The sequence below is a fragment of the Pinisolibacter sp. DMC100 genome (assembly GCF_056313705.1).
Genome location: NZ_JBQUZT010000002.1, coordinates 674,534 through 789,876, shown reverse-complemented (window position 1 = coordinate 789,876; position 115,343 = coordinate 674,534). Strand labels below are relative to the sequence as shown.

Genomic DNA, 115,343 nt, shown 5'->3' with positions numbered 1-115,343 from the left:
GTGATCGGCGCCGGTACCATGGGCGGCGGCATCGCCATGTGCTTCGCCCAGGCCGGCATCCCCGTCACGGTGATCGAGACGAAGCAGGAGGCGCTCGACGCCGGCCTCGCCCGCGTCCGCGCCAACTGGGAGACCTCGGTGAAGCGCGGCTCGCTCGATCCGGCGACGCTCGAGGCGCGTCTGGCGCTGCTGAGCGGCGCGATCGGGCTCGAGGCGGCGGCCGAGGCCGACGTGATCGTCGAGGCGGCCTTCGAGGAGATCGGCGTCAAGGAGGAGATCTTCCGCGCCCTCGACCGCATCGCCAAGCCCGGCGCCATCCTCGCCACCAACACCTCCTATCTCGACGTCGACGTGATCGCCGGCTTCACGTCGCGGCCGGCCGACGTGATCGGCCTGCACTTCTTCTCGCCCGCCAACGTGATGCGCCTGCTCGAGATCGTGCGGGCGGCGAAGACCGCGCCCGACGTCATCGCCACCGCCCTCGACCTCGGCCGCCGGCTGGCCAAGCTGCCGGTGGTGGTCGGCGTCTGTCACGGCTTCGTCGGCAACCGCATTCTGGCCAAGCGCTCCGCCGCCGCCGAGCGGCTGCTGCTGGCGGGTGCCCTGCCGCACGAGATCGACGACGCCGTCACCGGCTTCGGTTTCCGCATGGGCCCCTTCGCCATGGCCGATCTCGCCGGTCTCGACATCGGCTGGCGCACCCGCAAGGCGACCGGCGGCAGGGCGCCCGTCGCGGATGCCTTGTGCGAACAGGGCCGCTTCGGCCAGAAGACCGGGCGCGGCTTCTACCTCTATCCGGCCGGCGCGCGGAAGGGCGAGCGCGACCCGGAGGTGGAAGCGTTGATCCTCGGCCTTTCCGAGGCGCACGGCATCACCCGCCGCGCCTTCTCGCCTCGCGAGATCGTCGCGCGGCTCTTCTATCCGATGGTCAACGAGGGCGCGAAGATCCTGGAAGAAGGGATCGCCGCCCGCGCGAGCGACATCGACCTCGTCTGGATCAACGGCTACGGCTGGCCGGCCGCGACCGGCGGCCCGATGCACTGGGCCGACCGCGTCGGCCTGTCGACCATCGTCGCGGCGCTCGACGAGATGGCCGACGAGAGCGGCGACGAGAGCCTGCGCCCCGCCGCGCTGCTGCGCCGCCTCGCCGACGAGGGCGCGACGTTCGCCGGCCCCGCCGCGCCCGACGTGCCGCTCTGGCGTCGCCACTTCCCCTCCGCCTGCGACTGGGACGCGCCGCTCGAGATCGGCACGCTGCCCGAGCTTCTGGCCAAGGGCGCCGCGCTCGGCGGCGATCGCCCGGCGATCGACTTCCGTGGTCGCACGCTCTCTTACCGGGAGCTCTCGACCCGCGTCGAGAGGCTGGCGAGCGGCCTTGCCCGCGCCGGCGTCGGTCCGGGTGACGCCGTCGCCCTGCTGTTGCCCAATACGCCGTGGCATCCGATCGTCTTCTTCGCGGTGACCCGGCTCGGCGCCCGCATCGTGGCGCTGAGCCCGCTCGACGCGCGGCGCGAGGTCGCCCACAAGCTCCATGCCACCGGCGCGAAGTGGCTCGTCACCACCAATCTCCCCGGTCTCCTGCCGCAGGCGCTCGACCAGCACGCCGACGGCGCCGTGCCGCGCGTCCTCGTCGCCGACGATGCCGTCTGGGGCGCGGGCGAGACGACGCCGCTGCCGATGCCGGAAGGCGAGGGCATCGCCGATCTCGCGACCCTCTTCGACGACGTGCCGTTGGTGGTGCCGCCGCCGAAGGCCGACGACATCGCCGTGCTGCAGTTCACCGGCGGTACCACCGGAACACCGCGCGCCGCCATGTTGACCCACGGCAACCTGACCGCGGCGGTCGCGATGTACCGCCTGTGGCAGGACGGCGAGAAGCCGTTGGTGCCGGGCGAGGAGAGGGTGGTGGCGGTGCTGCCGCTCTTCCACATCTACGCTCTGACGACCGTTCTGCTGCGCCACCTGCGCGACGGCAACACGCTCCTCCTGCGCCAGCGCTTCGACGTCGAGACGCTGGTCGCCGACATCGAGACCGGCCGCGCGACGCAGTTCTCCGGCGTGCCCACCATGTGGGTGTCGCTGCTGGCGCGCGCCGGCGTCGAGACGGTCGACTTCTCCTCGCTCAAGTCCTGCGTCTCGGGCGGCGCGCCGCTGCCCTTCGACGTCCAGGCGCGGATCGAGAAGCTCGTCGGCACCCGCCTCAACAACGGCTGGGGCATGACCGAGACGGCGCCGGCGGGCTCGCGCGTGCCGGCCTCCGTGCCGCGTCGGCCCGGGCTGATCGGCATTCCGCTGCCGGGGCTCGCGATGCGCATCGTCGGCCTCGACGATCCCTCGCGCGCGGTCGAACCCGGCGAGGTCGGCGAGATCGCCATCCGCGGTCCCAACGTCTTCGCCGGCTATCTCGGCGACCCGGCGGGCACCGCGGCGGCCTTCCGCGACGGCTGGTTCCTCACCGGCGACATCGGATCGATGGACGCGCGCGGTCTCTTCGAGATCGTCGACCGGCGCAAGAACATGATCATCTCGTCCGGCTTCAACGTCTATCCGGCGGCGATCGAGAACGCGATCCACGAACACCCCTCCGTCGAGGAGGTGATCGTCATCGGCGTCGCCGATCCCTATCGCGGCCAGTCGGCCAAGGCCTTCGTCAAGCTCCGTCGCGGCGCGCCCGCACCGACGCTCGACGAACTCAATGCCTTCCTCGCCGACCGGCTCGGCCGCCACGAGATGCCGCGCGACCTCGAGATCCGCGAGGCGCTCCCGAAGAGCGCCACCGGCAAGCTCCTGGCGCGCGAAATGATCGCCGAAGAGGCGGCCAGGGCAGCCCCTGCCGCCGCCGGCACCGAAGCCCTCTGAGGAGAAGACCATGGTCGACGTCGTCGTCGTTTCGACCGCGCGCACCGCCATCGCCAGGGCGGGACGCGGCGCGCTCAACCTGACCCGTGGCGCCGCCATGGGCGCCCACGTCGTCCGTGCGAGCCTCGATCGCGCCCGCCTCGAGGGCGGCGAGGTCGAGGAGGTGATCCTCGGCTGCGGCTATCCGGAAGGCGCGACCGGCGGCAACGTCGCTCGCCACGCCGCCCTGCGCGCCGGGATCCCCGTCACCGCGAGCGCCGCCATGGTCTCGCGCTTCTGCGCCTCCGGCCTCGAGGCGGTCGCCGCCGCCGCCGGCCGCATCGCCCGCGACGGCGTGCCGGTCGCGGTGGCCGGAGGGCTCGAATCCATCACGCTGACCCAGCCGGTCGATCGCGAACTCTATCGCGACCCCCGGCTCACGGCGGAAATGCCCACCGTCTACACCTCGATGATCGAGACCGCCGACATCGTCGCGGCCCGCTACGGCGTCACCCGCGAGGCGCAGGACCGCTTCTCGCTGGAGAGCCAGAAGCGCACGGCCGCCGCGCAAGCCGCCGGCCGTTTCGACGCCGAGATCGTGCCGATCACCGTCGAACAGGCGGTCATCGACAAGGCGACCGGCGAGACGACGCGGCGCACCGTGACGCTCGCCCGCGACGAGGGCAATCGCCCCGACACCACCTACGAAGGACTGGCGGCGCTGAAGCCGGTGCGCGGCGACGGCGAATTCGTCACCGCCGGCAACGCCAGCCAGCTCTCCGACGGCGCCTCCGCCTGCGTGCTGATGGCGGGCGACGAAGCCGCGCGCCGCGGGCTCGAGCCGCTCGGCATCTTCCGCGGCTATGCCACGGCGGGCTGCGAGCCCGACGAGATGGGCATCGGCCCGGTCTTCGCCGTGCCGCGCCTGCTCGAACGGCAGAGGTTGAAGGTCTCCGACATCGGCCTGTGGGAGCTCAACGAGGCCTTCGCCTCGCAGTCCCTCCATTGCATCGACCGCCTCGGGCTCGATCCGGCGATCGTCAACGTCGACGGCGGCGCCATCTCGATCGGCCATCCCTTCGGCATGAGCGGGGCGCGCCTCGTCGGACACGCCCTGATCGAGGGACGGCGGCGCGGTGTGCGTTTCGCGGTCGTCACCATGTGCATCGCCGGCGGCATGGGTGCGGCCGGCCTCTTCGAAATTCATCCGGGAGCGAACTGATGGACCTGCGCTTCACGCCCGAGGAGATCGCCTTCCGCGAGGAAGTCCGCTCCTTCTTCCTGACCGAGATCCCCGCCGAGATCCGTGCCAAGGTGTCGGAAGGCCGCAAGCTCGACCGCGCCGACTACGTCACCTCCCAGCGCATCCTCAATGCCAGAGGCTGGGCGGTGCCGCACTGGCCGGTAGCCTGGGGCGGAAAGGACTGGACCGCGGTCCAGCGCTACATCTTCATGGAGGAACTGATGCAGGCGGCGGTGCCGCTGCCCTTGCAGTTCAACTGCTTCATGGTCGGCCCGGTCATCGCCCAGTTCGGCAGCGAAGACCAGAAGAAGCGCTTCCTGCCGCGCATCGCCAATCTCGACGACTGGTGGTGCCAGGGCTTCTCCGAGCCGGGTGCGGGCTCCGACCTCGCCTCGCTGAAGACCCGCGCCGTGCGCAAGGGCGACGTCTGGGTCGTCGACGGTCAGAAGACCTGGACGACGCTCGGCCAGTACGCCGACTGGATGTTCTGCCTCGCCCGCACCGATCCGACCGCGAAGAAGCAGGCCGGCATCTCCTTCCTGCTGATCGACATGAAGTCGCCCGGCATCACCGTGCGGCCGATCATCACCATCGACGGCCGCCACGAGGTCAACGAGGTCTTCCTCGACGGCGTCGAGGTGCCGGTCGAGAACCTCGTCGGCGAGGAGAACAAGGGCTGGGACTACGCCAAGTTCCTGCTCGCCAACGAGCGCACCGGCATCGCCCGCATCGGCATGTCGAAGGAGCGCATCCTGCGCATCAAGCGGTTGGCGCCGCAGGTCCCCGCCGGCGACGGCACCATGTGGGACGATCTCGACTTCCGTTCGCGCCTCGCCGCGGTGGAGATCGAGCTGAAGGCGCTCGAGATCACCCAGATGCGGGTGGTCGCCGCCCAGGCGACGCGCGATCCCTCCAAGCCCGATCCGGCCTCCTCGATCCTCAAGCTGCGCGGCTCGGAACTGCAACAGGCGACGACCGAGCTGCTGCTCGAGCTCGCCGGCCCCGCCGCGATGGCCGGCGCGCCGATCGACGTCGGCGTCAACGATCTCGACGCGCCCTTCGCCTGGGCCGACACCGCGGCGCCGGTCTATCTCAACACCCGGAAGGTCTCGATCTACGGCGGATCGAACGAAATCCAGCACAACGTGATCGCCAAGGCGATCCTCGGCCTCTGAGGAGCGGAACCCATGGATTTCGATCTGACCGAAGAACAGACCCTCCTGAAGGACACCATCGAGCGCTGGGCCGCCGACGCCTGTCCGACCCTCGAGGCGACGATCGCGGCGCGCGCCGAGCCGGCCGGCTTCTCGGCTGCGCACTGGGCCGAACTGGCCGACCTCGGCGTGCTGGGCCTCCCCTTCGCCGAGGCCGACGGCGGCTTCGGCGGCGGGCCGCTGGAGGTCGGTCTGGTGATGGAGGCCTTTGGCCGCCGCCTCGCGCCCGAACCCTTCCTGGCTTCGATCGTCGTCGCCGGCGACGTCCTGCGCCGCGGCGCGAACGCGGCGCAGCGCGCGGCGATCCTGCCGGCGGTGATCGCCGGCACCTCGCGCCCGATCCTCGCCCATGGCGAGGCACAGGCGCGCTACGATCTCTTCGACGTCGCCACGACCGCGACGAAGACCGCCTCGGGCGGCTGGCGCCTCGACGGCCGCAAGACCGTCGTCGAGCACGGCGGCAGCGCCGATCTGCTGATCGTGAGCGCCCGCACCTCGGGCAGCCGGCGCGATCCGGACGGCATCACATTGTTCCTGGTGCCGGCCGACCTCGCCGGCCTGCGGGTGGTGGCGCGTGCCGCGCAGGACGGCGGCCGCACCGCCGACGTCTCGCTCGACGGCGTCGAAGTGCCGGCCGACGCCGTGCTCGGCCCGGTCGGCGGCGGCTTCGACCTCGTCGAACGGGCGCACGAGGCGGCGATCGCCGCCATCGCCGCCGAGGCGATCGGCTCGATGGAGGCGCTGACCGACCTCACCGTCGAATACCTGCGCACCCGCAAGCAGTTCGGCGTGGCGATCGGTTCGTTCCAGAGCCTGCAGCACAAGGCGGTCGACATGTTCGTCGCCCTCGAACAGGCCCGCTCGATGGCGCTCTATGCCGCGATGATGGTCGACGCCGAGGACGCCGAGGAACGCCGTTCGGCGATCTCCGCCGCCAAGGTGCAGATCAACAGGTCGGCCCGCTTCGTCGGCCAGACCGCGGTGCAGCTGCACGGCGGCATCGGCATGACGATGGAGTATCTCGGCGCCCACCACTTCCGCCGTCTGGCGATGATCGAGATCGCCTTCGGCGACACCGCCCATCACCTCAAGCGCGTGGCGCTCGCCGGCGGGCTCGTCAGGGCGAGCTGACGAAACGCGCGGCTCGGCGCGGCGCGCCCGGCCGACGCCCTCTCGACGAGGCCTCTCATGACCGACACGCAGACGACCTTTCCGCCGCTGGCGGGCTTCGCCGCCCATCTCGGCCTCGCCATCGCCGGCTGGACCGAGGACGGGCCGGAGCTGGTGCTCGACATCGCCCCCCATCACCTCAACCGCAACGGCGCGGTGCACGGCGGCGTCGTCCTGTCGATGCTCGACAGCGTCTGTTCGCTCGCCGGCGTCCGCCTCGTCGACGGGCAACTCGCCGGCCGCGTCGTGGCGGTGCAGCTCTCGACCAACTTCGTCGCGCCGGGGCTGACCGGCCGCCTCCGGGCGCGCTCGCGCATCCGCGGCGGCGGGGCGAAGACCCTTCACGTCGAGGGCGAGGTGGTCGACGAGGCCGGCGCCACGATCGCGATGGCCACCGGCGTCGTCCGCCGCATCCGCGACGACGCGGGCGGCACCACCCGCGCCGGAGACGACGCATGACGACGCTCGCCGCAGCGCCCGCGCGCGCCTCCGCCGACGGGCGCTTCCACACCCGGATCACCGACCTCTTCGGCATCCGCCATCCGATCCTCGCCGGCGGCCTGCAATGGCTGGCGAACGCCGACTACGTCGCCGCGGCGGTGAAGGCCGGGACGATGGGCTTCATCACCGCGGCGAGCTTCGCCGACGACGCTGCGCTTGTCGCCGAGATCCGCCGCTGCCGCGATCTCGTCGAAGGGGCGCCCTTCGGCGTCAACGTCTCGATGCTGCCGAAGATCGCGCCGCAGGAGCGGGTCGAGGCGATCATGCGGGTGATCGTCGCCGAGAAGGTCGCCTTCGTGGAGACCTCCGGCCGCAGCCCGGCCGAATGGGTCGGCCCGCTGCACGATGCCGGCGCCCGGATCATCCACAAGGTGCCGGCGGTGCGTTACGCCGAGAGCGCGGCGCGGGCGGGCGTCGATGCGGTGTCGATCGTCGGCTACGAATGCGGCGGCCACCCGGGCATGGAGCTGATCGGCACCTTCGTCCAGGCGGCGCAGGCGGCGAGCCGCCTGACCATCCCCTATTGCATCGGCGGCGGCGTCGGCCACGGCGCGCAGATCGCCGCGGCGCTCGCCATGGGCGCCGACGGCGTGGTGATCGGCACCCGCTTCCTGGTGGCCGAGGAACTGTGGGCGCATCCCGACTTCAAGGCGCGCGTGGTCGCGGCACGGGAGACCGACACGATGCTGGTGCTCCAGTCGCTGCGCAACACCATCCGCATCCTGCGCAACGACACCGCCGAGGCGGTCGCGGCGATCGAGGCGCGCGGCGAGGGGAGTACCGAGACGCTGCTGCCGCTGGTCGCCGGCCGGATCGGCCGCGAGGCCTACGTGACCGGCGACACCGCGCGCGGCGCCCTCTCCATGGGCCAGGCGCTCGCCTTCGCCGACAGGGTCGAACCGTTCGGGCGGATCGTCGAACGCCTGATCGGCGAGGCCGAGGCCGCCGTCGGCCGCCTCGTCGCCGCTCACGCGCCGTAGGCCGAGATCAGGTTCGCCGACAGCAGGAACTCCGAAGAGAAGACGCCCCGCACCAGCGGCTCGAGCGCAGGCGCCCGCGTCGTCGCCTCGACCACGCGGCGGCGGGCCGCCACCGCCTCCTCGATCGTCACCGCGCGGAAGCGGACGCGCGCGCCGGGGCGGCGCTGCGCCATGCGGCCGAGGTCGGCACCGATCACCGTGGCGATCTTCGGATATCCCCCCGTCGGCTGGCGGTCGGCCATCAGCACGAAGGGCAGTCCCGACCCCGGCACCTGGATGGCGCCGTGGGCGACGCCGTCGGAGACGATGTCGTGACCGCGGGCGTGGGCGAGCGGTTCGCCGTCGAGCGCATAGGCCATGCGGTCGGAGCGCGGCGAGACGGTCCAGTCGCGGGCGAGGAACGCCGCGATCTGGTCCGGCGCGAAATGGTCCGCCTGCGGGCCGAGCACGACGCGGATGTCGCCGTCGTCGGGGGTGGGCGCGTCGAGGAGGCGCATCGTCCCGGCGACCGTTCCGCGTGGGTCAGGCACGCCGACGCGGTCGCCGGGACGCAGGGCGCGGCCGTCGAGACCGCCGAGCCCCGAGCGGGCATGGGTGGCGAGGGAGCCGAGCACCGGCGCGAGATCGAGCCGCCCGGCCGGCGCCAGATAGGCCCAGGCGCCGCCCGGTCCGGGGCGGATCGCCAGCCGCGCGCCGGGCTCCAGTCGCAGGACGCAGGCATCGGGCAGCGCCGCGCCGTCGAGCTTCACGTCGAAGCCGGGGGCGACGACCGCGACGTCGAGCGCGCCGTCTTCCGCCGTCGTCTCGAAGCCGCCGAGCGAGATCTCGATCACGCCTGCGCCCGCCGGATTGCCGACCATGCGGTTGGCGAGCGCGAAGGCGATCGGGTCCATCGGTCCGGCGACGGTGACGCCGAAGCGCAGGCTGCCGTGGCGGCCGCCGTCCTGGACGGTGACGCCGGGGCCGGCGGCAAGGACGTGGAGCCGGGTCATCGGATCGCCTCCGCGCGGGCGACCACCTCGCCCTCGGCGACGCGCGCCTCGAGGGCGGCGAAGCGGCCGGCGTCGATCGGCTCGAAGACGATCTCGTCACCGGCGGCGACGAGGAAGGCGGGGTCGCGACCCGGCACGAACAGGCGTTCGGCCGAACGCCCGAGCACCCACCAGCCGGTCGGCATCGGGAAGCTCGCCACCGCCGCCATGCCACCGCCGATCATCACCGCGTTGGCGGGATGCGGCGGCCGCGGCGCCGGCCTACGGGCGACGCGGAGCGGCTCGGCGAGGCCGCCGAGATAGGCGAAGCCGGGGGCGAAACCGTACATGTGGACACGCAGCGGCATCGCCGCGACGAGATCGATCACCGTGGAGGGCGTGAGGCCGATGCGGGCGGCGATCTCGGCGAGATCCTCGCCGTGCGGCGGCTCGAACGACACCGGCAGATGCCAGCGCGTCGCGGCGCGGACGGTGACCTCGGCGCTCGCCTCGAGCGCGATCAGGCGTTCGATCAGCGCGTCGCGGCCGATCGTCAGCGGTTCGTAGTGGACGGCGAGGGAACGGAAGGTCGGCACCGTCTCGATCACGCCGGCGATCGCCGCCGCCGTCACCGCCGCGTCGAGCGCCAGCACGCGCTCGTTGATCGCCGGATCGACGTCGTCGCCGAACTCCACGACGAGCATGCACTCGCCGCTGTCGAGAAAGCGCAAAGGCACCATGGTCAGGCGCTCGCGAAGGGGGCGACGGTGACGCCCGCGGCGAGAAGGCGCTCCTTCAGCCGCTTCGCCGCCGCCACCGCATGGGCGCCGTCGCCGTGGACGCAGATCGAGCCGACCGGCGTCGCCATGCGCCTGCCCGAGACCGAGACGACCGCGCCGTCGAGGACCATGGCGAGCGCCCGTTCCGCCGCCTCGTCGGGATCGTCGACCATCGCGCCGGGCTGGCCACGGCGGACGAGCTGGCCGGCATCGTCGTAGCCGCGATCGGCGAAGACCTCCGCCACGACCCGCAGTCCCGCCCGTTCGCCGGCGCCGACCTGTTCGGAGAGCGCGATGGCGAGATGGACGAGGTCGCGGTCGACGGCGCGGATGGCGCGGGCGATCGCCTCGGCCGGTCCGCGTTCGGCGGCGGCGAGGTTGGCGAGCGCGCCGTGCGCCTTGACGTGGGTGAGGCGATGGCCGGCCTGCGCCGCCATCGCCGCGGCGGCGCCGATCTGATAGGCGACGAGATGTTCGATCTCGCGCTCGCTCAGGGCGATACGGCGCCGGCCGAAGCCCTGGAGGTCGGCGAAGCCCGGATGGGCACCGACCGCCACGCCGTTCTCCCGCGCGGTGCGGAAGGTCGCCGCCATCACGTCGGGATCGCCGGCGTGGAAGCCGCAGGCGACGTTGGCGGAGGTGACGATGGCGAGCATCGCCGCGTCGTCACCCATCGACCAGGCGCCGAAGCTCTCGCCGAGATCGGAGTTGAGATCGACCGTCGTCATGGGCACCCTCCCGTCTTCTTGTCGTTCGTCACATGCCGAGATAGGCGCGACGCACCTCGGGGTCGTCGGCGATCTGCGATGCAGGGCCGGAGAGAACCACACGACCGGTCTGCAACACATAGGCGCGATCGGCGATCTCCAGGCTCTCCACCAGCCGCTGCTCGACCAGCAGGATGGTGACGCCGGTCGCGCGGATCACCTTCACCGCCTCGAAGATCTCGTCGACGAGCTTGGGCATGATGCCCTGCGACGGCTCGTCGAGCATCAGGAGGCGCGGCCGCGTCATCAGTGCCCGCGAGATCGCCAGCATCTGCTGCTCGCCGCCCGAGAGCGTGCCGGCGCGCTGGTCGAGCCGTTCCTTCAGCCGCGGAAACAGGGTGAAGACCCGCTCCAGCGGCGCCTCGCGATCGGCCTCGCCGCGGTGCAGCCAGCTGCCGAGCCGCAGGTTGTCGCGCACCGAGAGCCGCGGGAAGAGCCGCTTGTTCTCCGGCACGTAGGCGAGACCGCGGGCGGTGACGAGATGGCCGGCGAGACGGTCGATGCGGTCTCCGGCGAAGGAGACGCTGCCCGACTTCGGCTTCTCGAGGCCGGAGATCGACTTCAGCAGCGTCGACTTGCCGGCACCGTTGGCGCCCGCCACCACGACGATCTCGCCGTCGTTCACCTCGAGCGAGATGCCGGAGATGGCCACCAGCCCGCCGTAGGCGGTGGTGAGATCACGAACCTCGAGCAGCGCCATGACGGTCTCCCAGATAGGCGGCGACGACGCGCGGGTCGGCGACGATTTCCTTCGGCGTGCCTTCCGCCAGAACGCGGCCGAGTTCGAGCACGACGGCGCGGTCGATCAGCGGCATGACGATTTCCATGACGTGCTCGACCATGACGATCGTCACGCCCTGATCGCGCACCTTGCGGATCAGATCGACACCGGCGCGGGCCTCCGACGGCGTGAGGCCGGTCATCACCTCGTCGAGCAGCAGGAGCTTCGGCTCGGTGGCGAGCGCGCGCGCCATTTCGAGGCGGCGCTTCTCCGGCGGTGTCAGTTCGGAGGCCGAGACCTCGGCGCGGTCTCCGAGCCCGACGAAGTCGAGCACTTCGAGGGCGGCGACGCGTGCCGCCCGGGCCGAGGCGCGGCGGGCGAGCGCGCCGACGAGTACGTTCTCGACCACGCTCATGCTGTCGAAGGAACGCGGCACCTGGAAGGTGCGGGCGATGCCGAGCGAACAGCGGGCGGGGCCGGTCAGCGCCGTGACGTCGTGACCGTCGAAGCGGATGGTGCCCTCGTCGACGGCGAAGGCGCCGGCGATGGCGTTGAACAGCGTCGACTTGCCGGCGCCGTTGGGGCCGATCAGGCCGAGGATCTCGCCGCGACCGACGGTCATCGACACGTCGGCATTGGCGACGAGACCGCCGAAGCGCTTGGTGACCGAGGAGACCTCGAGGAGGGGCGTCTGGGGCATGGCGTCATCCCTTCCTGGTCGAACGGCGCGGCAGCAGGCTGAGCAGACCTTCCGGCCGCGCCAGGGCCACCACCATGACGAGGACGCCGTAGATCACGAGGTCGAGGCCCGAGCCGGAACCACCGGCGTAAGAGCGGGTGATCTCGGTCAGCGGCACCAGCACGACCGCGCCGACCAGCGGCCCCCACAGGGTGCCGATGCCGCCCAGCACCGCCGGAAGCGCGAAGAGCAGCGAGAAGCGGAAGGTCATCACGCTCTCCGGGTCGATGTAGGCGACGTAGGCGGCGTAGAGCCCGCCGCCGAGCGCGGTGAAGGCGGCGGAGACGGCGGCGGCCGACATCTTCGAGGAGAAGACCTCGACGCCGAGGCTCTCGGCCGCCTGGACGTCGTCCTTGACGGCGCGCCACCAGTAGCCCCAGCGGCTGTCCTCGATCACCCAGGTGACGAGGAAGGTCGCGGCGAAGAGGCCGAGGGTGATCCACACCCACTGGCTCTTGTCGCGGCCGAACTGCAGCGACCACCAGCCGTCCGACGCGATCGGCCACTGCAGACCCAGCGCACCGCCGGTGAATTCGGCGTTGTGGGCGACGATCAGGCCGATCTCGGCGATGACGATCGTCGCGATCGAGAAATAGTGGCCCTTGAGGCGGAAGCAGAAGCGGCCGACGATCAGCGCCGTCGCCGCCGAGATCGCCGCACCCGCCACCATGCCGGCCCAGGGGGTGATGCCGTTGTTCACCCAGAGCAGCGTCGTCGCATAGGCGCCGAGGCCGAAATAGAGCGCGTGGCCGAGCGAGATCTGACCGCAATAGCCGCCGAGGATGTTCCAGCTCTGCGACATCGCCGCATAGAGCAGGGTCAGCACCACGACGTTGAGCAGATAGACGTCCTTGACCGCGAAGGGGATGGCGGCGATCGCCACGGCCACGGCCGCACCGAGGATCAGCCGGCGTCGCCGGTCGGCCGCGAAATGCGCCGCGGCGGGGGAAACGAGGGGAGCGGACGACATCAGAGCCTCCCGAACAGGCCGCTCGGGCGGAGGAAGACCACGCCGAGATAGAGGACGTAGACGCCGATCGACTTCATCGCCGAGGGCAGGATCAGGGTGGTCGCGGCCTCGACCAGTCCGACGATGATGCCGGCGGCGAGCGCGCCGAACACCGAGCCGAAGCCGCCGAGCGCCACCGTGACGTAGGCGACGAGGGCGAAGCCGCCGCCGACCTGCGGGTGAACGTAGTAGAAGATCGCGATCACCCCGCCGGCGAGCCCGATCAGCCCGGCGCCGAGGCCCCAGCCGAGGGCGAAGATGCGGTTGCGGTCGATGCCGACCAGCGCCACCGCGCCCTGGTCCTCGCGCGTCGCCTCCAGCGCCTTGCCGAAGTCGGTGCGGGTCATCAGCAGCCACAGGCCGGCGAAGGCGGCGAGCGACACCGCGGCGCCGAAGATCTGCGGCGCCGGCAGGTAGACGCCGGCGAGGTTGACCGTCCGTCCGGCGAGCCACGACGAACCGATCGAGCGGTAGTCGGGCGAGAAGAGATACTGCGCCAGGCCCTGGATGGTCACCGCCAGACCGAAGGTGGCGAAGATCTGCACCATGCCGGCATTGGCCTTGGCGCGCATGGCGTAGCGGACCACGCCGAGATAGACCAGCGCGCCGAGGACGAACATCGCCGCCACCACCAGCGGCATCAAGAGCACCGGATCGATGCCCGAGACCGCCCAGGCGCCGAAGGCGGCGTACATCGCCAGCATCAGCATCTCGCCGTGGGCGAAGTTCACCACGTCCATCAGGCCGAAGATCAGCGACAGGCCGACCGCGACGAGGGCGTAGATCAGCCCCGTGAGCAGGCCGCTCGCCAGAATCTGGATGATTGCTTGTGTCGTCATGGACCTCGCCTCGGAAAAACGACAGGCCGAGCGGATGGAGTTCCGGCTCTTCGCGTTCTGTTTGGCTTCACCCTGAGGTGCCCGGCCATCGGCCGGGCCTCGAAGGGCGAAGCCTCGACGGGCCTTGCCCCTCGGCCCTTCGCCCTTCGAGGCTCGCGTTGCGAGCACCTCAGGGTGAAGGACCTCCGCAAGGGCCGAAAGGGCTGGAACTCCGACCGTTCGGGATCAGCCGTTCATCGGCCACTTCGGTTTGGCCGCCGCCACAGCCGCCGGGAAGACGGTGACGAACTTGCCGCCGAGGTACTGGATCAGCACCGGGTCGCACAGCATGTTCTGCCCGTCCGGCCCGAACTCGATGCCGCGCCACGGCATGATGGTGCGGTCGCCGGGAATCTTGGTGGCGGCGAGCGCGTCGCGGATCTTGGCGCCGTCGATCGAGCCGGCGCGGTCGATGGCGTCGCACAGCGTCAGGCAGGCGGTGAAGAGGCGCGAGGTGTTGTCGTTGATGTCGCGACCGGCGCGCGCCTTGAACAGCTCGTTGACGACGCCGATCGACTTGCGCTTGGGCGCGAGGTCGAGGGCGAAGGAGGCGCGCGAGATCAGCCCCTCGAGCTTGTCGCCGACCGCGTCGAACACCGCCTTCTCCGAGAAGCCGGCGGCCTGGGCGAGCATGTTCTTCGGCTTGTAGCCGAGCTCGGCCATGGTCTTGACCAGGAGGAGGGCGTCGGTGGTGTAGCTCGACGGCAGCAGCACGTCGGCATCGGCGCTCTTCAGCTGCTGCACCTCGGCGGTGAGCGAGGGCGAGTTGGCGCGATACTTCACGTCGGCGGCGATCTTGTAGCCGCGCTCGCCGGCGAGCTTGCGCTGGACGTTCGACGAGTCGGTGCCGAAGATCGTGTCCTCGTAGAAGAGGGCGACGCTCTCCACCTTGGCGCCGGCCGCCTTCTGCGCGTCGAGGAAGTCGAACATCGCGGTCGAGAAGAACTCGTCGTGCGCCGCCGGGCGGAAGAAGTACTTCAGCCCCTTGCGATGCAGGCTCGGCGACGAACTGTCGGCGGCGACGAAGGGCACGCCGTAGCGCTCGCAGGTCGCCGACACGGTGGCCGAGACCGACGAGTGGAACGAGCCGAGGATGGCGACGACCTTCTCCTGGGTGATCAGGCGTTCGGCCTCGGCGCGACCCTTCTGCGGGTCGGCCTGATGGTCGGCGATGACGAGACGGATCTTGGCGCCGCCGAGCGAGGTGATGCCGGCCGTCTTGGCGCAGGGCAGATCGAGGTCGTGCACCGAATTGACGATGTCCACCGCCGTCTCCAGCGCGTGGCGGGCATCGACGCCGATCTGGGCGCTGGCGCCCGACATCGGGTAGATGGCGCCGATCACGATCTCGTCGGCGGCGGAGGCGGCGCGAAGGCCGGACAACCAGGTGGCGGCGGCGGCCGCACCGAAAAGCGCGTCTCTGCGATTGATCATCTGCGATCCCTCTGTTCGGCGGCGTTTCGCCGGGCCCTGCCGCTGTCGGATGTCCCGGTCGGATGCGACGCGGATCGGCCCGTCGGGTCGATCGCGGAGACGGCGATCTCAGATCACCGCGTATTCGGAATTGCGCCGGTCGGTGACGAGCATCGTGCCGGGCTTGTGGGTGATGGCGAAGCTGGGCTTCACCGTCGCGATCACCGATTGGGGCGTGACGCCGCAGGCCCAGAAGACCGGAATCTCGTCGTCGCGGACGGTGACCGCGTCGCCGTAGTCGGGCTTGGCGAGATCCTCGATGCCGATCAGATGCGGCAGGCCGAGATGGACGGGCGCACCGTGGACGGCCGGATAGCGCGACGAGATCTGCACCGCGCGGATCGCATCCTTGGGCTTCAGGGGCCGCATCGAGACCACCATCGGCCCGGAGAAGGCGCCCGCCGGATTGCAGGGAATGCTGGTGCGATACATCGGCACGCGCACGTCCTCTTCGACGTGGCGGATGCCGATGCCCTCGGCGATCAGCCCCTCTTCGAAGGAGTAGGAACAGCCGATGACGAAGGCGACGAGATCGTCGCGCCAGAAGTCGCGGACGTCGTCGACCTCGGCGATCATCTCGCCGTCCTTCCACACGCGGTAGCCGGGGATGTCGGTGCGGAGATCGAGATCGGCGCCGAGCGCGGGGATCTCCCACGACCCGACCTCGGAGACGCCGAGGATCGGGCAGGGCTTCGGGTTGGCCTGACAGAAGCGCAGGAAGTCGCCGGCGAGCTCCTTCGGCAGCACGGCGAGATTGCCCTGCGCGTAGCCGAGCGCCATGCCGGCGGTCGAACCCTTCAGGGCGCCCGAGCGGCAGGCGAGCCGAACGGCACGGCCGGGGAGCATCGTGTCGTCGGACGAAGAGGCGACGGCGTGGCGCATCGGGCGGCTCCTGGAACTCGACGTCGGGCCGATCTGCCTATCGACGTCGCATTTTCGATGCTGCCCATTTCATCACCCGAGTTGATTAAGCTCAAATCGTTTGTTTTAATCGACTTCGATAAGGAAAATTTATCGGTGGCCCATGTCGGTCGATTTCAAGAACCTCGAGACCTTCCTCGAAGTGGCGCGGCTGGCGAGTTTCCGCGCCGCCTCTCTGCGTCTCAACGCCACCCAGCCGGCGATCTCGCAACGCGTCGCCCAGCTCGAGAGCCAGCTCGGCGTCCGTCTCTTCGTACGCGAGAGCCGAAGGGTGACGCCGACGCCGAAGGGTCGCGAGCTGATGCTCTATGCCGAGAAACTGTTGGCGCTCAGGGCCGAGATGGTCGCCGCGGTGGGCGATCCGGCGACGCTGGTCGGCGTGCTGCGCATCGGCGTCGCCGAGACCATCGTCCACACCTGGCTGCCGCGTCTGATCGAGCGGGTCAGCCGCGACTATCCGCGCCTCACCATCGAGATCGAGGTCGACATCTCGCCGAACATGCGCGAGCGCCTGATCTCGCGCGAGATCGATCTCGCCTTCCTGATGGACACGTTCGCCGGTGAGCCGCTGGTCTCGCGCGACCTCTGCCGCCACGCGCTCGCCTTCGTCGCCTCGCCGCGGCTGGTGGGGGGCAACACGACGATGACGCTCGAGGACCTCGCGCGCCATCCGATCATGACCTTCTCGCGTCGCACCAAGCCCTACGAGGCGGTCTACGAGGCCTTCAATCGCCCCGACCTGCCGCGCGTGCGGCTCCACGCCTCGGCCTCGATCGCCACGCTGGTGCGCATGGCGGAACAGGGGCTCGGCATCGCCGCCATCCCGCCGGCGATCGTCCGCGACCATCTCGCCGACGGCCGTCTGGTGATGATCGACACGCGCGTGCGCTTCCCCGATCTCTCGTTCCGCGCCGCGTGGCTGCCCGGCGTCGACGTTCGTTCTCGGGAAGTCATCGCCGAGCTCGCCGGCGAAGAGGCGGCGTCGAACCCCTTCGCGTGAGGGGCGGACGATTCGGCCGCCTCAGAGGCCGAAGATCGCCGGCCACCAGCCGACGCCGACGGCGAGGCTGCCGGCGAGGCCGGGCACCAGCGGCAACCAGCGCCACTTCGGCGCGATCCCCTGGCGGGCGAGGATGCGTTCGCCGAGCCAGATGCTCCACAGGAGACCGGCGACGAACAGGCCGCCGCGGATCGCGCCGATGCCGGTCTGGCCGACGAACGTGTGCTTCAGCGGGTCGAGCAGCTCGGCGCCGAGGCCGATGATCAGGCTCATCAGCGCCACCGGCGCGTACTGATAGCCGAGTTCGGTGAAGGTCTGGCCGAAGCTCACGTCGGAGCCGACCCGCCGGGCGAGCCAGGCGCCGACCGCGGTCAGCGCCGCGAGGATAGCCGTCAGCGCCGCCATCGTCGCCAGCATGAAGGCGACGATCATCACGAAGTCGAGCCACATGAAGGTCTCGCCGCGTTCGGGATGGACGCTCATCAGCCAGGACGGCCCGACGTCGAGGACCCAGCCGAAGGCCGCGCCGCCGTTGGTGACGACCCATTCGCCGAAGGCCTGCCGGGCGTCCTGGTACTGCGGCAGGACGAGCCAGAGGAAGCCGCCGAGCGCGACGCCGGTGTCCATGAACAGGAACCACGCCTCGGCCGAATTGGCGCGATGCTCGCGGATGTCCTCGATCTCGACGCCGGGGCGGCGCAGGTCGAGGCGCATGCTGCCCGGCGCCTTCGGGTTGACGCAGCGGAAGCACTCGATGCAGTGGCGGCTCTCGCACTTGCGCGGCAGGTCGATCATCGTCGGACAGGCGCCGCGTTCGGAATAGACGTCGCCGCCGGCGAGCCGCAGCTTCGGCGTGAACTGCACCGCGCCGAGGCGCGAATAGAGGCCGAGGACCCGCCCGATCGGGCAGAGGTGGCGGCACCACACCCGCTTGTTGCGGCCGTAGGCCCAGCCGAAGACGATCGCGAGCAGCATCGTGCCGCCGAAGAGCCCGGCGGCGGCCTCCGGATGGTCGCGCACGCCGAGCGTCTGGCCGTAGAGCGTCATGACGATGAAGGAGAGGGCGGGCGTGCCCTCCCACTTGATCCAGCCCGGAATGGCGCGCTGGATGCCGTGGCGATTGGCGAGTTCGGAGGCCGCGCCCATCGGGCAGAGCACGCCGCACCAGATGCGGCCGAACAGGATCACCGACAGGAAGACCAGCGGGAACCACACGCCCCACAGCAGGTACTTCAGGAACAGCGTCGGATTGCCCAGGATGGTCGCCTCGGCCGGCGGCTCGGGCAGCAGCGGCGGCACGCCGACCACCACCAGGAAGACGCCGAACATCGCGATCTGGATCCAGACGAAGTGCCGCTTGGCACCGACCGCCCAGACCTCGAGGGCGCGGGTGAAGGCCGAACGGTCTTCCGGGATGGCGATGCGCAGGCCGTCGACGGTCGCCTCCGCGCCGCCGAAGCCGCCGTTCGGAGAGGCCTCCGCCGCGAACGAACCGCCGCGCTCGATGCTGTTCATGTCGAAACCTCGCTGACGCGACCGGCGCCCCTCGGGCCTCCGTCGATCGTCCCTCGCTCGTCGCTCGGCCTTTTCAATACCCGCTCTTGAAACTCACACGCAATAGCGTTTCGACGTATGCCAAGTCGAAGGTGGCGCGGGGGGGAGGCGGGGAGAGGTGCGGTACGGGGGGCAGTACGGGGGAGGGGCGGGGAGGGCACGCGGGACATTCTGCCGCCCTGTCGCGGCGGGGAGATCGGGTTGTGCCTTCGCCGGGCTCCGCGAGCGACTCGGGGGACGTTGATCGACGTCGGTGCGCGATCCTTCGAGACGCGCCTGCGGCGCTCCTCAGGATGAGGCGCCGGAGTTTGCCGTGGCAAACAATGAACGCGTCATGCCGCAGCAAAAAAAACGCTCATGGCGCGGCAAAACAAGCGCCTCATGCTGAGGAGGCGCCCGGAGGGCGCCGTCTCGAAGCATCGCGCACCGCGTCGAGGCCGCCTCTCTTCGGAATCGCGCGGACGTTCCACGCCGACGAACCCGGCGTTCGCCTCGACGCCACCGTGGCTTGGTCCATCACTCCCAAACGCCGCCGGCTCCCGCGTTCGCCCGCCCGTCGCACAGGCCCGCCCGTCGCCCTCACGCCGCCGGGGTGCCTCGCCCCCACGCAGCCGCCGCCCCGCCACGCCCTGTTGGCACGCGCCTCGGCACGCTCGCCGCCCCGTCTCCGCAAAAATGCTGACGGCGAGATTCGTCGATTGACGCGGGCGCTGCGATGCTTTTTGTTATTGCGAACGAATTGCATTAGCGAAACAGGAGACAGTCCCCATGTCGTTCAAGCTCCCGATCGTCGCCCTTGCCCTGCTGGCCGGCACGACCCTGACCGCCGCCGCCAAGGAGTATCCGATCGGCAAGCCGCAGACCCAGGCCGGCCTCGAGGTCGCCGCGGTCTATCTCCAGCCGATCGAGATGGAGCCGGCCGGCATGATGCGCGCCGCCGCCGACAGCGACGTCCATCTCGAAGCCGACATCAAGGCGACCAAGGACAACAAGAACGGCTTCGCCAAGGGCGACTGGGTTCCCTATCTCTCGATCGAATTCGTGCTGACCAAGGACGGCAAGGAAGTGGCCAAGGGCCCGTTCATGCCGATGGTCGCCAACGACGGCCCGCACTACGGCGACAACGTCAAGCTCGCCGGCAACGGCAAGTACGAGCTGACGCTGAAGGTCGCCTCGCCGGCCGCCAACCCGCACGCCCACTTCGGCCGCCACGTCGACAAGGAGACCGGCGTCGGCCCGTGGTTCTCGCCCTTCGAGCTGAAGTACGATTTCGTCTACACCGGCACGGGGAAGAAGGGTGGCTACTGAGCGCTCGACCCTCTCCCGCCGCATCGCGACCCTGCGCCTTCTCGGCGCGGGGTTCGTGCTGCTCGCCGCCGCGATCGTCGCGGTCGGCCCGGCGCGCGCCGGCGATCCGGTGTTCCGCATCGTCTTCGAGGACGGAAAGATGACGCCCTCGCGCATCGAGGTCCCCGCCGACACCCGGTTCGAACTCGAACTGGTCAACGACGGCAAGACCCCGGCCGAGTTCGAGAGCCTTCCCCTGCGCAAGGAGAAGGTGATCGCCCCCGGCGTCACCACGTCGATGATCATCAAGGGGCTGGAGCCCGGCGAATATTCCTTCTTCGACGACTTCCACCCCGACGCGCCGCCGGCGGTGCTGATCGCCAAGTGAGCAGGAGAGGGAGTTTCCCGGTCCCATGTACGGCAACGTCGTCTTCGTGGTGTGGCGGGAGAGCGTCGAGGCGCTCCTCGTCGTCGGCATCCTGAACGCCTGGCTCACCGCCAACGCCGCCGGCGCGCAGCGCGCGCGTCTCTTCCTGTGGGGCGGCGTCGCCGCCGGCCTCGTGGTCGCGGGTCTCTTCGGCTGGGCGCTGGTGGCGCTCGCCGACACGCTCTCCGACACGACGCAGGAGGCGTTCCGCACCGGCATGGTGCTCGTCGCCGCCGTGCTGATCGTGCAGATGATCCTGTGGATGCGCCGGCACGGGCGCTCGATGAAGCGCGATCTCGAGGGCGCGCTCGGCGAGGCGGTGGCGCGCGAGAACTGGTGGGGTGTCTTCACCCTCGCCGCGATCGCGCTCGCCCGCGAGGGCTCGGAGACCGTCGTCTTCCTCTACGGCGTCCTGACGGCGGGCTCGGGCGACGTCCGCCTGACCGCGGCGGGGGCCGCCGTGCTCGGCCTGATCGGCGCGCTGGCGACCTACATGGCGCTCCAGATCGGCGCGCGACGCCTCTCCTGGGCGGTGTTCTTCCGCGCGACCGAGGTGATGCTGCTGCTTCTCGCCTGCGCCCTGCTGATGACCGGCATCGACGGTCTGATCGAACTCGACCTGCTGCCCAAGCTCACCGGACGCCTGTGGGACACTTCGGCGATCCTGCCCGACGGCAACGCCTTCGGCGGCTTCCTCGCCAATCTGACCGGCTACCGCGCGCGGCCCAACCTGACGGAACTGTTGGCCTTCCTCGTCTACTGGGGCGGCGTGGCGATCCTCATGCGCCCGGCGCGGCCGGCACCGGTCTCCGCCGCCTGACGGCTCTCGCGGGCCCGCGCCCTCGGCGCGGGTCCGCTGTCGTCCCTCACACCATCGCCGACGGCACCACCCAGCGATCGAAGTCCTCGGCCGTGACCTTGCCGGAGGCGATCGCCTCCTGGCGCAGCGTCGTGCCGTTGCGATGCGCCGCCTTGGCGATCGCCGCCGCCGCGTCGTAGCCGATGTGCGGCGCCAGCGCAGTGACCAGCATCAGCGAACGCTCGACCAGATCGGCGATCCGCGTCCTGTCCGGCTCGATGCCGCGGGCGCAATGGGTGTCGAACGAGGCCATCGCGTCGGCCAGCAGCCGGATCGACGTCAGCATGTCGAAGCCGATCACCGGCTTGAAGACGTTGAGCTCGAACGCCCCCGACGCCCCGGCGAAGCCGATCGCCGCGTCGTGGCCGAAAACCTGGACGCAGACCATGGTCAGCGCCTCGCACTGGGTCGGATTGACCTTGCCCGGCATGATCGACGAGCCCGGCTCGTTCTCCGGAATGGTGATCTCGCCGAGCCCCGAGCGCGGTCCCGAGGCGAGCCGACGCACGTCCTCGGCGATCTTGAACAGGCTCGCCGCCAGTCCCTTCAACGCGCCGTGGGCGTGGACGATCGCGTCGTGGGCGGCGAGCGCCTCGAAACGGTTGGGGGCGACGACGAAGGCGAGGCCCGTCGCCTCGGCGAGCCCGGCCGCCACCCGTTCGCCGAAACCCTTCGGCGCGTTGAGCCCGGTGCCGACCGCGGTGCCGCCGATCGCCAGTTCCAGGAGATGCGGCAGGCTCGCCGCGACATGCGCCTCGGCATGGGCGAGCTGCGCCGCCCAGCCCGAGATCTCCTGCCCGAGCGTCAGCGGCGTGGCGTCCTGAAGGTGGGTCCGGCCGATCTTGACGATGTCGGCGAAGGCCTCCGCCTTGGCCGAGAGCGTGGCGTGCAACCGCCGCAGGGACGGCAGCAGATCCTCGACCAGCGCCCGGGCGATCGCCACGTTCATGGCGGTCGGAAAGACGTCGTTGGAGGACTGCGAGCGATTGACGTCGTCGTTGGGATGGACGAGGCGCCCCTCGCCGATCGGCCCGCCGAGCAGTTGCGAGGCGCGGTTCGCCAGCACTTCGTTGACGTTCATGTTCGACTGGGTGCCGGATCCCGTCTGCCAGACGACGAGCGGGAACTCGCCGTCGTGGCGGCCGGCGACGACCTCGTCCGCCGCCCGGCCGATGGCCTCCGCCTTGGCCGCGTCGAGCCCGGCGAGCGCGACGTTGACGCCGGCGGCGATCTTCTTGATCAGCGCCAGGGCGTGGACGATGCGTCGCGGCATGCGGTCCTCGCCGATGGCGAAATGGGCGAGCGACCGCTGCGTCTGCGCGCCCCACAGCCGGTCGGCGGGAACGGCGATCTCGCCGAACGTGTCGCGTTCGAGCCGATGGGCGGCGTCGCGGGTCTCGTTCATCGGGCGCCTCCCCGCGCGTCGGCCAGATTCCGCAGCACCGTCGGCAGGATGCCGCCGTTGACGTAGTAGTCGAGCTCGTCGGCGGTATCGATGCGCACGATGACCGGCACGGCGAGACGCGAGCCGTCCGCCCGTTCGATGTCGAGCGTCAGCATCGCCCGCGGCGCCAGCGCGTCGAGCCCGCCGATCGACACCGTCTCCGCGCCGGTCAGCCCGAGGCTCTCCCAACTGGTGCCGTCCTCGAACTGCAGCGGCAACACGCCCATGCCGACGAGGTTGGAGCGGTGGATGCGCTCGTAGGTCCGCGCCACCACGGCCTTCACGCCGAGCAGCCGTGTGCCCTTGGCCGCCCAGTCGCGCGACGAGCCGTTGCCGTATTCGACGCCGGCGAAGACGACGAGCGGCACGCCCTCGGCGGCATAGCGCCGGGCGACGTCGTAGATCGCGGCCCTTTCGCCGGAGGGATGGTGGACGGTGAAGCCGCCCTCGACGATCGCGCCCGTCTCGTCGCGGACCATGGCGTTCTTGATGCGGATGTTGGCGAAGGTGCCGCGGATCATCACCTCGTGATTGCCGCGCCGGGTGCCGTACTGGTTGAAGTCCTTGGGCTCGACGCCGTGGGCGAGGAGATACTGTCCGGCCGGCGAGGCGGTCTTGATCGAGCCGGCCGGCGAGATGTGGTCGGTGGTGATCTTGTCGCCGAGCAGCGCGAGGATGCGCGCGCCCCTGACGTCGGAGATCGTCGGCAGCGACCGCGTCATCCCCTCGAAATACGGCGGGTTGCGCACGTAGGTCGAGGCGTCGTCCCAGGCATAGGTCTCGCCCCCGGTCACCTCGACCTCCTGCCAGCGGGCGTCACCGGTGAAGACCTCGGCGTATTTCTCGCGGAAGAGGGCGCCGGTGACGTGTCTGGCGATCACCGCGTCGATCTCGGCCGACGACGGCCAGACGTCGGCGAGGAACACCGGCCTGCCGTCCGATCCGATGCCCAGCGGCGCGCGGGTCAGGTCGACGCGGGTCGTGCCGGCGAGCGCATGGGCGACGACGAGGGGCGGCGAGGCGAGCCAGTTCGCCTGCACGTCGGGCGAGATGCGGCCCTCGAAGTTGCGGTTGCCGGAGAGTACGGCGCCGGCGACGATGCCGTGCTCGGCGATCGTCCGCGAGATCGCCGGGTCGAGCGGTCCGGAATTGCCGATGCAGGTGGTGCAGCCGAAGCCGACGATCTGGAAGCCGAGGGCGTCGAGATCGTCCTGCAGGCCGGAGGCCTTCAGATAGGCCGCGACCACCTGGCTGCCCGGCGCCAGCGAGGTCTTCACCCACGGCTTGGTCCGCAGCCCCCGTTCGCGCGCCTTGCGGGCGAGGAGACCGGCGGCGACCAGCACCGAGGGGTTGGACGTGTTGGTGCAGGAGGTGATCGCCGCGATGACGACGTCGCCGTGGCCGAGGTCGAAGTCGGTCCCCTCGACCTTCCAGCGTTTCCCGGCCTCGCCGGGCTTGCGGTACTCGCCCTCGAGCGCCGCGTCGAAGACGGCCGGCACCGAGCCGAGCGCCACCCGTCCCTCCGGCCGTTTCGGCCCGGCGAGCGAGGGCTCGACTTCCGCCAGATCGAGTTCGAGCACGTCGGTGAAGAGCGGATCGGCGGTCGTCTCGTCGCGGAAGAGGCCCTGCGCCTTCGTGTAGGCCTCGACCAGCGCCACTTGCTCGTCGGAGCGGCCGGAGAGGCGGAGATAGGCGAGGGTGACGGCATCGACGGGGAAGAAGCCGCAGGTCGCGCCGTATTCCGGCGCCATGTTGCCGATCGTGGCGCGGTCGGCGAGACCGAGTCCCGAGAGGCCGGGGCCGAAGAACTCGACGAACTTGCCGACGACGCCCTTCTTGCGCAGCATCTGCGTCACGGTGAGGACGAGATCGGTCGAGGTGACGCCCTCGCGCAGCCGTCCGGTCAGGCGGAAGCCGATCACCTCCGGGATCAGCATCGACACCGGCTGGCCGAGCATGGCCGCCTCCGCCTCGATGCCGCCGACGCCCCAGCCGAGCACGCCGAGGCCGCCGACCATGGTGGTGTGGCTGTCGGTGCCGACGCAGGTGTCGGGATAGGCGACGGTCGTGCCGTCGGCGCCCTCGCGCGTCCACACCACGCGGGCCAGATATTCGAGATTGACCTGATGGCAGATGCCGGTGCCCGGCGGCACCACGCGGAAGTCGCGGAAGGCCTTCTGCCCCCATTTCAGGAAGGTGTAGCGCTCGTGGTTCTGCTCGTATTCGCGTGCCACGTTGCGCGAAAGCGCCGACGCGTTGCCGAAGAAGTCGACCACGACGGAATGGTCTACCACCAGATCGACCGGGATCAGCGGATTGATCTGATCCGGCGATCCGCCCAGCGCCGCGACCGCGTCGCGCATGGCGGCGAGATCGACCACGGCGGGAACGCCGGTGAAGTCCTGCATCAGCACGCGGGCGGGTCGATAGGCGATCTCGCGCTCGGCTCGTCCCCGCGTCTCGCCCCAAGCGGCGAGTGCCCGCAAATCGTCGGCCGTCACCGTGCGACCGTCCTCGTGACGCAGCAGGTTCTCCGCCAGCACCTTGAGCGAGAAGGGCAGGCGCGACAGGCCGGAAAGCCCGTTGGCCCCGGCGGCGGCGAGATCGAAAAGGACGAAGGATCGCCCGTCGATCTCGATGGAGCGGCGGGCGGAGAACGTGTCGGGATGGGAAGCGGTCATGTCCGGTCTCCGGGGAGGGGGGAGTGCGGCTTTTCTCTTCCCATATGGGGCGCGCGGACGGAGATCGCAGGCCGCTTCACGGTCTCGTGTCGTCCGAGGTGCCGCGCCGGCAAACGATCGATGATCGCGACGAACAGTTACGTAAGGTAATTTTGTCGAGGTCGTTCTGTAGTAGTGTCAGCCGCCCGCCCGCTCGACTGGCCGTGACGATGTCTTTCGCCGTTCGTACCGAGTGTGATCGTTGATCTTCTGGAAAGGAGTATCGATCACGATTTGATATGATGTGTCGAGGTCTCGATTCCGGGTTTCCGATCGATCTGCCACGATGCCTTCGGGAGGGAAATTCATGAAGTGTCCCCCGATCTTGCCGACCGAGACGGATCGACTGAAGGCCCTGTCCGAATACGGCCTGGGGGACGAACGCCCGCTGCCCAGCCTCGACTCGGTCGTGCGCATCGCTGCTCGCATCTTCGACATGCCCGTCGCCGCGGTGAACATGATCGGTTCGGACCACGTCTTCTTCGCCGCCAGCGTCGGCATCGGTGAGGTCGACATGCGGCGCGACGTGTCCTTCTGCGCGCATGCCATCGCCGGCGACGGCGTCATGGTCGTTCCCGACGCGACCCGCGACGAGCGCTTCCACGACAATCCGCTGGTCACCGGCCCGGCCGGACTGCGCTTCTACGCCGGCGTACCCCTGGTCTCGTCCTGCGGCCAGCCGCTCGGCGCGCTCTGCGTGATCGACGGCCGGCCCCACCCGGAGTTCTCGCGCGACGACGCGGATCGCCTGCGTGAACTGGCGCTGATGGCGTCGGACAGGCTCGAGTTGCGGCGCATCGAGGTCGCCGCCGGATCGGCCGCTCGCGTGGAACCTCCGGAGGACGCGGCGGCGGCGCGCCGCGACACCGCGGAACTCCTCCGGCTCGCCGACTTCGACCTCCTCACCGGCCTCGCCAATCGCGGCCGCTTCTTCCGGCTGGTCGAGGAGGCGCTGGCGGCGGCGACGCCCGCCGCGGTGGTGATGATCGATCTCGACGGCTTCAAGGACGTCAACGACACGCTCGGACACGCCGTCGGCGACGGCATCCTGCGCGAAGTGGCCGCGCGGCTCGAACGTCGCACCGGCGAGGGCGACACGGCGGCGCGGATCGGCGGCGACGAATTCGCGGTCCTCCTGCGCGGCGTGGCCGAACCCGCATGGGCCATGGCGATTTCCGATGCGATCAACGACGACATCGCCCGGCCGATCGTCATCGACGGGCAGGAGATCCACGTCGCCGCGAGCTGCGGCGTCGCGCTCGCCCCGCTCCACACCGGCAACCCGATGGAACTGCTCGGCAACGCCGATCTCGCGCTGTTTCGCGCCAAGACCGACGGACGCGGCCGGTCCTTCGCCTTCGAGCCGGCCCTGCGCATGGAGGCGGCGGCGCGCCGGCTCCATGGCATGGAGATCCACCGGGCGGTCAAGGAGGGCGAGTTCCTGCTCTTCTACCAGCCCCAGGTCCGCCTGACCGACGGCGCCCTGACCGGGGCCGAGGCGCTGATCCGCTGGCTCCACCCGCAGCGCGGGCTCCTCGCCCCCGCCGCCTTCCTGCCGGCCCTCGAACGCGGTCCTCTGGCCGCGACGGTCGGATCCTGGGTGCTCGACCAGGCCTGCGCCCAGGCGGCCTTCTGGCGCCGCAACGGTGCGGACGACTTCCGCATCGGGGTCAACCTGTTCGCCGCCCAGTTCCGTGTCGGCGACCTCGCGAGCGAGGTGATCGAGGCGCTCGATCGTCACGGTCTTCCCGCCGACGCGCTCGAACTCGAGATCACCGAGAACATCGCCCTCGGCCTCGACGACGTCGTCCTCGATCGGTTGGGCCGGCTCCGCGCCCACGGCGTCGGCCTCGCCGTCGACGACTTCGGAACCGGTTTCGCCTCGCTCAGCCTGCTGAAGAGCTACCCGCTGACCCGCATCAAGATCGACCGGTCCTTCGTCACCGGCATGCTGACCTCCGGCAAGGACGCCTCGGTGGTCCGGGCGATCCTCGACATCGCGCGGGCCTTCGATCTCGACACGATCGCCGAAGGCATCGAGGAGGAGGCCGAACGCGACGATCTCCTCCACCAGGGATGCCGGGAGGGACAGGGCTACTTCTTCGGCAAGCCGATGCCGGCGCCGCTCTTCGCCGAGACCTTCGACATCGCCCCGGCCTTCCGTCGCCCGCCGGTTCGCCGGGAAGCGATGTGACGACGCGAAGGCCGCGCCGAGGGAGCGTCCCCGGCGCGGGCCTCTTCGTGGCGCGCGGCCTCAGAGCACCGTCTCGACCCGTCGCTCGGTGCGGGCGACGATGCGGCCGCCCTTCACCACGACGTTGCGGTCGGGGATGTCGAGGATCACGTCGGCGACGCGCCGGGTGTCGAGCAACACCATGTCGGCGCGGGCGCCGACCGCGAGCCCGTAGTCGGGAAGGCGCAGCGCCTTCGCCGGATTGACCGTCAACATGTCGAGCACCGTCGCCTGATCGTCCGCACCGCCGAGGTGGCAGGCGGGCAGGGCGAGCGCCGCGATCTGCAGCAGGTCGCCGGTGCCGTAGGGGGTGAAGGCGTTGCGGATGTTGTTGGTCGCGAGGCAGACGTTGACCCCGCCGTCGCGCAGCGCCCGGACCGGCGTGATGGTGCGCCGGACGTTGTCGACGTCCCTGCGCCCGCCGAGGTGCATGTCGGTCGCCGGCAACGCCATGACCGAGATGCCGGCATCCTTCAGCAGCGCGACGATCGCGTCGCGGCGTTCGGGCGAGACGGCGGCGAGCGCCGTCAGGTGGCCGACAGAGACGCGACCCTGCCAGCCCTCGGTGATCGTCTTGCGCGCCAGATACTCGATCGACATGGCGTCGCCGTCGTCGCGGAAGTCCTGGTGGAAGTCGAGGTCCTTGTCGAAGTCGCGGGCGAGGCGGAAGACCCAGTCGATATGGGCCTCGGCGTCGGTGTCGTTGTAGGGGATGCCGCCGACCACGTCGGCGCCCTTCTTCATCGCCTCGACCATCATGGCGTCGGTGCCCGGCGCCTTGAGGATGCCCTCCTGCGGGAAGGCGACGACCTGGATGTCGATGAGGCCACGATACTCCTCGCGCAGGCTCAGTACCGTGTCGAAGCCGGTGAAGCCCTGCGCCGGGTCGAACTCGGCATGGGCGCGCACATGGGTGGTGCCGCAGGCGACGAGCTGCTTCAGCACCCGCCGCGACCGCGTCTCGATGTCCTCGCGGGTGAAGGTCGGCTTCAGCGCCGCGGTGACGGCGATCGCCTCCATCAGTGTGCCCGAGCGATTGGGCTTGCGGTCCATGACGTAGGCCTTCTCCAGATGGAGATGGCTCTCGACGAAGCCGGGGACGAGTACTCGGCCGGCGCCGTCGATCGTCTCGGCCGCCTCGGCCGCGAGCTTCGGTTCGACGGCGACGATGCGCCCCGCTTCGATGCCGACGTCGGTGGTCGGGTCGCGGTCGTCGAGACGGACGTTGCGAAAGATCAGATCCATGATTTCGTCTCCTCGAACGATCAGACCATGACGAAGGCGAGCAGGACCAGCAGCACGACGCAGCTCAGGACGTAGGGCGCGTTGCCCTTGGAGACCTGGAGCACCGGAATGCGGAAGCCGGCACTGAGCGCCTGCATGGTGATGTTGACCAGCGACACCTGGCTGCCGAAGCCGACGCCGATGGTGACGAAGCCGACGGCGAGCGGCGAGAAGCCCAGCGCCACGGCGATCGGCAGCACCAGCGTCAGGATCGAGCCGACATAGGCGCCCGCCGGGAAGCCGATGGCGAAGCCGGCGACGACGGCGGCGGGAACCACCAGCGAGGGCGGCGCCATCTTGACCAGGCCGGCGATGGTGGCGAAGGCGCCGATCTTCTCGATCATGCCGATGAAGACCAGGAACAGGCCGACCTGCAGCAGACGGGTGAGGATGTAGGACGAGCCGTCGATCATCGCGTCGACCGACTGGTTGGCCGAGAAGTCGCTGCACAGCCACACCAGCGCCAGCGTGACGATGGCATAGGCGACCGGACCGAGGACCGGCACGCCGACGGCGGCGTTGACGAAGGGGCCGGCGATCACCGCGAACATCAGGAAGGCGGCCGGAATGGTGCGCTTCCACAGCTCGGCGTTCGACATGTCGCGGAATTCTGCCGGGATCTCGCCGTGGAACAGGGACTTCGCCCGCTTGGTGCCGACGAAGGCGATGGCGACGGCGATGATCACGAAGAGCGCGGTGTAGGGCTGCATCATCGCCACGTAGTCGGCGACCGGAACGCCGGTCAGCTTCGACACGACCGACGATTCGAGCGAGGCCGGCGAGGTGGTGAAGCAGGCGGCGGCGGCGATCGACATGCCGGCGATCACCGCCGGGATGGCGCCGACGGCGGCGAAGGCGAGCGGCGCGATGACCATGGCCGATCCGCCGCCGATGCCCGACATGTAGGTGGCGGCGGCCTGCAGCAGCACGATGAAGGCGCCGACGTATTCGACCCGCTCGCCGATGTTGCGGCGGACCAGCGTCAGGGCCGAGGCGTAGCCGCCGGCCTTGAACACCGCCATGGCGATCGCCGAGTTGAGGATCGGCACGGTGATCGACAGCATCTTCGGCACGGCCTCGCCGAGGCCCTTGTTGGCCTCGGCCAGTCCGATGTCGCCGATGATCATCGCCATGATGCCGCCGGCCAGCGCCGCGATCAGCATGTTCACCTGGGCGAAGAGCAGCCCGAGGATGAGCACGATCGGCAGCACGCCGATCGCCGCGGCGGCGGCGGTGCCCGGCGCCGAACGGGCGAGGACGGCGAGCGCCAGCGAGACGGCGACGGCGCCGAGCATGACGATCGTGGCGCGCCGCGCCCCGTCGGGTGTGGGGCCGGTCGCGGCAGGTGTCGACGGATTGGACATGGTTCTTCCCCCGTTCGTCGTTCCGGCGCGGCGGCGACGGACGTCGCGGCGCGCTCGATGAAGTGGCGGGGCCGCGGCGATGCCGGCCGGCCCGTCGTGGACGTCGAGGAACGGTCCACCGAGGCTCGTCGCGGCGCGCCGGGTCTTCCCGTGACCGGATCGCGCCCGAGCCGTCGGGCCGTGCGAAGCCGTCGTCGGAACGGCGGAGGTCCGAAGTCGTCGTCGACGCCTTCGTCTGTCCGTCGTCGCCGAAGCGAGCGATATCGCGTGTATCGAACGGTTCCTCTCGCAGAACGTCTTTCCGAATTCTTCGAACCATTCCACGCTTCGAGACGAGAGCGGGTTCGCCACGGTCGACGTCTGCCTTCGATGACGGGAAGCTTTCGTTTCGAGGTCGCTCGACGTCAAGTGCGCAAAATCGTCCAGACCGGCGCCGACGGCCGCCCACCCCTGAAGACGATCCGCGGCCGGAATACGCGAAATTCCGCCGATCGCGGCGCCACGGGCGAAACCGATTGTTGAAAACATTGCATCAATGGCGACGCGTCTTCCGGGTCGGAGACGGCAGGGGCGAGGGGGGGCGACGCCCGGAGACGCCCGTCCGGCGCCTCTCGGAGTGGTCCTCGGCGATGCGGTCGATCCGCCACGCCGCGTCGCGATCGCCAGATCGGATCAGTAAGTCTGCGGATTTCGAGAGAATTCAACAGTCGGTCGATCGTTGATCGAAAGGTCGCAGCCAGAAGAGGCGTCCTTCGAGCCGCTTCAACAGTCCGATGCCGTCGTCCGCCGTTTCGGATCCTTCGAAAACGTCTTTGTCGTCAGGATGTTGCCGGAGATCGGGCGGCGCTCGGCATCGGCTGTCGGGGACGGCGAAGGCCGACGCCGGGGCTCCGATTGTCGCGAAGTTTCGGAAAGATCGGGCGTCCCGGCGGGCGTATCGATGCTCCATCGCATCACGTGAAGGGAACAGTCTCATGACCAGTCAGCTCGCGACATCGGGAGAGGCCCGGGTGGCGGAGACGGCGAAGACCACGGCGCCCGCCGCGGCCGAGAACCGCATCGGCATCCCCGGATGGTGGATCACCGTCTTTCTGTTCTGGCTCGGTTGGGTGTTCATGTACGCCGACCGCACCGTCCTCAATCCCGTCATGAAGGACATCCAGAGCGAGTTCGGCCTGAGCGGCACCCAGCTCGGCCTGATCTCCAGCGTGTTCTTCTTCTCCTACGCCATCCTGCAGATCCCCGCCGGCATCCTCGGCGACCGCATCGGCCGCAAGAAGGTGCTGGTGCCGGGCTTCATCCTGTTCGGCGTCTTCACCGCCGTCACCGGCACGGTGAAGACCTTCTGGCAACTGCTCGCCTCGCGCATCGTCACCGGTGCCGGCGAAGGCACCTACTACGGCCCGCAGTACGGCATCTCCTCCGAACAGATTCCGCAGGAATACCGTTCGCTCGGCAGCGCCATCATCAATTCCGGCATGGCCTTCGGCATCGCACTCGGCCTGATGGCCTCGAGCTGGATCGCCTACACGCTCGGCATGGGCTGGCGCACGCCGTTCTACTTCATGGCCCTGCCCACCATCGTCACCGGTCTGCTGATCTGGTGGCTGGTCAAGGAACGCCCGCGTCCCGCCCCGGTCGCCGGCCAGTCGCAGCGCTCGTCCTTCATGGCGCTGATCCGCAACCGGAACCTCGTCCTCACCTATCTGATGGTGTTCTGCTCGCTGTTCGGCTTCTTCATGATCCTGACCTGGCTGCCCTACTACCTGCAGACCGAGCGCGGCATCCCGGTGAAGGACATCGGCAACATCTCGTCGCTGGTGGCGTGGGTGTCGATCCCCGGCGGCCTGCTCTTCGCCCGCATCTCCGACAAGCTCGGCAAGCGCCGCCCGCTGGTCATGGTGCTGGTGCCGATCGCCGCCCTCAGCCTGATCTCGATCGCCTTCCTCCACGACGTGAATCAGGTGATCGCCGCGATCTGCGTCTACGGCTTCTTCGGCAAGCTGGCCCTCGATCCGGTGCTGGTCGCCGCCGTCGCCGACAACGCCTCGAAGGACTCCTACGGAACCGCCTTCGGCATCTTCAACTTCGTCGGCATGTCCTCGTCGATCGTCGCCCCCGTCATCGCCGGCATGATCGCCGACGCCACCGGGAGCCTCGCCGCCAACTTCTACATCTCCGCCGCGATCCTGATCGTCGGCATGGTCGGCATGATGTTCCTCGACGACACCCGCGCCAACGCGACCGAGAAGGCTGCCTGAGATGCTCCACGCTCGTCTGATCAAAGGCAACTTCCAGGACTCCGTCACCCTGATGGTCCTGTCGCGGGATCTCTCCGCTCTCCCCGAGGTGACACGCGTCTCGGTGATGATGGGAACCCCGGCCAACAAGGACGTCTTCCGCGAGACCGGCCTCTGGCACGACCTCCTCGCGGAGGCCACCCCCAACGACCTCTGCATCGTCGTCGATGCCGAGGACGCCGACCCGGCCGTCGCCGACGCGATCGCCACTCGCATCGGCGAACGTCTGGCCGAGCTCGCCAAGGGCTCCGGCAAGGCCCGCTACCCGGTCGCCCGCTCCTGGCGCCGGGCCCGGGAGATGAACCCGAAGGCGAACATCGCCCTCGTCTCGGTCGCCGGCCAATACGCCGCGGGGCTCGCCCGCGAGGCGCTCGAGGGCGGGCTCAACGTCATGATCTTCTCCGACAACGTCGGGATCGATCAGGAACGCGACCTCAAGACCTTCGCCCGCGACCACGGCCTCCTCGTCATGGGGCCGGACTGCGGTACGGCGATCGTCGGCGGCGCCCCGCTCGCCTTCGCCAACCGGGTGCCCGCCGGTCCGATCGCCGTGGTCGGCGCCTCCGGCACCGGCATCCAGGAACTGACCTGCCAGATCGCCCGGCGCGGTCACGGCATCACCCATGCCCTCGGCCTGGGCGGTCGCGACCTCTCCGAGACGATCGGCGGCATCTCCGCCGAGACCGCGCTCGATCTCGTCGCCGCCGATCCGGCCACCCGCGTCGTCGCCTTCGTCTCCAAGCCGCCGGCACCGGCGGTCCGGGCGAAGCTGCTCGACCGGATGGCGAAGCTCGGCAAGCCGGTCGTCGCCCTCTTCCTCGGCGACCGTCCCGGTCGGCGCGACTTCGGCGACGTCCACCTCGCCCGCACCCTCGACGAGGCGGCGGCGCTGGCGGTCGAACTCGTCGAGATCGACGCGCTCGCCCGTGACCTGCCGCGGCCGACGGCGCCCGGCATCCGCGGCCTCTACACCGGCGGTACGCTCGCCGGCGAGGCGGCGGGACTGCTCGCCGAGGCGCTGGATCTCGTCCCCGACGCGGCCCATGCCGAAGGCTTCATGCTGCGCACCGAGCACCATCGCATCGTCGATCTCGGCGACGACGTCTACACCCGTGGCCGTCCGCATCCGATGATCGATCCCTTCGCCCGCAACGAGCTCGTCGTCGCCCTGGCGAAGGACCCGGATGCCGGCGTGCTGCTGGTCGACGTCGTGCTCGGCTTCGGCAGTCACCTCGATCCGGCCGGCGAACTCGCCCGCGCCGTCGAGGCGATGCGCGCCGCCCGCGGCGACGCCTCGCCGATCACGGTCGTCGCCACCCTGACCGGCGTTCCCGACGATCCGCAGGATCTCGCGGTCCAGTCCCAGAAACTCGAAGACGCCGGCATCTTGATCGCCGGCAGCGTGCGGGCGGCGGTCCTCCTCGCCCTCCGGCTCCTGACGCCCTCCGGGGCCGCCCCGGGAACGCCGCCCGCACTGCTCGGCGAGCCCGCCGCGGTCGTCAACATCGGTCTGCGCGGCTTCGCCGACGACCTCGCCGCGGGCGGCGTCGCCACCGTCCACCTGCAATGGGAACCGGCGCCGGAAGGTGCCGAACGGCTGCGCCGCCTGGCCGCCTCCCTCGTCTGATTTCGGAGTATCGACATGTATGCGACCATCAACGAAGCCAATGCGGCCGTGATCGCCGAGATCCGCCGCGCCCGTCCCCGCCTCGTCGACGTCCGGCCCGCCGGGGCCTGCATCCCGGCACTCGCCGAAGGCGCGGTGCTGATGCATGCCGGCCCGCCGATCGAATGGGCGGCCATGACCGGCCCGATGAAGGGTGCGGTGCTCGGTACCTGCCTGTTCGAGGGCTGGGCGAAGACCGTGGAAGAGGCCGAGGCCTTCGCCGCCGCGAAGATCCGCTTCGTTCCCTGCCACGACAATTCCGCCGTCGGTCCGATGGGCGGCATCACCTCGGCCAACATGCCGGTGCTCGTCGTCGAGAACGCCGAGCAGGGCAACGTCGCCTACTGCAACCTCAACGAGGGCATCGGCAAGGTGATGCGCTTCGGCGCCTTCGAGGGCGAGGTGCAGACCCGGCTCGCCTGGATGCGCGACGTGCTCGCTCCGGTTCTCTCGGCGGCGCTGGAGCGCAAGGGCGGCATCGACCTGACCGCCCTGATGGCCCAGGCGATCACCATGGGCGACGAGTTCCACCAGCGCAACATCGCGGCCTCCGCGCTGCTGCTCAAGGCGCTCGCCGCCGACATCGCCGCCGGCGAGGCCTCGGTCGCCGACAAGGAGGCGGTGCTGCGCTTCCTCGAACGCACCGACCAGTTCTTCCTCAACGTGGCGATGGCGCACTGCAAGTGCGTCATGGACGCCGGCCACGCCGTCGGCGCCGGCTCGATCGTCACCGCCATGACCCGCAACGGTCGTGACTTCGGCATCCGCGTCGCCGGTCTGGGGAACCGCTGGTTCACCGCCCCGGTCAACACGCCGGTCGGCCTGTTCTTCACCGGCTACTCGCAGGCCGACGCCAATCCCGACATCGGCGACAGCGCCATCACCGAGACCTTCGGCATCGGCGGTGCGGCGATGATCGCGGCGCCGGGCGTCACCCGCTTCGTCGGCTCGGGCGGCTTCGCCGATGCGCTCGAGATCTCCGAGGAGATGCGCGAGATCTACGTCGAGACCAACTCGACCCTGCAGATCCCGACCTGGGACTTCCAGGGCGCCTGCGTCGGCCTCGACGTGCGTCGTGTCGTCGAGACCGGCATCACGCCGGTGATCAACACCGGCATCGCCCACCGCCTGCCCGGCATCGGTCAGGTCGGCGCCGGCACCGTGCGGCCGCCGCTCGCCTGTTTCGAACAGGCGCTGGAAGCCCTCGCCGCCGCCCGCGCCGCGGCGGCCTGAACCGAAGGCGACGAGGGGGCGTCTGACCCGCGCCCCACCGGAACCGAGCCCCGTCGGCCGCTCGCGACCGACGGACGGCCCCTTGTTTTCCGAAACCAACGAGACGACCACACCCGGGAGGTCGACATGACCGAGGACATCCCCGCCCGCCTGCTGATCGCCATCGGCGGCAACGCCATCCACCCCGAGGGCATCCGCGGCACCCCTGCCGAACAGGCCGACGTCGCCGCCCGCCTCGGCGCCGCCCTGCTGCCGCTGATGGCACTCGACACCCAGCTCGTCATCACCCACGGCAACGGCCCGGTGGTCGGCAAGATCCTGATGCGCAACGTTCTGGCGCGTCACCGTGTGGCGCCGATGTCGCTCGACATCCTCGTCGCCCACAGCCAGGGCGGCGTCGCCTACGTGCTGCTGCAGGCGCTCGAGAACACGCTGCGCGCCGCCGGCAACCCCCGCGAGGTGGTCTGCATGCTGACCCAGGTCGAGGTCGATCCCGCCGACCCGGCCTTCGAGAATCCCACCAAGCCGATCGGCTACTTCTACGGCGAGGCCGAGGCGAAGGCGCTGCGCGAGGAACTCGGCTGGGAGATGCGCGAGGATTCGGGACGCGGTTGGCGCTGCGTCGTGCCCTCGCCGATGCCCGTCCACATCGTCGAGACGGCGCTGATCGGCACCGCGGCCGCCTCCGGCGCCGTGGTCATCGCCGGTGGCGGCGGCGGCATCCCGGTGGTGCGCGACGAGCTGGGCTGCCGCCACGGCGTCGAGGCGGTGATCGACAAGGACCGCACCTCGGCGTTGATGGCCAATCTCCTCGGCATCGAGGATCTGATGATCCTCACCTCGGTGCCGCGCGTCGCCGTCGACTACGGCAAGCCGACCCAGCGGCCGCTCGAGCGGGTGAGCCTCTCCGAGATCCGGCGCCACCGCGACGACGGCCAGTTCCCGCCCGGCAGCATGGGACCGAAGATCGACGCGGCGATCCAGTTCCTCGAAGGCGGCGGCCGGCGCGTGCTGATCGGTCGCCTCGAGGACGCGGTGCCGATGTTGCGCGGCGAGACCGGAACGCACATCGTCGCCGACGCGGTCGACGCCCCGTACCGCGCGGCGGTGTGAACGACGCCGGGGAGGAGACGCAGGCGATGGCGACGACATCCGCGACGACGATCGGCGCCGCCGCCGCCCGCCTCCTCGAAGGGGGAGCGCGCGGCCGGGTCGTGGCGGTCTTCGCCCGCAGCTTCTACCTCAACATCGGTGGCGGCCTCGTCTGCGTCGGTCCCGCCGACTTCGGCCCCGGCCCGATGCATCTCCTCGTCGATGTCGAGGGGGAGAGCGAAGCGACCGACGGCATCGCGATCGGCGATGCGGGGGAGGTGCGGGGCGCCGTCCTCGACGTCGCCGGCATCGCCTTCGACTGCGCCGGCCTCGTGCCCTGGAAGGCGCCTCGACCGCCGTCGTTCTCGGCCGAAGCGCTCGCCCGCGGTCTCGACCGGTTGGCCGAGGCGGTCGTGGATCGATCGCCCTCCGGCCTCGGCGTCCTCGTCGCCGACCTCTGTCGCGGCACGGTGCCGTCGGCCGATCGGCTCGATCTCATGCTGGCGCCGGCCGTCGCGCCGATCGCCGCCCTCGTCGCCTGGGCGCGAGCGGGCGGGACGGGGCCGGTGCCCGATGTCGCCCGTCTCGTCGGCCTCGGTCCGGGCCTGACGCCGTCGGGCGACGACTTTCTCGCCGGCTTTCTCATCGCCCTGCGGCGGTTGGGGCGCGCCGACGCGGCCGATGCCGCGGCCGGCGTCGTGCTGTCCGCGGCGACGACGGCGACCAACGTGATCGCCGCCGCCCATCTCGCCCATGCCGCCGAGGGCGAGGCGGCGGCGCGGCTCGTCGACATGCTCGACCGGATCGCCGTCGGTGGCGCGGCCGAGGGTCTCCTCGACCGGGTCGAGACCATCGGTCACACCTCGGGCTGGGACACGCTCGCCGGCATGGTGGCCGCCGCAGCAGTGGTCGTCGGACGCGGTGCGTCGCCACGCCCGACAACCTGAGACCGGCCGACGGGTCTCGCGCGCGCCGGGGTCGCTTTGCCGGCTCGCCACAGCCGCGCTAGGCTGGCCACCGGCTGCCCTTCGCCTCGCCCACGCCGCCCGCCGAGGCGCATCGAATCGAGTCCGCGCGATGGAACCTCGCATTCCCAATCTCGATCTCGAAGCCGTCCGCACCTTCGTCGCGGTGGCTCGTCTGAAGAGCTTCTCGGCCGCTGCCCAGCAACTCCACCGCACCACCTCGGCGGTGAGTTACCGCATCAAGACGCTCGAGGACGGCATCGGCACGCCGCTCTTCGTCCGCACCACCCGCAACGTCACGCTGACGCCGGCCGGCCACGTGCTGCTCGACAAGGCGGGCCAGATCTTCGAATGGCTGCAGGGCCTGCCCGACGAACTCCGGCAGGTCGGCGAGAACGTCGAACCGCGCTTCATCCTGGTCGTGAACAACCTGCTCTACGACTCGGACGCCGCTGCGCGAATCCTCGCCCACCTCAATCGCGCCTTCCCCCATACCGAGATCGAGATCCGCAGCGCCGTCTACATGGGCGTCTGGGACGAGCTGCTGCACAACGGCGTCCACATGGCGCTCGGAGCGCCCGGCTTCCACACCATCAACGACGACTTCGACACCCATCCGCTCGGCACGATCCGCTGGGTCTTCGTCGTGGCGCCGGATCATCCGCTCGCCGATCACCCCGAACCGCTCTCCAACGACGAACTGCGGCGCTTCCCGGCGATCAACGTGCAGGACACCTCGACGCGTCTCGTCAAGCGCGTCGCCTGGCGGCTCGCCGGTCAGAAGGAGATGCTGGTGCCGGATCTGCGCACCAAGATCGTCGCCCATGTCGCCGGTGCTGGCGTCGGCTTCCTGCCGACCACCATGGCGCGCGAACACATCCGCGCCGGCCGTCTGGTCGAGCGCCGGGTGATGCAGGGCCGTTCGCCGTCACCACTGTCGCTCGTCTGGCGGCGCAACCACAATGGCCGGGTCGCCGCCCACCTGCGCGACCTCGTGCTGTCGAATGCCGAGGAGTTCGCCTTCCTCGCCGACCGGATCGACCCCGAGACCGAACTCTGACGCCGACGCATCATCCGAACGAAGAACGCCCGCGGATCGGATCGGTCCGCGGGCGTCGTCGTGAAGAAAAGGGGAAGCGGGACCCTTTCGGGGGAGGTCCGATCGCGGTTTTGCCGGCCCGCGATCGGTCCCGTCGGATCCCGCTTCCCGGCTGCGTCAGGCAAGGTCGGGAGACACCTTCCAGTCGCGCAGCCTGTAGACCGTGCCGGGGCGCGGGCGCGGGCTGTCGCCGCCCTCGCGCATGCGGCGCTTGAACGAGTGGATCGGGGTGGCCAGATCGTCGACCCGCACCTCCACCACCGACGGACCGTCGTGGGCGAAGGCGGCGTCGAGGGCCGGGCCGATGTCCTCGGGCTTCTCGGCGTAGAAGCCGGCGAGACCCAGCGCGCTCGCCGCGTCGGCGAAGTTCGGGTGGCAGCTCTGGCTCTCCAAGAGCGCCGACTGGACGTTCTTGAAGAAGATCTCCTGCCACAGCTGGATCCAGCCGAGCCGGCCGTTGTTCAGGACGACGTTGACGATCCTTTGGTTCCGCTGCGCCTGGGTGGCGAGCTCGCCGATCGTGTAGGAGAAGGCGCCGTCGCCGGCCACCGTGACGATGCGGGTGCCCGGCCGCGTCTCCGCCGCGCCGATCGCCGCCGGGGTCGAATAGCCGAGGCCGCCCTGGCCGCGGGCATAGAGGAAGCCGCGGCCCGGCTTGCGGGCCGGCAGGTGGTTGGCGATCCAGCCGGCCGAGAAGCTGGCGTCGGAGACGACGATGTCGTCCTCGCCGAGGCGGGCGGCGAGTTCGGCCATGACGCGGGCGGGATGGATCGGCAGCGTCTCGCTCTCGATCTCGACCCGCTTCTGCCGCTCGCCCTCGGCCTTGATCTCGACGATGCGCGCCGCCCATTCGGGATGCGACTGCGGTTCGAGCCTCGCTTCGAGCAGAAGCAGCGCCTCGCGCACGTCGCCGAACAGCGAGACGGTCGGGTGGAAGGTGCGGCCGTGCTCGGCCGGGTCGGAGTCGATGGTGATCGTCGCCTGCTCGGGCAACGGCAGCGTCCAGTTCATCGCGGTGTTCTGGCTCGCCTTGGAGCCGCACCAGATGACGAGATCCGCCTCCTTGATCAGCTCGATCGCCGCCCAGGAGCCGAGCGGGTTGAGCGTGCCGGCGGCGTGGGGCGCGGTCTCCGGGACCGAGCCGCGGCCGGTCAGGCTGGTGACGGCGAGGCCGCCGAGCCGTTCGGCGAAGCGGGTCGCCTCGGCGCAGGCGTCGGCGCCGTGGACGCCGCCGCCGTAGACGATCGCCGGCCGCTTCGACCGCCGGATCAGGGCGACCGCGGCATCGACGTCGCTGCCGACGGGGGCGGAGCGGACGAAGGGGGCGCGGATCGCGCGTTCGTCGACGCCGATGCGGATCGCCGCCTCGTCCCATTCGGCGTCGAAGACGTCGTGCGGGATGATCAGGGCGACCGGGCCCGGCCGCGGCGAGGTGGCGACGCGGAAGGCGGTGCGGATCATCTCCGGCAGGGCGGAGACGGAGGGCACCAGCCAGCTGTCCTTGGTGATGGTCTTGAAGAAGGAGAGCTGGTCGAACCCTTGAGAGGCGATGCCCTTCTCCTTCAGGGTCAGCCAGTCGAGCGGCAACTCGCCGACGATGCCGACCATCGGCACCGAGGCGTTGAGCGCCTCGATGAAGCCGGCCGGCAGCAGGTTGGCGCCGGGGCCGACGGTGACGTCGCAGACGCCGGGCTTGCCGGTGAGGCGGGCATAGGCGTCGGCGGCATAGGCGGCGTTGCGCTCGTCGCGCATCAGCACGTGGCGGATGCGGTCGGTGCGGCGCGAGATGCCGTCGTGCAGCGCCGTCGTCTGTCCCCCCGGCATGCCGAACACCAGCTCGACGCCGTACTGCGCCAGCATCTCGGCAACCAGGTCTCCCATGTGGGCCATCGGTAGTCTCCTTCGTGAACGTGAACTGCGAAAGGGGGCGCCGTCGACGGATCCGGCTCGGGTCCGCGCGTCGATCGAAACGGGGGCGTGGCGGGTCAGACCCGCGCGGCGTGGCGCGCGGCCATGCGGTGCATCAACGGCGCCAGCGCCGCATGGGTCTCCCGATAGAACGCGAAGCCTTCGTCGTAGGCGGCGCGGGTGGCGGGGTCTGGATCGATGGTCTCGGCGATCGACACCATCGCGCCGGCTGCTTCGGCGAGACCGCCGTAGGCCCCCGCGCCGACCGCGGCGACGATCGCCGAGCCGAAGGCGGTCGCCTCGGTCACCTTCGGCACCGCGATCGGTATCCCGGTGGTGTCGGCATGCATCTGCAGCAGGAACCGACTGCGTGCCGCGCCGCCGCACGCGGTCATGTCGGTCACCGGGATGCCGGCGCCGACGAGCTCGGCGAGGATGTTGCGCGTGCCGTAGGCGATCGCCTCGACCAGCGCCCGCAGCACGTGGGCCGGGGTGTGGCGCAGCGTGAGACCCCAGATCGCGCCCTGGAGGTCGTAGTCGGTATAGGGGTTGCGGTTGCCCTGCCAGAAGTCGAGCGCCACCAGACCGTCGGCACCGATCTCGATCTCGGCCGCCGCTCGCATCATCTCGCCGTGGGCGTCGCCGTCTCGGCCCGCGGAGGCGAAGTGGTCGTGCCACCATTTGACGATCGACAGCGAGGAGACCTGGCCGCCCTCGTAGACGAAGAGCCCCGGCACGACGCAGTCGGGATGCGGACCGAAGAGCCCGGCGATCTCGCGCGGCGTGTCGGTCTGGCAGAGGACGAGATGCGACGAGCCGGTGATCAGGGCGGTCTTGCCGGGACGGCAGACGTCGAGCCCCGCCATCGCCACGTAGGCGTCGGTGCCGCCGCACACCACGCGGGTCGCAGCCGTCAGGCCGGTCTCCGCCTGCGCCTCGTGCCCGAGCGGGCCGACCGGCGCGCCGAGCGGCAGGACGTCGGCGGGAAAGCGTTCCTCGATCCCGGCGAGGCCGATCCGGGCGAAGAAGTCCCGGGGCCAGCCGCCGGCGCGGCCGTCGAAGAACCAGCGGTTGGTCGCCTGGTTGTGGCCGAGGGTCAGACGCCCCGAGAGACGGAGCGTCAGGTAGTCGGCCATCTCGACGAACCAGCGGGTGCGTTCGAACTCGGCCGGCCGGCGTTCGGCGAGCCAGAGGATGCGCGGCAGCATCCATTCCGAACTGACGCCGGCCCGGCAGCGCGCGAGCGCGGCGTCGCCGGTCGCCGTCATCCGCCGGGCCTGCGCCGAGGCGCGGTTGTCCATCCACAGGATGGCCGGCCCGATCGGCTGCAGTGCGGCGTCGAGCGCGACGAGCGTGCTGGAGGTGCCGTCGGCGGAGATCGCCGTGACGTCGGCGGCCGAGACGCCCGCCGCGGCGATCGCCCCGCGGATCGCGGCGACGGCGGCGATCCACCAGTCCTCCGGCGACTGTTCCGCCCAGCCCGGCCGCGGGTAGTGCGTGGGGTAGGGCGAGGTCGCCTGACCCAGCACGCGGCCGGCGAGATCGGTGACGAGGGCGCGGGCGCCGCCGGTGCCGCAGTCGAGACCGATCACGCAAGGGGTGGAGCGGGTCATCGCGCGCCCCTCCGTTCGCCGACCCGCGACCGCCGCGCCATCCACACCGCCAGCGCGACGCCGCCGATCAGCAGGCAGCCCTTGACGATGTCGCGCAGGTAGTCCGGCCAGCCGAGCAGGGCGCCGCCGCTGACCAGCGCCGCCAGCAGCAGCGTCGAGCAGGCGGTGCCGATGACGTTGGGCTGGCCGAGCCGGATCATCATGCCGCCGACCATGACCGCGGTCAGGCCGTCGATGAAGTAGGAGGCGCCGATCATCGGCTGACCCGAGGAGAGATTGGCGACCAGCAGCACGCCGGCGGCCGCGGCGGTGACGCCGGAGACGACGTAGAGCAGGGCGATCAGCCGACGGGTCGGCACGCCCGCCTCGATCACCGCCTCCTCGTTGCGGGCGATCGCGTAGATGTAGCGGCCGAAGGTCAGGTGCTCCTGGGCGTACCAGGCGGCGAGGTAGAGGACGGCGACGCCGATCGCGATCAGCGGCACCGGGCCGAGGTTGACGGCGAGGAGGTCGCCGAGCGGCCCGGCGCTCTCGATGCGGATCGGCGAGCCGCGGCCGATGGCGGCGGCGGCCGAGCCGCAGGCGCCGCCGGTGGCGATGGTGACGATCAGCGGCTGGAGGCGGAGGGTGCCGACCAAGAAGCCGTTGAGGAGGCCGACGGCACCGCCGACCGCGAGGGCCGTGACGGTGGCGATCGGCCAGCCCCAGCCGCCGGCGACCAGCGCCGCGGCGACCATGTCGGCGAGAGCGGCGACCTGCATGAAGCCGACGTCGATCTTGCCCGCCGCCGCGACGCCGGTGAGGCCGAGGATCATGATCCCGGTCAGGCTGGCGGAGCGCAGGATGGTGGCGATGTTCGAGGCGTCGACCATGTGCGGACGCAGGGTCGCGAAGCCGGCGACGGCGATCATCAGGGCGAAGAGCAGCCACCACCGGCCGAGGATCCGCGCGATGTTGGACAAGGGCATGACGGGGGCCTGTGCGAAGGAGACGTTGCTCATGGGCGGACCTCGCCGGTCTCGGGGTTCTTGGGGGCAAGGGCGCGCAGCGTGTCGGCGAAGCCGCGGCGGAAGCGTTCGTCGAACACCACCACGCCGGCGAGCAGGATCAGGCTGACCACGCCGTCGCCGTACCAGTAGGGCACGCGCAGCAGCGAGAACCCGTCGAGGAGGACGGTGATGACCAGCGTGCCGAGCAGGCTCGCCGGCACCGAGGCGCCGCCGAGCAGGGCCGCGCCGAGATAGACCCCGGCATAGGCCGGCATCAGCAGGGTCAGGCCGTGGTTGGTGCTGGCATTGCCGGATTCGGCGATCAGCAGGACGACCGCCAGCACCGCGCCGGCACCCGACAGCGCGAAGGCGGCGACGATGCAGGCCCGCGTGCGGATGCCGGAGAAGAAGGCGGCGACCGGGTTCTCGCCGGTGGCATGGAAGGCGACGCCGGCGCGCGAGCGGTGCAGCAGCAGCGCCGCGAGCCCGTAGATCGCCAGCAGCATGTAGACCGACAGGCTCAGCTGGAAGATGCGCACGTCGTTGAAGTCGAGGATTCCCGACGTCATGAAGTTCTGGAAGATCGTCTGGCCGCCCGTGTAGAGGAAGGCCATGCCGGCGGCGATCGAACCGCTGCCGATGGTGACGACGATGTCCGGCAGATCGAAATGGGCGATCGCCCAGCCGTTGGCCGCACCGATCGCCACCCCGATCGCCAGGCCGACGGCGATCGCCAGCCAGAGCGAGAAGCCGGCGGCGATGAGCCAGCCGATCGTCACCGCCGAGAAGCAGGCGATTCCCGGGAACGACAGGTCGAAGCGGCGCACCACGACGACGAACGTCAGGCCGAGGGCGGCGAGGCCGTTCGCCGCCATGTGGCGGGTGACGGCGGCGAAATTGCCGCGCGAGGCATAGCGCGGTTCGACGGCGGTGAAGATCGCCACGATCGCCGCGACGAGGAGGAGGACGCCGAGGGCGCGAAGGGCGGTCGGCGGCAGGAGCGAGCGGATGGACTTCATTGCAGCCTCCCCATGATCCCGGCGTTCAGGAGTTCGTTGCGGGTGATGGTGGAACTGGCGGCGGCGACCTGGCGGCCCTTGTAGAGGGCGAAGCTGCGGTCGGAGAGGCCGTGGACCTCGTCGCAGTCCGTCGACATGACGACGACGGCGGCGCGCTCGGCCAGTTCGCGGATGAGCGCGTAGAGCCGCGACCGCGCGCCGATGTCGACGCCGATGGTCGGCTCGACGAAGATGTAGACCGCGGCCTCGGTGAAGAGGCCCTTGGCGACGACGATCTTCTGCTGGTTGCCGCCGGAGAAGCCGGAGACCGGCAGATCGAGGTCGGGTGGCGTCAGGGCGACGATCTCGGCGAGTTCGCGGGCGCGCCGTCGGTTGGCTCCGCCGGTGAGCAGGCCGAGCCGGCCGGAGGCGCGGTCGAGGGCGGCGAGCTTGATGTTGAAGATCGAGTTGCGGGTCAGCGTCAGGCCTTCCGAGCGTCGGTCGCCCGGAACCAGGAAGATGCCGGCGGCGAGCGCCTCGCGCGGATTGCGCGGCGCCACTTCGCGCCCTTCGACGCGGATCGCGCCGGCATGGTCGGGCTCGACGCCGAACATCGACTTCGACAGCTCGTCGAGACCGGAACCGACGAGACCGAAGATGCCGAGGATCTCGCCGTGGCGGACCTCGAAGTCGACCGGCTCGAAGACGCCGTCGAGACGCAGCCCGCTGACCTCGAAGGCCGGGCCGCCGGTCGCGACCTCGCCGCGCTTCGGCGGATAGACGTCCTCGAGCGGTTCGCCGAGCATCAGTTCGGCGATCGACAGGCTGCGCTCGCGCACCTCGGAGGCGTCCATCGTGACGATCCGGCGGCCGCCGCGGAAGACGGTGAAGCGGTCGGCGAGTTCCACCACCTCCTCGAGGCGATGGGTGATGTAGATGATCGCGATGCCGGAGGCCTTGAGCGCCGCCATCATGCGGAAGAGCACGCTCTTCTCGACCTCGGTCAGCGTCGAGGTCGGCTCGTCGAGGATCATCACGCGGATGTCGCTGTGCGAGAGCGCCTGGAGGACCGCGACGATCTCGCGCTCGACCGCCGAGAGCGATCCGACCGGTCGCGACAGGTCGATGTCGACGGGAAAGCGAGCGAGCAGGGCGTCGCCGCGCCGTCGCAGCGCGGCATGGTCGATCCGTCGGAAGAGACCGGGCCGCCCGCCCTCGCGACCGAGGAAGATGTTCTGGTACCCGTCGAGATCGGGGATCAGCTCGGGGTGCTGCTGCACCGTCGCGATGCCGTGGTCGATGGCGTCGCGCGGCGTCTGGAACGACACGGGCGCGCCGTCGATCTCGATGTCGCCCGAGGTCTTGGAGTAGACGCCCGACAGGATCTTGATGAAGGTCGACTTGCCGGCGCCGTTGACGCCGAGCAGCGCGTGGATCTCGCCGCGTTCCAGCGCGAAGTCCACGTCGGTCAGCGCGTGGACCGAGCCGAAGTGCTTGGTCAGTCCCTGCGTCCTGAGAACGATGTCGGCCATGGGGCCTCCCGACGTTCGGTGGAGGAGAAGGAGGGAGGCGCCGATCGCGCCTCCCGACGGCGCGAGGGGCTCAGACGGCCCGGACCCATCCGAGCTTGTCGCCGTGACCGGGCACGTCGTAGTCGTCCGGAATGCCCTTCGCGAGCATCGGCTTGGTCACCGCGTAGGTCGGCGTGATCACGGTGCGCGGGGTCGGACGCCCGGCCTTGTGCTCGTGCGCGTAGAGGACGCAGAGATAGGCCATCTCGTAGAAGGTCTGGGCCATCGACAGCTTCAGCTGCGATCCGGCCTGGATGTAGTTGAAGGCCTGAGAGCCGCCGTCGATGCCGGTCAGGATCAGGTTCGGCCGGTCGGCGGCGCGGGCCGCCAGCGTGCCCTCCACCGCCGCGCCGTCCCAGGCGCACCACACCGCATCGAGGTCGGGGTTGGCGGTCAGGATGTTGTCCATCGCCTGGCGCGGCGTGACGTTGCCGGCGAGCGCGAAGGCCCATTCGGCGGCGACCTTGATGTCGGGATAGGCCTTGAGCGCCCATTCCATGCCGAGTGTGCGCTGGTCCCAGCTCTCGTTCTGCGGCAGCATCACGCGGGCGATCTTGCCCTTGCCCTTCAGCTGCTTGGCGATGAAGTCGGCGGTGTGGAAGCCCATGCCGAAGTTGTTCGACATGGCGGTTGTCTTGACCGCGACGCCGGGCACCATGCTGTCGGCGGCGAAGACCGGGATGCCGGCGGCGATGGCACGCTGGACGGCGGGCGCGATGGCGACCGCGTCGGCCGGGGTGATGAAGAGCGCGTCCGGCTTGGAGGCGACGAGACTGTCGATCTGCTCGGACTGCTTCTTGGCGTCGAAGCCGGCGTCGGTCATCGACAGCGCACCGCCCAGTTCCTTCACGGCCGCCCTGAAGCCTTCCTGGAGATGGCGACCGGAGTCGTAGGAGGTCCAGCCGAGCGCCGCGGCGAAGCGGTATTCGGCTGCCGCGGCCGGGCGGATGCCGAGATAGCGCGTCGCGGCGAGCGTCGCGGCGGCGCCGAGCAGCAGGCGGCGGGTCGGTCCGCCGGCGGCGCCGGTCGAGGTCTGCGGGGCGTCGTCGTGGATGGGATCGCTGGTGAGTTCCGTCATGGTGTTTCCTCTCCGATCGTCTTTTCTCGGTTCTTCCCCGCCGGCCTCTTTGCGGACCGGCGCGTCACGTCTCGTGGGCCGCGAAGGGCCGGATGCGACCGTGACCGTCACATCCCGGAGGGCAGCGGGCGGGACGCGGCGCGGACCGGACCGACGAGGTCCGACCAGCGCGCGAAGGCCTCGCGATAGGCTTGGGAGCGGCCGGGGTCCGGCGCGATCACGTCGACGATGCGCGGCATCGTCAGCGCGGCCCGCGGGTCGGCACCGGTGGCACAGATGAGGCCGAGGCGGGCGGCGCCGAAGGCGGCCCCCAGTTCGCTCGCCTCCGGCACCGCGATCTCGGTGCCGAGACAGTCGGCGAGCATCGCCAGCCAGACTTTCGAACGCGAACCGCCGCCGATGCCGAGCAGGCGGTCGAAGGTCGCGCCGTTGGCCCGGAAGCCCGCGGCGGCTTCGGCGAGCGCGAAGGCGACGCCCTGCAGCACGGCCTGCGTCATCGCCGCGTCGTCGGTGGTGTGATCGAGCCCGACGAAGGCGCCGCGCACGTCGACGTCGAAGGTCGGCGCCCAGCAGCCGTCGAGATAGGGCACGAAGAGCAGCGGTGTCGGCCCGCGCGGCGCGGTGCCGAGATCGGCGACGAGATCACCGACCGGGCGCTTGGTCAGGCGCGACAGCCAGGTGAGGCAGGCGGTCGCCGACAGGATCACCGCCATCTGGTGCCAGACGCCGGGAACCGAATGGCACAGGCTCTCGATCGCGTGGTGGAGGCTCGGCCGCGGCGCGTCGGTGGCGACGAAGAGCACGCCGGACGTCCCCAGCGAGACCGTGCCGACACCGGGTTTGATGATACCGCTGCCGCAGGCGCCGCAGGCGTTGTCGCCGCCGCCGCCGGCGACGACCGGTGCGCGGTCCATGCCCCAGCGGGCGGCGAGTTCGGGACGCAGCCGTCCGCTCGCCTCGACGCCTTCGACGAGGCGCGGCATGTGCTCGCGGCCGAGATCGGTGGCGCCGAGCAGCCGGTCCGACCAGTCGCGGCGCGCCACGTCGACCCAATAGGTGCCGGAGGCGTCGGCGAGGTCGGAAGCCTTCTCGCCGGTCAGCTTCAGCCGGACGTAGTCCTTGGGCAGCAGCACCGTGCGGATCCGCTCGAAGACCTCCGGCTCGTTGCGGCGGATCCAGGCGAGCTTCGGTGCGGTGACCCCCGGGGTCGGTCGCCGATGGGCGATCGCGGTCAGATCCGGATCGTGGGCCTCCAGATCGCGGCATTCGCGATCGGCGCGGGTGTCGTTCCACAGGATGGCGGGCCGGAGCGGTCGGTCGGCGCCGTCGAGGACGGTGGCGCCGTACATCTGGCCGGACAGGCCGATGCCTTCGACCGCGGCGAGTGCGCCGGCATGGCGGTCGCGCAGGCCGTCGACGGCTTCGCACACGGCGTCCCACCACAGGTCGGGGTCCTGTTCCGACCAGCCACGCTTCGGCCGGTCGACCGAAAGCGGACGAGAAGACGATTCGTCGACGAGCGACTGCGCCTCGTCGATCAGGAGCGCCTTCACTCCCGAGGTGCCCATGTCGATGCCCAGGTACATTGCTTCCTCCCAGAAGCTGTTCGGCCGTCGCGTGGCGGTTTTCCGCCTTGATCTTCGGATCGGCCGTGCGGTTGTCTTCCCTTCGCGTCGTCTCCTTCGCTTCGCCTGTCGGTCGGTTCGATCGTCTCACGCCGCGCGGCGCGAGCCACCGAAGTAGTCGTCCACCGCGGCGATCGCCGCCGGGTCGAGATGAAGGCCGAGTTTGCTGCGTCGCCACAGCACGTCCTCGGCGGTGGCGGCCCATTCCTCGGCGCGCATGTGGTCGAGCTCGCGTTCGCTGAGGCCGTGGCCGAAATGGCGGCCGAGGTCGGCGAAGGTGCCGCCGCCGAAGATCGTCTCGGCCCGCGTACCGTAGTAGCGTACCAGCCGCGTCGCCTCGCGTCGGCCGAGGCCGGGGCAGGCGTCGGCGAGCGCGGCGACGAGGGCGGGGAAGTCGGCCGGGGCGAAGTCGCCGCCGGGCAGGGCGACGCGTCCGGTCCAGCCCGCCGTCGCGCCGATGCGCTCGCGCAGTCCGTCCTCGAAGCACGGGGCGATGCGGTCGACCGCCTCTTCCGCCAGGCGTCGGTAGGTGGTGATCTTGCCGCCGAAGATCGACAGCATCGGCGCGCCGCCGTCGCGATCGAGCTCCAGCACGTAGTCGCGGGTGGCGGCCTGAGCGGCGGAGGCGCCGTCGTCGTAGAGCGGCCGGACGCCGGAATAGCTCCACGCCACGTCGGCCGGGGTGAGCGGACGCCGGAAATAGGCACCGACCGCCGCGCAGAGATAGGAGACCTCTTCCTTCGAGGCGCGCACCCGGGCGGGATCGCCGTCGAAGTCGCGGTCGGTGGTGCCGATCAGCGTGAAGTCGTCCTCGTAGGGGATGGTGAAGACGATCCGCCCGTCGGGGTTCTGGAAGATGAAGCAGCGATCGTGCTCGTAGAGCCGGCGCACCACCACGTGCGAGCCCTGGACCATGCGCACGCGCCCCTTCGGCGGCCGGCCGGCGAGGCGGGCGGCGACCGATCCGGCCCACGGACCGGCGGCGTTGATCAGGACGCGGGCGCGGATCTCGCGCGAGACGCCGGTCGTCTGGTCGACGGTCTCCACCGACCACAGACCGTCGCGAACGGCGATCGCGCGCGCCTCGGTGCGCGGCGCGATCTCGGCGCCGCCGGCGCGGGCGGCCTGGGCGTTGAGCACGACGAGGCGATTGTCCTCGACCCAGCAGTCCGAATATTCCCAGCCGCGCGTGAACTCGGGGCGCAGTCCCTGCGCCAGCAGGCCCTTGTCGAGATCGACGGTCGTCGTGCCCGGCAGGGCGGCGCGGCCGCCGAGGTGGTCGTAGAGGAAGAGTCCGGTCCGGAGCATCCAGCGCGGCCGCATGCCGGCGACGTGGGGCAGGACGAAGCGCATCGGGCGGACGATGTGCGGCGCGATCGACCACAGCACCTCGCGCTCGGCGAGCGCCTCGCGCACCAGGCGGAACTCGTAGTGCTCGAGATAGCGCAGGCCGCCGTGCAGCAGCTTGGTCGAGGCCGACGACGTCGCGCCCCCGAGATCGCCCTTGTCGCAGAGATACACGGAGAGCCCGCGCCCGATGGCGTCGCGGGCGATGCCGCAGCCGTTGATGCCGCCGCCGACGACGGCGAGGTCGAAGATCTCAGCCATGACGCATCTCTCCGGCGAGCGTGGTCCGCGGACCCGTACCGTCCGCCGCGCGGGCGGCGAGCAGGCGTTCGGCGACTTCGACGAAGCCGGCGCCGCCGTGGCCCTCGGCGACCCAGGCCGGCAGTTCGACGCTGCCGTCGGCGAAGTCGCGGATGTTGGCGACGCCGCAGGACAGCGGGAAGAAGCCGAACATCGGCCCGTCGTTCGGACTGTCGCCGACGAAGACGAAGCGGTCCTTCTCGGCGTCGAGATCGCAGTCGAAGACGTCGGCGGCGAAGCGGCGGGTCATCGACAGCTTGTCGTAGTCGCCGAACCAGCCGTTGACGTGGATCGACGACAGTTTGGCGACCGCGCCCGCCTCGGCGAAGATCGCGAGGACCCGGTCGACCTCCGCCTTGGGCAGCGGCGCGACGTCCTCGCAGACGTCGATGGCGAGATCGGCCTCGCGGTAGAGCTGGTCGGAGGCGATGCCCGTGCCCGGAACCTCGGCGAGGATGCGCTCGCGCAGCGCGTCGAGACGCCGGCGGTTGGTCCGCCGCTCCTCGTCGGTGGCGAAGAAGCGCTGGATCATCTTCCGCTGGCCGCGGTCGTAGCTGAAGTAGAAGGCCCCGTTCTCGCCGACCACGCCGGCGACCGGCCAGAAGCGGGCGATCATGTCGCACCAGCCGGCGGGGCGCCCGGTGATCGGCACCACGGCGAGCCCGGCGGCCTCGAGGCGCTCGAGCGCGGCGTAGGCGTCGGCCGGAAGCCGCCCGTCCGACGTCAGCGTGTCGTCGATGTCGGTGAAGACGGCACGGACGCCGTTGAGCGCGGAGAGCGGAAGGTCGGCGAGAGGGCGCATCAGCACTGCTCCGCGATGAAGTCTTCGAGAATGCCCATGCCGGCGGCAAGGTCGAGGAAGGAGAAGCGGTCGCGGATCTCCGGCGAATGGCGCAGCGCGTCGTGATAGAGCGCCCGGTCGATGCCGAGTTCCGCGGCGGTGGTCGCTCCGCCGGCCGCCGCCAGATGGGCGACGAGCCGATCGGCCGGGATCGTCATGGCGAGCAACTCGTGCCGCAGGTCGGGCCATTGCCGCTCCAGCTCGGCGTTGAACCGGTCGCAGGCGGCCCCGTCCATCGCCTTGGCGCGGGCGGCGGCGAGGATGGCGTCGACGGCGCTCGCGGGATAGCGGCGGCGGATGCCGTCCTCGTCGACCGAAACCGGTCGCACCTTCGGCGCCGTCGTCTCGGCGAGGATCCGCTCCTGAAGCCGTGCCATGGTGATCGACGTGACGCCGACCTGCTGGCCGTGCACCGTGCCCGGGTGGCGCTCGCCGGCGAAACTGTCGATCCAGTGCGAGATCTGGTGCTCGCCCATCGAGCCGGGATGGCTCATGCCGGTGAGCGTCAGGCCGAAGCCGCACAGCGCCATCAGCCGATGGAGATAGCCGATCGCCGTCGGGTCGCGCCGGCCGACCGCGGCCGAACGGGCGAAGAGTTCGACCTCGTCCTCGCGCTGCAGCGCGAAGGGCGCGACGCGATAGGCGGTGCCGAGCAGACGGTGGCTGAAGTACCAGTCGACCTGCGCCGTCGAGCGGCAGATGCTGTCGCCGAACCCGGCGGCGACGAGATAGGCGGGGGCGGCGGCGTTGACGCCGAGGTCGAAGAACACGCCGCGCGCGCCGTGCGCCTTCATCGTCGTCTTGGTGCCCGACCGCAGGGTGATCGACGCCGTGGTCGAGGTGTAGCCGTTCATCGACGGCGCCGTGCCGAAGACCGAATAGCGGCGCCCGTCGCCGGCGGTCGTGTACTTGCAGAGATCGTTGATCGTTCCCGATCCGACGGCGACCAGCGCCTCGGCGCCGCGGGTGCGGTCGCGCAGCCGCTCGACCTCGCCCTCGTCGGCATGCGGGTGGTCGAGGACGATCAGATCGGCACGCGCGCCGAGCGCCGCGGCGACGGCGCGTCCCTGCGCCTCGTGGGTCGCCTCGTCGCAGACGACGGCATAGCGCTCGGCCGGCATGACGGAGGCGACCAGTGCCGCCTCGGAGCCGGAAAGATCGTCGGCGATCAGCACACGATCGAAGGGAACGTGCGCCGGGCGACCGGTGTCGGGATCGATCCAGGTGCCGGCGACGACGTCGTCGACGAGACGACTCCAACGGTCGCCGGCCGCGGATGCGGCGGACGGACGAATGTTCATGCTCGGGGTTCCTCCCGGTACGTCGTTGTTGCTGGCATAATTCAGCCATGCCTGGAACTTGTCAATGGCGTTTTTCAGGTTGTACTGGAAACTGCCATTCAATCGGTTCGCATCAGCGACATACCCACTGGCACGCCGCCGCGACACGGGTTAAGGAGGGAAGGGCGTGGAGGCCCCAGAATGTCGAAGAAGAACGCCACGGACCCGCGAGGTCTCGAAGAGGCGATGACGCCGGCGCAGTTCGCGCTCGATCCGGTTCTGACGGCGGCCTGGCTCTATTACGAGGAGGGGCTGAAGCAGGACGAGATCGCCGCGCGCTTCGGCATTTCGCGTGCCTCGGTGTTCAACCTGCTGCAGCGCGCGCGCGACGAGGGCATGGTCACCGTCTCGGTCGACCTCGCGCGCATGGACCTCGTCCGTCTCGGCACGGAGATTCGCGCCGCCACCGGCATCGACGAATGCTACGTCGTCCCCGACCTGCGCGACGGCCGCCCCGTGGTGGAGCGCGTGGCGCGGCTCGGCGCTCGGCTGCTCGAACAGCGCCTCGCCGCCGACAGCATCCTCGGCGTCGCCTGGGGGCGCACGGTGATGGCGCTGTCGAAGGTGATGGCGCAGCTCAACCTGCCGAGCACGACGATCGCCCAGGTGACCGGCAGCTCGATCGCCACCTACGACTTCTCGCCGGAACTCTGCACCTCGAACATCGCCCTCAAGCTCGGTGGCCGCTGCGTCAATCTCCATGCCCCCGGCATCGTCTCGACGCCGCGGATGAAGGCGCTGCTGATGGAGGAGCCGATCATCGCCCAGCACTTCCGCCTGTTGCGGTCGTGCTCGATGACGCTCTTCGGCGTCACCGATCTCGTCGGCGAGACGCTGTTGAAGCACAGCGGTTTCATGACGGCGCAGAGCCTGCAGGAATACGGCGCGCTCGGCGCCGTCGGCTTCGTGTCGGGCTATTTCTTCGACATCGAGGGGCGGGCGGTGCGCACCGAGCTCGACGATCGCCATGTCGTCATGCCGGTCGAGGACTTCCTCTCCGTGCCGACCCGCATCTGCGTCGGCGGCGGCCTGTCGAAGCTCGACGCGATTCGCGGCATGTTGCGCGGCGGCTATGCCAACGTGCTGGTGACCGACGAGGAGACCGCTCGGGCGGTTCTCTCCGGCTGACGGGGCGGTCTTTCGGCCGGTCTCAGGTGTCCGGCTCGGTCGTGCCGCGATTGGCGACCAGTTCCATCGCCGCCATGTCGCGCACGACGAGGATGCCGCGGTTCTCCTCGATCAGGCCGGACTTCTTCATGATCGAGAAGTTGCGGCTGACCGTCTCGATGGTGAGGCCGAGGTGGTCCGCGATCTCGCCGCGGGTCAGACGCAGCACGCAACTGCCGTCGGTCTCCTCGACCGCGTCGAGGAGATAGGTCGCGACCTTCTCCGCCGCCGTCATGCGGCCGAGAAGCACGGCGAGACCGCGCATCCGCGCGGTGTCGTCGAGCAGCACGCGCACGACGCGCTCACGCCGGTCGGGATCGGCCATCAGGACGCTCTGTTCGCGCTCGACGGCGACCACCGACTCCGCCGCGACGGCGTCGTGGTCCTGGGCGTCGCGGGCGCAGAGGCCGATCAGGCGTCCGGGACCGGCGAGATCGAGGATCTGGCGCCGCCCGTCGGGCAGCGATCGCGACAGAATCACCGAGCCGGCGACGATCTCGAAGGTGCGACCCGCGGCATCGCCCTCGCCGAAGAGCATTTCGCCCTTGGCCAGGCGCCGCCGGTGTCCGTCGTCGCGACGGCGCGGCGCGGCGCGGCCGGTCACGACCGGCGCGCGGGTCTCTGCCGGCGGGGCAGGGGGCACGCCCGGGCGGGCGCGGAGCGTCGTCTTGATCTCTTCGATCTCGGCCGCGACCTGCTGCCAGTAGCGTGCGGTCTCGATGTCGCCGCCGTCCGAGGCGCGCTTGGCGATGCCCAGCGCATAGGACGTGGCGCCGGCGCCGTCCTGATCGATCAGCCAACGCGCGTCGGCCCGCCAGGTGGGGCTCTCCGGCGTCTCTTCCCGTTCGAAGGCATAGACCGCGCTGACGAGCAGATCCGTGACCAGGAGGGGGCGGTTCATGATGATCCTCGAACGAAACCAGCGGCTTTGCTGTGCGGGGCGCGACGTCCGGGCGGCCGAGGAGGCACGCCGCGCGATGTCCGGTTGTCATGATACTATAGTAGCACGGGTCTGCAGCGCCATGCGCGCTTCTACGGCTGTCGCTGCGGCAAGGCGCCCGTCCCGCCCGCGCGATTGACAGCGTCGCGACGGCCGGTGTGGACTGCCCGTCCGCCCCTCCCTCCGGAGCCGCCTCGATCCTCGGGGCCGGGGGCATTCGAGGCCGAAGACCCCATGAAGATCGCCCTTCTCGACGACTACCTCGCGGCCGCCCCGCGCGCCGCCGACTGGAATCGGCTCGGCGCCGCCGCCACGGTGACCGCCTTCGAACGCCCCTTCGCCTCGACGGCGGATCTGGTCGCGGCCCTCGCCGACGTCGACGTCGTCGTCGCCATGCGCGAACGCACGACGCTCGGCGCCGACGTGCTGGCGCGACTGCCGGCCCTGCGCCTCCTCGTCACCACCGGCATGCGCAACGCCGCGATCGACATGGCCGCGGCGCGCCGGCTCGGCATCGACGTCTGCGGCACCGACATGCTGCCGACGCCGACCGCCGAACTCGCCTGGGGCCTGATCATCGCGCTCGCCCGCCGCATCGGCGAGCAGGACGCGGCGCTGCGCCGTGGTGTGTGGCAGACGGCGCTCGGCACGGTGCTCGCCGGCAAGCGGCTCGGCGTGGTCGGTCTCGGCAAGCTCGGCGCCCAGATGGCGCGGATCGGCCTGGCCTTCGGCATGGAGGTCGTCGCCTGGAGCGCCAACCTGACCGACGAGAAGGCCGCCGCCGCCGGTGTCCGTCGGGTCGAGAAGGGCGAGCTCTTCGCCACCGCCGACGTCGTCAGCGTCCATCTGGTCCTGTCCGATCGCACCCGCGGCATCGTCGATGCCGCCGCGATCGCCGCGATGAAGAAGACCGCCTTCCTGGTCAACACTTCGCGCGCCGGCCTCGTCGACATGGAAGCGCTCGGCGCCGCGCTCGAAGCCGGCGCCATCGCCGGAGCCGGCCTCGACGTCTTCGACGTCGAGCCGCTCGCCGCCGCCGATCCGATCCTGCGCTGGCCGCGAACGGTGCTGACGCCGCACCTCGGCTACGTCACCGAGGAGAGCTGGCGTATCGCCTACGGTCAGGCCCTGGAGGCGATCGAGGCCTGGGCGAAGGGCGCACCCGTCCGTCTGCTCAATCCGGCCTGAACGGCTGAAAACGCCCCCCGAAACGCGTTCGGCTGCCCCCGCGAGGGGACAGCCGAGGCGATGGTCGGACGTGCCGACGTGGGATGATCGAGGGTCAGCCGATCAGCCGCATCATGGTCAGGGCGAAGGTCACCATGCAGGCGCCGCCGAGACGGGTGGCGATCGAGCAGAAGGGCAGGAGCGTCAGCCGGTTGGCGGAGGTCAGGATGGCGACGTCGCCGGTGCCGCCCTGGGCCGCCGAGCACGAGCAGACGACGGCGGCGTCGATCGGGTGCATCTTCAGCCGCTTGGCGACGAGGAAGCCGGTGGTGATCAGCACCATGACGGTCGAGACGATCACCACGATGTTGAGGAAGGTGAAGGCGCCGACCAGCTTCTCCCACGGCGTGATCGACACGCCGACCGAGAACAGCAGCGGATAGGTGACCGAGGTGGCGAAGAACTTCTGCACCACCTTGCCGCCTTCCTGCAGCTTCGGCGAGATCGCGTTGATCGCCTTGAGACCGAAGGCGAGGAACAGCATGGCGAGCGGCGCCGGGAAGTCCCAGGTGCGCTGGGCGAGGACGCCGACCAGATAGAAGGCGACCGCGGTGACGCCGGCGGCGCCGATGGTGGCCGGATCGACGATGCTCTCGGTGGTCTTGGTCGTGGCGCCGAGATCGTCGCCGTCGTCGGTCAGGCGGCCGTTTCCGGTCAGGTGGGGGTTGCGGTTGCCGTACCAGTTGAGCACGCCGCCCAGGATGATGCAGGTGAAGGAGCCCATCATCACCATCGGCATGATCTCGGCGAGAATGGTGCCCTGGTCGCCGTGGGTGAGCAGCGCATAGCCGATCGAGATCGGGATCACGCCTTCGCCGACGCCGCCGCCCATCATCGGGACGATGATGTAGAAGAACGTGTGATGGGTGCCGAGGCCGAGCAGCGTGCCGAGCGCGGTGCCGAAGGCGGCCGCCACGATGACGCCCGACAGCAGCGGCACGAAGATCTTCATCGCACCGCGGATCAGCGCCTGACGATCCATGCCGAGCACCGAGCCGACGATGATGCAGGCGATGTAGAGATAGAGGAAGTTCGACGTCTTGTAGAATTCCTTGGTCGAGGCGATCACCGGTTCCGGGATCATGTGCGCATAGACCAGATAGGACGGCAGGAAGGTCGCCAGCACTGCCGAGGCGCCGAGGTTCTTCAGGATCGGCAGACGCTTGCCGATCTCGCCGCAGGTGAAGCCGCCGACCGCCAGGATGGCGATCGAGACGAGAATGTCGGACGACAGCTTGCCGGCGGTCGCGGCACCGTGGCCCGGCGCGCCGTTGGTGTGGAGCATCACGCCGATGATGCCGATCAGCAGCGCGTAGATCGGCAGCGGCACGATGCCGATGCGGGTGTCGAGGAGTTTCCACCACAGACCCGGCCAGAGGTTGCGGGTCTCGATCGTGGGTGCGGAATATTCGGCTTGTACGGACATTGTTCCCCCTGCGGTCTTGTTCCGGCGCCGGCGGTCGGTCCGCGGCGCGCGAAAGCCACTCGGTGGGCCGCCGCCGTTTCGTCGCGTGATGCGAGCCGGCGGAGGTCCCGAGGTCGGCATCTCTTCCGCAACCGCCGTGCCAGAGCCGGTCGCGAGTGCCATCGCCTTGAAATGATTGGGATCACCGTCGCGCCCGCCGTCGCGGTCGGGTGCGAAAGACCGGAAATTCCGGAAAAAACCGCCTATACATGTCCGGAAATCCGGAAACATGTCGTTCGACTGAGAAAACCGACCGCTTCCAAGACGAATTTTCGTCTTTCATCCGTATCCGTACGACGGGAGCTTGGATCGTCTCGCCCGATACGATAGGCTCCGCCGCCTCGTTCCCGGCGATCGCTCGGGCGACGTGGCCAGCGGGAGATGCGACGTGTCCGAAATGCGGGTGATACTGATCGAGGACGACGCCGACGTGCGCCTGGGCTGCGTCCAGGCGCTGATGCTCGAGGGCATTCCCACCCTCGGCGTCGATTCCGTGGAGAAGGCGCGGCGCTCGCTCGGGCCGGGCTTCTCCGGCGTGATCGTCTGCGACATCCGGCTTCCCGGACAGGACGGTCTCTCCTTCATGCGCGAGATGGCGATCGCCGAGCCCGATCTGCCTGTGATCCTGGTGACCGGCCACGCCGACGTCGCCACCGCCGTCCAGGCGATGCGTGACGGCGCCTACGACTTCATCGAGAAGCCCTTCACCTCGCAGCACCTGGTCGAGGTCGTCTGCCGCGCGCTGGAGAAGACGGCGCTCGCCGCCGAGGTGAAGAACCTCAAGAAGCGGCTGTCGGCGCTCGGCAGTCTGGAAAACCGGATCATCGGCCGCAGTCAGGCGATCCAGCGGCTGCGCCAGACGATTTCCGAGATCGCCCCGACGGCGGCCGACGTGCTGATCCTCGGCGAGACCGGCACCGGCAAGGAACTGATCGCCCGCTGCATCCACGACGCCTCGGGCCGGCGCGGCCCCTTCGTCGCGCTGAACTGCGGCGGTCTGCCGGAAACGCTGTTCGAGAGCGAGATCTTCGGCCACGAGGCCGGCGCCTTCTCCGGCGCCATCAAGAAGCGCATCGGCAAGGTCGAGCACGCCACCCACGGCACGCTCTTCCTCGACGAGATCGAGTCGATGCCGATCGCCATGCAGATCAAGTTCCTGCGCGTGCTGCAGGAGCGCGTGGTCGAGCGGCTCGGCTCGAACCAGCAGATCCCGGTCGACTTCCGCGTCATCGCCGCCACCAAGTCGGACCTTTCCGCCGAGAGCGAGGCCGGGCGCTTCCGCGGCGATCTCTACTTCCGCCTCGCCGTGGTCGAGCTCGAACTGCCGCCGCTGCGCGCCCGCCGCGAGGACGTGCCGCTGCTCTTCGAGCACTTCGTCGAGCAGGCGGGCCTGCGGCTCGGGCGCGAGCCGGCCGAGGTCAAGGACGCGATCATGCAGGACCTGATGGCGCGGCCCTGGCCGGGCAACGTGCGCGAGCTGCGCAACGTCGCCGAACGCCACGTCCTCGGCATTCGCGGCAACGACGGCGCCGACGGCCGCGCGCTGCCGCTGTCGCAGGCGGTCGAGGCCTTCGAGAAGTCGCTGATCGCCGAGGAGCTGCGCCGCCAGAACGGCAACGCGCTGCGCGCCGCCAAGCAACTGGCGATCCCCAAGTCGACGCTCTTCGACAAGATCCGCAAGTTCGGCCTCGACGGCGACGCGTGATCGGGGGCCGAGCGACGGGTGGGACGGCATCGCCGCCCGCCCGCCGTTCTCGGGGCCTCAGGCGGCGATGGCTTCCTGGGCGATGGTGTTGCGCAGGCGGCCGATGCCCTCGATCTCGACCTCGATCTCGTCGCCGTCCTTCATGAACAGCGGCGGATTGCGCTTCTTGCCGACGCCGCCGGGCGAACCGGTGATGATGACGTCGCCGGGCTCGAGCGGCGAGAAGGTCGAGATGTAGGCGATCAGATCCGGGATCCGGTGGATCATGTTGCCGGTGTTGTCGTCCTGGACCTGACGGCCGTTCAGCCAGGTGCCGATCTTTAACGCGTGCGGATCGGGGATCTCGTCGGCGGTGACGAGCCAGGGGCCGAAGGCGCCGGTCTCGCGCCAGTTCTTGCCGGCGGTGAACCAGGTGTGCTGCCAGTCGCGCACCGAGCCGTCCATGTAGCAGCTGTAGCCGGCGACATGGGCATAGGCCTCTTCGGCCGGGATGCGGAAGCCGGCCTTGCCGATGACGACGGCGAGCTCGCCCTCGTAGTCGAACTCACGGGTCATCGCCGGCTTCAGCACCGGGCAGCCGTGGCCGGTCTGCGAATAGGGGAAGCGGACGAAGAGCGTCGGCGCCGGGTTGGTCTCGGCGAACTCGGCGCGCTTCTCGGCGTAGTTCATGCCGACGCAGAAGATCTTCTCCGGCCGTTCGATCGGCGGCAGGAAGACCACCTCCTCGGCGTGGTAGTCGATCTGGGCATGGAGGAAGGCCGCGACGCGGGCGATGCCGTCACCGGCGAGCATCGCGCGGACGTCCGGATAGGTGGTGCCGAGGCGACGGCCGAGATCGACGATGCCGCGCGGCACGACGAGGCCCCAGCTCTTGCGATCGGCGACGAGGAAACTGACGATCTTCATGTCCCACGGACTCCCGGCTTGCGAGCGCGGTCCGCGCTCGATCTGTCGGGGGTCTCATCGCATCGAGCGTGCCAACCGGCGGAACCGGCCGAAAGCGGGGCGTTTCAAGGCTTCGGTGCGCTCGGTGCCGTGTCGGCGGTCTCGGTTTCCGGAAAAGCCGGGGCCGCGGCTTCCGGATTTCCGGTCGCCTCTTCGCTCTCCGCGGGCAGCGTCAGGGTGAAGACGGCGCCGCCCCCCTCGCCGTCGGCGGCGGTCAGCGCGCCGCCGTAGATGCGGGCGATGTCGGCGGAGATGGCGAGGCCGAGGCCGAGCCCGCCGCCGCTCTTGTTCTTGGTCGAGAAGAACGGCTCGAAGATCCGGGTCAGGATGTCGGGCGGGAAGCCCGGCCCGTTGTCCGACACCGTCAGGATCGCCTTCCCGTCCGCCTCGTGCCAGGCGATGACGGTGGTGGCGTCCTCGGTCGAGCGGGTGGCGTCGAAGGCGTTGGAGATCAGGTTCACCAGGATCTGCTCGATCCGCACCGCGTTGGCATTGACCAGCACCGGCGTCGGCGAGGGGCGGGTCTCGATCTTCATCGGCTCGCGGTCGTGGCGGTGACCGAGCAGGGCGAGGGCGTTCTCGACCGAGCGCCCGAGATCGACCGTCTCGCGCTCCGCCCCGGTGCGGCGGGCGAAGGAGCGCAGGCGGCTGGTCAGAATGCCCATGCGGTCGACCAGCCGGACGATGCGGTCGAGATTGCCGCGCACCGTCGCCTCGTCGCCGAGATCGAGGAAGCGGGCGGCGTTCTGCGACAGGGTGGCGAGCGCTGCCAGCGGCTGGTTGAGTTCGTGGGCGATGCCGGCGGAGAGCTGGCCGATCACCGCGAGGTTCTCGGTGCGGATCAGCTCCTGATGCATGGATTCGAGCTGACGGTTCGCCTGGATGCGTTCCTCGACCTCGGTCTTCAGCGTCTCGTTGGCCTGTTTCAGCTCGGACGAGCGCTCCTCCACCATGTCCTCGAGGATCTCGAAGGAGCGCTCGAGTTCGGCGCGCGCCGCGTCGCGTTCGATCAGGTGACCGCGGAACACCTCGACCGCCGCCGCCATGCGGCCGATCTCGTTGCGCCCGTGCATGCCCTCGAGCGACACCGCCCGGTCGCCCTCGGCGAGCCGCAGCATGGTGGCGGTGATGCGGTCGATCGGCCGCGACACCGAGCGGATGACGAGAACGACGAAGACGCCGAGGAGGAGGAGGGCGCAGGCGAAGATCGTCAGGCTGACCCGGATGGCGCGGTCGAAGGTCGCCACCGCTTCCGCCGAAGCCTTCTCGGCGTTGGCGCCGATATGGGCGATGACGCCGTTGACCGCGTCGTTGACCGCGTCGAAGACGAAGCGCGAGCGATCGTTGACCAGCCGCGACGCTTCCGCCGCCGAGAGCGTCGGCAGCCCGACGGCGATGGCCCGTTCCTCGGCGAGATAGTCGGCCCAGCGCTGGCGCACCGTGGCGAAACGCGCCCGCTCGTCGTCGTCGCGCAGGAAGCCGTCGTAGGCGGAAAGCGACCGGTCGATCTCGCCGCGGCGATCCTCCGCCGCCGCCAGGATCGCCGCCCGCTCGGCCGTATCGGGTGTGAAGACGGCGCGCACGAAGCGCAGCCGGTGGCTCTCCATCTTGTACTTGGTCTCGGCGAGGAGACGAACCGACGGCAGCCAGCGCGCGTTGAGCTCGGCGGCGGCGCGATCGACCCGCGTCAGCGCGAAGAAGAAGAAGGCGCCCATGGTCATCAGCAGCAGCACGCTGACGGTCATCGTCAGAATGAGGCGAGCCCGAATAGAAATCGCCGAAAACAGCATGCTGAAGCCTTCCCGTCGCGTCGATATGACATGACAGCAAATACTACCATGCATGGGAGAAGGCAAGAAACCGCCATATCCGGAAGTCCGGACGAGGTTTTTGCGCGGTTTCCGGAAATCCGGACATTCATCTTGCGCGCTACTACTTAGCGTAGACGTCCAGGGCCCGAGAAACACTCGGTCTTTCCGGTTCGCCGTTGTTTGGCACGCCGGTTGCTGCCCACGGGGTGCGCCGGCGGTGTCGGCGCGCGACGGGTACCAACGGAAAGCCGCCGGTGATGGGCGAGGATTGCGAAGAGCTGCTCTTCGACACGATCGATCTCGGGATCTTCCCCCGGGCACGCGACGAGATCGCGGCGCTGCTGGCGACGTGCGGCCTGTCGCTGGAGGAAGGGGTCGAGACCTTCGTGACCTGCCGCCATCGCGGCCGGCTGGTCGCCTGCGCCGGGATCGACGCCAACGTCGTGAAATGCGTGGCGACCGATCCGCTGGCGCGCGGCGAGAGCATCGCCTTGAAGGTCGTGTCGGAGGTGATCCACGCCGCCCACGATCTCGGCCACGACCATCTCTTCCTCTATACCCGCCCCCACAACATCGCCTTCTTCGCCGGCTGCGGCTTCTATCCGATCGTCGAGGTCCCCGGCCTCGTGACGCTGATGGAGAACACCCCGATCGGCATCCGCGCCTATCGCGACGGGCTGAAGAAGCTGCGCGCGCCCGGCGAGGTGATCGGCTCGATCGTCGTCAACGCCAATCCCTTCACCCTCGGCCATCGCTATCTGGTCGAGCAGGCGGCGGCGCGCTGCGACGTGCTGCATCTCTTCGTCGTCGCCGAGGACGCGTCCTTCTTTCCCTATGCCGAGCGCTTCGAACTGGTGAAGGCCGGCATCGCCGGCATCCCGCGCGTCGTGCTGCATCCGGGGTCGGAATACATGATCTCGCGGGCGACCTTCTCCAGCTACTTCTTCAAGGAAAAGAACGTCGTCGGCGACTGTTTCACCGCCGTCGACCTGCTGGTCTTCCGTGAGTGGATCGCCCCGGCGCTGGGCATCACCCATCGCTTCGTCGGCACCGAACCGTTCTGCCGGACGACCAACAAGTACAACGCCGACATGAAGTACTGGCTCCAGGCCGATCTGTCGGCGGAGGCCTCGATCCAGGTGGTGGAGATCGCCCGCACCGAGCACGGCTCGGTGCCGATCTCGGCCTCCGAGGTGCGCCGGCTGCTGGCCGACGACGATTTCGAGCGGATCGCCGGCCTGGTGCCGCCGACCACCCTGCAACTGCTTCAAACCCGGTATCGCCCCCCGCGCGTTTCCGCCGCCTGAGCCCGTGCTCGTTCGCGACGACGGGATCCCGCGGGACGCGATGCCACAGAGAGGAAGAACCCCATGAAGATCGTCAAGGAGGCCCTGGCCGGGACGCTCGAGTCGAGCGACCTCCTGGTCCGGATCGCACCGAAGGAGGACGGGCTCGAGCTCGTGCTCCAGTCGGAGGTGATCCACCAGTTCGGCCCGCACATCGAGAAGGTGGCGCGCGACTGCCTCGCCCGCCTCGGCATCACGGAAGCCCTCGTCGTCATCGAGGACAAGGGCGCGCTCGACTGCGTCGTCGCCGCCCGGGTCCAGACCGCGGTGTCGCGCGCCGTCGACGAATGGACCCCCGACTGGAGTGCGCTGTCATGAACCCTGGCATGAAACTACGCCGCTCCATGCTGTTCCTGCCGGGCGCCAACGCCGCGATGCTGTCGACGGCCTTCGTCTACAAGCCCGATTCCATCATGTTCGATCTCGAGGACGCCGTGTCGCTCCGCGAGAAGGACGCCGCGCGGATGCTGGTCTTCCATGCGCTGCGCCTTCCGGTCTACCGGACGATGGAGACCGTCGTCCGCATCAACCCGCTGTCGACGCCCTACGGCCTGAAGGACCTCGAAGCGGTCGTGCGCGCCGGCGTCGACGTCGTCCGCCTGCCCAAGACCGACACGGCCGAGGACGTCCACGAACTCGAGGCCCATGTCGAGCGCATCGAGCGCGAGTGCGGTCGCGAGGTCGGCTCGACGAAGCTGATGGCGGCGATCGAGAGCGCCTCCGGCGTGATCAACGCCGTCGCCATCGCCACGGCCTCGAAGCGGTTGATCGGCATCGCGCTCGCCGGCTTCGACTACGTCATGGACATGCAGACCGAACGCGGCGACGGCACCGAGCTGTTCTACGCCCGTTGCGCCGTGCTGCATGCGGCGCGCTACGCCAAGATCGACGCCTTCGACGTGGTGTGGTCCGACGTCAACGACGACGAGGGCTTCCTGAAGGAAGTCGATCTGATCAAGCGCATGGGCTTCAACGGCAAGTCGCTGATCAACCCGCGCCAGATCGACCTGCTGCACAACGCCTACGCCCCCACCCAGGAAGAGGTCGACTACGCCCAGCGCGTCGTCGCGGCTGCCGCCGCAGGCGAACGCCAGGGCCTCGGCGTCGTCTCCCTCAACGGCAAGATGATCGACGCCCCCGTCATCCAGCACGCGCGCGTCGTCCTGCAACGCGCCGAAGCCTCCGGCGTCCGGCAGTGAGCGAGGACCGAGCCATGACCAACACCATCGAAGACCGTCTCGCCGGCTTCACCCTGCCGACCGGTCTCGAACCCTTCGCCGGCGTCACCGCGCGTGCCCCCCATCTCGCCTCCCGCGAGGAGAAGCACGGCCGCAAGCTGGTGAAGAGCCTCGAGGACGCGATCCGCGCCTCGGGTCTGAAGAACGGGATGACCATCTCGTTCCACCACGCCTTCCGCGAGGGCGACCAGACCATCAACACGGTCGTCGCCAAGCTCGCCGAGATGGGCTTCCGCGACCTGACGCTCGCCCCCTCGTCGTTGCTCTCCTGCAACGCGCCCCTGATCGAGCACATCAGGGCGGGCGTCATCCGGCGGATCTTCACCTCCGGCATGCGCGGCAAGCTCGCCGACGCCATCAGCCACGGCCTGATGGAAGAGCCGATCCACATCCACTCGCACGGCGGCCGCGTCAATCTGATGGACCGCGGCGAGATCGCCATCGACGTCGCCTTCCTCGGTGTCTCGACGGCGGATGCCTTCGGCAACGCCAATGCGGTGACCGGCAAGTCGCGCTGCGGCTCGCTCGGCTACGCCATGGTCGACGCGGCACGCGCCAAGACCGTGATCCTGCTCGCCGAGGAGATCGTTCCCTATCCCAACGCCCCCGCCTCGATCCGTCAGGATCAGGTCGACTTCGTCGTCCCCGTCGACCAGATCGGCGACCCGGCGAAGATCTCGGTCGGCGCCGCCCGCATCACCTCCAACCCGCGCGAACTGCTGATCGCCCGTTGGGCGGCGGACGTGATGGAACATGCCGGCTTCTTCGAGGACGGCTTCTCGATGCAGACCGGCACCGGCGGCTCGGCCACCGCGACGGCCCGCTTCCTCGAGCAGAAGATGAGGCGCAAGGGCATCAAGGCCGGCTTCGCGCTCGGTGGCATCACCGGTTCGATCGTCGATCTGCACGAGAAGGGCCTCGTCGGCCGTATCCTCGACACCCAGAGCTTCGACGCCGTCGCGGCCGCCTCGCTCGGGCGCAACCCCGAGCATCTGGAGATCTCGACCAACCAGTATGCCAACCTCACCGCCAAGGGCGCCTCGGTCGACCGGGTCGACATGGTGATCCTGTCGGCGCTGGAGATCGACCTCGACTTCAACGTCAACGTCATCACCGGCTCCGACGGCGTCATGCGCGGCGCCTCGGGCGGCCATTCCGACACCGCGGCGGGTGCGGCCCTGCCGATCGTCGTCGGCCCGCTGATCCGCTCGCGCATCCCGACGGTGGTCGAGAAGTGCACCACCGTGGTGACGCCGGGCGAGACCGTCGGCGTGCTGGTCACCGACCACGGCATCGCCGTCAACCCGAACCGTCCCGACGTCGCCGAGCGGCTCAGGGCCGCCGGTCTGCCGGTCACCACCATCGAGGCGCTCCACGCCCGGGCGACCGAACTGGTCGGCACGCCACGGCCGATCGAGTTCCTCGACAAGGTCGTCGGCATCGTGCGCTACCGCGACGGCTCGGTCATCGACGTCGTCCGCCAACCGAAGGCATGAGGTCATGGGAGACGATCTCTTCGCCGGCCCGACGGTCGATCTCGAAACGGTGCTCGCCGCCCGCGAAGCGCGGGTGGCGCGCCGTCTCGAGCTCTTCCCGACGCGTCGGCGGCCGGTCGTCTCCCTGACCGTCGTCATGCCCGGTCCGGTCAAGGACAACCGCGCCGCGCGCTTGCTTCGCGACGTCGCCCTCGACGCCCTCGCCGAGCGCCTCGGCCGCCTGAACGTCGCCGCCGAGATCGCCCACCTCGGCAACGGTCCGGCCGGCCCCGAGGCGCTGGTCTCGGTCGACCTCGACGCGAGCACCCTCAAGCGCGAGACCGTCGCCCTCGAGGACGAACACCCGCTCGGCCGGCTCTGGGACCTCGACGTGATCGATCCGGTCGCAGGCGGCCTTTCCCGCCGCGACCTCGGCCACCCGCCGCGCCGCTGCCTCGTCTGCGGCGAACCCGCCCATGCCTGCGCCCGCTCGCGCGCCCATTCCACCGAGGAACTCCTCGTGAAGATCGAGGAGAAGATCGATGCGTCTCGTCTCGCCCTCCGCCCCTGAACGGGTGCCGCCGCCGCTGCCGCCGCTCGATCCGGCGCGGGTCGAACGCATGGGCCGTGCCCTCGGCAATCTCGTCGCCGACGCGCTGGTGGTCGAGGTGCTGGCCACCCCGAAACCCGGCCTCGTCGACACCCGCAACACCGGTTCGCACCGCGACATGGACGTCGAGACCTTCCTCGCCTCGGCGGCGGCGCTGCGGCCGAAGCTCCCCGGCTTCTTCGCCGTCGGCGTCGAGACCGCTTCGCTTCCGGCCCGCGAGGTGCACGAGGCGCTGCGGCCGGTCGGCCTCGACTGCGAACGCGTGATGTTCGCCGCCACCCGCGACGTCAACACCCACAAGGGCTCGATCTTCGCCTTCGGCCTGCTGCTCGGCGCCGCCGGTCGCGTCCTGGCGACCACCCGCCGGCTGTCGCGCGACCGCGTCACGGCGGAGGTCGCGGCGATCTGCGACGGCATCGTCGCCCGCGAACTGATCCGCCCGGGCGAGCCGCGCACCGCCGGCGAACGCCTCTTCCGCGCCCACGGCCTCACCGGCGCGCGCGGCGAGGCGGCATCGGGCTTCGCCACCGTCCGGCGGCGCTCGCTGCCGGTCTTCGAGCGCGCGCTCGCCGCCGGTCGCGGCCTCGACGACGCGCTGCGCATCGCCTTCCTCCATCTCCTCGCCCACAACGACGACACCAATCTCGCCGCGCGCGGCGGCATGGAGGGTCTGACCTGGGCCAAGGCCGAGGCGCGGGCGCTGCTCGATGCCGGCGGGCCGAACCTGCCCGACTTCGTCGCCCGGCTCGAGGCGCTCGACGACGCCTTCATCGCGCGCAATCTCTCGCCGGGCGGGTCGGCCGACCTGCTCGCCATGACGTGGACGCTGCACTGCCTGGGATGACGCCCGGCGCCGCCCGCGTGGCCGTCTTGCGTGGCTCCGCGCCCGTCTTCCTCCTTTCGCTCGAGGACTGGATCGCGAAAAACTGCTATGGCGCGTGTCGGAAGATCCGAAGGGACGAGGCGATGGGGCTGACGGTACAGCAACCGGTGAAGGCGGAGCTCGAGGCTCTGGCGAACCGCCTCGACCTGGTCCTGGTCCCCGGCTTCAAGGACAGCGGCCCCGAGCACTGGCAGAGCCTGTGGCAGGCCGAGGTGCCGACCTTCTCGCGCATCGTCCAGCGCCGTTGGGACGACCCCGACATCGAACTGTGGATCGCCGCGATCGCCCGCCATGTCCGCGACGGCCGCCGTCCGCCGGTGCTGATCGGCCATTCGCTCGGCGCGCTCGCTTCCGCCTGCGTCGCCGCCGATCGCGTCGTGCCGGTCGCCGGCGTGGTGCTGGTCGCCCCGGCCGAGCCGACCCGTTTCGAGGCCGAGGACCGCGTGCCCTGCGTGAACCTCGGCGTCCCGAGCCTGGTGATGGCCTCGCACAACGATCCGGTGATGCGCTTCGCCCGCGCCGAACACTGGGCCGGTGTCTGGGGCAGCCGTCTCGTCGACCTCGGCGAGGCCGGCCATGTCAACGCCGAATCCGGTTTCGGAACATGGCCCTACGGCCTTCGGCTGATAGCCGACTTCGCCGCCGGACTGGTCGCGGCGGCCTGAACGTCGGAACCTCCCCACGCGTACGAAAGCCCGCCGCGGAGGCGGCGGGCTCCGTCGTCGCGTCGCGCGATCACTGATGCGAGACGACCAGCGGCAGGTAGTGGTGCGGCAGACGCATCACCACGAGATCCTTCCGCCGCACGATGTTGGTCGGGTAGGGCGTGTCGAGGTTGGTCGTGTCGACGGTCGCCGCCGCCGCCTCCTCGGCATCGAGGATCGCCGTCTCGCGCCGCGGGAAGGCGAAACTGTCGGGGCCGAAGACGGCGCTGGCACCCGCCATGCCGCGCGCCGGATCGAGCACGTTGGCGAAGGCGAGATAGACGTTGTTCTCGCCGCCGCGCATGCGGAAGGCATGCCAGTGCCAGGGATCGGCGCCGGTCGGGATCGGGTGATTGTGCGGGATCGCCGTGCCCGCATGCGCCCCGGTGAAGGTGCCGGCGATCGCCGCCGGGCAGGCGACGATGTCGCAGCCGTGCAGCGCCAGCGCCCGGATCGCCTCGGGATAGAGCGCGTCGTGACCGATCGCCAGACCGACCCGACCCATGGCGAGGTCGAAGACCTTCCATTCGTCGCCCGGCGTCGCCCAGGCCTCGTCCGCTTCCGAAAGATGGGTCTTGCGATAGTGACCGACGCGACCCTCGGGACCCGCCAGCACCGCGGTGTCGTAGACCTTGCCGCCGTCGCGCTCGGCGAGGCCGGCGACGAGATAGGTGCGCAGCTTCATCGCGAGACGGGTGAAGGCGGCGACCGTCGGGCCGTCGATGGCCTCCGCGCGGGCGGCCGGATCGCCGAGGCCGGTCAGAGACAGCTCGGGGAAGACGATCATGTCGGGCTTGTCGGCGGCGACGAGCGCGCGTGCCTTCGCCTCGATCGCCACCAGATTGGCGGCGGCGTCGTCGGCGGGGGCGAACTGGACGACCGCCAGCTTCGACTTCGCCCCCTTCGGGATCGGCCGACGGCCGTAGAGGCGGAAATAGTCGCCCGGGTTCCAGGTGAAGCTGTTGGTCATCATCTCGGCATAGAGCTCGGGCCGGCGCTTGGCGAAGACCTTCTCGCCCAGCACCTCGCGGGCCCGCGCCCGCTCGAGATCGATGGTGGCATAGGCGATGCCGTCGCCGGCGTCGATCGACGTGGCGATCGAGCCGTCGGGAGCGATGACGCAGCTGCCGCCGGAGAACTGCACGGTGCGCTCGAGGCCCCAGCGGTTGGATTCGATCACCCAGCACGAGTTCTCGAAGGCGCGGGTGATCCAGTAGGGCGCCGGGGTGCGTTCCTGCAGCCAGTTGGAGATGTGGCAGATCACGTCGGCGCCGGCCACCGCCTCGAGCCGGGCGGTCTCGAAGAAGTGCAGGTCCATGCAGACCAGCATGCCGATGCGGCCGATCTCGGTGTCGAACACCTGATGGGCGACGTCGCCGTTCGCCGCCCACTTCGGCTCGGCGATGTAGGGATGCGACTTGCGGTGCTTGCCGATCACGCCCTTCGGACCGATCAGCACGGCGGTGTTGTAGTAGAGGTCGGTTCCGCCATCGACCTCCGGCATGCCGAGGACGATGTGGCAGCCGTACGTCTCGCACAGTGCCAGGAAGCGGTCGGTGGTGACGCCCGGCACGGTCTCGACGAAGGGCGCGACCTCGGCGCGGTCGTACCAGCAGTAGCCGGTCGTCCCCATCTCGGGCGTGACGATCAGGCGGGCGCCGGCCTTCGCCGCTTCCTCGCACAGCGCGAGGAGGCGGGTGATGTTGCGCTCCTTCTCGTACATCGTCGGTTCGAACTGGACGGTCGCGGCCTTGTAGGTCGTGGTGGTGGTCATGGTGCAATCCTCGGGAGGAACGAGGCCGTCAGACGGCCATGTGCTGGTGGACGAGGGTGTCGGTGAGGGCGTCGATCGGGCCGGAGGCGACGACGCGGCCCTTCTCGAGCATGGCGAAACGGTGGGAGGCGGCGCGGACGAAGCCGATGTTCTGTTCGACCAGGACGACCGTCATGCCGATCTCGCGGTTGAGCCGGACGATGATCTTCTCGATCTCCTCGACGATGGAGGGCTGGATGCCCTCGTTGGGCTCGTCGAGCAGCAGGATCTTCGGATCGGCGGCGAGTGCGCGGGCGATCGCCAGCTGCTGTTGCTGGCCGCCGGAGAGCACCCCGCCGGGTCGGTCGAGATTGGCCATCAGATAGGGGAAGAGCTCCGGCACCAGCTCGGGGATGGCGCGTTTCCCGTCGCGGCGGGCGAAGCAGCCCATCAGGATGTTCTCCCGGATGGTGAAGTCCGGGATGATCTCGCGCCCCTGCGGCACGTAGGCGATGCCGGCGGCGGCGCGCCGATGCGTCGGTTCGTCGGCGAGGTCGACGCCGTCGAAGACGATGCGGCCGCGCGCGCCGTCGGTCAGCGCCATGATGGTCTTGAGCAGCGTCGTCTTGCCGGTGCCGTTGCGGCCGACGATGCTCGTCACCTCGCCCTCGGCGACGTCGAGCGAGAGGCCGTGCAGCACGTGGCTGCGGCCGTAGAAGCTGTCGATGTCGGTGAGCTGCAGCATCACGCGAACCCCTTCGAACCGAGATAGGCCTCGCGGACCAGCGGATTGCGCTCGATGTCGGCGATCGCGCCCTCCGCCAGCACGCGGCCGAGGTGGAGCACGGTGATGCGCTCGGCGATCTCGCGCACGAAGCCCATGTCGTGCTCGACCACGACCATCGTGTGCCGGCCCTTCATGTTGTTGATGATCTCGGCGGTCTTCATCGTCTCCGCCTGGGTCATGCCGGCGGTCGGCTCGTCGAGCAGGATCACCTCGGGGTCCTGAACGACCAGCATGCCGAGCTCGAGCCACTGGGTCTGGCCGTGGCTGAGATAGGCCGCCGTGGTGCCGGCCTGATCGGCGAGGCCGATCAGTTCCAGCGCCGCGTCGACCTTCTCCCGCTCGCGCGCCGAGAAGCCGAGGCCGAGATTGGCCAGCACGCCGAGCTTCTCGCAGCTCGCCACCTGCAGGTTCTGCCGAACGGTCAGGTCGCGGAAGACGGAAGGGATCTGGAACTTGCGGCCGATGCCGGCGCGGGCGATCAGATGCTCCGGCCAGTTGGTGATCTCGGTGTCGTAGACCCAGATCCGTCCGGCGGTGGAGCGCGTCCGACCACTGATCAGGTCCATCAGCGTCGTCTTGCCGGCTCCGTTGGCGCCGAGCAGCACGCGCAGCTCGCCGTCGTCGATGGTGAGGCTGACGCCGTCGACCGCCTTGAAGCCGCCGAAGGAGACGCCGAGCCCGTCGATGGTGAGAGCGACGGTCATGTCACGCCTCCTTCGCTTCGGTCAGGGCCGGGGAGGCGACGTCGCGGTCCGCCGGGCGGCGGGCGGCGAAGCGGCCGGCGAGATCGTGGACGAGGCCGCCGAGGCCGCGCGGCAGGAAGATCACCACGACGACGAAGACGAGGCCGATGATCGCCTTCCAGGCGCCGACCAGCGCCTCGGTCTCCGACATGCCGGCCTCCATCATATTGATGGCGATGGCGCCGATGCAGGCCCCGAGCAGCGAGGCCCGCCCGCCGACCGCGGCCCAGACGACCATCGTCACCGAGAAGGAGAGGTCCATGAAGGTCGGCGAGGCGAATTCGGCGACGAGCACGTAGAGCATGCCGGCGACGCCGGAGATCGCCGCCGCCACGACGAAGAAGAACGTCTGGTAGAGCGGCACGTCGAAGCCGAGGTAGCGGGCGCGGCGCTGGTCGTCGCGCGCCGCCTGGAGGATCAGGCCGGCGCGGGTCTCGATCAGGACGCGCGTCGCCACCAGCGTCAGCGTCAGCAGCGACGCCACCAGCCAGTAGGTGCCCTTGCCGTAGGGGTCGAACTCGAAGCCGAAGAGCGACAGCGTGGCGAGATCGGTCAGGCCGTTGAAGCCGCCGGTCAGCGGCTGGGCGTCGACCAGCACCAGGCGGACGAGCAGCACCAGCGCCAGCGTGATGATCGAGACGAAGGGCCCCTCGACGCGCTTGCGGAAGACGACGAGCCCGAGCAGCAGCGCCACCAGCGCCGGCAGCACGACGCCCATGACGAGGCCGAAGCCCTGCCACTGGAAGGGGATCCAGAGGAACGATCCCTTGTTGATGCAGCACAGGTCGACCGCCGCGCCCGGTTCGGCGTTCCACAGCATGAAGTCGGGCAGCGGGCGAGCCGACCCCGACTGGACGCTGGTCGGGCTGGCGAGCTTCAGCGACATGGCGAGCATGTAGGCGCCGAGACCGAAGAACAGGCCCTGGCCGAGGTTGAGGATGCCGGCATAGCCCCAGGACAGCGCCACCGCCGCCCCGAGCATGCCGTAGACCAGGAACTTGGCGATGCGGTTCAGGCCGAATTCGTCGAAGAACGCCGGCGCGGCGAAGATCGCGACCACGAAGAGCGCGTAGGCGCAGAAGGTCAGCTTGCGATCGAAGGTCATGACGTCAGCGCCTCTTGAAGGAGAAGAGCCCTTCGGGCTTCATCACGATGATCAGGATGACGGCGGCGAAGACGACGGCGCGGGCGATGATGTCGTTGGTGGCGATCGCCACCAGCGCGTTGGTCTCGCCGAGCAGGCCCGCGGCCATCAACGTGCCCATCAGCGAACCGATGCCGCCGGTGACGACGACCATGAAGCCGTCGACCACCATGGTGGAGCCGAGGTCGGGCGAGACGCCCTTGAAGCCCGACATCATCACCCCCGCGACCCCGGCGAGGCCGGAGCCGAAGGCGAAGGTGAGCGCGTTGACCCGCTTCACGTCGATGCCGCACGCCGCCGCCATCTGCGGATTGCGGATGATGGCGCGCACCTTCATGCCGACGGGCGTGCGGTAGAGCACGAACCAGGTCAGCACGGTGAGGGCGGCCGTCACCACCACGATGAAGGCGCGATAGGCGTTGATCTCGGTGCCGCCGATCGACACCGCGCCCTGGAGGGCGGCGGGAACGGCGACGTTCTGCAGGCCGGTGCCGAGCCCGTCGACGTGGATGCCGAGGAAGGTCAGGCCGAACTCGAGGCGGATCGACTGCTGGATCAGCAGCGCGACGCCCCAGGTGGCGAGCAGCGTGTCGAACAGCCGGCCGTAGAGTCGTCGCACCACCAGCCGTTCGACCACGAGGCCGAGCGCCGCCGTGACGACGAAGGCGAGCGGCAGGGCGAGCCAGAAGCTAGCCTTCAGCCAGAGGCCCGAGAGCACGGCGACATAGGCGCCGACCATCACCATCTCGCCGTGGGCCATGTTGATGACCCCCATGGCGCCGTAGGTGATGGCGAGGCCGAGCGCCACCAGGAGCAGGATCGAGCCGAGGCTCAGACCGATGAAGAGAACGTCCAGCATGACGGGCGACCGAGGTTCGGAGCGAGGGATCCCGGCCCCTCCCGGAGGAGGAGGAAGGGGCCGGGACGCGGGGCTCAGAGCTTGAGCTTGGCGGTGTCGAGACCCTTGGCGGTGCAGAAGAGATTGCTCTCCGTCTCGCCGTAGCCGAAGTAGGGCAGGGGTTTGATCGACTGCGGATAGGCGTCGACCACCTTGCTCTGACCGTCGGCCTGCCACTGGCCGATGCGCGGCGTCAGCCAGCAGTGCAGGTTGTCGGCGTCGATCGTCACCTTGCCGCCGGGGGCGTCGTAGCTCTGACCGCCGATGCCGGCGCGGATGCCGTCGACCGACAGATCCTTCGACTTCTCCACCGCCTGCTTCCACAGGAAGACCTGGAAATAGGCCGCCTCCAGCGAGTGATAGGTCACCGCCTTGGGGTCGTTGACGAACTTGCGGAAGCGCTCGACGAAGCTCTTGTTGGAGGGCATGTCGAGCGACATGAAGTAGGGGAACGAGGTGTAGCTGCCGGCGGCGTAGTCGGCGCCCATGGCGGCGATCTCGATTTCCGAGGTCACCGTGGCGCAGATCGGGATCTCGGCCTGCGAGATGCCCTGGTTCTTGAACTCGCGGTAGAAGGCGATGATCGAGTCGCCGACCACGTTGGAGAGCACCACGTCGGCGCCGGATTCCTTGATCTTCTTGACCATCACCGCCCATTCGGAGTGGCCGAGCTCGAGGTATTCGTCGGCCACCCACTGGGCGCCGGCCGCCTCGATCAGCTTCTTGGAGACCTTGGCCATCTCGCGCGGGTAGATGTAGTTCGAGCCGACGATGAAGAACTTCTTCTTGCCGAGCGTCTTGACGATCCACGGGATGTAGTTGGCCAGCTGGTGGTTCGGCACCGCGCCCGAGTAGACCACGTTGCGCGAGCACTCGAAGCCCTCGTAGTGGGTCTGGTAGAACAGCATGGCGCCGCGCTTTTCGAAGATCGGCAGCACCGCCTTGCGGCTGGCGGAGGTGTGGCAGCCGAAGACGGTCGAGATCTTGTCCTTCACGATCAGCTTGGAGGCCTTCTCGGCGAAGGTCTTGGGATCGGAGGCACCGTCCTCGACCACCACCTCGACCGGACGGCCGAGCACGCCGCCGGCGGCGTTGATCTCGGCCACCGCCATCATCACGCCGTTGGCGAGCAGCTTCTCGGCGACCGCGAGGTTGCCGGTCTGCGAATAGAGCGCGCCCACCCGGATCGGATCGGCGGCGGCGAAGGCGCGGCCGACGGTGCCCGGCAGGGTCAGGCCGGCGGTGGTCGCGGCGGCGGCCCGGAAAAGCTGGCGTCGATTCATGTCCATGGAATTCCCCCAGTTCGGCATTCGGGTTCGATGGAGACGGCGTTGTCGCCGCCGGGTTGGTGACCGCTCGTCCCGGTGGATCCTCCCGGCGGACGGCAGCGGCTTCGGCACGGCTCTGCCGCCGACCGATCAAGTCGTGACGAGAGCGGATTGTAGAAAAAGACGCCGACGGCCCTGTCGACAGGCAACAAAAAAGCCCACACGATCCTCTTCTCGAGGTATCGGCGGGCTCCATTGCCGCAGCGCAACCGGATGTTTACGGTCGCTTCTTCTCACATGGCCTCGATTGTGGAGGGGATGCGAGAAGTACGTCTTTTCACGACGTGATCAAATCACAGCATCTTTTTGCGTCTTACGCAAGAGGGATTCCGAATTGATGATCGCGTTGGCGATCTCGTCGATCGGCAGGCGCCGGGCCATCGCCTGGCGGCGCATCTCGGCATAGGCCTGTTCCTCGGAAAGATCGTGCACCGCCATGAGGATGGCCTTGGCGCGGGCGATCTTCTGATCGCCGACGACCTTGCGCTTGTACTTGCGCGCCTCCTTCTGGAGCTTCTGGCGCTGGAGCCACAGATTGCGCGCGATGGCGAGGTTGGTCAGCAGGCCGAAGGGCTTGATCGGCCGTTCGATCACCGACAGCGCGCCGCTCTCCAGCACGATCTGCAGCATCGCCGGGTTCTCGTAGGAGACGACGGCGAGAATGGTCGGCTCGGGATTGGGCATCGCCTTGAGCAGGCGCCCGATCTCCTCGCGCGCCTCGTCCTCCATGGCGAGGAAGACGACGTCGCAGTTGTCGGGCAGATGCGTCGGCACCGGCCACACCAGATTGGCCATGCAGCCGATGCGGCGGAGGTGCTCGACCAGCCGGTCGCCGTCGTCGTCCAGCGGGTGGATGACGATGACCTTGAGGTTTCGGAGGTCCTTGAGGAGTGCGATGGACATGGCCTGCCGCTCACTCCGCCGGACGTCGGTGCGAAGCCGCGACGTCGTTCTGCGATCGGATTCCCAGCATGAACGGATCGGGCGCCACCCGCACGCCGGCATCGTGGACGATCCGGTAGCGGCCCTCGTCGTCGACGCGGCCGATACGTGGCCACAGATGGGTGTGGTTGGTGTCGCGATCGATGCGGACGCGGCCCTGCGGCGCGTCGTGTTCGACCTCCCACAGCGCCGGCAGGAGATCGTCGAGCCGGTCGCTCGCCGCCCGCTCGAGCGCCGTGGCATAGAGATGAACCTGGAAATAGGCGGCCTCCGCCGGCGCCGTCACCGGCAGGTCGGGGCCGAAGCGGGCGTGATAGGCCGCGACGAAGGTGCGGGCGCGCGGCGTGTCGAGGCTCTCGAAGAAGGGCGCGGCGGTGACGTGGCCGCGCGCCACCTCGGGCCGCATGGCGACGACGTCGGCCTCCGAGGTCGACTGGCTGGCGATCGGCAGCACCCGCCCGTCGAAGCCGGCCTCGTGGAACGCGGTGTAGAAGGGCACGATTCCGGCGCCGACGATGGTGGAATAGACCACGTCCGGCTCCGTCGCGCGGATGCGTTCGATGATCCGTTCGATGTGCTGTTCGCCGAGCGCCAGCGGCACGTAGAGCTCGTCGACCGCATGGCCGCCGGCGAGGCCGAAGAGATCGGCGATGATGCGGTTCGACTCGTAGGGGTAGACGTAGTTCGACCCGACGAGGAACACCCGCCGGCCGTGGTGGGCGGTCAGGTAGTCGACCAGCTGCACCGAATTCTGGTTCGGCGCCGCGCCGGTGTAGATGCAGTGGCGGGAATACTCGAAGCCCTCGTAGAGCGTCGGATAGAACATCAGCGCCCCGCGCGCCTCGACCACCGGCAGCATCGCCTTGCGCGTGCTCGACATGTGGCCGCCGAAGACGACGCGGACGCGGTGTTCGTCGATCAGGCTCTCGGTCATCGCGCGATAGAGCGCCGGCGTCGAGGCGGGATCGAGGAAGACCGGCTCGATCGGCCGCCCGAGCACACCGCCGGCGGCGTTGATCTCCTCGATGGCGAGCAGGGTGGCGGCGTTCTGCGTGCGTTCGATCGCCCCGGTCACTCCCGTTCTGGAGAAGAGGACGCCCACACGCCAAGTCTCTGTACCCATGAAGCCCACCAAATAAAAAAGGTCCTCGACCCGTTTCCGGGACAGAGAACCTCGCCGTTCGAGCATGACCGGCCGCCGTTGGGCAGCCTGTGACGATCATGTCAGACGGCGCGGCGGCGTCAACCACCTTGTCTGCATGGCAAGAAGGCATGCTGCAATTTGCGGCGGATTCGACACGATCCGCCCGGTGCGGCGCGGGTGGACGGAGACCGCGGGGAGGGGGCTCCTTCGATCATGCGGAAAAGTCGCCGATTTCTGCCACCTTCGAGGCCTCGGCAATCGCGCCGGTGCGGTTCGCGGTCGGCGTAACGGCAGCCTGTTCGGATGCCGTAACGTCACCATCACAACCCTTGCACCGGTTGAAATCGTCTGTATTGTACGTACAGAACAGACATGACGGACAGAGAACGCCATGCGAGCCATCGACCGCCAATCGCCGGAACCCTTCTATCTCCAGCTGGTCAGGCTGATGGAGGAGGACATCGACGCCGGCAAATACGCGGTCGGCGATCGCCTTCCGGCCGAGACCGAGCTCTGTCGTCACTACGATCTGGCACGTTCCACCGTGCGCGAGACGCTGCGCAGCCTTCAGGAGAAGGGGCGGGTCAAGATGGTGCCGCGGCGCGGCGCCTACGTGATCGACCCGCGCCAGACCGGATGGTCGCTGCAGGTCGCCGACGGCTTCTTCGAGGCCGAGGTCGACCATCATCGCCGCAACGTCGAGACCCATGTGGTCGAGGCGGGGATGGCGCCCCTGCCGGCCGCGGCCGCCGCCGCGCTCGGCCTGCCGACCGGTGCGCCCGGCTATCGGCTGAAGCGTCTGCGCTATCTCGACGGCGAGCTGGCGCTCCTGTCGGTCAACTATCTCGTGCCCGAGGTCGCCGAGGCGATCGAGGGCTCGGGCGTCCTGTCCGGCACCGCCTCGCTCAACCGGACGCTGCGCGAGGCCGGCTACAGCGTCTTCGGCGCCCGCCGCAGCGTCGAGGCCCGCGCCGCCACCGCCGAACTCGCCGCCCGCCTCGAAGTGGCGGTCGGTGCACCGCTCCTCCTGGTGACCTCGGTCTCCTGGGGGCGCGACGAGAAGCCCTTCGACTACTACACCTCGTGGGTCCGCAGCGACGTCGTGAAGGTCACGATCGAAGCCCGCGCCCCGACCGACTGAGGTCGACGAGAAAAATCCCCACCCGGCACGCCGGGACGATCCAGAACGACGGGCGCAAAGCCCGCGCCAGGAGGAATGTCATGACGAGATCGAGATCGGCCGACACGGCCTGACGGCCGTTGCCCCGCCCCATCCCCCGCGCCGACGCCGCGTCCTTCCCTCGTGAAGGCGAACGCCCCGTCGCGCCCAGACGCCACCTCGCGTCTCCGGTTCCCGCCGGTCCGACCGCGCGCCCTCGTGCGCGGCGACGGTCCCCCCATGCCGTTTTCCGGCGGATCGAGCGATCGACCGCCGTCTCTCTCGGGCAGTTCGAAAAATCGACTGCCACCCCCGGGCCGATCGAAACATCGACTGCCCTTCGAAGGAGGAAGCCGTGAAGAAGACCATGACGACACTTCGCGCCACGCTCGCCGGCGCTCTCGCCGCCACCGCCCTCGCCGCCGCCGCGCCGGCCTTCGCTGCCGGCTTCGACCAGGGCGCCCTGATCAAGCCCGCGATCAAGGTCAACCTCATCTTCGTGCCGAAGGTGGTCCACCCCTGGTACGACGTCGTCGAGCAGGGCGTGAAGGCTGCGATCGCCGAGCTGAAGAAGGAGGGCGTCGAGGTCACCTACACCTGGGACGCCCCGCCGACCGCCGACATCGACCAGCAGAACCGCCGCATCGAGACCGACATCGGCCGCAAGCCCGATGGTCTCGCCGTCTCCTGCCTCGACCCGGCGACCAACACCCAGGTGCTGAAGGAGGCCGCCAAGACCAAGGTGAACCTCATCACCTTCGACACCTACTGCGACGCGAGCTTCCCCTTCGTCGGCCATCGCAAGGACGAGGAGGACGGCCGCACCGCCGCGAACTATCTCGGCGAGAAGCTGGGCGGCAAGGGCACCGTCGGCCTGCTGGTCGGCAGCCTGACGGCCCCCAACCACGTCGCCCGCATCCGCGGCTTCAAGGACGAACTCGCCAAGAAGTACCCGGGCGTCAAGATCGCCTTCGAGCAGCCCGACAACGACAACCTCGAACAGGCGGTGTCGATGGCCGAGAGCGGTCTGCAGGCGACGCCGGACCTCGGCGGCATCTACGGCGCCAACGCCTCCGCCCCGATCGGTGCGGCCCGCGCGGTCATCGCCGCCAAGCGCATCGGCAAGACGCTGGTGGTCGGCGCCGGCGACATCCCCGAGACCTACCAGCTGATCGAGGACGGCGTGATCTCCGCCATCACCGCGCAGCGCCAGTGGGAGATCGGCTACTGGGCGACCCGCTACCTCGTCGCCGCCAAGCAGAACCACACCACCCCGATGGAACACGCGACCGGTGGTTTCCTCATGACCAAGGAAACCCTCAAGGCCAAGTGACGGCCAGGGTCGCATCCCGGCGGGCCGTCCCCGCCCGCCGGGATCCTTTCGGAAACCTCCCCAAGGGAGCACGCATGCCATGCGGCAGACGTTCGAAGTCAGCGGTCTCACCAAGCGCTACGGCCCGGTCGAAGTGGTCGGCGACGTGACGCTCGGCCTTTCCGCCGGCGAGGTGCTGGCGGTCATCGGCGAGAACGGCGCCGGCAAGTCGTCGCTGATGTCGATGATCTGCGGCCGCATCCCCCCGACCGCCGGCGAGATCCGCATCGACGGCACGTCGGTCGCCTTCGCCTCGCCGCTCGAGGCCCAGCGCGCCGGCATCGCCATCGCGCCGCAGGAGATCAGCCTCGTCCCCGATCTGAGCGTGATCGAGAACGTCATGCTCGGGCGTCCGGTGCGCCGCGCCGGCCTCATCGACTGGAAGGCGACCGAAGCGATCGCCCGCACCCATCTCGCCGAACTCGACACCTCGATCGATCCGCAGGCGCGGGCCGGCGACATCACCGTGGCGCAGCAGCAGCTCGTCCAGATCGTCCGCGCCACCGCGACCGGCGCCCGCCTCCTCATCTTCGACGAGCCGACCGCGGCGCTGACCGAACGCGAGGCGGAGAAGCTCTTCGCCTTCATCCGCGGCTTCCGCGAACGCGGCGGCTTCGTCCTCTACATCTCCCATCGCCTCGACGAGATCCTGGCACTCGCCGACCGCATCGCCGTGCTGCGCGACGGCCGCCTCGTCGCCGAGCTCGACCCGGCAGAGACCGACAAGACGGAGATGATCCGCCTGATGGCCGGCCGCGCCGTCGACGAACTCGACCTGCGCCGCACCATCCCGTCGGCCGCCACCGACGAGGTCGTGCTCGCCGTCGAAGGGCTCTCCCGCGCGGGAGAGTTCGAGAACGTCGGCTTCGAACTCCACCGCGGCGAGATCCTCGGCATCGGCGGCCTGATCGGCGCCGGCCGCACCGAGACCATGCGCTGCCTCTTCGGCGACACCCGCCGCGATGCCGGCACCGTGACGCTGCACGGCCGACCCGTCACGTTCCGCTCGCCCGGCGACGCGATCGCCGCCGGCCTCGTCTACCTGCCCGAGGAACGCCGCCACGACGGCATCTTCCCCGAGTTGGGCGTGGCCGAGAACATCGTCCTGCCCAATCTCGCCCGGTTCGTCGGTGGGCTCGGCATCCGCTGGCTCCAGGCCTTCCGCGACAGCGACCGCTACATCCACACGCTGCCGATCAAGGCGCAGAGCGGCCACCAGCCGATCGCCGAACTGTCGGGCGGCAATCAGCAGAAGTGCATCCTCGCCCGCTGGATGATGAGCAACTGCCGCATCCTGATGCTCGACGAGCCGACCCGCGGCATCGACGTCAACGCCAAGTGGGAGATCCAGAAGCTCCTGCGCACCCTCGCCCGCGAGGGGGCCTCGATCCTCTACGTCTCCTCCGACTTCCAGGAAATCATCGACGTCTGCGACCGCGTTCTGGTGATGCACGAGGGCCGCGTGCGCGGCGTCGTGCCGACCGACGGGGCGACGCCCGAGAGCCTGCTCTCGATCGCCATGCACTGACACCCGAGCCCCGAGCCGCGAACAATCATGCCGAGAAAGTTCCCGCCCATGACCGACCTCACCCTCACGCGCACGATCGGCCGGCTCGGCCGCTTCGAGGCGACCGGCATCGTCCTGGCGCTCGCCGTCATGTGCGCCACGCTGGCGCTGGTCACCGCCAACTTCGCCACCAGCTACAACCTCGCCGTTGTGCTGCGGCAGGCCTCCTTCGTCGGCATCATCGCACTCGGCCAGACGCTGGTGCTGCTGATCGGCGGCATCGACCTGTCGGTCGGCGCGGCGGCGGGCCTGTCGGCGATCGTCGGCGCGCTGATGCTGGTGCATGCCGGCGTCGATCCCTGGCTGGTGATCCCGCTGACCTGCCTCTTCGGCTTCGCCGTCGGCGCGGTCAACGGCGTGCTCGCCGCCTATGGCCGGCTCAATCCCTTCATCGTCACGCTCGCCTCGGGCGAGATCATCGCCGGCACCACGCTGGTGATCACCTCCGGCTCGCCGGTGCGTCCGCTCGGCCCCGCCTTCCAGCAGTTCGGCCTCGGCGAGATCCTCGGCGTGCCGGTGCCGGTCGTGGTCTTCGGCGTGATCGCGATCATCCTCGCCTTCGTGCTGAACCGCACCGCCTTCGGCCGCGCCATCTATGCGATCGGCGGCAACCGCCACGCCGCGGTGCTGGTCGGCATTCCGGTGAAGCGCATCGAGATGCTGGTCTTCGGCCTGTCGGGCTCGCTCGCGGCCCTCGCCGGCATCCTCTACGCCAGCCGCATGGACTCCGCCCAGCCCTCGGTGGGCGAAGGCTGGCTGATGCCCTCGATCACCGCGGCGATCATCGGCGGCGTGTCGCTGCGCGGCGGGCAGGGGACCGTGACCGGAACCGTCGCCGGCGCCCTGCTGATGGCCGTGCTCGGCAACGGCATCGTGCTCCTCAACATCTCCAGCTACTGGCAGCGCGTCATCGTCGGCGCCGTGGTCCTGCTGGCGATCCTGATCGACCTGGCCCGTCGGCGACGCTGACGCCCGCCCGCGCGCCCCGACCGTTCCATCGCCGAATTCGCCCGCGGGCTTGCCCGCCACGCCCGAACCGTCCCTCGAGAGGCCGATCATGAGTCTCGACAAGCTCTTCGATGCCGCCAAGCCGACCATGCAGGCGGTCCGCATCACGCAAGATCATCGCATCTTCGTCGCCGAGGTCGCCGTGCCGGAGGTCGCCGCCGACGAGATCCTGGTGCGTCCCTGCGCCTGCGGCATCTGCGGCACCGATCTGCACATCCTCCACCACGGTTTCCCCGGCACCGTCTATCCGGTGACGCCCGGCCACGAGTTCTCCGGCCATGTCGTCGCCGTCGGCCGCGCCGTGAAGAACGTCAGGGAAGGCGACTTCGTCGCCGTCGACCCGAACGTCACCTGCGGTACCTGCCGCTGGTGCCGGGCGGGACGGCCGAACCTCTGCCCGTCGCTGTCGCCGATCGGCGTCGGCCGGCCGGGTGCTGCGGCGGAATACGTCACGGCGCCGGCACGCAACGCCTTCGTCGTCAAGGAGAGCCTCGGCGCCGACGTCGCGGCGCTGATCGAGCCGCTCGCCTGCGTGCTCCATGCCATCGAATCCGCCGGCGACATTCGCGACCGCGACGTGCTGGTGCTCGGCGGCGGCACCATGGGCCAGCTCCTCGGCATCGCCGCCGGTCACTTCGGCGCCGGCCGCGTCACCATCGCCGACCCGGCGGCCGACAAGCGCGACATCGCCCGCCGCGCCGGCATCGCCCATGCCGTCGATCCGAGCGAACTGACCGAGGCGACGTTCGACGTCGTCTTCGAGGCCGCCGGTGCCCGCCGGGCGCTGGAGCAGGGGCTGCGTCTGGTCGAGAAGACCGGCACCTTCGTGCAGGTCGGCGTCCACGACGCCGGCGCCCTCGTCGGGGTCGAGCCCTTCGCCATCTACGAGCGCGAGCTGCGCGTGATCGGCTCCAACTCGCTCGCCGACAAGTTTCCCGCCGCCGTTGACGTCATGACCGACATCCGCGACCGCGCCGCCGTGCTGATCGGCGAGACCTTCCCGGTCTGGAATTTCGACGACGCCGTCGCCGCCATGGCGCGCGGCCGCAGCGTCAAGACCCAACTCACCTTCCGTTGAAGATCACAAGGAGACCGCCCGTGGCCAACCGCTATTCCACCAACTACCGCATGAACCGCATCTTCCGCGAAGACCGCGCCGCCCTCGTGGTGCCGATCGACCACGGTCTGGTCTGGGGCCGCGTGCCGGCGTTGGAATCGCCGATGGAGGTGATGCGCCGCTACATCCCCGAGGACATCACCGGCTTCATGGTGTCGACCGGCATCGTCAAGGCGAGCGAGGTCGAACTCGCCAAGGCGCCGGCGCTCGCCCGCATCCTGGCGATCGACGCCTTCTGGCCGACCAGCGCGGTGGAGACCGGCACCGGCACGCTGGTGGCGAGCGTCGAGGACGCCGTGCGTCTCGGCGTCGACTGCGTCAAGCTGCTCCTGCCGTGGAACGTCCAGGACGACGAGAAGGTGCGCTACTGCGAGCGCATCGGCCGCGTCGTCTCCGAGGCCTCCAAGTGGCACATGCCGGTGATGGTCGAGCCGGTGTTCCTCAACACGCCGCGCTCGCCGGAGATCATCGAGAAGGAACTCGAGGTCGCCCGCGTCGGCTACGATCTCGGCGCCGACATCATCAAGATCACCTTCCCGGGCCCGGACGCCACCGCCAAGCTGGTGGCCGAACTCGACATTCCGGTGGTGGTCGCCGGCGGTCCGCTGTCGGGCGACGCCGCCTCGACGCTGCGCGACGTCGAGGACGCCATCGCCGCCGGCGCCCAGGGCGTGGTGGTCGGCCGCAAGGTGTGGCAGCGTCCGCAGCAAGAGGCGGCCGAAGTGATCGGCGAGATCGCCCGCATCACGCGCACCCGCTACACCCGCCGCTGGTGAGCGGGCCCGCGAAGGGAGGAGACGTCATGGGCGCGCTCGTCTGCGGCATCGACATCGGCTCGACCAATCTCAAGGTCGTGCTCGCCGACGAAGGCGGCGCGAGCCTGTGGAGCCGCGCCGTCGAGACGCCGCGCGTCTCCTTCCGCGGCGGCCCGGCGACCGACGCCGACGCCCTCGTCGACGCCGTCGAGGACCTGATCCTCGAAGGCTGGTCGGCGGTGGGCGGCGGCCGGCCGATCCGGGCGATCGCCGCCGGCGGTGTCGGCGAGGACGGTATCGGGCTCACGTCCGATGGCCGTCCGACCGGCCCGGCACTGCCCTGGTTCGACCGCCGCGCCGAGCGCGAGGCGGCCGAACTCGCCCTCAATCCGGAGGCCGACGCTCGCATCGGCGTCGCCGTCGGGGCCGATCGGACGCTCGCCAAATGGCTGTGGCTGCGTCGCAACGAGCCCGATCATCTGGTCTTCGCCCGAACCTGGGTGGCGCTCACCGACTATCCGGCGGTGCGCTGGAGCGGCGAGCCCTTCATGAGCCGGACGCTGGCGGCGCGCACCGCCGCCTACGACGTCCACGCCCGCCGCTGGGTCGCGCCGCTGCTCGATGCGGCCGGCGCCCCGCCGCTGCCCGACGTCGTCGACGCCGGCACGGTGGTCGGCACCATGCGCCCGGGCCGGTTGACCGAAGTCGGCGCCGCCACGACCGCGACGCTGATCGTCGCCGGCGGTCACGATCATCCGATCGCGGCGAGTGCCATCCGCGCCGAGGTCCCCGGCGCCCGCATCGATTCCCTCGGCACCGCCAACGTCCTCTATGCCGAGGCCGACCGGCCGGCGCGCCCCGCCGCTCCGGTCGCCGGTCTCGCCTGTTCGGTGCCGGTCGCGCGGGGGCCGGGCATCGCCTTCCTCGGCGTCGTCGAACTGGCGGCGAGCCTCGCCCCGACGCCGGTCGAACGCGTTCCGCTCGCCCGTCTGCTCGCCGCGCCGCGGCTAGCCGGCCGACCGCTCGACGGCAGCGGAGATCGCGATGCCGTACTGCGCCGGCGGATCGAGGCGGCGACCTTCGAGGCCCGCCATCTCATGCGGGCGATGGACGCCGCCGGCGTGCCCCCCGGGCCGCTGCTCGCCACCGGCGGCTGGTCGCGCTCGCGCGCCCTGATGGAGTTGCGCGCCAGCGTCTTCGGCCTGCCGATCGCCGTCGTCGAGGAGCCCGAACTGGTCGGCCTCGCCGCGGCGCTTCTCGCCGCCCGCGCCGCCGACCTCTCGCCCGAGCCGCGGGTCACCCGCGGCGCCCGCATCGTCGAACCCGATCCCGCCTGGTCCGCCGCCTATGCCGCCGGCGGCCCGCCTTCGCCGTCCACCCTCGTCCTCACCGAGACCGCCCCATGAAGAAGCTCATCAACGATCCCCGCGCCGTCGTCCGCGAGATGCTCGAAGGCTCCGTCGCGCTCGTCCCCGGCCAGGTCCTGCACGCCGACGAACACGTCGTGCTGCGCCGCGCGCTGCCGGCGCCCGAGGAACGCCGCGTGGCGGTGCTGTCGGGCGGCGGCAGCGGTCACGAACCGGCCCATGCCGGCTACGTCGGCAGCGGCATGCTGACCGCGGCGATCGCCGGCGACGTCTTCACCTCGCCCTCGACCGACGCGGTGCTCGCCGGTCTCGAGGCGGTGACGGGTCCGGCCGGCGCGTTGCTGATCGTCAAGAACTACACCGGCGACCGGCTGAACTTCGGTCTCGCCGCCGAGATCCTGCGCGGCCGCGGTCTGCCGGTCGAGGTTGTGGTGGTCGCCGACGACGTGGCGCTGCGCGACACCGTGCCGAAGGGCCGCCGCCGCGGCATCGCCGGCACCGTCCTCGTCCACAAGGTCGCCGGCGCCGCCGCCGAGCGCGGCGACGATCTGATCGACGTCGCCGCCCTGGCCCGTGCCGCCGCCGACGACCTCGGCTCGATGGGGCTGGCGCTCGAACCCTGCATCGTCCCGGCCGCCGGCAAGGCCGGCTTCAGCCTCGGCGCGAACGAGATCGAACTCGGCCTCGGCATCCACGGCGAGGCGGGCGTGCGCCGCGCGCCGATGCAGCCGGTCGAGGCACTGGTCGACACCATGCTCGACACGATCGTCGACGACCTCGGCCTCACCTCGGGCGACCGTTGCGTCCTGCTGGTCAACGGGCTCGGCGGCACGCCGCCGATGGAACTCGACATCGTCGCCCGCGAGGCGCTGCGCCATGCCGCCGGCCGCGGTCTGGTGGTCGAACGCTGCTGGCGCGGCACGCTGCTCTCGGCGCTCGACATGCGCGGCTGTTCGCTGTCGCTGATGCGGGTCGACGACGAACGCCTCGCGCTCCTCGACGCGCCCACCGACGCGCCGGCCTGGCCCGGCGACGGCCGCCTCAATCCGGTCGTCCGCCTTGCCTCCGTCGCCGCGCCCAAGCCGGCCGCGGCCCCCGTGGCGGTGCCCGCCGCGATGGAGCCGGTGCGCCGCGCGGTGCTCGCCGCTGCCCGTGCGCTCGAGGCGGCGGAGGCCGAACTCACCGACCTCGATGCCAAGACCGGCGACGGCGACCTCGGCGCCAGTCTCGCGCGCGGCGCCGAGGCGATCCATGCGCTGCCCGACGCGGCCTGGGTCGCTCCCGACGTGATGCTCGCGGCGATCGCCGACGCGCTGCGTCGGGCGATCGGCGGCTCCTCCGGACCGTTCTACGCGACCGGCCTGATGCGCGCCGCCCGGACGCTCGCCGACGCCGACGGCCCGATCGACGCGACGCGAGCGGCCGAGGCCTTCGCCGCCGGCGTCGCCGCGGTCGGCGATCTCGGCGGTGCGAGCGAGGGCGACCGCACCATGCTCGATGCGCTGGCACCCGGGACCCGTGCCTTCGCCGCGATCGCCGGGGCAGGGGGGACGGTCGCCGCCGCCTTCGCCGCCGCGGCGGATGCCGCCGCCACCGGCGCCGGCGCCACGGCGCGGATGATGCCGCGGCTGGGACGCGCCAGCTATCTCGGCGAACGCGCGCTCGGCGTCGCCGACGGCGGGGCGATCGCCGTGTCGATCTGGCTGCGTGCCGTCGCCCGCGCCGCGGGCGCCTGAGGCATCGCGTCGACATCGAAATCCGGGCCCGACCGCGTCGGGCCGCTCCGAACGAAAGGACACGCCATGAAACTCTTCGACCTCTCCGGCGAGATCGCCTTCGTCACCGGCGCCGGCACCGGCATCGGCCGTTCGATCGCCATCGGCATGGCGGAGGCGGGGGCCGACGTCGCGCTCTTCGGCCGGGCGCGCAAGCGCGAGGCGCTGGAGGAAGTCGCCGCCGCCGTCCGTGCCCACGGCTGCCGTGCGCTGGTGCTGGAGGGCGACGTCACCCACAAGGACGAACTCGACGCCGCGATCGCCGCCGTCGAGCGCGACCTCGGACCGATGACCATCGCCGTCAACAACGCCGGCGTCGCCAATGCCGAACCGGCCGAGACCATGACGCTCGAACGCTGGAACGCGCTCTACGCGATCAACGCCACCGGCGTCTTCCTGTCGTGTCAGGCCGAAGGCGCGGTGATGCTGCCGCGCGGCCGCGGCACGATCATCAACATCGCCTCGATCTCCGGCACGATCGTCAACCGCGGCATCACCCAGGTCCACTACAACTCGTCGAAGGCGGCGGTGATCCAGCTCTCCAAGAGCCTCGCGATGGAGTGGGCCGATCGTGGCATCCGCGTCAATGTGATCAGCCCCGGCTACACCTTCACGCCGATGAACGACCGGCCGGAAGTCGCCGACCAGCTCGAGATCTTCCGCAAGGACACGCCGATGCAGCGCGTCGCCAGCCCCGACGAGATGATCGGCCCGGCGATCTTCCTCGCCTCGCAGGCCTCGTCCTTCGTCACCGGCATCGACCTGATCGTCGACGGCGGCTTCGTCTGCTGGTGACGAGGGCGCTCGCGCCCGACCGTTCGAGATTCCGACCGCCGCCCATCATCCGGGCGGCGGTTGCGTGCTTCTGCGGCGCAGCATCGACCGCTCCCGCATCCCCGCCGCCCGATCGCCCTCGCCCCCGGCCGCGATCCGCCGCGAAAGATCCGTAGAGATCCGGTCTCCGCCGCCCCGCAAGCGCCCCGATGAGGCGCCCGCGGACGATCCCGCACGCCCCGTCGAGGGGGCTTCGCCGTCGCCCCGTTCGGTCGACCGAACGAGGTCGCGCCGCGTCATTCGGGATTCCGAACGGCGTTTCGCCGTCACCCGGAAAAACGGAATGAAAACAACGGCTCCGAATCCATTCAATCGATCTGGATCTTGGCCTGCGTCTTGCGATCCCGGGAGCGTTCAAAGGCACTCCCGGGAGGAGACGAAGAAACATGACCGAACCCGCCGTCCGCATCGAGCCCCGTCCGCCGAGCCCCCGCGCGCCGCGTCTGCGGCGCGCCTCGCGCCCCTGCGCGCCGATCGCGGCATCTGCCCGTTCCCGTTTCCGTTCCCACGACTGATCGACGCCCCGGGCCGACGCCGTCGCCCCGCCGTCCACGATCCCCTCGCGAAAGAGGTCTTCGATGCACGCCGCACCGTCCAACGACAAGAACCGCCAGACGACCGCCATCGTCGCCGCCCTGGTCCTCGGCATCGCCGTGGGCTGGGCCTGCAACCGCACCGCCTCGACCCCGGCGCAGGCCAAGGAGATCGCCAGCTGGTTCGCGATGCTCTCCGACATCTTCCTGCGCATGATCAAGATGATCATCGCCCCGCTGATCTTCTCGACGCTCGTCGCCGGCCTCGCCGGCATGGGCGACGGCCGTTCGGTCGGCCGCATCGGTGGCCGCGCGCTCGGCTGGTTCCTGATGGCCTCCTTCGCCTCGCTCGGCATCGGCCTGCTCTTCGCCAACCTGCTGCAGCCCGGCGCGAACGTCGGCATCCCGCTGCCGGCGACCGGCGCGGAAGTCGGCCTCAAGACCTCGGCGCTGAACCTCAAGGACTTCCTCGCCCACGTCTTTCCGCGCAACATCTTCGAGGCGCTGGCCAACAACGAGATCCTGCAGATCCTGGTGTTCTCGCTGTTCTTCGGCGTGGCGCTCGCCCAGCTGCGCGACACCGCTGCGGGCACGCTCGTCAAGGTGATCGAGGAAGCCGTCCCGGTGATGCTGAAGCTCACGGGCTACGTGATGCTCTTCGCCCCCCTCGGCGTCTTCGCCGCGGTCGCCAACGTCGTCACCATCCAGGGTCTCGGCATCCTGTGGGTCTACGGCAAGTTCGTCTCGTTCTTCTACGTGGCGCTCTTCGCGCTCTGGATCTTCCTGATCGGTGCCGGCTGGATGGTGCTGCGCGAGCGCATCTTCCGTCTGGTCGAGGTGGTGCGTCAGCCGATGATCCTCGGCTTCTCGACCGCGTCGTCGGAGGCCGCCTATCCGCGCGTGATGGATCGCCTCGCCGCCTTCGGCGTCTCCCAGCGCATCATCGGCTTCGTCCTGCCGCTCGGCTATTCGTTCAATCTCGACGGCTCGATGATCTACACCACCTTCGCCTCGCTCTTCGTGGCGCAGGCCTATGGCATCGACATGCCGCTCTCCGAGCAGCTGACCATGATGCTGGTGCTGATGGTGTCGTCGAAGGGCATCGCCGGCGTGCCGCGTTCGGCGCTGGTCGTCGTCGCCGCCGTACTGCCGACCTTCCACCTGCCGGAAGCCGGCGTGCTGCTGATCATGGGCATCGACGTCTTCCTCGACATGGGCCGCACCGCGACCAACGTCCTCGGCAACTCGATCGCCACCGCCGTCGTCGCCCATTGGGAGGGTGAGATCGGCGAGGAGACCGACGCCGATGCCGACGACGACGATGCCGGCGTGCCCGAGCTCGCGGGTGCCTACGGCGCCGCCGAGTGACGGCCTCGGGGCGCGGCCCCGTTGAGGGCCGCCCCCGCTTGCCCCTATCATGGGGCGACGATCTCGCGAGACGGCGGCTCCGCCGTCTCGCCAAGTTGGCGAAGGCAATGCAGCTCCGTCTCCTCGGTTCGGTCGGACCGCGCCTCGCGGCGGTGGCGGCGCTCGCCGCGATCCTCGGCTGGTCCGGCTTCCTCGTGAGCCAGGAGGCCGGCATCGTCGCCCTCGAGGACAAGGGCCGCCAGCGCCTCGAACTCTACGAGGCGAGCCTCGAACGCGAGATCGAGAAATACGCCTATTTCCCCGCGACCCTCGGCCTGGTGCGCGACGTGGTCGATCTCGTCGTCCAGGGCAGCGCCGAACGCGCGCAGGCGATGAACCTCTATCTCGAGCAGCTGAACCAGCGCGCCGGTTCGCTGTCGATCTTCGTCCTCGACGGCCGCGGCCACGTCGTCGCCTCGTCGAACTGGAACCGCTCCGACAGTTACGTCGGCGAGGACCTGACCTACCGCACCTACACGACCGAGGCGCTCGCCGGCCGTCCCGCCCGCCTCTTCGGCATCGGCACGACGCGCGGCGAGCCGGGCTACTACTTCTCCTCGCCGTTGACGGCGGAGGGCCGGGTCGTCGGCGTCGCCGTGGTCAAGGTCGGGCTCGAGGCGCTCGAGACCTCGTGGGCGACGGTCGAGGCCCCGGTCTTCGTCGCCGACGAGAACGGTGTCGTCATCCTCGCCTCGGTCGCGTCGTGGAAGTTCGCGGCGCTGAAGCCGCTCTCCGCCGAGGTCAGGGAAGGGCTGACGCGCTCGCTGCAGTACAACGCCCAGGACCTGCCGCCGCTCGGCCTCGAGACGGTGCGCAGTCTCGACGACGGCGCCCGTCTGGTCGATCTGCCGGGGCCGAAGCCCGGTCCCGGCGAGGTCGTGCCGGTCTCCGGCCGCTTCCTCGCCCAGAGCGCGCCGCTCGACGGCGGCCGCTGGTCGATGACGGTGCTGTCGCCGCTCGGCGAGGTCCGCACCATCGCGGCGACGCGCGGCGCGCTCGCCGGTGCCGGCGGGGCGCTGCTCGGCCTGCTGGCGATCGCCTGGAGCCAGCACCGCGCCCGCCTCGCCGAGCGCCAGCGCGCCCGCGAGACGCTGCAACGCGCCCACGACGAGCTCGAGCGCAAGGTCGAGGAGCGCACGAGAAATCTCCGCGCCGCGCAGGACGAACTGGTCCATGCCGCGAAACTCGCGGTGATCGGCCAGATGTCGGCCGGCATCGCCCACGAGCTGAACCAACCGCTGGCGGCGCTGCACACGCTCTCCGACAACACCATCGCCTATCTCGAACGCGGCGAACTCGGCGAGGTGCGCGAGAACCTCGTCTTCGTCGTCGAGATGGTGAAGCGCATGGCGACGCTGACGACGCAGCTGAAGTCCTTCGCCCGCAAGTCGGCCGGCGAGGTGCGCCCGGTGTCGATCGCCCGCGCCGTCGACAACGCGCTGCTCATCCTGCGCCGCCGGCTCGACGCCGACCGGGTGGTGCCGCGGCTCGACATCGCCGCCGATGCGCGCGTCGCCTGCGACCAGATCCGGCTCGAGCAGGTGCTGGTCAACCTCGTCGCCAACGCGCTCGACGCCATGGCCGGCGTGGCCGAGAAGCGGCTCGAGATCGTCGGTGCGCGCGCGGGCGACCGCGTCGTCGTCACGCTTCGCGACGGCGGACCGGGGCTCTCGGGCGAGGCGAAGTCCCATCTCTTCGAGCCGTTCTTCACCACCAAGGCCAGCGGTGACGGCCTCGGATTGGGGCTGGCCATCTCGTCCGGGATCGTGCACGACTTCGGCGGCACGCTGACGGGGTCGGATCATCCGGAGGGCGGCGCGGTGTTCCGCCTCGACCTGCCCGCCGCGACGGAGGAGGGGGCATGAGCGAGGAGCCGAGGGTTCTGGTCGTCGAGGACGACCCGATCGTCCTGCGCGGCTGCCGTCAGGCCCTGCAACTGGCCGGTCTCGCCGTCGAGGCGGTCGGCAGTGCCGAAGAGGCGTGGCGGTCGATCGAGACCGAGCGCCCCGGCGTCGTCGTCACCGACATCCGCCTGCCCGGCATGGACGGCATGGAGCTGCTGACGCGGGCGAATGCCCTCGACCCCGACCTGCCGGTGATTCTGATGACCGGCCACGGCGACGTCTCGCTCGCCGTCCAGGCGATGAAGATCGGCGCCCACGACTTCATCGAGAAGCCGTTTTCCTCCGAACATCTGGTGACGGTCGCCCGCGACGCGCTGGAGCGCCGCCGCCTGGTGCTCGACCTGCGCGCCCTCGATGCCCGCCGCGACGCCACCGAGCGGCCGGAGGACCGGCTGATCGGCCGGTCGCCGCGGATGACGCGGATCCGCGAACTCGTCGTCTCGCTCGGCGCCACCTCGGCCGACGTGCTGATCCTCGGCGAGACCGGCACCGGCAAGGAACTGGTCGCCCGCTGCCTTCACGACGCCAGCCCGCGCCGCGACGGCAACTTCGTCGCCATCAACTGCGGCGGCCTGCCCGAGAGCCTGATCGACGGCGAACTCTTCGGCCATGCCGCCGGCGCCTTCACCGGCGCCGCCAAGGCGCGCGCCGGCAAGTTCGAACACGCCGACGGCGGCACGCTGTTCCTCGACGAGATCGAGTCGATGCCGCTCGCCGCCCAGATCAAGCTGCTGCGCGTGTTGCAGGAGCGCTCGCTCGAGCGCCTCGGCTCCAACAAGACGATCCCGATCGACTGCCGCGTCGTCGCCGCCACCAAGGTCGACCTGCGCGATCTCGCTGATCGCGGTCTCTTCCGCGCCGACCTCTACTACCGCCTCGCCGTGGCGACCCTCGACCTGCCGCCGCTGCGCCGCCGCCGCGAGGACATCGGCCTGTTGTTCGAGTTCTTCGCGACCCAGGCGGCGACCCGCTACGGCCGGCCGAAGCCGCATCTCGACGGCGACCGGCTGCGCGCGCTCCTCGCCCACGACTGGCCCGGCAACGTCCGCGAGCTGCGCAACGCCGCCGACCGTTGGGTGCTGGGGCTTTCGGGCGAGGGCCCGTGGGAGGTCGCGAGCGACGAGGCGGCGTCGGGTTTCTCGGAGGCGGTCGAGGCCTTCGAGCGGATGCTGATCACCGACGCATTGGAGCGCAACGGCGGCAGCCTCGCCCGCACCTGCGAGGACCTGCGCATCCCCAAGACGACGCTCTTCGACAAGATCCGCCGCCTGGGTATCAGCCGGGCGTGAGGGCGCGTTCGGGCGACGTCTCGATTCGTCGTCCCTGTCGCAGAGGCCCTTCATGCTGAGGTGCCCGACGCAGTCGGGCCTCGAAGCGCGAAGGGCCGAGAGGCACCGCCCATCGACGACTTCGCCCTTCGAGGCCCGGCTTTGCCGGGCACCTCAGGGTGAAGTCGAACAGGGAGTGCCCCATCGGAAACGCTTTTGTTGCGCCTCACCGCCCGACCGAGAACCGCACCGCGATCGTGCCGCGGAACCGTCCGCCGGGCGGCGGCGGCACGCGGGTCGCCGCCATCATCGACGGCACCACGGCGTCGAGCGCCGGTGCCCCCGACGAGCGCGTCACCGCGTGGGAGACCACCGTGCCGCTCGGCCCGATGGTGAAGGCGACCGAGACCGTGCCGGAGAGCCCCGCCTCGCGCGCCGCCGGCGGATAGTATTTGTGCCGCTCGATCTCGGCCGCCACCAGCGCCGCATAGGCCGCCAGCACCGAGCCCGACGGTGCGCCCGCCGCATCCGTCTGCCCGCGCCCGCTCGCCGCCTTGCCCTCGGCGTTGCCGGCCGAGCCGGTCGCGACCTCGCTCGGCGGCGCCTCGGTGCGTTCGACCCGCGGCGGGCGCGTCGCCGCGACGGTCGGCTCGCGCGGCTTCTTCGGCTTGTGCGCCCGCGGTTCGACCGGCCGTCGGGGTTCCGGCTTCGGCGGTCTGACCTCGGCCGGCTTCTTCGGTGCGGGCTCCGTCGCCTCGATCGGGTCCGGTTCGGGCGGCGGGGTTTGCGGCTCCGGTATCGGGGGCGGCGGTTCGGCCGTCTCGGGCTCCTTCGGCGCGGCCTCGGCCGGCGGCGTCGGCGTCGCGGCCACCGGTCCCGGCGCGGCGGCGGCCTCCTCGACGATCGCTTCCGCGGTGATCACGTGGCCGCCCACCCCCGCCGGCACGCCGGGGCGCGGCGGCAGGGCGGAGAGCGTCGCCATCGCCGCCAGATGCCCCGCCGTCGCCACCGCGACGAAGGCGATACGACGCCGTCGATGCTCGCGGTCCGGGCGCGGGGCGGGCAGGGGGCTCACGGCACCGGGCTCGCGGCGGTCGCCGCGGCGGCCGTGGCAGCGGCGGGCGTGCCGGGCGGCTCGTGGGCGACGCGCGTCACCAGCCCGACCTTGTCGAGCCCGCGCGTGGCGAGCCCGTCGAGCAGGCCGACGACCAGTCGGTACGGCGCCCCGCCGTCGACCCTGAGCCGGATCGGTCGGTCGCGCTCGTTGCCCAGATGCGTCTCGACGGCCTCGACGGCGGTCTCGGGCGTCGCCTCCTCGCCGTCGACGGTGATGCGTCCGTCGGCGCCGATAACCACGACGACGGCGCGGGTCGTGCCCAGCGGCGCGCCGGCGCGGGCCCTCGGCAGGTCGACGCGGAAGCCGGCGGCGAGCATCGGCGCCGTCACCATGAAGACGATCAAGAGTACCAGCATGACGTCGACCAGCGGCGTCACGTTGATGTCGGCCCGCGCCCGCTCGGCGACGCTCGGCCGCGTGAGCCGCGCGCGTCTCATGGGGCATGCTCCCGAACGTCCGTCGCGCCGGCCGCGACTTCGCCGATCCAGCCGTCGAGACCGGCGGCGAGGCGAGCGAAGGCGGCGCCGAGCCGGTTGAAGCCGACCGAGGCGGGGATGGCGGCGGCGAGGCCCCAGGCGGTCGCGGCCAGGGCTTCGGCGATGCCGGGGGCGACGGCGGCGATCGAGGTGTCCTGCGCCTGACCGAGGCTGCCGAAGGCCGCCATGATGCCCCAGACCGTGCCGAAGAGGCCGACGAAGGGGGCCGTCGACGAGATCACCGCCAGATCGGCGAGGCCGCGTTCGGCCTCGAGCAGCAGATCCTTGGCCGCCCGCGTCATCGCGTCTTCGAGCGCGAAGCGGCGCTGCTCCTCGTCGTGACCCGCCGGCAGACGGTCCGCCGCCGCGCGTCCGGCGGTGGCGACCTCGGCGAGGGCGGGGGCGAGCGCCCCGCCATGCCGTGCCGCGCGCACCGCGCGGGCCAGCCGGCGATGGGCGAAGACCGCCTCGCCGATCAGGGCCCAGCTCCACACCGAGGCGGCGAGGAGAACGATCATCACGCCCCTGCCGACCGGACCGGCCGTCAGGAAGAGCGCCCAGGGTGTCATGTCCATGCGATGTGTCCGTCAGGTGCGTCGCGTCGCGGTCGTCGCGACGAATGGAACGGCGGTGGAGGAAGCCACCTCCACCGCCGTCCGCTCCAGGAACCGGGAAGCGCACCGGTCCGGGGGGGTCAGAACGTCGCCTTGAGCGAGGCGAAGAACGAGCGGCCGCGGGCGGGGAAGCCGTCCGAGGGCATGTAGTACTGGTCGAAGATGTTGCGGGCGCCGGCGGCCAGCGTCAGGTTGGAATGGATGCGGTACTCGGCCGAGACGTTGGCGAGCCCGTATCCGCCGCTGCGCAGATAGGTCGTGGTGGTGCCCACCGTCCGCGACGTCCAGCGCGCCGAGGCGAACTCGACGTTGGGCGTCAGCGTCACGTCGGTGATCGGGTTCCAGCTCGCATAGACGAGCCCCTTCAGCTCCGGCACGTCGGTCGCCTGGAAGCCCGGGATGTAGGGCGCCGTCACCTTGCGCTCGATCAGCGAGACGTTGCCGCCGACGATCAGGTCGCTCCTGAGCGCGTGGTCGACCGCCAGATCGAGACCGGCATACCAGCCGTCGCCGACGTTCTGGTACTGCGTCACCGACGAGCCCGAATAGACGATCGGCGCCGACTGGATCATGTCCTGCACCGAGGCGTAGTAGGCCTCGATCGACACCTGGCTCTTCGGCGCATAGGCCTTGGTCCAGCCCAGCTTGTAGTTGATCGCCCGTTCCGGCTCGAGCCCCGGATTGGAGACCGCGCCGCCGAAGCGCGACGAGAAGCGCTCGAACAGCGTCGGAAAGCGGGTGCGATCCGAGACGTTGGCGTAGATCTTGGCGTCTTCGGCATAGCGCCAGATCGCCGCCATCTGCCAGTTGAAGGCGGTCTTGTCGCGCAGCGGATAGTGGACATAGGCGCCCGAGGTGAAGTCCTCGGACTGCCACAGCTTGCGCCAGTCGTAGGAGATGCCCTGCACGAGGTCGACCGACGGCGTCAGCCGATAGGTGTTCTCGAGCGCCAGCGACCAGGTGTCCTCGACCGTCGTCTGCTTCGGTTCGGTGAAGCACACGACGTTGACCGTGCAGCCCGCCGACGTGCCCGAGGCATTGGTGTAGTTGGCGTTCCACTCGGTGTGACTGTCGCGGCGATAGTGGAGCGCGCCCTTCAGGGTGTCGCGACCGAAGAGCTCGGTTCCTGCCTCGACCGAGCCGCCCGCCGACCAGTCGCGATAGTAGGAGGTGAAGACGTAGCCGGCATTGGTGTGCCGGGTCTGCGCCGCGTCGCCCCAGCTGTCGAGCGTGTTGTCGAAGGTCGTGTAGAACACCCGCGTCTTGACGTAGGACTTGTCGCCGATCGCCGTCGTCGAATTGAAGGCGAGGTTCTGGACGTTCCACTCCGGCCAGGACCAGTAGCGGTTGGTGCTGACGAGCGTGTTGTAGGGCGCGTTCTTCTCGCCCTCCTGCTTGGTGTAGGCGATGGAATATTCGTCCGTGGCGTTGGGCGTGAAGCCGACCTTGGCGTTGACGTTCCAGTCGCGCGTGTCGGAATGGTCGCGCCGGCCGCCGTTCTCGTACGCCGTCGGATTGTAGCTCTGCGGCAGTTCCCAGCCCGCCATGCGGTTGAACGTGCCGGAGATCTGCGCCCAGTAGGCTTCCTGCTTGGTGCCGGCGCGCAGGTAGGTCTTGACCCCGTCATAGGTGCCGTCGTTGCCGAATTCGGTGCCGACCCGCATCTCGCCCTCGTAGGCTCTGGTCGGCTTGCGGGTGACGAGGTTGATCGCGCCGCCCATGGCGCCGGGGCCGTCGAGCACCGAGGCATAGCCCTTGGCGATCTGGATCTCGGCGATGTCGCCGGTCAGGAAGCGGCCGAAGTCGAGCCGGTTGTCGGCCGGCAGATAGACGCGCACGCCGTCGATCGACAGCGGAACCTGGAAGCGGTCGAAGCCGTGGACGAAGATCAGCTGCTCGTTGCGGGTGCCGCCGGAGTTGTTGGAGACGACGCCGGGCGCCAGATCGACGGCGCGGTCGAGTGTCTCCTTGGCATGGAGCTGGGTCTGTTCGTCGGTGACGACGGTGCCGCCGAAGCGGTCGAAGATCGACCAGCGCTCCTTGTCCGCGGTGACGTGGATCTGGCCGAGGTCGTAGACGTCGCTCTCGCCGGCCACGGCGATGCCGGCCGGCAGAAAGGCGGCGATGCCGGCCAGAAGTACGGAACGCGTCGATCTGATCTTCATTGCTCCCCCCGGGATCGACCGTGCGGGTCGAACACCCCGCACGGCCCCATTCGAGTTGCCGCCAAGCCTGCGACCGCGCCCCCGCGCTCCGGTTCGGGCGTCCGTGCCCTCCGAAGCTCGACGCATCGCCGTGACGGAACCCCCGTTCCCTCGGCGATGCGACGATCGCTATGCAATCAGATTACATAAACAAGCCGACAACGCCAGTCCATCGCCATGGATGCGTGACGTTTTGCTGCACGGGTTCGAAATCTGTCGCGAAGTGCAACGATGACCATGTTCGTGCTCTAGATCGACGAATTCATCGTCGATATGCGACGAATGATGTCGAAATTTTCATGAGTAAATTGCGATATGTAGCCGACGTCTGGAATATTTACGTGAAATAGTGCTCCGTATGGTCGTTCAATACGAACGATATGGATATCGAAGACATTCAATGGCGTTCGACCGGCCGATCATTCGTGGCCGAATCGTCGCGAACGACCGCGCTCGAACCTCGGGATTACGATGGACGGCCCGGTCTCCGTCACCCGAAGCGGCGTCGACGGATGCTCGAGCGCGGTCGTATCGGGTGTGATCCGGCTTGCGTCATGTAATGCGGATCAATAATTGAGTCGACGTACCCGATCGCGGTCGGCGCCTCTGCGCCCCTCCCGCGGGATCGACGAGAGGTCGAAGCAATGGACGTGAAGGACATCAGGCGCGGCGAGACGGTCGCCGAATGGAACGGGGCGAACGACGCGGCACTCGTCTTCGTCGGCCGCATCCGGACACCGTGGACCGACACGTCCGAATGCCCGCGCCACGGCCGTCTCGACGGGCCGCTCTGCCGCATCGAGGTGTTCGAGACCTGGGTGCCGGCGCTGCAGGACATCGCCGAAGGGCAGATGCTGGAGATCTTCTACTGGCTCCACCGCTCGCGCCGGGACATCCTGACCCAGAGCCCGCGCGACGACGGCGTCACCCGCGGCACCTTCTCGATCCGCTCGCCGCTGAGGCCCAATCCGATCGGCACCTCGATCGTCCGCCTCGAGCGGCGCGAGGGGCCGGTGCTCTTCATCCGCGGCATCGACTGTCTCGACGGCACGCCGCTCGTCGACATCAAGCCCGACCGGACCGACTTCATCCCGCTCGCCCCGCCCAAGCCCGGCGACTTCCAGGTGGGGGAGGCATGAACGCCCCCCGCGCCCTCCGCCGCCTCGTGCTCGCCGCGGCGCTCTCGCTGGCGACGGGGCTCGTCGCCGAGGCGCGCGACGTCGTCGATTCCGCCGGGCGGCGGGTGAGCGTGCCCGACACCATCACCCGCGTCTTCGCCGCCGGCCCGCCGGCCGCGATCGCCGTCTACGTCGTCGCGCCGAAGACGCTGGTCGGCTGGCCGCGGGCGCTGCGCGACGAGGACAGGCCGTTCATCCGCCCCGAGGCGCGCGATCTGCCGGAGACCGGCCGCCTGACCGGCCGCGGCGACACCGTCAACACCGAGCGGCTGATGGCCGAGCGCCCCGACGTGATCGTCGACTTCGGCTCGACCGATCCGACCTATCGCTCGATCGCCGACCGCATCCAGGCCCAGACCGGCGTTCCCTATCTGCTGATCGACGGCCGCTTCGCCGCCACCGCGGCCTCGCTGCGCCTGCTCGGCACCATCCTCGGCGCGCCCGACCGCGGCGAGATGCTCGCCGCCGAGGCCGAGCGCATCCTCGCCGACGTCGACCGCGTGCTGGCGCAGGTGCCGCCCGCGGAGCGCCCACGGCTCTATCTCGCCCGCGGCAACGACGGCTTCGAGACCGGTTCGCGCGGCTCGATCAACACCGAGATTCTCGAGCGGGTCGGCGGCATCAACGTCGCCGTCGGCGTGCGCGAGGCCGGCGGCCTCGTCCATGTCTCGCCCGAGCAGGTGCTGGTCTGGGCGCCCGACACGATCGTCACCATCGATCCGCCGGTGCGCGACGCGGTGCTGACCCGGCCGGAATGGCAGGCCGTTCCCGCCGTCGCCCGCCGCCGCGTCTTCCTCGCGCCCAACCGGCCCTTCGGCTCGGTCGACTTTCCCCCTTCCGTCAACCGACTGGTCGGCCTGCCGATCCTGACGCACGTGCTCTACCCCGGCCGGCCGGCGACGCCGCTGCGCGCCGAGGTCGCCCGCTTCCATCGCCTCTTCTACGGCGTGGAACCGGACGCGGCGATGCTCGACGGGCTCCTCTCCGGCCTGGAGAAATGACGTGGGCGAGCCGGAACGCATCTCGGCGATCGTCGCCGCCCTGACCGGCCTCCTGGTGGCGCTGGTCGTCGCCGCCGCCTGCATCGGCCCCTATCCGCTGACGCCGGCGACCGTCGTCGCCACCATCGTCGACCGCTTCGCCGGAAGCCCCGGCGATCCGACCGCCAATGCCGTGCTCTTCGACGTCCGCCTGCCGCGCATCGCCGCCGCGGTGCTGGTCGGCGCGGCGCTGTCGGCGGCGGGTGCGGCCTATCAGAGCCTCTTCCGCAATCCGCTGGTGTCGCCCGACATTCTCGGCGTCTCCTCGGGGGCGGGGCTGGGCGCGGTGATCGGCCTGCTCTTCGGCCTGCCGGTGGCCCTCGTCGAACTCCTCGGCTTCGTCGGCGGCGCCGTGGCGGTCGTTCTGGTGGCGATTCTCGCCCGCGCGCTGCGCCACCACGGCGACATTCTGGTGCTGGTGCTCGCCGGCATCGTCGTCGGCGCGCTCGCCTCGGCGGCGATCTCGCTCGCCAAGATCCTCGCCGATCCCTACGGCCAGCTGCCGCTGATCACCTATTGGCTGCTCGGCAGCCTCGCCGGCGTCCGCCGCGAGGACATCTTCGTGGTGGCGCCGACGGTGATCGTCGGCCTCGTGCCGCTGTTCCTGCTGCGCTGGCGTATCGGCGTCATGGCGCTCGGCGACGACGACGCCCGTTCGCTCGGCATCGACGTCCGCCGCGTCCGCTTCGTGGTGATCGCCGCGGCGACGCTGATCACGGCGAGCGTCGTGGCGATCTCCGGCGTCGTCGGCTGGGTCGGGCTGATGGTGCCGCACATGGCGCGGCTCTTCGTCGGCACGCGGTTCGACCGGCTGCTGCCGGTGTCGATCCTGCTCGGCGCCGCCTTCATGGTGGTCGTCGACACGGTCGCCCGCACCGTCGCCCGCATCGAGGTGCCGATCGGCATCCTGACGGCGCTGATCGGCGGCGGCCTCTTCGTCTGGCTGATGACCCGGCGTTCCGGGATCGCCGCGTGGAGGCGGTCATGACGGCGAGACCCACGCCCGCGCCGGTCCTCGTGCTCGACGACGTGGCGATCGGCCACGACCCGGCGACGGTGCTCGCCCGCGACGTCTCCTTCACGTTGGAGCCCGGCGGCATCGTCTGCCTGATGGGGCCGAACGGCATCGGCAAGACGACGCTGCTGCGCACCGTCCTCGGCCTGATCCCGCCGCTCGCCGGCCGCGTCCTGGTCGACGGTCTCGACGTCGCCTCGGCGCCCGCCGCCGCGATCGCCCGCGCCGTCGCCCATGTGCCGCAGGCCTTCCTCGGCGATCCCGGACACACCGTCTTCGACGTCGTGCTGATGGGGCGCACCGGCCGGCTCGGCCTCTTCGCCGTGCCCGGTCGCGAGGACCGCCGCGCCGCGTCCGAAGCGCTCGAGGCGCTCGGCCTCGCCGATCTCGCCGCCCGCCGCGTCGATCGCATCTCCGGCGGCCAGCGCCAGCTGATGCTGATCGCCCGTGCGCTCGCGCAGGACACGCCGGTCGTCGTCATGGACGAGCCGACCGCCAGCCTCGATCTCGGCAATCGCTGGGCGCTGGTCGACCGCATCCGCGTCGCCGCCGCCGACGGCCGCGCGCTGATCGTCTCCACCCACGAGCCCGAACAGGCCTTCGAATTCGCCGACCGCGTCGCCGTCCTCGGTCACGACCGCCGTCTGGCGGTCGGCCCGGTCGACGAGATCCTCACCACCGAGCGCCTCGCCGCGCTCTACCGCACCGACGTTCGGCTCGAGACGACGGCCTGCGGTCGCCGCGTCGTCGTGCGCGCCGATGCCGAGATCCGCCGCCTCGACCGCGAAAGGGGAAGACGATGACCTCCATCCCGCTCGCCGTGATCGTCCACGACAAGGGCGATCCGATCGAAGCCGCCTTCGCCGGCGCCCGCGACCGCCTCCTCGCCCGCGGCGACCTGCGCGTCGCCGGCGTCGTGCCGCGCCTCGGTGCGCCGCACGGCAACGGCCGGCCCTCGATGTGGCTCGACGACATCCTGACCGGCGAGGAGATCCCGATCTCGCAGAACCTCGGCCCCGGCTCGGACGCCTGCTGCCTCGACCCGAACGGCATCGCAGCGCTGACGCTGCGCCTCGCCGCGGCGATCGAGACCCTGCCCGACGTGCTCCTCTGCGGCCGTTTCGCCAAGGAGGAACTGGCCGGCCGCGGCATCCGCGTGCCGCTCGCCGAGGCGATCGACGCCGGCATCGCCACCGTCGTCGCGGTCGACCGCAACCACCTCGAAGGCTGGATCGCCTTCGTCGGCGACGACTGGACGCCGCTCACCCCCGATCCGGAGGCGATCGTCGACTGGGTCGCCACCCTTCGTCCTTCTCACGCCAACCCCTGAGGCGAACCCCATGCGCACGCTGCTCCTCGCAACCCTCGCCCTCGCGGGCGTCGCCGCCGTCTCCGTTCCCGCCCTCGCCGAGGAGCCGCTGCCGGCGCCGACCGCGCAGCGCCAGCCGAAATGCCCGGAGGAGGCCCAGCCGATCCCGCCGGAATTCGCCTCCTGGACGGCGCGGACGGTGAAGATCGCCGCCGCCACCGACGCGGCCGGTCTCGCCGCCGCGATCGTGCCGGTCGAGAAGGCCGTCGACGTGGAACTGAAGCCCGTCGCGACCGTCACCTTCGAGCCGCGTCCGGCGACGCCGGGCGGCTCGGTCAGCCGCGGCGGCCTCTTCCGCCTGACCATCCCCCATGCCGGCGTGTGGCGGGTGGCGATCGGCATGCGCGGCTGGATCGAGGTGGTGGTCGACGGCAAGCCGGCGGCCTCCGTCGGCCACGGCGGCGGCCCGGCCTGTTCCGGCATCGGCAAGATCGTCGACTACGACCTGCCGGCCGGCTTGCACGTCCTGATGCTCTCGGCGAGCGACGCGGCGACCGGCGGCGTCATCGTCGTCGAGAAGCGCTAGAGGGGGAGGCGGTCATGCGAAGCGGCATCGCGGCCTTCGCGGCGGCGGCATTCCTCGCGGCGGGCGCGGCCCACGCCGACGAGGCGACGCGGATCGAGCTCGGCCGGCGGCTCTTCTACGAGGCGGATCTGTCGGTCAACGGCATCATGTCGTGTGCCACCTGCCATGTGCAACGGCACGGCTTCGCCGACGGCAACCGCACCCATCCAGGCGCGCTCGGCCATCTCGGCCGGCGCAACGTGCCGGGCCTCGCCAATGTCGGCCGCTTCCGCAACCTGACCTGGGCGAAGGACCTCCCCGGTGGCCTCGAGCGCCAGGCGCTCGACCCGCTGACCGGCACCGCGCCGATCGAGATGGGCATCGGCGGCATCGAGGACGAGGTGATGGGGCGCCTCGCCCGCGATCCCTGCTACGCCCGCCTCTTCGCCGCGTCCTTCGCCGACTATTCGGCCAAGCCGACGATGGCGCAGGTGACGTCGGCCATCGCCGCCTTCGAGCGGACGATGGTCGCCGAGGAGTCCGACTGGGACCGCGCGACGAAGGCCGGCACGCGGCTCGCCGATGCGGCTGCCGAGCGCGGCCGGGTGCTCTTCGCCGAGCGCGGCTGTGCGACCTGTCACGCTCCGCCCTACTTCACCGACGACGCCTTCCACGTCGTGCGTGGGCATGTCGAGGGCGAATACGACGAGGGCCTCTTCGAGACGACGGGCAGGCCCGCCGATCGCTTCGCCTTCCGCACCACGCCGCTGCGCAACGTCGCGATGACCGGGCCGTATTGGCACGACGGCCGGGCGACGACGCTCTCCCAGGCGATCCGTCTCCACGACGCGCCGGGCCTCGTGCCGGCGCTCTCCGAGACCGACCGTGCCGAGATCGCCGCCTTCCTCGGCAGCCTGACCGATCGCACGCTCTCGGACGACCCGAAGCTCGCGATGCCGCCGGCCGCCTGTCCGCTGCCGTGAGACGGGGAGGGCGGTGCGATTCCTCGTCCGATTCTCCTTCGTCCCACGCGTCGTTTCGACACAGCGTAGGGTTCCTTAGACTTGACATGCGTCACGGCCGCTGGCTCCCGCGCGCCTAGAAGCGGAGGATGACGACCCGTCGAATGTCGCCCGCACGAAGGCGGCAGGCCGGTCGTCGGGGATCCGAGTGGGTGCCATGCCGTCGGCCACGACGAAGACCACGATGGGGATGATCGAGGGCGATCACGCCAACCTGCTCGATCTCCTCGCCAAGATCGAGACTGCCCACGCGCGTGGGCAGCGCCGCACCGTCGCGCGCCTGCTGCGCAGCCTGCTCGCCGCCTTCGATCGCCACTTCGAATCCGAGACCCACGTCCTGCGCAACGCGGGCTGCAGCGATCTCGATCGCCGGCATTCCGAGTTCATCACCTCGCGGTCGTGGCTGGTGTCGCATCCGCTCGACCTGCGCGACGCCGAGCAGATGGGGCGGATCGTCGCCTTCGTCCGGGCCTGGGTCTACGACCACGTCGGCCGCCAGGACGCCGAGTTCGGCGAACGCTTCGGCCGCGACGGCGCGCGCCCCTTCAGCCCGCGCTTCCGCCTCGACTTCCTGCCGCTGCGCTGGCGCCTGATGCTGATCGGCGTGATCCCGCTGATCGTCGTGCTCGGCCTCACCTCGATCTTCGTGATGCGCTCGGTCGAGGAGTTCAGCGCCGCCGACCGCCTCGCCACCGTGGTCGAGATCGACGCCCGCATCGGCGATCTGGTCTACGAGTTGCAGGAAGAGGGCAATCAGGCGGTGATGATCGTCGGCTCGCCGCGCCGCGAGCGCGCCGTGCTGAACGAGCAACTGGCCAAGACCGACGTGGCGATCGCCCGTTTCGTCGACGCCTCGACGCGGATCCGCGCCGAAGTCGCCGATCGCGCCATCCTCGATGCGCTCGACAATGCCGCCGCCTCGCTCGCCCTGCTGCCGCGCTCGCGCTCCGACGCCCAGACCGGCAGCTACGACGTCTATTCCACGATCGAATACTACGAGACCATCGTCGCGGACCTGATGGAGATCGTCCCGGCGGCCACCCGTCGCCTCGACCCGTCCGAGGTCGCCCGCAAGGTCAGTTCCTGGGTCTTCATGACCAAGGCGCGCGAACGCGCCGGCGCCGAACGGATGCTCGGCACGTCGCTGCTCGCCGGCGTCAAGATCAACGTCCTGTCGCACGATCCGAAGTTCATCGCCCAGCTGGCGACCGAGCAGGAGACGCTGACCCGCACCTTCGTCATGCTGTCGGAGGGCCGCATCAACGACCTCTTCGGCGCCGCCGCGACCGTCTCGCCGATGCTCGAGCACATGCGCCGCAGCTTCGACGGAGCGTCGTCGGATCGCCCCTCGGCCGGCGACTGGTCCGACACCACCGGCCTGCGGCTGCAGCGCATGTGGGCGATCGAGAAGAAGCTGGTCGGCGAGGTCGAACAGCAGACCGCCGAAATCGCCCGCTCCGCCCGCCGCCACGCGCTGGCGATGGGCGGTGGCATTCTCTGCGTCGTCGCGCTGTCGCTGGGCCTGATCGTCGTGCTCGGCTGGAGTGTCATCCCGCCGATGCATCGGCTCGGGACGGCGTTGCGCCGTCTCGCCGACGGCGAACGCCTCGTGCCGCTCGCCGATGCGCCCGGCCGGGACGAGATCGCCGTGCTCGCCCGCGACGTCGCCGCGCTGCGCGATCGCCTGATCCTGGGCGACCTGCTCGAGGCGCGGCGCGGCACCGAGACCGCCGACCGCCTGCGCACCACCCTCGACAGCCTGCCCGGCATCGTCTTCCGCGTCGCCCAGGTCGAGGGCGGCCCGGCCCGCGTCGTCGCGGTCTCGCGCAAGCTGCACGAACTCGTCGGCCTCAAGGACGGCGACGTCCTCGACCGCAGCGTCGGCAAGGTGCTGCGCGCCTGCATCGCGCCGGAAGACCGGCTGGTGCTGCTGCATCTGCTGCGCCGCATGGGCGGCGGCTCGCTCGACTTCGAATGCCGCATCCGCCGTGCCGAGGGGCGCCCGCCCGCCTGGGTGCGCATCCTCGCCTCGGCGGTCGAGACCGGCAACGGCCGGCTGTGGGACGGCGTCGCCCTCGACGTCACCGCCGCCAAACAGGCCGAGATGGAGCGCCGCCGCCTGCAGGACGAGCTCGACCGGCTGCACCTCTCCCAGGCGACCAACCGTCTCGCCACCGGCCTCGGCAGCGAACTCTCCCATCTCTGGGAGCCGCTGCGCCGCAACACCGAGAAGATCCTGCGCGAGACGCCGAGCGGCACCGAGACCTGGCGCGCCGCTCGCGAAGCCCACGAGGTCGCCCTGCGCATCCAGCGGCTGGCCGAACAGCTCGAACTGGCGCTCGATCCCGACCGCCCGATCGAGCCGGTCGACGTCGTCGCCCGCCTCGCCGCCGCCTTCGCCGAGCACGGGCCGACGTCGCCCGCGGGCATCCTGGTCGAAACCCGCTTCGACGGGCTCGAGGCGCGGGTGGCGAGCGATCCGGAGGCGGTCGAGCAGATGATCGCCAACCTGATCGGCTACCTCGCCGAGACCGTCGGCACCGAGCCCGGCGTGGTCGGCCTCTCGACCGAGGTCTGCGAGACCAAGGGGCGCCGCCATCTGCGCATCGCCATCCGCGACGACCGCACCACCCAGGCGCCACGCACCCTGTCGAAGGTCCTTCGCTTCCAGACCAGCCGGGTCGGCGACGAGCGCGGCGAGGAACTCTCGCTCGCCATCGTCCGACTGGTGGTCGACGGCGCGCGCGGCTGGATCCAGTCGCGCGTCGATTCCTCGAGCGGCAGCACGCTCGAGATCTACCTCCCCGTGGTCGCAGAACGCGCGGCCAACGTCATCCCGCTCGAGAGACCCACACGATGGTTGAAACGCGATCGCTGAAGACCGCGGCTCCGGCCGGCGGCTCCGAAACCCTGCTCGAGATCGTGCATCGCCTGTTTCCGCAGGAATGCGCGGCGACGACGCGTTTCCGAGCGCGCTCCTACGTCTTCCACCAGGGGACGCCGGTGGCGACCGTCCATCTGGCGCTGAGCGGCACGCTGGTGCTCGAGCGCATCGACGAATGCGGCCGGGTGGCGATGTTCGGCACCCATCAGGTCGGCGGCCTGCTCGACTGGCAGGACCTGCTCGGCGGCCGCGTCCATCGCTCGAGCTGTCAGTCGGTCGGCCCCTCGGAGCTGATCACCATCCCCGCTGAGCGCTTCCAGACGGCGCTGCACGAGAACGAGGAACTGCTGCTCGAGCTGATGCGGCTCGCCGCCGAACAGGCGACCACCTACGAGGATCACATCTTCCATCTCTCGACCCTCGACGTGCCGCAGCGGCTCTATCACACGCTGCTGACGCTGGCCGAGACCTCGGACGCCGACGACGACATGATCGAGGTGAAGACGCCGCTGATGAAGCGCGACATCGCCGCGCTGATCGGCACCACGCCCGAGACCCTGTCGCGCGGCCTGCGCCGGCTGTCCAAGCTGAAGGTCGTCGAGTTCACCAAGAACAAGACCTTCCGCATCTTCCCGGGTCGCAGCGAGGATCTGTTCGAGTGAGGGAAGGCGAGGGGCGGCGAGATCCCGCCACCCGCTCGCGTCATCGTGTTTCCGCCATGCGGTCGCGCGTCTGGCCATCGTCTCGCCGCGCGCGTATGGCAGGCGGGCTCGGATGATGCCCCGGAGACGATTCCCCATGCTGCCCCCGTCCAGGACCCTCGCCGATCCGGCGCGTCGCGCCTTCGTCGTCGGTCTCGCGGCCCTGCCGCTCGCCGCCTGCGCCCGCGGCCCTCTCCACGTCGAGGAGATCGACGACGTCGGTTACGTGCCGGTCGACCCGCAGAAGGCGATGCGCCTGATCAACGAATACCGCGCGGCGAACGGCGTCGCTCCGCTGGCGCTCGACGGCGAACTGACGCGTCTGGCGCGCGAATATGCCGGCCACCTCGCCGAGGCCGGCCGCATGACGCACGAGCTGGAGCCGTGGGGCGGGCTCGAAAAACGCTTGAAGAGCGGCGGTTATGCCTATGAGACGGCGGGTGAAAATCTCGGTCAGGGCTATCGCACCATCGAGCAGACCATCGCCGGCTGGAAGAAGTCGCCGCCGCACGATCGCGGCCTCAAGGACGCCGACATGACGCGCATGGGCATCGCCTCTGCCGAGAACCCGAAGAAGCGCGGCGACGTCTACTGGTGCCTGATGTTCGCCCGTCCCCGCCGCGATCCCATGACCGCCACGCCGACGCCCTCCGGCCACCGCTGGGGGCCCGAGCCGACGGCGACGCTCTTCAGGATGCCGGTCTCGGTGCCCTTCGTCTCGGGCCGCTGAGGCGCTCGAACGGTTGCAGATGAAAAAGGCCCCGGAGCGATCCGGGGCCTTTCGTGTTTCTCGGGCGCGCGCCGCCGATCAGGCGTCGCGACGCGGCGGACGACCGCTGCGGCCGCGCGGACGATCGGCGGTGGCGTCGAAGCGACGACCGCCCTCGGCCTTGCGATTGTCGGGGCGGGCACCGTCGCGCGGCTTGTCGCCGTGGGCGGGCTTGGCCGGGCCGCGGCGGGCGTCGTTGCGACCGGCCGGCGGCGCGGCGTTCTCGACCCGACGGGCGAGATCGGCCGGACCGTCGACGCGCGGGCGATTGCCGGTGCGCTGTTCGGTGCGGGCGCCGTCGCGCGGCGCGGTCTCGGCACGCGGGCCGCGACCGCCCTGCGGACGGGCCGCCTTGGCCGGACCGTTGCGATCGCGTTCGCCGCCACCCGCATGGGGGGCGCCGCCGCGACGACCGTCACGCGGACGGCCGGCGTGGTGATGCTCGCGACGCGGCTGCAGGATCTCGTCGTCCTCGCGGCGGTTCTCGGCCGCGAGCTGGATGCCGCGCTCCTTGATGCCGGTCGGCAGGTGCAGCTTCGGCACCGGCGCGCGGATCAGACGCTCGATCGAGGTCAGATAGGCGCGCTCGTCGGGGGCGCAGAAGGAGACGGCCGAGCCCTCGGCGCCGGCACGCGCGGTGCGGCCGATGCGGTGGACGTAGCTCTCCGGGATGTTCGGCAGGTCGAAGTTGACGACGTGGGAGACGCCGTCGATGTCGATGCCGCGCGCCGCGATGTCGGTGGCGACCAGCACGCCGATCTCGCCGTCACGGAAGGCGGCCAGCGCCCGCTCGCGCTGCGGCTGGCTCTTGTTGCCGTGGATGGCGGCAGCGACGATGCCGGCGCGGTCGAGGTGCTTCACCACGCGGTCGGCACCGTGCTTGGTGCGGGTGAAGACGATGACGCGGTCGAAGTTCGGCTGCACCAGCAGATGCTCGAGCAGCGCCTGCTTCGACTTGACGTCGCAGAAGTAGACCGACTGCTCGACGCGCTCGGCGGTCGTGGCGACCGGCGCGACCGAGACCTTGACCGGCTCCTTGAGCCAGCCTTCGGCGAGGTTCGCGATCTGCTTCGGCATGGTGGCCGAGAACAGCAGCGTCTGACGCTTGGCCGGCACCAGCTTGGCGATGCGCTTCAGCGCGTGGACGAAGCCGAGGTCGAGCATCTGGTCGGCCTCGTCGAGGACGAGGTACTCGACGCGGTCGAGCCGGCACGAGCCGCGATCGACGAGGTCGAGCAGGCGGCCGGGGGTGGCGACGAGCACGTCGACGCCGCGGAAGATGGCGCGTTCCTGCTTGCCGATCGAGACGCCGCCGAAGACGACCTCGACGGTGAGCGGCGCGGTGCCGGCATAGGTGCGGAAGCTCTCGGCGATCTGCGAGGCGAGCTCACGCGTCGGGGCGAGGATCAACGAACGGGCCGAATGCGGGCCGGGGCGGCGATGATCGGCCATCAGCCGATGGATCAGCGGCAGCGCGAAGGCGGCGGTCTTGCCGGTGCCCGTCTGGGCGATGCCGAGCAGGTCGCGGCCTTCCATGAGATGGGGGATCGCCTGCGCCTGGATCGGCGTGGGCGTCGTGTATTCGGCCTTGGCCAGCGCCTGGAGGATGGGGGCGGCGAGGCCGAAATCGGTGAACTGGGTCAAGTCTTGAACCTTCGAATGCGACAGGCCCCGGAGCCGGCCGATGTCGGCGGGCTCGCGTGACGGGATCGAATGACGATCCCCGCGTGAGATGGGGGCTGTCGAGGGATAAGCGATCGAGCGGCTCGAGAGAGAACGCCTGCCGCGCATGTTTCGGGCCTTCGGGGCCGCGCGCGGGCGTTCTTCACGCTTCTGTCGAACCTCCGCGATGCATCCCTGTGGACGGCCGCGGCGTCGCTGGACCCGTCAATGCACGAAGTTCGTGTCGGGATCAAGGCAATTCGCCGCAGGCGCGCGCGCCGCCGTCCGACCGGCCGCCGAGGGGAGGGCGCGGCGCGATCCGCATCGCACACTCTCGACATCCCCCCCGCCGGCTCGATAGATGAGACGACCAAACGCGAAACGCTGCCCAGGAACGCCCATGCCCCCTCGTTTCACGCCGCTGATGGCCTCGCTTCCTTCCACGGTGCCCTTCGTCGGCGCCGAGACGATCGAACGCCGCCGCGGTCGGCCGTTCCGCGCCCGCATCGGCGCCAACGAGAGCGTCTTCGGCCCCTCGCCCAAGGCACTCGCGGCGATGGCGGCGGCCGGACCGACGAGCTGGCTCTACGGCGACCCCGAACTCTTCGAGATGAAGGCGGCGCTCGCCGCCCATCACGGCGTACGGCCCGACAACATCGTCGTCGGCGAGGGCATCGACGGCCTGCTGGGCCTCACGGTGCGCCTCTTCGTCGAGAAGGACACGCCGGTCGTGACCTCGTTCGGCGGCTACCCGACCTTCGACTATCATGTCGCCGGCCACGGCGGCCGCTTCGTTCGGGTGCCTTACGTCGACGATCGCGAGAACCTCGAGGGGCTGGTCGACGCAACGATCCGCGAGGCCGCGCCGCTTCTCTATTTCGCCAATCCCGACAACCCGATGGCCTCGTGGTGGTCGGCCGGCGCGGTCGAGGCGGCGATCGCCCGTCTGCCCGAGGACAGCCTGATGATCCTCGACGAGGCCTATGGCGAGTTCGCCCCCGCGGGCGTGCTGCCGAAGGTCGACCCCGACGATCCGCGCGTGCTGCGCTTCCGCACCTTCTCCAAGGCCCACGGGATGGCCGGCATGCGCATCGCCTACGGCATCGGCGCGCCGGAGGTGACGCGCGCCTTCGACAAGATCCGCAACCACTTCGGCGTCTCGATCGTCGCCCAGGCCGGCGCGCTCGCGGCCCTCGCCGATCACGAATGGCTGACTTCCGTGATCGACCGGGTCAACCGCTCCAAGGCGCGGATCGCCGAAATTGCCGCCGACAACGGCCTCGTCGCGCTGCCCTCGGCGACCAATTTCGTGACGGTCGACTGCGGCCGCGACGGCGACTTCGCCAAGGCGGTGCTCGACGGGCTGATCGAACGCGATCTCTTCGTACGCAAACCCTGGACGCCGCCGATGGACCGCTGCATCCGCATCTCCGCCGGCAACGACGCCGACCTCGACCTGCTGGCGGCAGCCCTGCCGGGCGCGCTGGCGGATGCGGCGAAGACGGTTCGCGGCTGAGGGCGGCTCGCGTCAGCGACGGCCGAGGCGGATCTTCCAGTGGGTGAGGCGCAGGCGGAGATCGGCGACGATCGCCCGTACCCTGTCGGCGAAGGCGCTCGCCCGGACGGTCGCGACGATCGCCCGGATCCGCGCGCGGGCGGCGGCGAGCATCGCCGCGGCGCGCTGCCAGGCCTCGGTGCGACGCAGGCGGCCGAGCGACCAGTCGTAGAGCCGCATCACCCAGCCGTAGGCCGCCGCGAACCACGGGATCGTCAGCAGCTTGTCGCGGGTGGCGTGGAACAGCCGTTCGACCAGCACGATCGAGGCGACATGCGCCACCGCCAGCATGATCAGGCCGCTCTGGAACCGCCCGGTCGCCATCAGCCACAGGCCGCCGAGCTTGAACGGCTCGAGCACCACGAAGGGCACGAGGAAGAGCCCGAGCGTCGGATAGGGCGGCAGGCGATGGAGGAAGATCGCGAAGCGCCGGGCGACCTCCAGCCCCGCCGCCCAGGCGACGATCGGCCGGAACGCCGCCAGCACGACGTCGTCGATCAGGAAGTAGATCGCCACCAGCACGAGCGTCGGCAGGCGCAGGACGCGGGCGAGAAGCGAAGGCTTCGCGGGTTGGTCCTGCGAACCGGGAACGTCGTCGGTCATCGGTATGCCTTCCCCTGGGTCTGGAGCTTCCCCGATGTGGTCGTTCGGGGGCCCACGTCAAGCCCCGATCGCGGTCGGGACACGTTTCGCGGCCTCTTGCCGCCGGGCCGCGGCGAGGCTACCACCGATCGAACGCCGCTCTGCGGTGATGGCGAGGCGGCCCGTCGACGGTACCCCGGCGGCCCTCCGAGGAGACCCGACACATGACCCTCATCCGCATCGGCGCGCTCGCCGGACTTCTCGCCGGCCTCGCGCTCGCCGCCCCGGCCTTCGCCGGCGAGCCGATCTCGGTCGACCTGCACAACAAGTCCTACGTGACCAAGTGCGCCGAGGAGGACAACGTCTACTACACGCTGACCGCGCCCAAGGTCGCCTCCTTCGTGGTCGAGGCGAAGACCCCGGCTTACGTCGACACCATCGTCCGCGACATCCGCGCGCCCGACTTCTCGGGCTGCAACTTCGGCCATTCCGGCGGCGCCGACGGCGCCTCGCACTACACGCCGCCGACCGCGACGCTGTGGGAGGACGACGAGTACATCCTCAAGGGCGTCGTCTATCCCGACTTCTGGCGCCCGACCGTGGTGCCGGTGACGATCGGCAAGCTGACGCAGAACTTCCTCCATCTCGTCCAGCTGTGGCGCAAGACGCCGGCCGGGCCGATCGAGTTCCTCGTCTTCTATCCGCAGGACGGCTATTGGCGCCTCAAGGCGCTGCCGCCCTTCCGCATGCGCGAGGTGGCCTACGGCTCGTCCTTCCTGATCGGCCCGGTCGAGGAGAGCACGCGGCCCTTCGTCGCCTACAAGACGGTCGGCTTCGACCCGGCGAAGCTCGCCTTCACCCTCGAATTCGCCCGCGGCGGCAAGGCCGTCGTGACGCTGAAGGAACTGACCGTCGGCAATGCCGCGGTCGAGGTGGCGCTCGACGGCGTCGATCTCTCGAGCCTGCCCTTCGCGGCTCTGCGCTCGATGTACGTCGCCCCCGGCAATGCCGACACCGCCCAGACGGTGGTGCGCGCCACGCCCGGCGCGGCGCCGACCTCGACCGTCGTCGTCGACTACAAGGACGGCCAGGCCGCCTCGGTCTCCTTCGACCGGCCGCAGCCCTCGACCCACAACACCTCGGCGCCCGACGTCGGCTTCCGCGACTTCCGCGGCCGCTGAGCGGGCACGGGGCGCCGCCGGCGCGCGCGAAAGCGTGCCTGCGGCGCTCGCGACGGCGCTTTCGCCGGTCCTTCGGCTTGGCGGATGCCGCTCGCGGTGCTAGAAGCCCCGCCAACGGCCGTTCCCGCGGCCGCTCCAACCCGTTTTCCGACGAGAGGATGCCCCGAGATGGCGATCGAACGTACCTTTTCGATGATCAAGCCCGATGCGACCAAGCGCAACCTCACCGGCGCCATCGTCGCCCGCTTCGAGGCCGCCGGTCTGCGCGTCGTCGCTTCCAAGCGCCTGTGGCTCTCCAAGCGTCAGGCCGAAGCCTTCTACGCCGTCCACAAGGACCGTCCCTTCTTCGGAGAACTGACCGAGTTCATGTCGTCGGGCCCGATCGTCGCGCAGATCCTGGAAGGCGAGGGCGCCGTCCTCAAGAACCGCGAAGTCATGGGCGCCACCAACCCGGCGAACGCCGCCGAGGGCACCATCCGCAAGGACTTCGCCCTGTCGATCGGCGAGAACTCGGTGCACGGCTCCGACGCTCCGGAGACCGCGGCCGAAGAGATCGCCTTCTTCTTCTCGGGTCTCGAGATCGTCGGCTGATCGCCCGATCCCGCTGAATGCGAAGAGAGCCCCGTTCGGACCTCCGGGCGGGGCTCTCGCGTTTCGGATGGCGGCCGGCAGGCCCAATAAAAAAGCAAGGCACCTTGCGGGGCCTTGCTTCATTGGCAGTTGCGCGTGCTTCCCCATTGATGCGCCCGTCACCCCCGAAGGCGACGGATGCCGGCAGCTCCGTGCGGGTTTTCCCGCTTCGGGCGCCCGGGGACATCCTCCCGAGACTTAGACCGCGTTTTCATCTTTCGGGGCTTCGAGCTGCCGTTCCGGTCTTTGCTCGCCCTCTTTTGATGTGAGGACCTTAATCGGTCTAAATCGGTTTGTCATCTTTTCAGGCAGCTGCTGCCGCATTTTTCGCCAATCGAAATATCACCGTAAAAACAATATTTTGCTCGTAAATTTCAATGTTCTTCGGAACCGAATAGACGAAAGTCGTACGGGATAACCTCGCTATGGACGCGGTCGTCCGAGAGGGCGCAAGCTGCACCTCGCGAGCGAGGAGATCCGCAGGCGAATGACCGTTCGGGCGAGGGAAACAGGGCTGGATGCGCGGCTGGTGGTCGACGACCGTCCGGCGCGGATGGACGACGCCTTCGCCGCAGTCGCAGCGTCGGTCGATTCGTCCGCGCTGCCGATTCTCCGCCTCTTCCGTCCCGAGCCCGCCGTGTCCGTCGGGCGCGAACAGGCGATCGCCCGCGAGGTGCGGCTTTCCTGGTGTCGCGACCGCGGCATCCCCGTGCTGCGGCGGCCGACCGGTGGCGGCGCCCTGTGGCACGACGCCGGCCAATGGGTGGCGCTTCTCGCCTGCGAAGCCGCGCGCCTCGGCGCCGACCCGGCCGAACGGCTGGCGAAAGGCGGGGCGATCGTCGCCGACGCGCTCGCCCGCCTCGGTGTCGAGGCGGTGTTCGTCGCCCCCAACGACCTCGTGGTGCCGGGCGGCGCCAAGATCGCCTCGGTCTTCCTCGCCGGCGATGCGTCCCGCGCCGTGCTCTTCGCCACGCTGCTCGCCGACTTCGACGTCGCCTCGGCGCTCTCGGCGCTGCTGGTGCCGACCGAGAAGCTGACGCTGACCGGCCTCGAACACGCCCGCGAGCGGGTGGCGACGCTGGCCGATCGGCTCGGCGCCGTCCCCGCCGACGTGGTCGTCGTCGAAGCGCTGGGGCAGGCCTTCGCCGCCGGTCTCGGCCTTCCCGCCGACGGCTGGCAGCGCGCGACGCCGGTCGCCGTGGCCGATTCGCCGGCGCCCCCCGCCGCAACGCCCGACACCGCCCCCTGGGACGCCGTGCCGCGCGACGGCTGGGAGACGATCGAGCGCACCGCCAAGGCGACGCTGCGCCTGCGGCTCGACCGCGACGCGGACGGCCGCATCGACGACCTGCGGCTGGCGACCGACGCCGCCTGGGTGCCGGTCGACCTCGGCCCCCGCATCGCCGCGGCGGGCGAGGGGCGGACCGTCGCCGATCTGCCCGCGGCGATCGCGTCCGCCTTGCGCGACGACGACGTCTTCGTCGGCTTCACGTCCGCCGACCTCGTCCGCCTCGCCGCCCGCGCGGTCGAGAAGGGCCGCATCGCCGAAGCCGTCGGTCTGGGCCCCGCCGCGACCAGCGGCCTGATGCTGGTGGGGCCGGGGGCGGACGCCCGCGACGCGCTGCATCGGGCGAGCGTCCTGCTCGTGCCCTATTGCGCCAAGCCGGCGTGGTGCGCGCTCAGGCCGACGCCCGACTGCATCGACTGCGGCCATTGCACCGTCGGCGACGCCTATCGCATGGCGCGCGACCGCGGCCTCGAGGTCACGACCATCCTCGACTTCGAACACCTCGGCGACACGCTCGCGGCGATGAAGGCGCGCGGCGTCACGGCCTATGTCGGCATGTGCTGCTCCGACTTCTTCGTGAAGCGTCACGTCGCCTTCCGCGAGGCGGGGATGGACGCGGTGCTGATGGATGTGATGGGGGCGACCTGCTACGACCTCGCCGAGGAACACCTCGCCTATCGCGGAGCCTTCAAGGCGGAAGCGGCGCTCGATCTCGACACGCTCGAAAAGGTGATGGGAGAGGTTCCCGCCCGATAGGCCCGGACGCGGCCCGCGACCATACACAGGGCTTGCCCGCCCTTGTGTTTTTCGTGCGTCTCGTCCACCAAGGGCCGACGAGATCTTCTTTTCGCCGGGATTCTCATGGCAGGTCGATCGATACGCCGCCCGC

95 protein-coding genes (1 of these 95 cut by a window edge) are annotated in these 115,343 nt (G+C 70.2%); 53 read left to right on the top strand and 42 right to left on the bottom strand.

Annotated elements, in window-relative coordinates:
* The 6 genes in view from ACT541_RS12485 to ACT541_RS12460 are tightly spaced (at most 57 nt apart) and all read left to right on the top strand, a layout consistent with a single transcriptional unit that may run on beyond the window.
* Positions 1–2,859, top strand: the 3' portion of a protein-coding gene (locus ACT541_RS12485) for an AMP-binding protein (protein ID WP_476137313.1). The gene continues 888 nt to the left of window position 1, outside the view; only the last 2,859 of its 3,747 coding nucleotides appear in the window; its start codon lies off the left edge, out of view; the stop codon is at positions 2,857–2,859.
* A gap of 10 nt (positions 2,860–2,869) precedes the next feature.
* Positions 2,870–4,060, top strand: coding sequence for an acetyl-CoA C-acyltransferase (locus tag ACT541_RS12480; RefSeq protein WP_476137311.1), 1,191 nt, complete (start codon positions 2,870–2,872; stop codon positions 4,058–4,060).
* Positions 4,060–5,256 carry an acyl-CoA dehydrogenase family protein gene (locus ACT541_RS12475; RefSeq protein WP_476137309.1) on the top strand — a complete coding sequence of 399 codons (1,197 nt, stop codon included), beginning with the start codon at positions 4,060–4,062 and terminating at the stop codon, positions 5,254–5,256. Before ACT541_RS12480 ends, ACT541_RS12475 begins: the two co-directional genes overlap by 1 nt.
* 12 nt (positions 5,257–5,268) lie before the next feature.
* Entirely contained in the window at positions 5,269–6,426 is a 1,158-nt protein-coding gene (locus ACT541_RS12470; protein ID WP_476137308.1) for an acyl-CoA dehydrogenase family protein, read from the top strand.
* A gap of 57 nt (positions 6,427–6,483) precedes the next feature.
* Entirely contained in the window at positions 6,484–6,924 is a 441-nt protein-coding gene (locus ACT541_RS12465) for a PaaI family thioesterase (RefSeq protein ID WP_476137306.1), read from the top strand.
* Positions 6,921–7,946: an NAD(P)H-dependent flavin oxidoreductase gene (locus tag ACT541_RS12460; RefSeq protein ID WP_476137304.1), complete on the top strand. Its 1,026-nt coding sequence runs from the start codon at positions 6,921–6,923 to the stop codon at positions 7,944–7,946. Before ACT541_RS12465 ends, ACT541_RS12460 begins: the two co-directional genes overlap by 4 nt.
* Here ACT541_RS12460 and ACT541_RS12455 read toward each other — a convergent pair.
* The 9 genes from ACT541_RS12455 to ACT541_RS12415 all read right to left on the bottom strand — a co-directional run bounded on the left by ACT541_RS12455 (position 7,934) and on the right by ACT541_RS12415 (position 16,165).
* Positions 7,934–8,938, bottom strand: coding sequence for a 5-oxoprolinase subunit C family protein (locus ACT541_RS12455; RefSeq protein WP_476137302.1), 1,005 nt, complete (start codon positions 8,936–8,938; stop codon positions 7,934–7,936). The genes ACT541_RS12460 and ACT541_RS12455 overlap by 13 nt on opposite strands.
* Positions 8,935–9,657, bottom strand: coding sequence for a 5-oxoprolinase subunit B family protein (locus ACT541_RS12450; RefSeq protein WP_476137300.1), 723 nt, complete (start codon positions 9,655–9,657; stop codon positions 8,935–8,937). Before ACT541_RS12450 ends, ACT541_RS12455 begins: the two co-directional genes overlap by 4 nt.
* Before the next feature lie 2 nt (positions 9,658–9,659).
* A complete protein-coding gene (locus ACT541_RS12445) occupies positions 9,660–10,424 on the bottom strand; it encodes a LamB/YcsF family protein (RefSeq protein ID WP_476137298.1) in 765 nt (254 codons plus the stop codon).
* A gap of 28 nt (positions 10,425–10,452) precedes the next feature.
* A complete protein-coding gene (locus tag ACT541_RS12440; RefSeq protein WP_476137526.1) occupies positions 10,453–11,157 on the bottom strand; it encodes an ABC transporter ATP-binding protein in 705 nt (234 codons plus the stop codon).
* The gene (locus ACT541_RS12435) at positions 11,141–11,884 is read right to left on the bottom strand and encodes an ABC transporter ATP-binding protein (protein ID WP_476137296.1); all 744 of its coding nucleotides are present in this window, start codon (positions 11,882–11,884) and stop codon (positions 11,141–11,143) included. The genes ACT541_RS12440 and ACT541_RS12435 overlap by 17 nt, the downstream gene beginning before the upstream one ends.
* Before the next feature lie 4 nt (positions 11,885–11,888).
* A complete protein-coding gene (locus tag ACT541_RS12430) occupies positions 11,889–12,893 on the bottom strand; it encodes a branched-chain amino acid ABC transporter permease (RefSeq protein ID WP_476137294.1) in 1,005 nt (334 codons plus the stop codon).
* Positions 12,893–13,771 (bottom strand): branched-chain amino acid ABC transporter permease, encoded by an 879-nt coding sequence (locus tag ACT541_RS12425; protein ID WP_476137292.1) that lies wholly within the window; start codon positions 13,769–13,771, stop codon positions 12,893–12,895. The genes ACT541_RS12430 and ACT541_RS12425 overlap by 1 nt, the downstream gene beginning before the upstream one ends.
* A gap of 225 nt (positions 13,772–13,996) precedes the next feature.
* Positions 13,997–15,244 carry an ABC transporter substrate-binding protein gene (locus ACT541_RS12420; protein WP_476137290.1) on the bottom strand — a complete coding sequence of 416 codons (1,248 nt, stop codon included), beginning with the start codon at positions 15,242–15,244 and terminating at the stop codon, positions 13,997–13,999.
* A 108-nt stretch (positions 15,245–15,352) separates the two neighbouring features.
* Positions 15,353–16,165, bottom strand: coding sequence for a putative hydro-lyase (locus tag ACT541_RS12415; protein ID WP_476137288.1), 813 nt, complete (start codon positions 16,163–16,165; stop codon positions 15,353–15,355).
* A 142-nt stretch (positions 16,166–16,307) separates the two neighbouring features.
* Between ACT541_RS12415 and ACT541_RS12410 the strand changes: the two genes are divergently transcribed.
* A complete protein-coding gene (locus ACT541_RS12410) occupies positions 16,308–17,204 on the top strand; it encodes a LysR family transcriptional regulator (RefSeq protein WP_476137286.1) in 897 nt (298 codons plus the stop codon).
* 21 nt (positions 17,205–17,225) lie between these two features.
* On the opposite strand, the gene ACT541_RS12405 is transcribed toward ACT541_RS12410, so the two are convergent.
* Complete coding sequence (locus ACT541_RS12405; RefSeq protein ID WP_476137284.1) at positions 17,226–18,719, bottom strand: 4Fe-4S binding protein; 1,494 nt, start codon at positions 18,717–18,719, stop codon at positions 17,226–17,228.
* 807 nt (positions 18,720–19,526) lie between these two features.
* Here ACT541_RS12405 and ACT541_RS12400 point away from each other — a divergent pair.
* Genes ACT541_RS12400 through ACT541_RS12390 form a run of 3 tightly spaced genes read left to right on the top strand, consistent with a single transcriptional unit; the run spans position 19,527 to position 21,292 of the window.
* Entirely contained in the window at positions 19,527–20,066 is a 540-nt protein-coding gene (locus ACT541_RS12400; protein WP_476137282.1) for an iron transporter, read from the top strand.
* Positions 20,056–20,433 carry a cupredoxin domain-containing protein gene (locus tag ACT541_RS12395; protein WP_476137281.1) on the top strand — a complete coding sequence of 126 codons (378 nt, stop codon included), beginning with the start codon at positions 20,056–20,058 and terminating at the stop codon, positions 20,431–20,433. The genes ACT541_RS12400 and ACT541_RS12395 overlap by 11 nt, the downstream gene beginning before the upstream one ends.
* A gap of 25 nt (positions 20,434–20,458) precedes the next feature.
* Positions 20,459–21,292 carry an FTR1 family iron permease gene (locus ACT541_RS12390; protein WP_476137279.1) on the top strand — a complete coding sequence of 278 codons (834 nt, stop codon included), beginning with the start codon at positions 20,459–20,461 and terminating at the stop codon, positions 21,290–21,292.
* A 46-nt stretch (positions 21,293–21,338) separates the two neighbouring features.
* On the opposite strand, the gene fumC is transcribed toward ACT541_RS12390, so the two are convergent.
* On the bottom strand, positions 21,339–22,736 hold the full coding sequence (fumC, locus tag ACT541_RS12385; protein ID WP_476137277.1) for a class II fumarate hydratase: 1,398 nt from the start codon (positions 22,734–22,736) through the stop codon (positions 21,339–21,341).
* Positions 22,733–25,456: an aconitate hydratase AcnA gene (gene acnA, locus ACT541_RS12380; RefSeq protein ID WP_476137275.1), complete on the bottom strand. Its 2,724-nt coding sequence runs from the start codon at positions 25,454–25,456 to the stop codon at positions 22,733–22,735. Before acnA ends, fumC begins: the two co-directional genes overlap by 4 nt.
* A 346-nt stretch (positions 25,457–25,802) precedes the next feature.
* On the opposite strand from acnA, the gene ACT541_RS12375 reads away from it, so the two are divergent.
* Positions 25,803–27,689, top strand: a complete 1,887-nt coding sequence (locus ACT541_RS12375) for a putative bifunctional diguanylate cyclase/phosphodiesterase (RefSeq protein ID WP_476137273.1) — start codon at positions 25,803–25,805, stop codon at positions 27,687–27,689.
* Between the two features lie 60 nt (positions 27,690–27,749).
* On the opposite strand, the gene ACT541_RS12370 is transcribed toward ACT541_RS12375, so the two are convergent.
* Positions 27,750–28,973 (bottom strand): amidohydrolase family protein, encoded by a 1,224-nt coding sequence (locus ACT541_RS12370; protein WP_476137271.1) that lies wholly within the window; start codon positions 28,971–28,973, stop codon positions 27,750–27,752.
* A gap of 20 nt (positions 28,974–28,993) precedes the next feature.
* Entirely contained in the window at positions 28,994–30,376 is a 1,383-nt protein-coding gene (locus ACT541_RS12365) for a hypothetical protein (RefSeq protein WP_476137269.1), read from the bottom strand.
* Between the two features lie 974 nt (positions 30,377–31,350).
* On the opposite strand from ACT541_RS12365, the gene ACT541_RS12360 reads away from it, so the two are divergent.
* From ACT541_RS12360 to allS, 6 genes are all read left to right on the top strand, one after another.
* The gene (locus tag ACT541_RS12360) at positions 31,351–32,637 is read left to right on the top strand and encodes an MFS transporter (RefSeq protein ID WP_476137267.1); all 1,287 of its coding nucleotides are present in this window, start codon (positions 31,351–31,353) and stop codon (positions 32,635–32,637) included.
* 1 nt (position 32,638) lies between these two features.
* Positions 32,639–34,303 (top strand): acyl-CoA synthetase FdrA, encoded by a 1,665-nt coding sequence (gene fdrA / locus ACT541_RS12355; RefSeq protein WP_476137265.1) that lies wholly within the window; start codon positions 32,639–32,641, stop codon positions 34,301–34,303.
* Positions 34,304–34,318: 15 nt separating this feature from the next.
* On the top strand, positions 34,319–35,575 hold the full coding sequence (locus ACT541_RS12350; RefSeq protein ID WP_476137263.1) for a YlbE family protein: 1,257 nt from the start codon (positions 34,319–34,321) through the stop codon (positions 35,573–35,575).
* A 126-nt stretch (positions 35,576–35,701) separates the two neighbouring features.
* A complete protein-coding gene (locus ACT541_RS12345) occupies positions 35,702–36,688 on the top strand; it encodes a carbamate kinase (protein WP_476137261.1) in 987 nt (328 codons plus the stop codon).
* A gap of 26 nt (positions 36,689–36,714) precedes the next feature.
* A complete protein-coding gene (locus ACT541_RS12340) occupies positions 36,715–37,614 on the top strand; it encodes an oxamate carbamoyltransferase subunit AllH family protein (RefSeq protein ID WP_476137259.1) in 900 nt (299 codons plus the stop codon).
* Between the two features lie 130 nt (positions 37,615–37,744).
* Positions 37,745–38,692, top strand: coding sequence for an HTH-type transcriptional activator AllS (allS, locus tag ACT541_RS12335; protein WP_476137258.1), 948 nt, complete (start codon positions 37,745–37,747; stop codon positions 38,690–38,692).
* A 156-nt stretch (positions 38,693–38,848) separates the two neighbouring features.
* On the opposite strand, the gene ACT541_RS12330 is transcribed toward allS, so the two are convergent.
* The 10 genes from ACT541_RS12330 to ACT541_RS12285 form a co-directional block, all read right to left on the bottom strand.
* The gene (locus ACT541_RS12330) at positions 38,849–40,621 is read right to left on the bottom strand and encodes a thiamine pyrophosphate-binding protein (protein ID WP_476137256.1); all 1,773 of its coding nucleotides are present in this window, start codon (positions 40,619–40,621) and stop codon (positions 38,849–38,851) included.
* A gap of 95 nt (positions 40,622–40,716) precedes the next feature.
* Positions 40,717–42,252, bottom strand: a complete 1,536-nt coding sequence (locus ACT541_RS12325) for an FGGY-family carbohydrate kinase (RefSeq protein ID WP_476137254.1) — start codon at positions 42,250–42,252, stop codon at positions 40,717–40,719.
* Entirely contained in the window at positions 42,249–43,253 is a 1,005-nt protein-coding gene (locus tag ACT541_RS12320) for an ABC transporter permease (protein ID WP_476137252.1), read from the bottom strand. The genes ACT541_RS12325 and ACT541_RS12320 overlap by 4 nt, the downstream gene beginning before the upstream one ends.
* The gene (locus ACT541_RS12315) at positions 43,250–44,260 is read right to left on the bottom strand and encodes an ABC transporter permease (RefSeq protein WP_476137250.1); all 1,011 of its coding nucleotides are present in this window, start codon (positions 44,258–44,260) and stop codon (positions 43,250–43,252) included. The genes ACT541_RS12320 and ACT541_RS12315 overlap by 4 nt, the downstream gene beginning before the upstream one ends.
* Complete coding sequence (locus ACT541_RS12310; RefSeq protein WP_476137248.1) at positions 44,257–45,771, bottom strand: sugar ABC transporter ATP-binding protein; 1,515 nt, start codon at positions 45,769–45,771, stop codon at positions 44,257–44,259. Before ACT541_RS12310 ends, ACT541_RS12315 begins: the two co-directional genes overlap by 4 nt.
* A 70-nt stretch (positions 45,772–45,841) precedes the next feature.
* Positions 45,842–46,888: a sugar ABC transporter substrate-binding protein gene (locus tag ACT541_RS12305; RefSeq protein WP_476137246.1), complete on the bottom strand. Its 1,047-nt coding sequence runs from the start codon at positions 46,886–46,888 to the stop codon at positions 45,842–45,844.
* Between the two features lie 107 nt (positions 46,889–46,995).
* Positions 46,996–48,474: a xylulokinase gene (xylB, locus tag ACT541_RS12300; protein WP_476137244.1), complete on the bottom strand. Its 1,479-nt coding sequence runs from the start codon at positions 48,472–48,474 to the stop codon at positions 46,996–46,998.
* 126 nt (positions 48,475–48,600) lie between these two features.
* Complete coding sequence (gene glpD, locus ACT541_RS12295) at positions 48,601–50,121, bottom strand: glycerol-3-phosphate dehydrogenase (protein ID WP_476137242.1); 1,521 nt, start codon at positions 50,119–50,121, stop codon at positions 48,601–48,603.
* Entirely contained in the window at positions 50,114–50,962 is an 849-nt protein-coding gene (locus tag ACT541_RS12290) for an HAD-IIB family hydrolase (protein WP_476137241.1), read from the bottom strand. The genes glpD and ACT541_RS12290 overlap by 8 nt, the downstream gene beginning before the upstream one ends.
* Positions 50,962–52,302 (bottom strand): iron-containing alcohol dehydrogenase, encoded by a 1,341-nt coding sequence (locus ACT541_RS12285; RefSeq protein WP_476137240.1) that lies wholly within the window; start codon positions 52,300–52,302, stop codon positions 50,962–50,964. Before ACT541_RS12285 ends, ACT541_RS12290 begins: the two co-directional genes overlap by 1 nt.
* Positions 52,303–52,482: 180 nt before the next feature.
* Between ACT541_RS12285 and ACT541_RS12280 the strand changes: the two genes are divergently transcribed.
* Complete coding sequence (locus ACT541_RS12280; RefSeq protein ID WP_476137239.1) at positions 52,483–53,469, top strand: sugar-binding transcriptional regulator; 987 nt, start codon at positions 52,483–52,485, stop codon at positions 53,467–53,469.
* A gap of 22 nt (positions 53,470–53,491) precedes the next feature.
* Here the strand turns inward: ACT541_RS12280 and ACT541_RS12275 are convergent, their stop codons facing one another.
* Positions 53,492–54,409 carry a Crp/Fnr family transcriptional regulator gene (locus ACT541_RS12275; RefSeq protein ID WP_476137238.1) on the bottom strand — a complete coding sequence of 306 codons (918 nt, stop codon included), beginning with the start codon at positions 54,407–54,409 and terminating at the stop codon, positions 53,492–53,494.
* 273 nt (positions 54,410–54,682) lie between these two features.
* Between ACT541_RS12275 and ACT541_RS12270 the strand changes: the two genes are divergently transcribed.
* A complete protein-coding gene (locus ACT541_RS12270) occupies positions 54,683–55,636 on the top strand; it encodes a D-2-hydroxyacid dehydrogenase family protein (RefSeq protein WP_476137237.1) in 954 nt (317 codons plus the stop codon).
* Between the two features lie 94 nt (positions 55,637–55,730).
* On the opposite strand, the gene ACT541_RS12265 is transcribed toward ACT541_RS12270, so the two are convergent.
* The gene (locus ACT541_RS12265) at positions 55,731–57,101 is read right to left on the bottom strand and encodes a 2-hydroxycarboxylate transporter family protein (RefSeq protein ID WP_476137236.1); all 1,371 of its coding nucleotides are present in this window, start codon (positions 57,099–57,101) and stop codon (positions 55,731–55,733) included.
* 436 nt (positions 57,102–57,537) lie between these two features.
* On the opposite strand from ACT541_RS12265, the gene ACT541_RS12260 reads away from it, so the two are divergent.
* Positions 57,538–58,845, top strand: a complete 1,308-nt coding sequence (locus tag ACT541_RS12260) for a sigma-54-dependent transcriptional regulator (RefSeq protein WP_476137525.1) — start codon at positions 57,538–57,540, stop codon at positions 58,843–58,845.
* A 57-nt stretch (positions 58,846–58,902) separates the two neighbouring features.
* Here ACT541_RS12260 and ACT541_RS12255 read toward each other — a convergent pair whose 3' ends face one another.
* Positions 58,903–59,751, bottom strand: coding sequence for a fumarylacetoacetate hydrolase family protein (locus tag ACT541_RS12255; RefSeq protein WP_476137235.1), 849 nt, complete (start codon positions 59,749–59,751; stop codon positions 58,903–58,905).
* A 104-nt stretch (positions 59,752–59,855) separates the two neighbouring features.
* Positions 59,856–61,580, bottom strand: a complete 1,725-nt coding sequence (locus tag ACT541_RS12250; protein WP_476137234.1) for an ATP-binding protein — start codon at positions 61,578–61,580, stop codon at positions 59,856–59,858.
* Positions 61,581–61,858: 278 nt separating this feature from the next.
* Here ACT541_RS12250 and citC point away from each other — a divergent pair, with 278 nt between their 5' ends.
* The 7 genes from citC (at position 61,859) to ACT541_RS12215 (ending at position 67,818) form a co-directional block, all read left to right on the top strand.
* Positions 61,859–62,908, top strand: a complete 1,050-nt coding sequence (gene citC, locus ACT541_RS12245) for a [citrate (pro-3S)-lyase] ligase (RefSeq protein ID WP_476137233.1) — start codon at positions 61,859–61,861, stop codon at positions 62,906–62,908.
* A 63-nt stretch (positions 62,909–62,971) separates the two neighbouring features.
* Positions 62,972–63,265: a citrate lyase acyl carrier protein gene (gene citD, locus ACT541_RS12240; RefSeq protein WP_476137232.1), complete on the top strand. Its 294-nt coding sequence runs from the start codon at positions 62,972–62,974 to the stop codon at positions 63,263–63,265.
* Entirely contained in the window at positions 63,262–64,146 is an 885-nt protein-coding gene (gene citE / locus ACT541_RS12235; protein ID WP_476137230.1) for a citrate (pro-3S)-lyase subunit beta, read from the top strand. Before citD ends, citE begins: the two co-directional genes overlap by 4 nt.
* Before the next feature lie 14 nt (positions 64,147–64,160).
* Positions 64,161–65,681, top strand: coding sequence for a citrate lyase subunit alpha (citF, locus tag ACT541_RS12230; protein WP_476137228.1), 1,521 nt, complete (start codon positions 64,161–64,163; stop codon positions 65,679–65,681).
* A 4-nt stretch (positions 65,682–65,685) separates the two neighbouring features.
* The gene (citX, locus tag ACT541_RS12225) at positions 65,686–66,231 is read left to right on the top strand and encodes a citrate lyase holo-[acyl-carrier protein] synthase (RefSeq protein ID WP_476137226.1); all 546 of its coding nucleotides are present in this window, start codon (positions 65,686–65,688) and stop codon (positions 66,229–66,231) included.
* Positions 66,203–67,114 carry a triphosphoribosyl-dephospho-CoA synthase CitG gene (citG, locus tag ACT541_RS12220; RefSeq protein ID WP_476137224.1) on the top strand — a complete coding sequence of 304 codons (912 nt, stop codon included), beginning with the start codon at positions 66,203–66,205 and terminating at the stop codon, positions 67,112–67,114. Before citX ends, citG begins: the two co-directional genes overlap by 29 nt.
* 122 nt (positions 67,115–67,236) lie before the next feature.
* Positions 67,237–67,818: an RBBP9/YdeN family alpha/beta hydrolase gene (locus ACT541_RS12215; RefSeq protein WP_476137222.1), complete on the top strand. Its 582-nt coding sequence runs from the start codon at positions 67,237–67,239 to the stop codon at positions 67,816–67,818.
* A 70-nt stretch (positions 67,819–67,888) separates the two neighbouring features.
* On the opposite strand, the gene ACT541_RS12210 is transcribed toward ACT541_RS12215, so the two are convergent.
* The 8 genes from ACT541_RS12210 to ACT541_RS12175 all read right to left on the bottom strand — a co-directional run bounded on the left by ACT541_RS12210 (position 67,889) and on the right by ACT541_RS12175 (position 76,575).
* A complete protein-coding gene (locus ACT541_RS12210; protein ID WP_476137221.1) occupies positions 67,889–69,631 on the bottom strand; it encodes a nitrilase-related carbon-nitrogen hydrolase in 1,743 nt (580 codons plus the stop codon).
* 28 nt (positions 69,632–69,659) lie between these two features.
* Positions 69,660–70,355, bottom strand: coding sequence for an urea ABC transporter ATP-binding subunit UrtE (gene urtE / locus ACT541_RS12205; RefSeq protein ID WP_476137219.1), 696 nt, complete (start codon positions 70,353–70,355; stop codon positions 69,660–69,662).
* Complete coding sequence (gene urtD / locus ACT541_RS12200; protein ID WP_476137217.1) at positions 70,355–71,101, bottom strand: urea ABC transporter ATP-binding protein UrtD; 747 nt, start codon at positions 71,099–71,101, stop codon at positions 70,355–70,357. Before urtD ends, urtE begins: the two co-directional genes overlap by 1 nt.
* 1 nt (position 71,102) lies before the next feature.
* Positions 71,103–72,245, bottom strand: a complete 1,143-nt coding sequence (gene urtC, locus ACT541_RS12195; protein ID WP_476137215.1) for an urea ABC transporter permease subunit UrtC — start codon at positions 72,243–72,245, stop codon at positions 71,103–71,105.
* Between the two features lie 4 nt (positions 72,246–72,249).
* Positions 72,250–73,143, bottom strand: coding sequence for an urea ABC transporter permease subunit UrtB (gene urtB / locus ACT541_RS12190; RefSeq protein WP_476137213.1), 894 nt, complete (start codon positions 73,141–73,143; stop codon positions 72,250–72,252).
* A gap of 74 nt (positions 73,144–73,217) precedes the next feature.
* Positions 73,218–74,471: a transporter substrate-binding domain-containing protein gene (locus ACT541_RS12185; protein WP_476137211.1), complete on the bottom strand. Its 1,254-nt coding sequence runs from the start codon at positions 74,469–74,471 to the stop codon at positions 73,218–73,220.
* 327 nt (positions 74,472–74,798) lie between these two features.
* Positions 74,799–75,413 carry an ANTAR domain-containing response regulator gene (locus ACT541_RS12180; protein ID WP_476137209.1) on the bottom strand — a complete coding sequence of 205 codons (615 nt, stop codon included), beginning with the start codon at positions 75,411–75,413 and terminating at the stop codon, positions 74,799–74,801.
* Positions 75,414–75,423: 10 nt separating this feature from the next.
* Positions 75,424–76,575, bottom strand: coding sequence for a transporter substrate-binding domain-containing protein (locus ACT541_RS12175; RefSeq protein ID WP_476137207.1), 1,152 nt, complete (start codon positions 76,573–76,575; stop codon positions 75,424–75,426).
* A gap of 412 nt (positions 76,576–76,987) precedes the next feature.
* On the opposite strand from ACT541_RS12175, the gene ACT541_RS12170 reads away from it, so the two are divergent.
* From ACT541_RS12170 to ACT541_RS12115, 12 genes are all read left to right on the top strand, one after another.
* Positions 76,988–77,737 (top strand): GntR family transcriptional regulator, encoded by a 750-nt coding sequence (locus tag ACT541_RS12170; RefSeq protein WP_476137205.1) that lies wholly within the window; start codon positions 76,988–76,990, stop codon positions 77,735–77,737.
* Between the two features lie 373 nt (positions 77,738–78,110).
* Positions 78,111–79,088 carry a substrate-binding domain-containing protein gene (locus tag ACT541_RS12165; protein WP_476137203.1) on the top strand — a complete coding sequence of 326 codons (978 nt, stop codon included), beginning with the start codon at positions 78,111–78,113 and terminating at the stop codon, positions 79,086–79,088.
* A 79-nt stretch (positions 79,089–79,167) separates the two neighbouring features.
* On the top strand, positions 79,168–80,655 hold the full coding sequence (locus ACT541_RS12160) for a sugar ABC transporter ATP-binding protein (RefSeq protein WP_476137202.1): 1,488 nt from the start codon (positions 79,168–79,170) through the stop codon (positions 80,653–80,655).
* Positions 80,656–80,703: 48 nt separating this feature from the next.
* On the top strand, positions 80,704–81,663 hold the full coding sequence (locus ACT541_RS12155) for an ABC transporter permease (protein WP_476137200.1): 960 nt from the start codon (positions 80,704–80,706) through the stop codon (positions 81,661–81,663).
* A gap of 88 nt (positions 81,664–81,751) precedes the next feature.
* Positions 81,752–82,780 carry an alcohol dehydrogenase catalytic domain-containing protein gene (locus ACT541_RS12150; RefSeq protein WP_476137198.1) on the top strand — a complete coding sequence of 343 codons (1,029 nt, stop codon included), beginning with the start codon at positions 81,752–81,754 and terminating at the stop codon, positions 82,778–82,780.
* 20 nt (positions 82,781–82,800) lie between these two features.
* On the top strand, positions 82,801–83,595 hold the full coding sequence (locus tag ACT541_RS12145; RefSeq protein ID WP_476137196.1) for a class I fructose-bisphosphate aldolase: 795 nt from the start codon (positions 82,801–82,803) through the stop codon (positions 83,593–83,595).
* A gap of 26 nt (positions 83,596–83,621) precedes the next feature.
* A complete protein-coding gene (locus tag ACT541_RS12140) occupies positions 83,622–84,980 on the top strand; it encodes an FGGY-family carbohydrate kinase (protein WP_476137194.1) in 1,359 nt (452 codons plus the stop codon).
* A complete protein-coding gene (locus ACT541_RS12135; RefSeq protein ID WP_476137193.1) occupies positions 84,977–86,677 on the top strand; it encodes a dihydroxyacetone kinase family protein in 1,701 nt (566 codons plus the stop codon). Before ACT541_RS12140 ends, ACT541_RS12135 begins: the two co-directional genes overlap by 4 nt.
* 66 nt (positions 86,678–86,743) lie before the next feature.
* Entirely contained in the window at positions 86,744–87,511 is a 768-nt protein-coding gene (locus ACT541_RS12130; protein ID WP_476137191.1) for an SDR family oxidoreductase, read from the top strand.
* A gap of 617 nt (positions 87,512–88,128) precedes the next feature.
* Positions 88,129–89,451 (top strand): dicarboxylate/amino acid:cation symporter, encoded by a 1,323-nt coding sequence (locus tag ACT541_RS12125; RefSeq protein WP_476137189.1) that lies wholly within the window; start codon positions 88,129–88,131, stop codon positions 89,449–89,451.
* 107 nt (positions 89,452–89,558) lie between these two features.
* On the top strand, positions 89,559–91,355 hold the full coding sequence (locus ACT541_RS12120) for a sensor histidine kinase (protein ID WP_476137187.1): 1,797 nt from the start codon (positions 89,559–89,561) through the stop codon (positions 91,353–91,355).
* Complete coding sequence (locus ACT541_RS12115; protein WP_476137185.1) at positions 91,352–92,683, top strand: sigma-54-dependent transcriptional regulator; 1,332 nt, start codon at positions 91,352–91,354, stop codon at positions 92,681–92,683. Before ACT541_RS12120 ends, ACT541_RS12115 begins: the two co-directional genes overlap by 4 nt.
* Positions 92,684–92,888: 205 nt before the next feature.
* Here ACT541_RS12115 and ACT541_RS12110 read toward each other — a convergent pair whose 3' ends face one another.
* The 4 genes from ACT541_RS12110 to ACT541_RS12095 form a co-directional block, all read right to left on the bottom strand.
* The gene (locus ACT541_RS12110; protein WP_476137183.1) at positions 92,889–93,737 is read right to left on the bottom strand and encodes an energy transducer TonB; all 849 of its coding nucleotides are present in this window, start codon (positions 93,735–93,737) and stop codon (positions 92,889–92,891) included.
* Complete coding sequence (locus ACT541_RS12105) at positions 93,734–94,216, bottom strand: ExbD/TolR family protein (RefSeq protein ID WP_476137181.1); 483 nt, start codon at positions 94,214–94,216, stop codon at positions 93,734–93,736. The genes ACT541_RS12110 and ACT541_RS12105 overlap by 4 nt, the downstream gene beginning before the upstream one ends.
* Complete coding sequence (locus tag ACT541_RS12100; RefSeq protein ID WP_476137179.1) at positions 94,213–94,830, bottom strand: MotA/TolQ/ExbB proton channel family protein; 618 nt, start codon at positions 94,828–94,830, stop codon at positions 94,213–94,215. The genes ACT541_RS12105 and ACT541_RS12100 overlap by 4 nt, the downstream gene beginning before the upstream one ends.
* A gap of 119 nt (positions 94,831–94,949) precedes the next feature.
* Positions 94,950–97,034 carry a TonB-dependent receptor plug domain-containing protein gene (locus tag ACT541_RS12095; RefSeq protein ID WP_476137177.1) on the bottom strand — a complete coding sequence of 695 codons (2,085 nt, stop codon included), beginning with the start codon at positions 97,032–97,034 and terminating at the stop codon, positions 94,950–94,952.
* Positions 97,035–97,723: 689 nt separating this feature from the next.
* On the opposite strand from ACT541_RS12095, the gene tsaA reads away from it, so the two are divergent.
* The 10 genes from tsaA (at position 97,724) to ACT541_RS12045 (ending at position 107,517) form a co-directional block, all read left to right on the top strand.
* Positions 97,724–98,212: a tRNA (N6-threonylcarbamoyladenosine(37)-N6)-methyltransferase TrmO gene (tsaA, locus tag ACT541_RS12090; protein ID WP_476137175.1), complete on the top strand. Its 489-nt coding sequence runs from the start codon at positions 97,724–97,726 to the stop codon at positions 98,210–98,212.
* Positions 98,209–99,252, top strand: a complete 1,044-nt coding sequence (locus ACT541_RS12085) for an iron ABC transporter substrate-binding protein (protein ID WP_476137173.1) — start codon at positions 98,209–98,211, stop codon at positions 99,250–99,252. The genes tsaA and ACT541_RS12085 overlap by 4 nt, the downstream gene beginning before the upstream one ends.
* Before the next feature lies 1 nt (position 99,253).
* Entirely contained in the window at positions 99,254–100,279 is a 1,026-nt protein-coding gene (locus tag ACT541_RS12080; RefSeq protein WP_476137172.1) for a FecCD family ABC transporter permease, read from the top strand.
* Positions 100,276–101,109 (top strand): ABC transporter ATP-binding protein, encoded by an 834-nt coding sequence (locus tag ACT541_RS12075; protein WP_476137170.1) that lies wholly within the window; start codon positions 100,276–100,278, stop codon positions 101,107–101,109. The genes ACT541_RS12080 and ACT541_RS12075 overlap by 4 nt, the downstream gene beginning before the upstream one ends.
* Positions 101,106–101,636 carry a DUF2478 domain-containing protein gene (locus tag ACT541_RS12070; RefSeq protein WP_476137168.1) on the top strand — a complete coding sequence of 177 codons (531 nt, stop codon included), beginning with the start codon at positions 101,106–101,108 and terminating at the stop codon, positions 101,634–101,636. Before ACT541_RS12075 ends, ACT541_RS12070 begins: the two co-directional genes overlap by 4 nt.
* Before the next feature lie 10 nt (positions 101,637–101,646).
* Positions 101,647–102,201 (top strand): hypothetical protein, encoded by a 555-nt coding sequence (locus ACT541_RS12065; RefSeq protein WP_476137166.1) that lies wholly within the window; start codon positions 101,647–101,649, stop codon positions 102,199–102,201.
* Positions 102,202–102,215: 14 nt separating this feature from the next.
* Entirely contained in the window at positions 102,216–103,163 is a 948-nt protein-coding gene (locus ACT541_RS12060; protein ID WP_476137164.1) for a cytochrome-c peroxidase, read from the top strand.
* Positions 103,164–103,359: 196 nt separating this feature from the next.
* Positions 103,360–106,080, top strand: coding sequence for a nitrate- and nitrite sensing domain-containing protein (locus ACT541_RS12055; protein ID WP_476137162.1), 2,721 nt, complete (start codon positions 103,360–103,362; stop codon positions 106,078–106,080).
* Positions 106,059–106,748 carry a Crp/Fnr family transcriptional regulator gene (locus ACT541_RS12050; RefSeq protein WP_476137160.1) on the top strand — a complete coding sequence of 230 codons (690 nt, stop codon included), beginning with the start codon at positions 106,059–106,061 and terminating at the stop codon, positions 106,746–106,748. The genes ACT541_RS12055 and ACT541_RS12050 overlap by 22 nt, the downstream gene beginning before the upstream one ends.
* Positions 106,749–106,884: 136 nt before the next feature.
* Positions 106,885–107,517: a CAP domain-containing protein gene (locus ACT541_RS12045; RefSeq protein ID WP_476137158.1), complete on the top strand. Its 633-nt coding sequence runs from the start codon at positions 106,885–106,887 to the stop codon at positions 107,515–107,517.
* Between the two features lie 78 nt (positions 107,518–107,595).
* On the opposite strand, the gene ACT541_RS12040 is transcribed toward ACT541_RS12045, so the two are convergent.
* Positions 107,596–109,200 (bottom strand): DEAD/DEAH box helicase, encoded by a 1,605-nt coding sequence (locus tag ACT541_RS12040; protein ID WP_476137156.1) that lies wholly within the window; start codon positions 109,198–109,200, stop codon positions 107,596–107,598.
* Between the two features lie 418 nt (positions 109,201–109,618).
* On the opposite strand from ACT541_RS12040, the gene ACT541_RS12035 reads away from it, so the two are divergent.
* Positions 109,619–110,734, top strand: a complete 1,116-nt coding sequence (locus tag ACT541_RS12035) for a pyridoxal phosphate-dependent aminotransferase (RefSeq protein ID WP_476137154.1) — start codon at positions 109,619–109,621, stop codon at positions 110,732–110,734.
* A 12-nt stretch (positions 110,735–110,746) separates the two neighbouring features.
* On the opposite strand, the gene ACT541_RS12030 is transcribed toward ACT541_RS12035, so the two are convergent.
* Positions 110,747–111,376, bottom strand: coding sequence for a hypothetical protein (locus ACT541_RS12030; RefSeq protein WP_476137152.1), 630 nt, complete (start codon positions 111,374–111,376; stop codon positions 110,747–110,749).
* A gap of 203 nt (positions 111,377–111,579) precedes the next feature.
* Here ACT541_RS12030 and ACT541_RS12025 point away from each other — a divergent pair, with 203 nt between their 5' ends.
* The 3 genes from ACT541_RS12025 (at position 111,580) to ACT541_RS12015 (ending at position 115,210) form a co-directional block, all read left to right on the top strand.
* On the top strand, positions 111,580–112,536 hold the full coding sequence (locus ACT541_RS12025; RefSeq protein ID WP_476137150.1) for a hypothetical protein: 957 nt from the start codon (positions 111,580–111,582) through the stop codon (positions 112,534–112,536).
* A gap of 168 nt (positions 112,537–112,704) precedes the next feature.
* Positions 112,705–113,127 carry a nucleoside-diphosphate kinase gene (ndk, locus tag ACT541_RS12020; RefSeq protein WP_476137148.1) on the top strand — a complete coding sequence of 141 codons (423 nt, stop codon included), beginning with the start codon at positions 112,705–112,707 and terminating at the stop codon, positions 113,125–113,127.
* Between the two features lie 526 nt (positions 113,128–113,653).
* Positions 113,654–115,210: a lipoate--protein ligase family protein gene (locus tag ACT541_RS12015; RefSeq protein WP_476137146.1), complete on the top strand. Its 1,557-nt coding sequence runs from the start codon at positions 113,654–113,656 to the stop codon at positions 115,208–115,210.
* The last annotated feature ends 133 nt before the right edge of the window (positions 115,211–115,343 follow it).

Excerpts from the sequence above, each read along its gene's own strand:
- ACT541_RS12400 (WP_476137282.1), top strand. The coding sequence starts at position 19,527 with ATGTCGTTCAAGCTCCCGATCGTCGCCCTTGCCCTGCTGGCCGGCACG.
- ACT541_RS12115 (WP_476137185.1), top strand. The coding sequence starts at position 91,352 with ATGAGCGAGGAGCCGAGGGTTCTGGTCGTCGAGGACGACCCGATCGTC.
- ACT541_RS12105 (WP_476137181.1), bottom strand. The coding sequence starts at position 94,216 with ATGAGACGCGCGCGGCTCACGCGGCCGAGCGTCGCCGAGCGGGCGCGG.
- ACT541_RS12170 (WP_476137205.1), top strand. The coding sequence starts at position 76,988 with ATGCGAGCCATCGACCGCCAATCGCCGGAACCCTTCTATCTCCAGCTG.
- ACT541_RS12410 (WP_476137286.1), top strand. The coding sequence starts at position 16,308 with ATGTCGGTCGATTTCAAGAACCTCGAGACCTTCCTCGAAGTGGCGCGG.
- citG (WP_476137224.1), top strand. The coding sequence starts at position 66,203 with ATGCGTCTCGTCTCGCCCTCCGCCCCTGAACGGGTGCCGCCGCCGCTG.
- ACT541_RS12280 (WP_476137239.1), top strand. The coding sequence starts at position 52,483 with ATGTCGAAGAAGAACGCCACGGACCCGCGAGGTCTCGAAGAGGCGATG.
- urtE (WP_476137219.1), bottom strand. The coding sequence starts at position 70,355 with ATGCTGCAGCTCACCGACATCGACAGCTTCTACGGCCGCAGCCACGTG.
- ACT541_RS12340 (WP_476137259.1), top strand. The coding sequence starts at position 36,715 with ATGGCGACGACATCCGCGACGACGATCGGCGCCGCCGCCGCCCGCCTC.
- ACT541_RS12390 (WP_476137279.1), top strand. The coding sequence starts at position 20,459 with ATGTACGGCAACGTCGTCTTCGTGGTGTGGCGGGAGAGCGTCGAGGCG.
- ACT541_RS12210 (WP_476137221.1), bottom strand. The coding sequence starts at position 69,631 with ATGACCACCACCACGACCTACAAGGCCGCGACCGTCCAGTTCGAACCG.
- ACT541_RS12310 (WP_476137248.1), bottom strand. The coding sequence starts at position 45,771 with ATGGCCGACATCGTTCTCAGGACGCAGGGACTGACCAAGCACTTCGGC.
- ACT541_RS12140 (WP_476137194.1), top strand. The coding sequence starts at position 83,622 with ATGGGCGCGCTCGTCTGCGGCATCGACATCGGCTCGACCAATCTCAAG.
- ACT541_RS12075 (WP_476137170.1), top strand. The coding sequence starts at position 100,276 with ATGACGGCGAGACCCACGCCCGCGCCGGTCCTCGTGCTCGACGACGTG.
- ACT541_RS12120 (WP_476137187.1), top strand. The coding sequence starts at position 89,559 with ATGCAGCTCCGTCTCCTCGGTTCGGTCGGACCGCGCCTCGCGGCGGTG.
- xylB (WP_476137244.1), bottom strand. The coding sequence starts at position 48,474 with ATGTACCTGGGCATCGACATGGGCACCTCGGGAGTGAAGGCGCTCCTG.
- ACT541_RS12375 (WP_476137273.1), top strand. The coding sequence starts at position 25,803 with ATGAAGTGTCCCCCGATCTTGCCGACCGAGACGGATCGACTGAAGGCC.
- ACT541_RS12255 (WP_476137235.1), bottom strand. The coding sequence starts at position 59,751 with ATGAAGATCGTCAGTTTCCTCGTCGCCGATCGCAAGAGCTGGGGCCTC.
- ACT541_RS12060 (WP_476137164.1), top strand. The coding sequence starts at position 102,216 with ATGCGAAGCGGCATCGCGGCCTTCGCGGCGGCGGCATTCCTCGCGGCG.
- ACT541_RS12450 (WP_476137300.1), bottom strand. The coding sequence starts at position 9,657 with ATGGTGCCTTTGCGCTTTCTCGACAGCGGCGAGTGCATGCTCGTCGTG.
- ACT541_RS12135 (WP_476137193.1), top strand. The coding sequence starts at position 84,977 with ATGAAGAAGCTCATCAACGATCCCCGCGCCGTCGTCCGCGAGATGCTC.
- urtB (WP_476137213.1), bottom strand. The coding sequence starts at position 73,143 with ATGCTGGACGTTCTCTTCATCGGTCTGAGCCTCGGCTCGATCCTGCTC.
- ACT541_RS12425 (WP_476137292.1), bottom strand. The coding sequence starts at position 13,771 with ATGACGACACAAGCAATCATCCAGATTCTGGCGAGCGGCCTGCTCACG.
- ACT541_RS12405 (WP_476137284.1), bottom strand. The coding sequence starts at position 18,719 with ATGAACAGCATCGAGCGCGGCGGTTCGTTCGCGGCGGAGGCCTCTCCG.
- ACT541_RS12415 (WP_476137288.1), bottom strand. The coding sequence starts at position 16,165 with ATGCGCCACGCCGTCGCCTCTTCGTCCGACGACACGATGCTCCCCGGC.
- ACT541_RS12365 (WP_476137269.1), bottom strand. The coding sequence starts at position 30,376 with ATGTCCAATCCGTCGACACCTGCCGCGACCGGCCCCACACCCGACGGG.
- ACT541_RS12030 (WP_476137152.1), bottom strand. The coding sequence starts at position 111,376 with ATGACCGACGACGTTCCCGGTTCGCAGGACCAACCCGCGAAGCCTTCG.
- urtD (WP_476137217.1), bottom strand. The coding sequence starts at position 71,101 with ATGACCGTCGCTCTCACCATCGACGGGCTCGGCGTCTCCTTCGGCGGC.
- ACT541_RS12305 (WP_476137246.1), bottom strand. The coding sequence starts at position 46,888 with ATGACGGAACTCACCAGCGATCCCATCCACGACGACGCCCCGCAGACC.
- ndk (WP_476137148.1), top strand. The coding sequence starts at position 112,705 with ATGGCGATCGAACGTACCTTTTCGATGATCAAGCCCGATGCGACCAAG.
- ACT541_RS12160 (WP_476137202.1), top strand. The coding sequence starts at position 79,168 with ATGCGGCAGACGTTCGAAGTCAGCGGTCTCACCAAGCGCTACGGCCCG.
- ACT541_RS12055 (WP_476137162.1), top strand. The coding sequence starts at position 103,360 with ATGCCGTCGGCCACGACGAAGACCACGATGGGGATGATCGAGGGCGAT.
- ACT541_RS12315 (WP_476137250.1), bottom strand. The coding sequence starts at position 44,260 with ATGAAGTCCATCCGCTCGCTCCTGCCGCCGACCGCCCTTCGCGCCCTC.
- ACT541_RS12475 (WP_476137309.1), top strand. The coding sequence starts at position 4,060 with ATGGACCTGCGCTTCACGCCCGAGGAGATCGCCTTCCGCGAGGAAGTC.
- citD (WP_476137232.1), top strand. The coding sequence starts at position 62,972 with ATGAAGATCGTCAAGGAGGCCCTGGCCGGGACGCTCGAGTCGAGCGAC.
- ACT541_RS12180 (WP_476137209.1), bottom strand. The coding sequence starts at position 75,413 with ATGTCCATCGCACTCCTCAAGGACCTCCGAAACCTCAAGGTCATCGTC.
- ACT541_RS12065 (WP_476137166.1), top strand. The coding sequence starts at position 101,647 with ATGCGCACGCTGCTCCTCGCAACCCTCGCCCTCGCGGGCGTCGCCGCC.
- ACT541_RS12215 (WP_476137222.1), top strand. The coding sequence starts at position 67,237 with ATGGGGCTGACGGTACAGCAACCGGTGAAGGCGGAGCTCGAGGCTCTG.
- ACT541_RS12465 (WP_476137306.1), top strand. The coding sequence starts at position 6,484 with ATGACCGACACGCAGACGACCTTTCCGCCGCTGGCGGGCTTCGCCGCC.
- ACT541_RS12460 (WP_476137304.1), top strand. The coding sequence starts at position 6,921 with ATGACGACGCTCGCCGCAGCGCCCGCGCGCGCCTCCGCCGACGGGCGC.
- ACT541_RS12015 (WP_476137146.1), top strand. The coding sequence starts at position 113,654 with ATGACCGTTCGGGCGAGGGAAACAGGGCTGGATGCGCGGCTGGTGGTC.
- citF (WP_476137228.1), top strand. The coding sequence starts at position 64,161 with ATGACCAACACCATCGAAGACCGTCTCGCCGGCTTCACCCTGCCGACC.
- acnA (WP_476137275.1), bottom strand. The coding sequence starts at position 25,456 with ATGACCGCTTCCCATCCCGACACGTTCTCCGCCCGCCGCTCCATCGAG.
- ACT541_RS12070 (WP_476137168.1), top strand. The coding sequence starts at position 101,106 with ATGACCTCCATCCCGCTCGCCGTGATCGTCCACGACAAGGGCGATCCG.
- glpD (WP_476137242.1), bottom strand. The coding sequence starts at position 50,121 with ATGGCTGAGATCTTCGACCTCGCCGTCGTCGGCGGCGGCATCAACGGC.
- citC (WP_476137233.1), top strand. The coding sequence starts at position 61,859 with ATGGGCGAGGATTGCGAAGAGCTGCTCTTCGACACGATCGATCTCGGG.
- ACT541_RS12185 (WP_476137211.1), bottom strand. The coding sequence starts at position 74,471 with ATGGACATGAATCGACGCCAGCTTTTCCGGGCCGCCGCCGCGACCACC.
- ACT541_RS12100 (WP_476137179.1), bottom strand. The coding sequence starts at position 94,830 with ATGGACATGACACCCTGGGCGCTCTTCCTGACGGCCGGTCCGGTCGGC.
- ACT541_RS12155 (WP_476137200.1), top strand. The coding sequence starts at position 80,704 with ATGACCGACCTCACCCTCACGCGCACGATCGGCCGGCTCGGCCGCTTC.
- ACT541_RS12130 (WP_476137191.1), top strand. The coding sequence starts at position 86,744 with ATGAAACTCTTCGACCTCTCCGGCGAGATCGCCTTCGTCACCGGCGCC.
- ACT541_RS12350 (WP_476137263.1), top strand. The coding sequence starts at position 34,319 with ATGTATGCGACCATCAACGAAGCCAATGCGGCCGTGATCGCCGAGATC.
- ACT541_RS12325 (WP_476137254.1), bottom strand. The coding sequence starts at position 42,252 with ATGACCCGCTCCACCCCTTGCGTGATCGGTCTCGACTGCGGCACCGGC.
- ACT541_RS12045 (WP_476137158.1), top strand. The coding sequence starts at position 106,885 with ATGCTGCCCCCGTCCAGGACCCTCGCCGATCCGGCGCGTCGCGCCTTC.
- ACT541_RS12290 (WP_476137241.1), bottom strand. The coding sequence starts at position 50,962 with ATGCGCCCTCTCGCCGACCTTCCGCTCTCCGCGCTCAACGGCGTCCGT.
- allS (WP_476137258.1), top strand. The coding sequence starts at position 37,745 with ATGGAACCTCGCATTCCCAATCTCGATCTCGAAGCCGTCCGCACCTTC.
- fdrA (WP_476137265.1), top strand. The coding sequence starts at position 32,639 with ATGCTCCACGCTCGTCTGATCAAAGGCAACTTCCAGGACTCCGTCACC.
- ACT541_RS12150 (WP_476137198.1), top strand. The coding sequence starts at position 81,752 with ATGAGTCTCGACAAGCTCTTCGATGCCGCCAAGCCGACCATGCAGGCG.
- citE (WP_476137230.1), top strand. The coding sequence starts at position 63,262 with ATGAACCCTGGCATGAAACTACGCCGCTCCATGCTGTTCCTGCCGGGC.
- ACT541_RS12470 (WP_476137308.1), top strand. The coding sequence starts at position 5,269 with ATGGATTTCGATCTGACCGAAGAACAGACCCTCCTGAAGGACACCATC.
- ACT541_RS12035 (WP_476137154.1), top strand. The coding sequence starts at position 109,619 with ATGCCCCCTCGTTTCACGCCGCTGATGGCCTCGCTTCCTTCCACGGTG.
- ACT541_RS12175 (WP_476137207.1), bottom strand. The coding sequence starts at position 76,575 with ATGGGTACAGAGACTTGGCGTGTGGGCGTCCTCTTCTCCAGAACGGGA.
- ACT541_RS12480 (WP_476137311.1), top strand. The coding sequence starts at position 2,870 with ATGGTCGACGTCGTCGTCGTTTCGACCGCGCGCACCGCCATCGCCAGG.
- ACT541_RS12435 (WP_476137296.1), bottom strand. The coding sequence starts at position 11,884 with ATGCCCCAGACGCCCCTCCTCGAGGTCTCCTCGGTCACCAAGCGCTTC.
- ACT541_RS12050 (WP_476137160.1), top strand. The coding sequence starts at position 106,059 with ATGGTTGAAACGCGATCGCTGAAGACCGCGGCTCCGGCCGGCGGCTCC.
- ACT541_RS12445 (WP_476137298.1), bottom strand. The coding sequence starts at position 10,424 with ATGACGACGGTCGATCTCAACTCCGATCTCGGCGAGAGCTTCGGCGCC.
- ACT541_RS12085 (WP_476137173.1), top strand. The coding sequence starts at position 98,209 with ATGAACGCCCCCCGCGCCCTCCGCCGCCTCGTGCTCGCCGCGGCGCTC.
- ACT541_RS12260 (WP_476137525.1), top strand. The coding sequence starts at position 57,538 with ATGCGGGTGATACTGATCGAGGACGACGCCGACGTGCGCCTGGGCTGC.
- ACT541_RS12420 (WP_476137290.1), bottom strand. The coding sequence starts at position 15,244 with ATGATCAATCGCAGAGACGCGCTTTTCGGTGCGGCCGCCGCCGCCACC.
- ACT541_RS12265 (WP_476137236.1), bottom strand. The coding sequence starts at position 57,101 with ATGTCCGTACAAGCCGAATATTCCGCACCCACGATCGAGACCCGCAAC.
- ACT541_RS12360 (WP_476137267.1), top strand. The coding sequence starts at position 31,351 with ATGACCAGTCAGCTCGCGACATCGGGAGAGGCCCGGGTGGCGGAGACG.
- ACT541_RS12095 (WP_476137177.1), bottom strand. The coding sequence starts at position 97,034 with ATGAAGATCAGATCGACGCGTTCCGTACTTCTGGCCGGCATCGCCGCC.
- ACT541_RS12345 (WP_476137261.1), top strand. The coding sequence starts at position 35,702 with ATGACCGAGGACATCCCCGCCCGCCTGCTGATCGCCATCGGCGGCAAC.
- ACT541_RS12025 (WP_476137150.1), top strand. The coding sequence starts at position 111,580 with ATGACCCTCATCCGCATCGGCGCGCTCGCCGGACTTCTCGCCGGCCTC.
- citX (WP_476137226.1), top strand. The coding sequence starts at position 65,686 with ATGGGAGACGATCTCTTCGCCGGCCCGACGGTCGATCTCGAAACGGTG.
- ACT541_RS12455 (WP_476137302.1), bottom strand. The coding sequence starts at position 8,938 with ATGACCCGGCTCCACGTCCTTGCCGCCGGCCCCGGCGTCACCGTCCAG.
- ACT541_RS12370 (WP_476137271.1), bottom strand. The coding sequence starts at position 28,973 with ATGGATCTGATCTTTCGCAACGTCCGTCTCGACGACCGCGACCCGACC.
- fumC (WP_476137277.1), bottom strand. The coding sequence starts at position 22,736 with ATGAACGAGACCCGCGACGCCGCCCATCGGCTCGAACGCGACACGTTC.
- ACT541_RS12275 (WP_476137238.1), bottom strand. The coding sequence starts at position 54,409 with ATGAACCGCCCCCTCCTGGTCACGGATCTGCTCGTCAGCGCGGTCTAT.
- ACT541_RS12430 (WP_476137294.1), bottom strand. The coding sequence starts at position 12,893 with ATGTCGTCCGCTCCCCTCGTTTCCCCCGCCGCGGCGCATTTCGCGGCC.
- ACT541_RS12320 (WP_476137252.1), bottom strand. The coding sequence starts at position 43,253 with ATGAGCAACGTCTCCTTCGCACAGGCCCCCGTCATGCCCTTGTCCAAC.
- ACT541_RS12330 (WP_476137256.1), bottom strand. The coding sequence starts at position 40,621 with ATGGCCCACATGGGAGACCTGGTTGCCGAGATGCTGGCGCAGTACGGC.
- ACT541_RS12270 (WP_476137237.1), top strand. The coding sequence starts at position 54,683 with ATGAAGATCGCCCTTCTCGACGACTACCTCGCGGCCGCCCCGCGCGCC.
- ACT541_RS12250 (WP_476137234.1), bottom strand. The coding sequence starts at position 61,580 with ATGCTGTTTTCGGCGATTTCTATTCGGGCTCGCCTCATTCTGACGATG.
- ACT541_RS12125 (WP_476137189.1), top strand. The coding sequence starts at position 88,129 with ATGCACGCCGCACCGTCCAACGACAAGAACCGCCAGACGACCGCCATC.
- ACT541_RS12285 (WP_476137240.1), bottom strand. The coding sequence starts at position 52,302 with ATGAACATTCGTCCGTCCGCCGCATCCGCGGCCGGCGACCGTTGGAGT.
- urtC (WP_476137215.1), bottom strand. The coding sequence starts at position 72,245 with ATGACCTTCGATCGCAAGCTGACCTTCTGCGCCTACGCGCTCTTCGTG.